This is a genomic window from Streptomyces sp. NPDC101151 (genome assembly GCF_044768335.1).
In the GTDB taxonomy this organism is placed as follows: domain Bacteria; phylum Actinomycetota; class Actinomycetes; order Streptomycetales; family Streptomycetaceae; genus Streptomyces.
Window position 1 is genome coordinate 454,995 of the sequence record NZ_JBIWPP010000002.1, and the last position, 115,343, is coordinate 570,337.

Genomic DNA, 115,343 nt, shown 5'->3' on the forward strand with positions numbered 1-115,343 from the left:
CCAGCTGGTGGTCGCCGCCCGGCTCTGCGGCCCGCAGGTGGGCCAGCGTGGCGTCCGTCCAGCGGGTCAGCAGGGCCTCGCGGGCGGCCGGGTCGGCGTACAGGTCGATCGCCAGCTTCACCTGCCGCTGCAGCGACTGCACCACGCCGATGTCGGACTCCTTGCCGACACCGGACAGCACCAGCGCCAGGTAGTCACGGGCGGCCAGCTCGCCGTCGCGGGTCATGTCCCAGGCCGACGCCCAGCACAGGGCACGCGGCAGGGACGCCGCGAAGTCGCCGAGGTGCTCGGTGACGACCCGCAGCGACTCCTCGTCGAGGCGGACCTTGGCGTACGACAGGTCGTCGTCGTTGAGCAGGATCACCGCGGGCCGGCGCCGGCCGTGCAGCTGCGGCACCGCGGTCAGCTCGCCGTCGACGTCCAGCTCGATCCGGTCGGAGCGCACCAGCTTGCCGGTCGGCTCGTCGAGGTCGTACAGGCCGATCGCGATCCGGTGCGGGCGCAGGGTCGGCTCGCCCTTGGCGCCGGCGGGCAGGGCCGGGGCCTCCTGGCGCACGGCGAAGGAGGTGACGACTCCCTCGCCGTCGGTGGCGATCTCGGGCCGCAGGATGTTGATGCCGGCCGTCTCCAGCCACTTCTTCGACCACGTCTTCAGGTCGCGTCCGGAGGTCTCCTCCAGGGCGCCCAGCAGGTCGGACAGACGCGTGTTGCCGAACGCGTGCCGCTTGAAGTAGGCCTGCACGCCCGTGAAGAACTCGTCCTCGCCGACGTACGCGACGAGCTGCTTCAGCACGCTCGCGCCCTTGGCGTACGTGATGCCGTCGAAGTTGACGAGCACGTCGTCCAGGTCACGGATGTCGGCCATGATCGGGTGCGTGGACGGCAGCTGGTCCTGCCGGTACGCCCAGGTCTTCATCGAGTTGGCGAACGTGGTCCACGAGTGCGGCCACTTCGAGCCGGGCGCGGAGGCCTGGCAGGCGATGGAGGTGTAGGTGGCGAACGACTCGTTCAGCCACAGGTCGTTCCACCACTCCATGGTGACCAGGTCGCCGAACCACATGTGGGCCAGCTCGTGCAGGATCGTCTCCGCGCGCACCTCGTACGCCGCGTCGGTCACCTTGGACCGGAAGACGTACTGGTCGCGGATGGTCACCGCGCCCGCGTTCTCCATCGCGCCCGCGTTGAACTCGGGCACGAAGAGCTGGTCGTACTTCGCGAACGGGTACGCGTAGTCGAACTTCTCCTGGAACCAGTCGAAGCCCTGCCGGGTGACCTCGAAGATCGCGTCCGAGTCCAGGAACTCGGCGAGCGAGGGACGGCAGTAGATGCCGAGCGGCACGCTCTGCCCGTCCTTCTCGTACACGCTGTGCACGGAGTGGTACGGACCGACGATCAGCGCGGTGATGTACGACGAGATCCGCGGCGTCGGCTCGAAGGACCAGACGTTGTCCTTGGGCTCCGGCGTCGGCGAGTTGGAGATGACCGTCCAGCCCTCGGGAGCCTTCACCGTGAACTGGAACGTCGCCTTCAGGTCCGGCTGCTCGAACGACGCGAAGACCCGGCGGGCGTCCGGCACCTCGAACTGGGTGTAGAGGTAGGCCTGCTCGTCGACCGGGTCGACGAAGCGGTGCAGGCCCTCGCCGGTGTTGGTGTAGGCGCAGTCGGCGACGACCCGCAGGACGTTGCGTCCCTCCAGCAGTCCGGGCAGCGCGATCCGCGAGTCCTCGAAGACCTCGGCGGGGTCCAGCGCGTCCCCGTTGAGCGTCACCTCGTGAACGGCCGGCGCCACCAGGTCGATGAAGGACGTCGTGCCTTGGTCGGCGACGTCGAAGCGCACCGTGGTCACGGACCTGTAGGTACCGCCCTCCTGCGCGCCGGAGAGGTCGAGATCGATCTCGTACGAGTCAACGGTGAGCAGCTTCGCCCGCTGCTGCGCCTCTTCGCGAGTCAGGTTTGTGCCAGGCACGCGGTCATCTCCTCGTTATGTGTGGGTTGCGCCATCCTTCCATGGGACCTGCGGGAAAGGCGATGTTCCCGGCTGCCACGGTCGCCCTCGCGGCGGCATGCGGAAGGGCGGCCACCCGGAGGTGACCGCCCTTCGGGCAGCCGGTGTCCTGCTTCTCGTGCGGCCGGTGTCCTACTTCGCGGCCTTTGCGGACAGCTCCGCCGCCACCAGCTCCGCGATCTGCACCGCGTTCAGCGCGGCGCCCTTGCGGAGGTTGTCGTTGGAGATGAACAGGGCCAGGCCGTTGTCCACCGTCTCGTCGCGGCGGATGCGGCCGACGAACGACGGGTCCTTGCCGGCCGCCTGCAGCGGGGTCGGGATGTCGGACAGCACGACGCCCGGGGCGCCGGCGAGCAGCTCGGTCGCGCGCTCGGGGGGGAGCGGGCGGGCGAAGCGGGCGTTGACCTGGAGGGAGTGACCGGAGAAGACCGGGACGCGCACACAGGTGCCGGACACCTTCAGGCCCGGGATCTCCAGGATCTTGCGGGACTCGTTGCGCAGCTTCTGCTCCTCGTCGGTCTCGTTCAGACCGTCGTCGACGATCGAGCCCGCCAACGGGAGCACGTTGAAGGCGATGGAGCGCTTGTAGACCTGCGGTTCGGGGAAGTCGACCGCCTCGCCGTCGTGGGTCAGCCTGTCCGCGTCGGCGGCCACCTTCTGCACCTGGTTGTGCAGCTCGGCCACGCCCGCGAGACCGGAGCCGGACACCGCCTGGTAGGTCGCCACGATCAGCGCCTCGAGGCCGGCCTCCGCATGCAGCGGCTTCAGGACCGGCATCGCGGCCATCGTGGTGCAGTTCGGGTTGGCGATGATGCCCTTGGGGCGGTCGACGATCGCGTGCGGGTTCACCTCGGAGACCACCAGTGGGACCTCGGGGTCCTTCCGCCAGGCCGAGGAGTTGTCGATCACCACGGCGCCCTGGGAGGCGACCTTCTCGGCCAGCGCCCGCGAGGTCGCGCCGCCCGCGGAGAAGAGCACGATGTCGAGGCCGGTGTAGTCGGCGGTCGCCGCGTCCTCCACCGTCACGCCGTCCAGCACGGTCCCGGCCGAGCGGGCCGAGGCGAACAGGCGCAGCTCGGTGGCCGGGAAGTTCCGCTCCACGAGGATCCTGCGCATGACCGTGCCGACCTGACCGGTGGCTCCGACGATTCCGACCCTCACGGCGACTCCCTCTACGTGTCTCTTGCTGCTTGCCTCTGCATGACCGGGGCATTTCCATCATGCGGCCGACCCCGGTCCACCTGTCCAATTCTTTGCGGGACGTGCCCGAGGATTGGGACACGATCACCCGGCCGACGGTTCCGTACCTCCGTCGTACACCCCGCTGAGCTGCAGATATTCCCTCGGTGGGGACCCCGCGCCGGAAGCTGTGCTGTGCCGCCCCTGCCCGGCCGGGCCCCGGGCACACGGCGGTGTGACGTACGCCTCCACAGGTCCGGCGGATCCGGCCGAACGTTTCCGCCCCCTTGGGCGTCGTAGGGGCAAAACGCGTGAGGGGGTGGCTTGTGCTGCGCGGAGGGGCGCGCCGCGACCAGGGGGCGTACGCCGGTGCGGACCGTGCCGGCCGCAGCGACGACGATCCACTGGACGCGGCTCAGGAACGCCGGGTGCGGGCTGTGCTCGCGCTCGGCGGGGTGCCGCAGGCCGACCTGCCGGACGGGGTGCAGCAGGTCCGCCTGCGGCTGCTGGAACGGGCCGCGAGCGGCCGCGAGGCACCGCGGGACGTGTCGGCCTGGGCCGCCGTGGTCGCCTCCAACCTCGCCATGGACTGGCACCGGGCCAAGCGGCGCCAGGAGCGGCTGGGGGAGCGGCTGGCCGCGCTGCGCGAGCCCGCCCACCCGTCAGGCGAGGAGACCAGCCTGCTCTCCCTCGCCGTCGCCCGGGGGCTGGACGACCTGCCCGACGCCCAGCGGCAGGTCCTGATCCTGCGGTTCTTCGCCGACCTGCCGGTGCGTGGGATCGCCGAGGAACTGGGCGTCCCCGAGGGCACGGTCAAGAGCAGGCTGCACACGGCGGTCCGCGCCCTGCGCGAGCGGCTGCACGACGACGAGGTGGTGTGACGTGACCGCCGAACACGAGGGCGCGGCAGGCGCGGGCGAGTACGCCGGCATGGACGCGCTCATGGCCGCGATCACGGGCGAACCCCTGCCGGAGGAAGCCCGCGAAGACGCCGCCTTCCTGACCGAACACCGGTCGGCCGAGGTCGACGTGGCGATGCTGAAGGAACAGCTGACCTGGCTCGCGGAGGCGCTGACCGGGGACGACGCGAGTGAGGAGCCGGCACCCGAGGAGGCCGCGTCCGCGCACGCTCCCGCGGCTGCGCGGACCGCACAGCCGGGGAAACGTCCCAGCAGCGCCACGCGTCCCGCGGGGCCCGCACGCCCGGCCCGCCCCCCGCGCCCGGGCCGCCCGTCCGGCCCGCGCCGGGCGCTGCGCGTCGCGCTCGGCGCGCTCGCCGGAGCGGCCGCCTTCGGCATGGTCGCCGGGCTCGGCTGGGCCGTGCTGCACTCCTCGGGGGCGGCCGACTCGGCGAGCGGGGCCAGCGCCGACGCGAAGAAAGAGGCCGGCGCCTCGTCCGGCTACCCCGACGAGGGCGGGCGGCCCTCCGACCCGGCGCGGGCCCTGGCCTGCTACCGGCTGGTCGCGGAGGGCACGGTGGCCGCGGTGGATCCGCAGCCGCAGACCCCGTGGACCCGGATCGTGCTGACCGTGACCCGCTCCTACAAGCCGGCCGACGGCCCGGCCGAGGCCACCTTCCTGCTCGACGACGGAGCCGACCCGGCCCCGCGCAAGGGACAGCACGTGCTCGTCGGGGTCGACGTGGGCCGCAACGCCGCGAGCCTGTGGGCCGTGGGCGACGCCCGTGTGGCCGCCGACCGCGCCTGGATCACCCGGGCCCTGCCCGAGTCCCGGCACACCACGTGCCCGTCCGGGAAACCGGGCTGACCGACGGCAGAGGGGCGGGTGCCGGACCGGCCACCCGCCCCTCACCTCGGGTCACCCCGTTACGGCGTGACCTTCTCGATGTTCACGTTGCCGGTGCCCGCGACCGTGCCCCGGGCGTTGACCAGCTGGACCTGGCCGAAGAACGCGCGGCCCGCGGGGGCCTCGGCGGCGGCCGTGACCTGGCCGGTCACCGTGGCCGAGTCACCCGTGCCGAGCTTGACCGGGGCCGAGCCGTCGACCGTGACGGTGCCGAGCGTGGCCGAGAAGAACACGTCCCGGTAGGCGTAGTCGGTGGTGCCGGAGGGCACCGAGTAGCCCACGACCTTGATGGTGTACGTGCCGGCGGCCGGGGACGGGACGGAGACCGCCTCCTCCGAGTCGCCGTCCGCGGACTGCGCGACCTGGTTGCCGCTCGCGTCGTACACGGTCAGGTCCAGGTCGGCGGCCGCGTCCGAGACGCCTCCGATGGCGACGTCCAGGGACTTCGCACCGGCCGGGACGTCCACCGTGGTGGTCTGCGTCTCGCCCTCCTTGATCGACGGGCGGGCCGTCTTGGAGGAGCCGAGCGGGCCGCCCACCAGCTTGCCGTCGAGGGCCGCGTACTTGTTGGTCACCTTCCAGGAGGCGGTGGCCGGGGTGCCGACCTTGGCCTCGGGCACGGTCACGGTCTCCGGGTCGAAGGCCGCGCCGAGGACGGAGACGTCCAGCGTGTACGGGTTGTCGAGCAGCGGCGAGGTGCGCCGGGCCTCGACCTCGACCTCCCAGACGCCGGGCTGCGGGTCGGCGTAGGCGCGCACGTCCGGCTTGCAGCCGTTGCCGTCCAGGTAGTTGTTGTAGCAGTACGGGGTGCCGGTGTTGTCGACCGGAGTGCCGTACGGGTGGATCGCGATGAACCGGGTCTGGCTCTTGTCCTTCAGCCCGCCGATCGCGACCTCCAGCGACTTGGCGCCCTCGGGCACGGTCAGGAAGTAGGACCGGGTGGTGTTGCGCTGGACCGAGCCCGCCGTGGAGTAGGTGAACTTCACCGGGGCGGAGACCACGACGGTGGTGAGGATCTGCTTGTCGATCCCCTCCGTCCTCGGGTCGTCGACCTCCAGGATCGCGCTCTTGAGGCCCGCCGACCTCGGGGCCGCCTGGACCTTGACCGTCACCGGCTGGTTCAGCGGCAGCTTCACCACGTCGTCGCCGAGGATCCGGAAGGTGCCACCGGCGTTGTTCTCGAAGTGCAGCTCGTGCCGGACGGCCTTGTCCGGGCCCGAGGTACGGGTGATGGTGACGTCGTACGTCTTCTTCTGGCCGGCCTTCAGACCGCCCTCGCGGTCGTAGAGACCGGTACCGAAGCCGGGGGTCTTCAGGGCGTAGTCGATCGCGGTGTCGACCGGGGCCTTGACGGTGTAGTCGTGGGAGGTGGCGTCGTCCCTGATTGCGTCCCAGGCGTCCACGATGTTGATGCGGCCCGCACCCTCCTCGTAGGCCTGCGCATCCTTGATGTGGTCGGCGGTCGAGGTCAGCGCCGTGCGCAGGGTGGCGGGCGTCAGGTCGATGCCCTTCTGCTTCGCGGCGCTCAGCAGCAGCGCGCTCGCGCCCGTGGCCTGCGGGGACGCCATCGAGGTGCCCTGCAGCATCGAGTAGCCGGCCGGCAGCGAGTAGCCCGCCTCGGCGACCGGGGAGCCCGGCAGCCAGGTCTGGGTGGTGTTGATCGCGGCACCGGGCGCGACCAGGGTCGGCGTGAAGCCGCCGTCCTCACGCGGACCGCGCGAGGAGAACGGCATCATCGCGTACTTCGTCTCCACCTGCGAGCCGTAGTTGGCGGCCCAGGTCTGCTTGGAGATGCCCGCGCCGACCGAGATCACCTTGTCCGCCAGGCCCGGGTCGCCGATGGTGTTGGCGCCGGGACCGGAGTTGCCCGCGGAGATGACGAGCTGGACGCCGTAGGTGTCGATGAGGCGCGTGTACATCTCGGCGCGCGCGTTGTTGCCGTCGTTCAGCGCCGGCAGGCCGCCGATCGACATGTTGACGATGTCGACGCCCCGGTTGGCGACCAGGTCGATCATGCCCTCGGTGAGGGCGACGTTGGTGCAGCCGCCCGTCCAGGTGCAGGCACGGGAGGAGACGATCTTCGCGCCCGGGGCCGCGCCGTTCATCCTGCCGCCGAACAGGCCGTTGGCGGCGGTGATGCCGGCCACGTGGGTGCCGTGCTCGGACTCGATGACGCCGATGTTGACGAAGTCGGCCTTCTTGCCGACCCAGTCGCCGCCGTACGGGTCGGTCGGGACGTCCTTGCGGACCTGGACGACGAACGGCTGCCGCTCGACGACGTCGGTCGACGGGTCGTCGGTGCCGAAGTAGCCGACCTGGAAGCCGTCCTTGTACGGCTTCATCGGCGTGTCGTCGGTGAAGTCGAAGTTGTTGTTCAGGTCGACGCGGACGGTGCCGGCGGCCGGGTCGTAGAGGATGCCCCAGGCGTCGGTGGTGTCGCCGTCCCGGTTGGCGTCGCCCTTGGCATCGCCGCCGGCCGTCGCGGACTCGCGGAACAGGTTGACCTGGTAGCTGCCTTCGGGCGCCTTCCAGGTCGCGCCGCCGAAGCTGAACGAGGGGCCGCTGACCGGATTGGTCATCCGGCGCCAGGTGCCGTCGCTGTCCACGATCGGGTCGGTCGCGGTCACCCAGTCGACGATCTTCCGCTCGCCGGTGCTGGTCTTCTGCAGCGCCGGGTGGCCGAGGTCGACGCCGGAGTCGAGGATGCCGATGGTGACGCCCCGGCCGTCCGCCTTCGGGTGCTCGTCGACGAAGTCGACGGCGCCGGTCTCGAAGGACGGGTTGTACGGGTTCTCCGCCGGGGTCTTCCTGTCCGGCGCCGAGTACGTGCCCGCCGACGCCTTGGACCCGGCACCCCGCGCGGTGTCCGCGCTCGGGGTGGGGTCGTCGAGCGGGATCTCCTGCCTGAGGTCGATCGCCTGCACCGAGGACAGCTTCGCGGCGGCCGCGATCGCCGAGTCCGCCTTCACCGTCGGGACGGTGGCGCGGACGTAGCCGAGCTTGTCGTAGGTGCGGCCCACCGAGCCGCCCTTGACCGCGTCCAGCTCCTGGGCGACCTGCTCGGTCTTCCCGGGCGTGGTCGCGATCATCATCGTGACGTTCTTGTCGCCGTCCGTCTTGGCCTCGGCGAGCAGGTCGGCGTCGTCCGAACCGAGCTTGTCGTGGGCGGACTTGACGCCGGGGTCGGCGGCCGTGGCGGGCGGCACGTCCGTGGCGAGGGCCATGGGTATCGGCCCGGTCGCGGAGAGAGCGGCCACCACGCCCACGGCCACGGCTATGCGGGCCAGGCGTCTGTGGCCGGGTATGGGATCGCGCTCGGGGGTGTGGGTCATCGGCATCCCTTGTAGGTAAAGAGTCCAGTGCCGGACGAGGGCACAGCTTTACCCAAGGGACAGAAATTTGGGGACCGTTGACCTAATCGATATGGATGTATGGGGAAAACCCGCGATGGGATTTGACCGGATAGAGCGCCGATAGTCCCGTATTTGCTCAGATTTCCTTCGAGCGGGCGTAATGGCGGGACGCCTTCGCCCGGTTGCCGCACGCGGCCATCGAGCACCAGCGGCGGGTGCCGTTCCTGGACGTGTCGAAGAAGTGCAGGACACAGGTGTCATGGGCGCAGCTGCGGATCCGGTCCGGGGCCTGCGCCAGCAGTTCGAGATAGTTCCGGGCGGCCAGCCAGGCCGGACCCCAGGACGGGTCGGCGAACTCGGGTTCCTCGGCCGCACCCTCCTCGGTCAGCCGGGCCCTGATGCGCCCGTGCGCGAGTACGGCGTCGACGAGCGGCGCCCCCTGTGCCAGTGACCCGTCCACCGTGGTCTGCAGTGCCTCCCGGGCCAGCAGCAGATGACGCAGTGCGTCCGCGCCGGCCGGGTGGGCGGCGTCGAGCCCGTTGCTCGCGAGCCACACCGCGAGTCCCCCGGTGTCGGCGAGCAGGTCCTGGGTGACGCCCTCCCTGTTCCACCTGGTGTTGAGCAGGTCGAGCGCGAGGGGCTCGCCGGTGAGCGGGCGGGGATCGCGGCTGGTGGACATCGGGGTACTCCTTCTCGGCTAACCGCTCAAGAGTACGTGACCGGTTGACGTCTCTGCATCTAACCTTCTAGTCTAAGAAACGACGGTTAGACAGCTCGAAGGGGAGAGCCATGACCTTGCGCACCGGCCACACCGGCCTGAACGTCACCGACCTCGACCGTTCGCTCGCCTTCTACCGGGACGTCCTGGGCTTCGCCCTGCTCGCCGAGGGCAAGGAGGACGACCGCAGGTACGCGTTCCTGGGCGACGGCGACGGCGACGGCGACGGCGACGGCGGGCCCGTCCTCACCCTCTGGCAGCAGGCGCAGGGGTCGTACGACGCAGGCCGGGCCGGACTGCACCATCTGGCCTTCACGGCCGACTCGGCGGAGCGGGTCCGGGAGTACGAGACGGCGCTCAGGGCCGCCGGGGTGGAGTTCGCCCACGAGGGCCTGGTGGCCCATCGGGAGGGATCGGCCTCGGGCGGGATCTTCTTCCACGACCCGGACGGCACCCGTCTGGAGATCTCCGTGCCGCACGGCGCCGAGGGCGCCCCCGCCCCGCACTCCTCGGCTCCCACCTGCGGTTTCTTCTAGCCATGAGCGTGTATCACGCCGGTTCGCGCGCCGTGCAGGACCTGGCCGGCGTCCGTGACCGCGCCGACCACGTGGGCCGCTCCCTCGGGCAGGACATCAAGCCGGTCGCGGCGGCCTTCCTGGGCATCCAGCCCCTGCTGGTCGTAGGCGCGGCCGACCCCCGTACGGGCCGGGTGTGGGCCTCGCCGGTCGCGGGCGCTCCCGGTTTCGTCCGGGCCACCGGGCCCCGGCAGATGTCCGTCGTGGGAGGGCCGCCCCCGGCCGACCCGCTCGCCACGGCCGTGACCGCACCGGGCACCCCCGTGGGCACCCTCGCCCTCGACCCGCGCACCCGCCGCCGGATGCGCCTCAACGGCCGGCTGCGGCCCACGGCCCGGGGCTTCGCGGTCGAGGCCGACCAGGTGTTCTCCAACTGCCCGAAGTACATCCAGCGCCGGGAGTCGTTCGAGCGGGTCCCGGACCGCGAGCCGGGCACGCCCCGCCGGCTGGCCCGGCTGGAGGCCGGACAGGCGGGGTTCATCACGGCGGCCGACACCTTCTTCCTGGCCACCGTGCACGCCGGCGGCGCAGACGTCAGCCACCGGGGCGGCAACCCCGGATTCGTCCGGGTCATGTCCCCGCACGAACTGAGCTGGCCCGACTACACCGGCAACGCCATGTTCCTCACCCTCGGCAACCTGCGCGCCGACCCGCGCGCCGGACTCCTCCTGCTGGACTGGACGACCGGCACCACTCTCCAGCTCACCGGCGAGGCGCACACCGAGTTCACGGCCGGCGGCGAACGGACCGTCCGCTTCCTCGTCACGGAGGCCGTGGAAACGCCCGCCGCCCTGCCCCTGCGCTGGGCCGCGCCGGAATATTCGCCCGCCAACCCGGAGCGCACCCGCTAACGTCCGTCCATGCGACGGAAGTTGAGGGTGGCGGCCTACGCCGTGTGCGTCCGCGACGGACAGATCCTGCTCGCCCGCTCGCCGAGCCCCGACGGCACCCCCGAGTGGGTGCTGCCTGGCGGTGGCATGGAGCACGGCGAGGACCCGTACGACACCGTCCGCCGTGAGGTGACCGAGGAGACCGGCTACCGCATCGAGGTGACCGGCCTCCTCGGTGTGGACTCCTCCCGCCACGTCTTCCGCAGCGGACGGCCGCGACGGCTCACCGACCACCACGGCGTGCGGATCCTCTACGAGGGCGAGATCGCCGGCGGCGAACTCCGCCACGAGGTCGGCGGCTCCACCGACTTCGCCGCCTGGCAGGACCTGGACGCCGTACCCGGCCTCAACCGGGTGGGCCTCATCGACGTGGCGCTGCGCCTGTGGCGCGAGCGGCCGGCCGCCGGGCGGGCGGAGAAGCCGGCCGGGCGGGCGGAGAAGGCCGCCGGGGCCGGGCCCGGGACGAGCCCCGCCGACGGGTCCGAGGACGGTCCCCTACCCCGGCAGATGAACGAGGAGTAACCGGCCTCCGGCCATCCGCAATCCACTCCATGACCGCACCACCCACCCGAGATCCACGTACGGTGATCGGCGTTGCGCGTTGCCGCCGCGTTCACGCGCAGGTCATCCCCAGTGCCAACCATCCAGAGCGAGCGGGGCGTTCGCGCCTGCGACGGCCCGCGACCACAGCCGACGCGTTCGCACTCGGGGAGATCGCGCCATGTCGCGCATACGCTCTGTCGCCGCCTCCGCACTGGGGGTCCACCGCCGTACTGTCCTCGCCGCCGCCGGAGCGGTCTCGCTCTCCGCGGGCGTCGGCTACGCCCTTCGTCCCACCGAGAGCCAGGCCGCCGCCGCTTCCGAGGCCCCCGTGGTCGCCTCCCGGAAGGTCTCGGCCAAGGCCCCGCTCGCCCCCTACACCAAGGGCACCACCCTCGCCTCCGTCGCCGCTCCCCGCAACAGCTCCGGCTACCGGCGCCTCGGCGACGGTCCCGGCTGGAAGCGGGTCGTGCGCAGCGACCTGGCCACCCCCAAGTCCGGGCGTGCGGGCCGCCGTACCACCCTCGCGGCGTTCGTGCAGTTCACCGACCTGCACCTGATGGATGTTCAGCACCCCCTGCGCCTTGAGTTCCTGCGTTCCACCGACCCGCACGCCTGGCGCCCGCACGAGGCGCTGACCGTGCCCGGCGCCGTCTCGCTCGTCGAACGGGTGAACGCGCTGCGGGGCGCCCCCGTCACCGGCGCTCCGCTCCACTTCGTCATGACCACCGGCGACAACACCGACAACAACGCCCACTCCGAACTGGAGTGGTTCATGAAGGTGATGAGCGGCGGCCGCATCACCCCCAACTCCGGTGACCCCCGGCACTACGAGGGCGTGCAGAACAGCGGCCTCAAGCAGTACTGGCAGCCCGGCTCCACCACCCGCGACGGCGACAAGGCGCTCGGCTTCCCGTACCTGAAGGGCTTCCTGGCCGCCGCGATCCGCGAGGTGCGCAGCCCCGGGCTCAACCTGCCCTGGTACTCCACCGTCGGCAACCACGACTCCCTCCCGCTCGGCTGCTACGGCTCCCACGGCGACCCCTACCTCGCCGAGGCGGCCATCGGCGGCAAGAAGCTGATGAGCGTCTCCGCCGCCGACGCCAAGAAGCTCCAGGGCGCCATCAAGAAGGCCACGGACCCCAAGGGCGTCGGCTACCGCGACTTCCTCAAGGCCCACGCCCGCTCCATGCGGTCGGTCACCCCGGACCAGAATCGGGCGCCGTACACCTCCGCCGACTATCTGAAGGCCCACCTGGACCCCGCCCACCAGGGCCACGGCCCGGCCGGCCACGGCTACTCCTCGGCGAACCTGGACGCGGGCACGCAGTACTACGCCTTCCGCATCTCCGAGGACGTCATCGGCATCAGCCTCGACACCACCGACGCCGGCGGCCACTACGAGGGCTCCCTCGGCACGGCCCAGCTGAAGTGGCTGGACAAGACGCTCAAGGACAACAAGGACTCCTACGCCGTCGTCTTCAGCCACCACACCAGCAAGACCATGACCAACACCCGCCCCGACCCGGCCCACCCGGGGGAGCGCCGCCACAACGGCGCCGAGGTGATCTCGGTCCTCGCCTCCCACACCAACGTGCTCGCCTGGGTGAACGGCCACATCCACAAGAACGTCATCACCCCGCACAAGGCCTCCGGCGGCCGCTCCTTCTGGGAGATCTCCACCGCCTCGCACGTCGACTACCCCCAGCTCGCCCGGGTCATCGAGCTGGCGGACAACAAGGACGGCACGATCTCCCTCTTCACCACCCTCATCGAGTCCGCCGCCCCGCACCGCACCGACTACGCCGATCTCTCCCAGACCGGCCTGGCCGCCCTCTACCGCGAGCTGTCCTACAACGCCCCCGGCGCCAACAAGACCCTCGCGGGCAGCGCGGCCGACCGGAATACCGAACTGGTGCTCAAGAAGGGCTGAAAGTCACTCAACCGGCCTACAGTCGGGCAACCTTCGCACACCACCACCGGTCCCTTCCCCCGACCGAACCGACAGCACAGTTGGGGGAAGACATGCGTGCACGCACGACCCTGGTGGGCGCCACCGCCCTGCTCCTCTCGGCGGCCCTGGCGGGCCCGGCCGTCGCGGCCGGGCCCGCCGTCGGCAGTCACCTTGCCGACGCCGGCTCCACCGACACCCGCTCCACCGACACCCACTCCGCCGCCCGCCGTGCGATCGAGGCCGCGGTCCGGGCCGGTGTCCCCGGGGTGACCGCCACTGCCAAGGACACCCACGGCACCTGGTCCACGACGGCCGGCGTGGGCGACACCCGCACGGGCGAGCCGCGCTCGACGGCCGACCGCTACCGCGTCGGCAGCATCACCAAGTCCTTCGTCTCCACCGTCCTGCTCCAGCTGGAGGCGGAGGGCCGGCTCTCCCTGGACGACAAGGTGGACAGGTGGCTGCCCGGGGTCGTGAGCGGCCACGGCCACGACGGCCGTGACATCACCGTCCGCCAGCTCCTCAACCACACCAGCGGCATCTACAACTACACGGCCGACGACGACTTCGGCCGCACCTACTTCCTCAAGGACGGCTTCTTCCGGCACCGCTACGACACGCTCACGCCGCTCGACCTGGTGGCGGTCGCGATGAAACACAAGCCGGACTTCGCACCGGGCACGTCCTGGAACTACTCCAACACGAACTACGTCCTGGCCGGCATGGTGATCGGGAAGGTGACCGGTCACTCGTACGCCACCGAGATCACCCGCCGCATCATCGAGCCGCTGCACCTCACGGCCACCTCGGTCCCCGGCACGCGGGTCACCGTGCCGCGGCCGAGCAGCCGTGCCTACTCGAAGCTCGCTCAGACGGCGACGGGCCCGTCGTACGACGTCACGAAGCTCAACCCCTCCCTCGCGTCCTCGGCGGGCGAGATGATCTCGAACTCCGCGGACCTGGACCGCTTCTACAGCGCCCTCCTGAGCGGAAAGCTGCTCCCGCCGCGGCAGCTGAAGGAGATGAAGACCACGGTGAAGATGGCCGGTGTCCCGAACATCGGTTACGGCCTCGGTCTCATGGACACCAGGCTGAGCTGCGGCGTCCACGTCTGGGGGCACGACGGCGGCATCCACGGCTCCGCGTCCTCCGCGGTGACGACGGCCGACGGCCGCCACTCCCTCGCCCTGAACTTCAACGGGGACTGGGCCGGGGACACGGCGGCGGTGGCGGAGGGGGAGTTCTGCGGCCGGTGATCCGCAGACCATCGGTCCCCCGGCCACACGGTTTTGAACACGTTCAATTCTTCGCTAGGGTTGCTGCCACACGGTGAGGGGAGTGGCCCATGAAGATCGTGATACCCGGGGGGACCGGCCAGGTGGGCACGGTCCTGAAGCGCGCGCTGACCGCGGCGGGACATGACGTGGTGGTGCTGAGCAGGCGTCCGGCGGGCCCGGGCGAGGTCCGCTGGGACGGTCGCACCCTCGGTCCCTGGGCCGACCGGATCGACGGCAGCGATGTCGTCGTCAACCTGGCCGGCCGCAGCGTCAGCTGCCGCTACACCGCTTCGAACCTGCAGGCGATGATGGACTCGCGGGTGGACTCCGCCCGGGTCGTGGGCGAGGCGATCGGCGCCGCGGCCCGGCCTCCTCGCCTCTGGCTGCAGATGAGCACCGCCACGGTCTACGCCCACCGATTCGACGCGCCCAACGACGAGAGGACCGGCCTGATCGGCGGAGCCGAACCGGGTGTGCCCGGCTACTGGGCCTACAGCGTCGACATCGCCAGGGCCTGGGAGCGCGAGCAGGAGGCGGCCGGCACCCCGCACACCCGCAAGGTCGCGCTGCGCACCGCGATGGTGATGAGCCCCGACCGGGGCGGCGTCTTCGACATCCTGCTGCGGCTGGCCCGGCTCGGTCTCGGTGGCCCGGTGGCGGGCGGCGCGCAGTACGTGTCCTGGATCCACGACCAGGACTTCGTCCGGGCGGTCGAGTTCCTGATCGGCAGGGACGACCTCGCCGGACCGGTCAACCTCGCGGCACCCGCCCCGCTGCCCCAGCGCATGTTCATGCGCGATCTGCGCACCGCCTGGGGCGTGCCGGTCGGCCTGCCCGCCACGCGCTGGATGGCCGAGGCCGGTGCCCTCGCCCTCCGCTCCGACGCCGAGCTGCTGCTCAAGAGCCGGCGGGTCGTGCCCGGCCGCCTTCTCGGCGCGGGCTTCACTTTCGATCACCCGCACTGGTCACGGGCGGCCGCGGATCTTGTGCGGCGGGTGCGCGCCCGTAACGCGGGAAGGGGTGCTGATGACGCTGCGGAACGGGTGCCGTCGCCACACGGTCCGCGTCATTGAAGAGACCCAGAAACGAAGCATCCGGTTCATCTGTCCGTAATGTCCGTACCGCCTCATATCGGCTAACCCGCTGTTCACGGGGATGGCTCGATTTATGTGCAAGGCGGGTGGTCGTGTGCGCACGAGGCACGGACTGCGTGTGCTGTCGGTCTACGAGGGCTTCTTCTCCGGAGGAGCCAGGATCGTGCACAGCGACGTCGTACTGGGACTGGCCGAGGGCGGCCAGTCCCACCAGGTGCTCAGCATCCATGGAGAGGTCCACCGCGAGGCCACCCGGCAGCGCATGGAGGACGACCACTGCTACCGGGCGCTGACGGCCGGCGAGGTCGCGGTCACCTCGCTGGGGCGCACGGCGGGTCTGGTGGACGGCTCGGTCGCAGCGTCTGTTTTCAGCGGACCGGAGCTGGCCGAAACCGCCAGGGCCATGGCGGGGGCGGACGTGATCCTCTCCCTCAAGGAACAGCCGCTCGCCCTGCTGAACCAGTCCGGCCTGCCCCGCCGCCCGGTCGTGGTCGGCCTGCACCGGTCCGACCCCGAGAACCAGGGCCCGGCGCTGGACGAGCTGAAGGCTGCGATCGCCGACGGCACGGTGGTGGCGTGCGTGTGCTGCGCCGAGTCGACGCGGGCGGCGTACGAGGCCGCGGGCATCCCGGCCGCCCTGCTGCACGTCATCCCCAACGGGGTGGACCTGCTCCGCTTCCGCCCCGATGCGGCGGCACGGATCGCCTTCCGCGCGTCGCTGGGCATTCCGGCCGCTGCTCCGGTGGTCGTCTTCGCGGCCCGGTACGCGCAGATGAAGAACGTCCCGCTCCTCCTGCGCGCCGCCCGGACCTGGCTGGCCCGCGAGGGCGGCGGGCACGTCGTGATGTGCGGGGCCGGGATGACGGACGCCAACCCCGCCCTGCGGGCGGACCTGGAGAGCGCCTTCGCCGGGGAGCGGGACCTCGCCGACCGGGTGCACCTGCTCGGCGTACGGCACGACATGGAGGCCGTCTACGCCGGCGCCGACGTCGTCGCTCTGACCTCCGTCTCCGGGGAGGCGGCGCCGCTGTGCCTGATCGAGGGCATGATGTGCGGCGCCGTCCCCGTGACGACGGACGTCGGCGACAGCGCGGCGATCGTCACCGGCCACGGCTTCGTCACCCCGCCGGACCCGGGCGCGATCGCCCTGGCCTGGTCGGCCGCGATCACGGGCCGCGCCGACCTGGCTCCCGCCCTGGAACGCAGCCGTGAGCGCTTCAGCCGCACCCGCATGATCGCCGCGTACGCCGCGCTGCTCGACGAGGTGTACGCGTCATACGTGGGCGGGCAGCGGGTCGTCGCGCAGCACGCTGTAGGAGACGCCGTCACGCCACTTCCCGTCCCGGAAGACGATGCCGCGCAGTACGCCCTCGCGGGTGAAGCCGGACTTCTCCAGGGCCCGTTGCTCGGCGATGTTCTCGGCCTCGGTGTCGGCCTCGATCCGCATCACGGGAGTGTGGGCGAAGAGATAGCGGACGAGCTGTAGGTGGGCCCGGGTGCCGATACCGCGCCCGCAGGCCTCGGGCAGGAGCTGGGCGCCGATGTTCCAGCAGTGGGTGGAGGGCGAGACGACGACCCGTCGCCAGGCGACGAACCCGAGCGGATCGCCTCCGGCCGTGACGATCAGCTGTCCGCCGTCCTCGCCGAGCATCCGGTTCTCCGCCCAGCGGCGGCGGAACCGGCCGGGATCCGCGTAGCCGTACCACTGGAAGGGACCGGCGGCGACAGGATCGGTGAGAAAGCGCTCCAGCATCGGAAGGTCGTCCTCGTGCACCGGGCGCAGTAAGACGGCTTCATCGCTCATCCCGGTCACACTAGTGCGCCCACCCGGCCATGAGGAGGGGCCACCGGTCCAGGTCCGGTGGCCCCTCCTCTCCCCTCCTGGTGCTGTCCCGGGGTGTCACTACCGGGGCAGCACCACGACATACGCGGCCGGGTCGCGGTCGCCGGAGGCCATCAGGGCCGTGCGGACCACGGTCGCCTGTTGCTCCAGGGACTCCCTGAGCTTCCTGGGGGTGATGTAGACGACCGTGATGCCCAGCCGCTCCAGGTGCTCCCGCTTGCGCGCGTATTCCGACCACAGCGCGTCCTCGTCCTGGCGGGGTGCGCGGGTGTCGAGTTCCACCGCGACCGCCTGCTCGGGCCAGTACGCGTCCAGTCCGCCGAGGTGCGGGCCGCCGGGCAGGCGCAGGTCCACGTTCCAGACCGGGTCGGGCAGGCCGTACTCGCCGACCATCCGGTACAGGCGGTCCTCCGCGATCGCCCGGCCCTCGGCCAGCAGCGAGTCCACCGCGTCCACCACGTGCGGGCGGGTCAGAAGCTTCGCCTGGGTCAACTCCCTCACCACCGCCGCCGGTTCGCAGTGACCGGCGCGTACCGCCTCGGTCAGCAGCCGGCGCACCGCGCCCGCGTCCGTCAACTCGGCCACCGCGTCCGCCAGTGCGCGCGGCACCGGGGCCACCGGCAGGCCCGCCACCGCGCAGGGCTTGGGCAGGGCCGGGGTGCGCAGGACGCGGACGTAGCCGCTGGAGCGCAGCCGGCGCAGGCGGGGGATCAGTACGTCGACGCGGTCCAGGGAGAGGAGCGGCGGGGTGGAGGAGAAGCCGTGCAGGGTGAGGGCCGCGAGGCCCGTGATCACGGCGTCCGCGTACACCGGGCGGTGCGGCTCGTCGGCGGTGGGCTGGGCCGGGACGCCCGGGGCCGACTCGCGTGCCGCGTACAGCAGGGCCCCGTGCAGCCGCTCCTCGCTGGTCGCCGGGCCGGGGTGGAGCAGGACCACGTTCGGCAGCAGCAGCTGCCAGGGGCCGCCGGGGCGGCACTGGTCGTTCAGCTCGGCCGTGGAGACGCCGTGGGAGCGGAGCCGGGCCGCCGTCAGGACGCGGCGGTGGACATCGGAGAGGTGGTGAAGGGGGCGGGGGGAGAGCGGGGTGTTGTGCGTCATGGCCTCGGGATTCCCGCGTCCCGTCCCACCCTTAACCGCTGTTACACGGCCGTCGATGAATGCGGACAAGGCGGTACTAAAGGACGGGTGTTCGGGCGCCGAGTAGGCATGGAAAACCCCTGGTCCAATCGGGTGTGGACCAGGGGTTACGGCTGTTATTGCCTGAATTCCGTAACGGTCACCGACCGGGAAAGCTCAGGCCAATGATCAGGCGCCGGCTGCCGCCGCGTCGCACGCCTGTGCGCGCAGCGCCCGCGCCAGATCGTCCCGCGCCTCCAGCACCAGCCGCCGCAGTGCGGGCGCCGCGTCCGCGTGGGCCTCCAGCCACGCGTCCGTCGCGTCCAGCGTCTCCCGGCGGTCCTGGAAGGAGGGGAACAGGCCCCGTACGACGTCCATGCCGATCTGGATCGACCGCTCCCGCCACACCCGCTCGATCGCCGCGAAGTACTTCTGTGCGTACGGCGCCGTCAGCTCCCGCTGCGAGGGCTGGCCGAAGCCCGTGATCGTCGCCTCCACCAGCGCGTTCGACAGGGCGTTGGACTCCACCACCTGGGCCCAGGCCTGCGCCTTGACCGCCTGCGACGGCCGGGCCGCCAGGCAGCGGACCTGGTGGCGCTTGCCGGACGCCGTGTCGTCGCGGGCCAGTTCGGCCGCGAGGGCGGACTCGTCGGCCACGCCGTGGGCGGCCAGCGGTTCCAGGAACGCCCAGCGCAGCTCCTGGTCCACCGTCAGGCCCTCGACGGTCTCGGTGCCGTCCAGCAGATCCTTCAGCAGTGCGAGGTCCCCCGCGCCGGAGGCGACCGTCGCGAAGAAGCGGGCCCAGGCCAGCTGGTGCTCACTGCCGGGCTCGGCCGTGCGGAGTTCCCGCAGCGCACCCTCGGCGAGCAACTCCTCGCCCCTCGCCCGCCACTCGGGCGCCGCGTAGTGCACCAGTGCCGAGTTCGCCCAGGCGTGCAGCATCTGCAGCACGCCGATGTCGGACTCGCGGCCCGCGAACCGCAGGACGAGGTCCACGAAGTCCCGCGCCGGCAGCAGGGCGTCGCGGGTGAGGTTCCACAGTGCCGACCAGCACAGGGCGCGCGCCAGCGGATCGGTCAGCGCGCCGAGGTGCTCGCGCAGGGTGACCAGCGAGGTCTCGTCGAAGCGGATCTTGCAGTAGGTCAGGTCGTCGTCGTTGACCAGCACCAGTGCAGGGGCCTCGGCCCCGCCCAGCTCCGTCACGACCGTGCGCGGGCCCTCGACGTCCGTCTCCACGCGCGTGTACCGCTCCAGCGAGCCCTCGGGCGTACGGCGGTACAGGCCGACCGCGACCCGGTGCGGGCGCAGCTGGGGGTGCGATTCGGGGGCGTCCTGGACCACCGCGAGCTCGGCGATCCGGCCGCCCTCGGTGTCCAGCAGCACCTGCGGGGTCAGCGAGTTCACCCCGGCGGTCTGCAGCCAGGAGCGGGCCCATGTGGTCATGTCCCGGCCGCTGGTCTCCGCCAGCACCGACAGCAGGTCGCCCAGGCGCGTGTTGCCGTACGCGTTCCGCTTGAAGTAGCGCCGCGCGCCCTCCAGGAAGGCGTCCTGGCCGACGTACGCCACCAGCTGCTTCAGTACGGAGGCGCCCTTGGCGTAGGTGATGCCGTCGAAGTTGAGCTTGGCGTCCTGAAGGTCGCGGATGTCCGCGGTGATCGGGTGCGTGGAGGGCAGCTGGTCCGCGCGGTAGGCCCAGGCCTTGCGGCGGTTGGCGAAGGTGATCCAGGCGTCGGTGAAGCGGGTCGCGCCGACGTTCGCGAACGTGCCCATGAAGTCCGCGAAGGACTCCTTCAGCCACAGGTCGTCCCACCACACCATGGTGACCAGGTCGCCGAACCACATGTGCGCCATCTCGTGCAGGATGACGTTGGCCCGGCCCTCGTAGGACGTCTGCGTCACCTTGCCGCGGAAGATGTACTCCTCGCGGAAGGTCACCAGACCCGGGTTCTCCATGGCGCCCAGGTTGTACTCGGGGACGAACGCCTGGTCGTACTTCCCGAACGGGTACGGGTAGTCGAAGTGGTCGTGGAAGAAGTCCAGGCCCTGCTTGGTGACCAGGAAGACGTCGTCGGAGTCGAAGTAGGGCGCGAGGCCCTTGCGGCACAGGGCGCCGAGCGGGATCTCCAGCTTCGTCCCGTCCTCGAAGGTCCGCTCGTAGGAGTCCGTCACATAGTGGTACGGCCCCGCCACCACGCATGTGATGTACGTCGAGATCGGCTTCGTCTCCGCGAACCGCCAGACTCCGTCCGTGAGTTCGCCGGCGCCGTTGCTCCACACCGTCCAGCCCTCGGGCGCCCGCACCTCGAAGCGGTACGGGGCCTTCAGGTCCGGCTGCTCGAAGTTCGCGAAGACACGGCGGGCGTCGGCCGGCTCGTACTGGGTGTAGAGGTAGACCTCGCCGTCCTCGGGGTCCACGAAACGGTGCATGCCCTCGCCGGTGCGCGAGTAGGCGCACCGGGCGTCGACCGTCAGCTCGTTCTCCGCGGCCAGGTCCTCCAGGACGATCCGGGTGCCGTCGAAGACCTCGCTCGGGTCCAGATCCTTCCCGTTGAGCGTGACGGACGTCACACTCGGCGCGACCAGGTCGGCGAAGCCGGACGCGCCCGGCTCGTTGCAGCGGAACCTGATCGTGGTCACCGAGCGGAAGGTGCGCGGCTCGTCGTTCCCGTCGCCGACGGCGGACCGCAGGTCCAGCGCTACGTCGTACCCGTCGACGGACAGCAGGGCGGCCCGCTCCCGGGCTTCGTCGCGGGTCAGATTCTCACCGGGCACGGGCGCACTCCCTCGTGATCGTTCGGGTGGGGTGGAACAGGACCGATCCTGCCACGCGCCCCTGACAGGGGGCACCAGGGAATGGGGGTGACAGGGGCAATGTTGACCCTCCTCAAGAGCCCTTTTCGCTGAGGAGAAGCATGTCCGAGACCGCGAGCACCTCCGGCAAGACCCCTGTGGACTTCTGGTTCGACCCGCTGTGCCCCTGGGCCTGGATGACCTCCCGCTGGGTGCTGGAGGTGGAGAAGGTCCGCGAGATCGAGGTCCGCTGGCACCTGATGAGCCTCGCCGTCCTCAACGAGAACAAGCTGGACGAGCTGCCCGAGCAGTACCGGGAGATGCTCTCGACCAAGGCGTGGCCGCCGGTGCGCGTGGTCACCGCGGCCTGGCAGAAGCACGGCGCGGACATCCTCGGCCCCCTCTACACCGCGCTCGGCACCCGTATCCACAACAACGGCGAGGGCCCGACCCTGGAGGCCATCGCCGGCGCGCTCGCGGACGTCGGCCTGCCTGCCGAGCTGATCGAGTACGCCGAGCAGAAGGACTTCGAGTTCGAGGCCGAGCTGCGCGCCTCGCACAAGGAGGGCATCGAGAAGGTCGGCGAGGACGTCGGCACCCCCGTCATCTCGGTTCCGGGCCCGGCCGGCGAGCAGATCGCCTTCTTCGGCCCGGTCGTCACCCCGGCCCCGAAGGGCGAGGAGGCGGCCCGCCTGTGGGACGGCACGCTCGCCGTGGCCTCCGTCCCCGGCTTCTACGAGATCAAGCGGACCCGCACCAAGGGCCCGGACTTCAGCAACCTGTAGGTCTTCCCGCTCGGGCCCGGTCAGCGCCGGGCCCGAGCGCGTGCCTCGGCCAGGCGCCCCAAGTGCTCCTCGTACCCCTTCGCGTAGTACGCGGCCCGTTCCGGGTCCGGCTCGACCGTGCGGGTCGGCTCGGTCCAGGCCGTCCGGTCCAGGGCGACGCCGTGGCGCCCGGCCGCCGCCAGGACCGCGCCCCGCGCGCCGACCTCGCCCTCGACCACCCGCAGCGGGCGCCCCAGGACGTCGGCCAGCAGCCGCATCCAGGCGGGGCTGCGGGTGCCGCCGCCGCACACCGCGAGCGTCCCGGTCAGACCCGCCGCCGCCAGACAGTGCCGGGCCGCGTAGCCGATGCCCTCGCAGGTGGCGCGGATCAGGTCGGCGGGCGTCGACTCCAGGCAGACACCGGTGAGTTCGGCCCGCAGCCGCGGTTCCACGAAGGGGGCGCGCTCGCCGGAGGGCGCGAAGTACGGCAGCACGCGTACGCCGTGGGCGCCGGGCGGGGTGGCGGCCAGCAGGGCATCGGCCTCCGCGTGCCGGATCCCCGTCGTCGACAGCACCCAGTCCAGGGCCGCCGTGCCGACCATCGCGGGCATCGCGCGCAGCCGGTGCCCGGGCCGGTCGGTGGAGATGTACAGGCCGGCCGGTTCACCGCCGAGGTCCAGGCCCGTGGTGGCGACCAGGGCGGCCAGGCAGGTGCCGACGATCAGCAGGCCGTCGCCGGGCTCCGTGACACCCGCGCCGAGCGCACTGGCCGCCAGGTCGTAGGGGCCGTTCGCCAGCCGGGTGCCCGGCGGCAGCCCCGCGCCGGTCGTCTCGCCCGTCGCCACCGGGTCGCCGACCGGTGCGAGCAGGCCCCGGCGGTGGGTCAGGCCGAGGATCTCCACGACCCGGTTGTCGTAGGACCGGGTGTGCGGGTCCAGGAACGGCATCGACGCGTCCGACACGTCGGTCACGGCCCGTGTCGCGCCGGTCAGCCGCTGGAAGACCATGTCCTTGCAGTAGACGGCCGCGGCGGCCGCGTCCAGCGACTGCGGCTCGTGCCGGTCCAGCCAGGCCAGCAGCGGGCCCGGGCAGCCCGGGAACATCGCGCTGCCGGTGCGCCGGAAGACGGTCTCGAACGTGCCGTCCGCCAGCCACTGGTCCACCAGTTCATGGGCCCGGCCGTCCATCCACGAGATCGCCGCCCGCACCGGCCGGCCCGCCGCGTCCACCAGCCACACTCCGTCGCCCTGCCCGGTCAGCCCGGCCAGCTCCACCGGCTCGGGAACCCGAGCGGTCAGCGCCCGGAGCACGGCGACGACGGCCGCGTACACCTCCTCCATGTCCTGCTCCACGGACCCGCCCCGCAGATCGAGGCCCACCGGCCGTGCCTCGACGGCCAGTTCGCGACCGGTGCCGTCGAAGGCGGCGGCCTTCACCATGGACGTGCCCACATCGATCCCGACGTACATGAGACTCCTCTTCACGTCAGACAGTGCGCGAGCGGCTCCCCGCGCACCCAGCGCCCCACCTCGGCGGCGGCGATCCGCGCCGCCTTCTCCGCCACCGCCCGGCTGGCCCCGCCCAGGTGCGGGGTGAGGACGACACGGTCGGCGAGCGCGGGCAGCCGGGAGTCCGGCGGAAGCGGTTCACGGGCGTAGGTGTCCAGGGCCGCCGCCGCGAGCCGCCCGCTCTCCAGCGCGTCGCACAGCGCGTCCTCGTCCAGCAGCGGCCCCCGGGCCGCGTTCACCACCACCGCGCCGGGCGGCAGCAGAGCCAGCTCGCGCCCGCCGATCAGACCGCGGGTCTCCGCCGTGAGCCGGGCGTGCAGGGTGATCACCCGGGAACGGCGCAGCAGGTCGTCCAGCGAGGACACGCGCAGCCCGTGCACCTCCCCGCGCACATAGGGGTCGTACACCATCACCCGTGCCCCGAAGGCGCACAGCACACGCGCCACCCGGCTGCCGACCGCGCCGTAGCCGACCAGCCCGACCGGCAGGTCCTCCAGCTCCAGTCCGCTCCGGTCGTAGGTGTAGTACGCCGATCCGGCCCAGCTCCCCCGGCGGGCGAGGAGTTCGTGGGCCTGGGGGATGCGGCGCAGGGCCGCGAGAAGCAGGCCGACGGTGAACTCGGCGGTGGCGGCGGCGTTGCGGCCGGGCGCGAAGCACACCCGGACATCGTGCCGTTCGGCGGCGTCCAGGTTGACGTTGACCGGGCCGCCCCGGCAGACCACGACCAGGCGCAGGTGCGGGCAGGCGTCCAGGACCCGTTCGGTCACCGGGCCCATCTGGGTGACCAGGACCCGCGCGTCCGCGAGGGCGCCGATCAGGTCGTCCTCGGCGTCGCTGGCCTCGCCGACCTCGGCGACCGGTCCGAAGGGCACCAGCGGCCAGTCGAGGGTCAACTCCCGTATCTCGCAGGCGCCGTTCAGTTCCCGTCCGACCGCCTCCCCGATCAGGGACGGCAGGACGAAGTGGTCGCCGGCGGCCACGACACACAACTGCTCCATGGAGGTCATCGCAGGGAGTCTCCCGTCTCGGCGTCGAAGACATGGGTGAGTCCGGCCGTCACCCGGACGTGCTCGTCGTGTGCGAGGCGCACCTCGGGCCCGGTGAGCACCACCAGGTGCCGCTCCACTCCGTCGAGGGCGAGCGTGGCGATGCCCGACTCCAGCAGGGGTTCGTGGGCCACGACCCGGGCGGGGAGGCCGTCGGCTCCGGTGAGAGCCAGGTCCTCGGGGCGGATGCCGACCAGCACGGCCCGGCCCGCGTCGACCGGTACCGGCAGTGGGATCCGCACCCCGGTGGAGAGGCGTGTGTGGCCGTCGCCGGTGGCGATGCCGGGCAGCAGGTTGATCGCGGGCTCGCCGACGAAGTCCGCCACGAAGGAGGTGGCGGGGCTGTCGTAGATCTCGTAGGGCGTCCCCAGCTGCTGGATCACGCCGTCCCGCATGACGGCGATCCGGTCGGCGAGGGACAGGGCCTCCTCCTGGTCGTGCGTGACGAGGATCGTGGTGTGGCCCAGGTCGCGCTGGATGCGCTTGAGTTCGCGCCGGGTGGTGTCGCGCTGGGCCGCGTCCAGATGGGACAGCGGCTCGTCAAGGAGCAGAACGTCCGGCTCGCGGATCAGCGCGCGGGCCAGGGAGACGCGCTGCTTCTGGCCGCTGGACAGTCCGGCCGGGCGGGCGTCGAGGACATCGGTGAGGCCGGTCCGCCCGGCGATCTCGGCGACCTTGCGGCGCACATCGCCCCGGGCGCTCCTGCGGCGTGCCCTCAGCCCGAACGCCAGGTTCTCGGCGACCGTCAGCGGTGGGTAGAGCGCGTAGTTCTCGAAGGCGACCCCGATGTTGCGCTCCTGTGCCGGACGGCCCGCCACCGAGGCGCCGCCGACCAGGATGTCCCCGCCGGTCACCGCCTCCAGGCCGGCGATCATCCGCAGCGTGGTGGACTTGCCGCAGCCCGACGGGCCCAGCAGCCCGAGCAGTTCGCCGGACTGCAGGCTCAGGTCCAGGCCCCGGACCGCCTCCACCGCCGGGCGGCCCCGCGACCGGTAGGTCTTGCGCAGCTCACGTAGCTCCAGCGCGGTCATCGCCCTCCCTCGGATCCGTGGCGCACACCTCGTAGCGCACCTTGTGCTCGTCCAGGTCGCGCAGCGCCTCGGGGGACGCCCCGTCGTCCACCAGCAGCAGGTCGAAGCGGGAGAGCGGGGCGACCCGGTGCAGGGCGACCCGGCCCAGCTTGGTGTGGTCGACCAGCAGCACGTTGCGGGCGGCCGCGTCGAGCATCGCCCGCTTCACGGAGACGATGTGCTGCTCCTGGTGGTAGGCGTAGCCGCCGTGCACGCCGGACGTCGACACGAAGCACACGTCCACCCGCAGCTGCTCGACCGCCTCCACGCAGGACACCCCGAGGAAGGAGGAGTGCAGCCGGTCGTAGTCGCCGCCGAGGGCCATCAGATGGATGCCCCGCTGACCGGTGAGGAGGTTGACCGCCTCCAGGAAGTTGGTGACGACCGTGAGCGGGGTGATCGCGCCGAGCCGGAGCAGGCGGGCTATCTCCAGGGTGGAGGTGGAGTCGTCGAGGAGGATCGCCATGCCGGGCTCTATGGACTTCAGTGCCCGCTCGGCGAGCGCGGCCTTCTGCGGGCGCATGGTCTTCAGCCGGTACTGCACATTCGACTCGAACACCCCGGACGGCTGCGCGGTCACCCCGCCCCTGAACTTCCGTACGATGCCCTGCCGTTCCAGCTCGTCCAGGTCCCGGTGGATGGTCATCAGGCTCACCGCGAAGCGCTCGGCCAGTTCGGCGGCGGTCGCCGAACCCTCGGCCAGGACCAGTTCGGCCATGGCGGCCTGCCGGGCCGCGGGTCCCTGCTGTGCACCACTGCTCATCACGTGCTCTTCCCGATCCGTCGTCCTGGACGCTCCGGCCGGTCGGCCTCGAACACCAGCAGGTTCTCAGGCCGGACGGCCGGGCGGACCGGATCGTCGGGACGCAGCCCGGCCGCCTCGTCGCGGGCCGCGACGAGCGACAGGTGCTGTGTGCCGATCCGCACGGTGACCTCGACGGATCGGCCGAGCACCTCGGTGACGTAGACGGACCCGGTGAGCCGGTGGCCGTCCCCGGTCAGCGAGACGTCCCTCGGACGCACACCGACCAGGACCTCGCTGCCTGCGGGGGCCCGCACCAAAAGCGGCAGCTCGACCGTGCCGTCCACCGACCGGAAGGCCCCCCTCTCCGTCACCGTCCCCGGCAGCAGATTGATCCGGGGCCGCCCGAAGGCCCGGGCGACCTCGGTGTCGTGGGGCCGGTACCAGATGTCCTCCCGGGTGCCGGTCTGCACGATCCGCCCGTCCCGGACGACCCCGATCCGGTCCCCGAGCGCCAGCGCCTCGACGGAGTCATGGGTGACGTACAGCGTCGTCGTGCGCCGCACGGCCCCGATCGCCTTCAGCTCGGCCCGCATCTGCTGGCGCAGCTTGGCGTCCAGATGGGAGAGGGGTTCGTCGAGAAGGAAGGCGCGGGCCGGGCGGACCAGCACCCGGCCGAGGGCGACCCGCTGCCGCTGCCCGTTGGACAGCTGCCCCACCGACCGGTCCAGCAGGGCATGGATGCCCAGCAGTTCGGCGACGGCCCCGACCCGGTCGCGGGCCTCGCCGGCGGGCAGCCGGTGCCGCGGGGAGCGCAGGGGCGAGACGAGGTTGTCGTACACCGAGCGGTGCGGGTAGAGGGCGTAGCTCTCGAAGCACATGGCCACGCCCCGGTCGTAGGGCTCCACGTCCCGCACATCCCGGCCGTCGATCTCGACGGTCCCGGAGTCGGGCCGCTCCAGACCGGCCACGGTCTTGAGCGTCGTCGTCTTGCCCGCCCCGGACGGCCCGAGCAGACAGAAGAACTCGCCCTCCTCCACGTGGAGTTCGATTCCATCGAGGGCCTTCGTCCGGCCGTACGCCTTGTGTACGTCCCGCAGCGCGATGCTCATGACTTCACCGCCCCGAACGACAGCCCGCGCACCAGATACCGCTGGATGGTCAGTGCCAGCAACAGCGGAGGTACGACGGAGACCAGCGCGGCCGCGGCCGTGAGGTTGTACTTGGGCCGGTCGCCGCCGAGGAAGGACAGCGCGCCCACGGTCACGGTCTGCGCCGAGCTGGAGGTGAGGATGAGCGGGAAGACGAAGTTGTTCCAGGCGAAGATGAACGCCAGCAGGGACACCGCCGCGATGCCCGGCTTCACCAGGGGCAGCGCCACCTTGAAGAAGGCCTGCTTGCGGGAGTAGCCGTCGAGCAGCGCCGCCTGCTCCAGCTCAGGGGTGAGATCGGCGAAGTACGACCGCATGATCCACACCACCAGCGGCAGGGTGACCAGCTGCAGCACCCACACCATGCCGACGTACGTGTCGAACAGCCCCAGCTTCTGGTACAGCACGAACAGCGGGATGATCACGGTGAGTTCGGGCGCGAACCGGAACGACAGCAGCGTGAACATCAGGTTCTCCGAGCCCCTGAACCGCCAGCGCGCCGAGGCGTACGCCGCCGGCAGCCCGACCACCAGCGAGAGCGCGACCGCGCCCACCGACACCACCAGGCTGTTCACGAAGAACCGCACGAAGGGGATGCCCTCGCTGTCGCCCAGCACGGTCCGGTAGGCGCCCAGGGTCGGAGTGAAGGAGAAGTAGGTGCTGAAAAGCTGGTCGGCGGGCTTGAGGGAGAGGATCACCATCCAGGCGACCGGAAACAGCGCGAAGACGAAGTACAGGACGAGAGCGGCATCCGCCAGCCACCCCAAGAGGCGTTTCCTGTGCGTCACTTGACCTCGGCCGCCTTCCGCTGGATCCGCCCCAGATGCCGGACGAGCACCATCGCGGCCAGGTACACCACGGCCCACAGCACGATCGTGTAGCTGATCCCGAAGGAGTACCGCTGGAAGCGGATCGCCTCCAGGTACGCCCGGATCTGCAGCACGACCGTGGAGTCGCCCGGACCGCCCTCGGTCAGGGCGTAGATGATGTCGAACACCTTCAGCGAGTCCATGAACCGGAAGATCACCGCGACCAGGACGTAGGGCCACAGCATCGGCAGGGTCAGCCGCCGGAAGGTGTACCACCAGCCGGCGCCGTCCACGGCCGCCGCCTCGAACGGGGAGGCGGGCAGCGACCGCAGACCGGCCAGCGCCAGAATCGCCACGAACGGGGTGTAGACCCAGACGTCCACGGCGATCGACGACAGCAGCGCACCCGTCGGCGTGTCCGTCCACTGCACTCCCCCGAGCCCGAAGGGTTTCAGCAGGTGGTTGATCACGCCGACCGACGGCTGGAGCATCAGCTTCCACATGATCGCCGCGATCACCGGGGCGATCATCAGGGGCAGGATCAGGATCTTCTCCAGGATGCGGCCCACCAGGGACGACCGGTGCAGCAGCAGGGCCACGGCGACACCCAGCACGGTCTCCACGGCGGCCGCGCCGACCGCGTACAGCACGGTCACCCAGGCCGAGTTCCAGAACGCGTCCTGCGTGAAGACCGTCTCGTAGTTGTGCAGCCGGACCATGTCCGGCTGCGGCTTGCTCGCCGAGAAGTCGAACAGGGTGTAGTACAGGCCGAGCCCGAAGGGATAGAGGATTCCGCAGGTCAGCAGCAGCGCCGGGAGGACGAGGAGGTACGGCCGCAGAGCGATCCGCCGGCCCATGACCCGTCAGCCCACCTTGGACTTGAGGTCGCCCGCCAGCCCGTTCAGCACGGACCTCGCGTCCTTGCCGCCGTAGATCTCCTGGAGGGCGGCCGCCCAGCTGGTGGTGGCGTCGAAGAACTGGGCCTGCGGGGTGAACTGGATCTTCGTCTGGTCGACGACCGTCTCGAAGGTCTCCAGGAAGCCCGGCAGGTGCTTCATCTTGTCCCGGTAGGCGCCGTCCTGGCTGACCGACTTCCGCACCGGGTCGATGTGGTTGTAGGCGATGGCACCCTTGCGCAGGTGCTCCTTCCCGGTGGCCCACTGCAGGAAGAGCCAGGCGGCGCTCTTCCGCCTGCTCCTGGCGTTCATGCCGAGCGACCAGATCCACATGTTGGTGGCGAGGGAGCCGTCCGGTCCCTTCGGCCCGGGATGGAAGGCGATCTTCCCGGAGGCCGGGCTCGCCCCCTTCACCGCCTGGAAGTAGGCGGCCGTGTCCGCGTCGAACAGCATCCCGGCCTTCTTCGCGCCGAGGTCGCTGGAGCACTGGTACCAGGTGTACGACGTCCACGACGGCGGCCCGCCCTGCTTGACCATGCCGGCCCAGTCCTCGGTGAAGGCGACGGCCTTCGGGGTGTTCATGGCGGGTGTGAGCTTCCCGCTGTCGACGGTGAAGTCGCGCAGCCCGTTGCGGGCGTACATGGTCATGAACCCGGGGTGGATGGTGGCCCAGCTCCGGGATCCCCGTACGGCGATCCCGTACATGCCGTCGAACCCGGCGCCGGGAGCCTTCTTCTTGATCACGCCCGCCAGCTCGCGCAGCTCGTCGAAGGACTCCGCCGGTTTCAGCCCCAGCCGGCCGAACACCTCGGTGTTGTAGGCCACCACATTGGTCTCCCAGCCCCACGGCAGCGCGTACTGCCCGCCCCGGCCGAGCGGTGCGCCCGCCTTCAGCGACCACTGGTCGGCCTGCAGGAGGTTCGGGAAGAAGTCGGCCTGGTCCCATTCGGCGCCGGTGGCCGAGGAGCTGCGCATCCAGGGGCCGAGGTCCTCCAGCCAGCCCGGTGGCCCGTACTGCCAGACCATGTAGGCGCCGAGCATGAAGACGTCGTAGGAGGCGCGCCCGCTGGAGAGGTCGACGGTGAGCTTGTCGAAGTAGTTGTCCTCGGGGAAGACGTCGTACTGCACCTTGATGCCGGTCTTCTCGGTGAAGGACTTCAGGTCGGCGATCAGGGCGTCCGTGTACGGGTGCTTGTTGAGCAGCGCCTTGACGGTCGTGCCCTTCTCCCGTTTCCAGTCGAAGGCGCCGGTGACGTCGTCCGCGGCCGAGCCGCCTGCCTTGTCGCCGTCGTTGCCGCCGAAGCCGGCGCCGCAGGCGGACAGCAGCGGGGCCGCGGCGGTGGCGGCGGTGAGGGCGAGGAAACGCCGGCGGTCGTGCACGTGCCTGTCCATCCGTGACCTCCGTCGGTGGGGCGCTGGGGTCGGGCGGGTTAACACGGTGAGTCGACTCGACAACAGAGGGTGTAACGGCGATGGATGGGCGTCAATCCCTTGTGCACGGGGAAATCAGGGGGAAATCTCAGAAGGGTGTGGGAAGTTCACAGTGCCGGTCGCGATCTGCGGGAGGTCCGGATGGGGTTGGCGTGGCTCGGGATCGATCTCGGCACGCAAGGGGCGCGTGCCCTGCTCGTGACGGCCGACGGCAGCGTCCTCGGCAGCGGTGCGGCGCCGCTGCGGCGCGGGCGGCGGGACGGAGTGCGGCACGAGCAGGATCCGGGGGAGTGGTGGGAGGCGGTGTGCGCGGCCTGCCGGGCGGCCCTCGAAGGCACGGGCACGGGCCTGGGCGGGGTCGCGGTGTGCGGGACCTCCGGGACCGTGCTGCTCACGGACGGCGCCGGGCGCCCGGTGAGCCCGGCGCTGATGTACGACGACGGGCGGGCGGCGGCCGAGGCGGGGCGGCTGCGGTCGGCGGGGCTCGCGGTACAGGACACCTGGGCGCTGCCGAAGGTGCGGTGGCTCGTCGACCGGTACGGGCCGGGCCGGGTGGCGCACCAGCCCGATCTGATCAACGCCCGGCTCGTCGGCGGGCCCGTACCCGCCGACTCCAGCCATGCCCTGAAGACGGCGTACGACGTGGAGCGCGACCGCTGGCCTGACATCACCGGGCTCCCCGCGGGCACCCTCCCGGACGTCGTACGCCCCGGCACCCGGCTCGGTGAGATCGGCGCGGCGGCAGCGGAGGCCACCGGCATCCCGGCCGGCACTCCGGTCGTCGCCGGCATGACGGACGGCTGCGCGGCACAGATCGCCTCGGGGGCACTGCGGGCGGGAGCGTGGAACTCGGTGCTGGGCACCACCCTCGTGCTGAAGGGAGCCGCCGTCGAGCCGGTGCGCGATCCGACCGGCGTGGTCTACAACCACCTGGCGCCGGACGGCACCTGGCTGCCCGGCGGGGCCTCCAGCGTCGGCGCCGGAGTCCTGGCCGCCCGCTTCCCGGGCACCGACCCGGCCGCGCTGGACGCCCGCGCCGCCGCCTTCGAGCCGTCGGGCGCGATCGCCTACCCCCTCGTCTCACCGGGCGAGCGCTTCCCCTTCCACGCCCCGCGCGCCACCGCCCTCCTGCTCGGCGACCCGGTCTCCGACGCCGACCTGTGGGCGGCCCTCCTGCAGGGCGTGGCCTTCGCGGAACGCCTGTGCCTGGACTACCTGCACCACCTCGGCGCCCCGCTGGACGGCCCCCTCACCTTCACCGGCGGTGCGGCCCGCAGCACCTACTGGACCCAACTGCGCGCCGACGTCCTCGGCCGCCCGGCCCGGGTGCCGCGGCGGACGGAACCGGCCCTGGGCATGGCCGCACTGGCCGCGTACGGCACGGGCGCCGCGGCCACACTGGCGGACGCGGCCGAGGGCATGGTCCGGACCGGCACGACGACCGACCCGCGCCCGGACCGGACCGCCCGCTATGCCGAGCCGTACGCCCGGCTGGTGGGGGAGCTGGAGTCCCGGGGCTGGCTGCCGGGGGCGGTGGCGCGGCATGCGCTGGCGCGGCTGCACCGGGATACTCCGGGCTCATGAGTACGACCCTGCTGCTGGCCCGCCACGGCCAGACCGTCTGGCACGCCGAGAACCGGTACGCCGGAGTGAGTGATGTCGGCCTGACCGACGCCGGGCGGGCCCAGGCCGAGGCGCTCGGCCGCTGGGCAGCCGCCCGTCCGGTGGACGCGATCTGGACCTCGCCGCTGTCCCGGGCGATCGCCACCGCCGAGCCGGCCTGCCGCGCCCTCGGCCTCACCCCGCACCGCGAACCCGGGCTGCGCGAGTGCGACTTCGGCGTGGTCGAGGGCCGTACGCTCGCCGAGTTCGAGGCGGAGAACCCCAAGGCGGCGCAGGCCTTTTGCGCCGATCCGGTGGCGCACCCCTTCCCCGGCGCCGAGGACCCGCGCGCCGCCGCCGCCCGCGGCACGGCCGCCCTGCGCCGGATCGCCGCCGCACGCCCCGGCGGGCGGGTCCTCGTCGTCGCGCACAACACCCTGCTCCGGCTGGTGCTGTGCTCGCTCCTGCACATCCCGGTCGCGGAGTACCGCCGCGTCTTGCCGAGGCTGCGCAACACGGCGGTGAGCGAGATCCGCGTCAGCGGCGAGGACACCGCGCTGCTCTCGCTCAACGTGCCCTGCGAGCCGTAGTCAGCGCCGCAGCAGTCCCCGCTCCATGGCCACCACCACCGCCCGCGTCCGGTCGTTGACGTCCAGCTTCGCGAACAGGCGCAGCAGATGCGTCTTGACGGTGGCCTCGGAGATGACCAGGCGGCGGCCGATCTCGGCGTTGGTGAGACCGTCGGCCACCGCGTTCAGGACATCGGTCTCGCGGGCCGTGAGCGGGTCCTGGACCGGGCGCCGCATCCGGGCGACCAGCTTCTCCGCCACCCTGGGTGCGAGCACGGTCTCGCCGCGCGCGGCCGAGCGGATGGCGTCGACCAGCTGTTCCCGGGTGGTGTCCTTGAGCAGATAGCCGATGGCGCCGGCCTCGACACCGCGCTCGATGTCGGCGTCGGTGTCGTAGGTGGTGAGGATCAGCACGCGGGTGCGGGGGTGCCGGGCGACGATCTCGGCCGTCGTCGCGACTCCGTCCAGCACGGGCATGCGCAGGTCGACCAGAGCCACCTCCGGGTCGTGCCGGGCGACGAGTGCGAGGGCGGCACGGCCGTCGCTCGCCTCGCCCACGACCTCGATGTCCTCCTCGCCGTCGAGCAGGGCGATCACCCCGGCGCGCATCACGGTGTGGTCGTCCACCACGACCACCCGCAGCAGCTCTTCGCTCATGCCGGAATCACCGCCAGAATCCGTGTCCCGTCCCCCACCGAACTGGTCACCGTCAGCCGTCCGCCCAGCTCGGCGAGCCGTTTGCGCATCCCGTCGAGCCCGAAGCCCGTCGAGGTCCCCACCACGAACCCGGTGCCGTCGTCGGTCACCTCCAGCTCCACACCGTGCGGCCGCCGGGACAGCACCACCCCGACCGTCGAGGCCCGGGCGTGCTTGCGCACGTTGGCCAGGGACTCCTGGGTGCAGCGCAGCAGCGCGATCCGGGTCTGCTGGTCGCAGTCGAGGTCGACCAGCTCGGCAGCCACGGCCAGACCGGTGTCCTCGGCGAACCGGTCCAGGATCCGTTGCAGGGTCTGCGCCACCGAGCCGGAGTGCGCGCCGCCCGGCGGCCGGCCGGAGCCGACCAGCTCCCTGGCCTCCGCCAGGTTCTCCCGGGCGGTCGACTCGATCGACACCAGCTGCCGGGCGGCGCGCCCGGGATCGGTGGCGAGCCCGGCCCGGGCCGCCTCCGCCAGGACGACGATCGACGCGAAGCCCTGGGCGAGCGTGTCGTGGATCTCGCGCGCCATCCGCTCCCGTTCCTCCGCCGCGCCCTGCCGCAGATGCGCCTCGGTCAGCTCCGCCTGCGTGCGTTCCAACTCCACGATCAGCCGCGCGCGTTCGCTGCTCTGCTCGACCACCGCGCGGGCCCACAGCCCGATCAGTACGCCCACCGCGACCACGATCAGCGTGCCCACGACCGTCTCGCCGAAGAACTCGCCCGACCAGCCCTGCCGCACCCAGCTCCCCAGCAGCGTGCCGGCGGTGGCCAGCCCCAGGAAGGCGAGGGAGATCCGGGGGGTGCGGCCGAACATCCAGTAGTGCGGCAGCGTCACCATGAACAGGGCCGCGTAACTGGTCCGCAGATAGGCCAGCCCGGCCAGCGCGAGCACCAGCACCGCGAGGTACCCGTGCGGCCGTACGACGGGGTTGGCGGGGTGGCGGTCCAGCACCGCGAAGCAGAGGGCCACACTGCCCAGCAGGGCGAGGGCGGCGTACCGGCCGGCGCCGTCGCCCAGGGCGGTGATCCCGACCGCCATCGCGGCGAACAGGACCCAGCACACCGCGTTCCAGCGGCGCAGCGAGGTCGCCCACAGGGCGTCGGCGGGCGGAGCGGCGGATGTGGTCATACCCGTCAACCTACGTCCACCAGGGCCGGGTTCGGGCCGGTGGCGGCGGTCCGGGCCGGCCGTACCGGCCACCAGGTGCGCTCGCCGAGCAGCAGCATAGCCGCCGGGAGGACGAGGACACGGACCACGAAGGCGTCGATCAGCACGGCCGCGGCGAGCACGAATCCGATCTGTTTCATCTCGATGATGTGCAGGAAGACGAAGCTCACGAACACGGTCGTCATCACCACGGCCGCGCTGGTCACCACGCTCGCCGACCGCCGCACCCCGTCGAGTACCGCCTGCCGTGTGGGCGTGCCGGCCAGTACCGCCTCCCGGATTCGGCTGACCACGAACACCTGGTAGTCCATCGACAGCCCGAACAGGATCACGAAGAGGAACAGCGGTACACGTGAACCGATCGAGCCCGTGGAGTGGAAGTCGAGCAGTCCCTCGGCCCAGGTGTGCTGGAAGACGAGGACCAGCAGACCGAGCGCGGCCGCCGCCGACAGCAGGTTCAGCACGACGCCGATCAGGCCGAGGACGACGGAGCGGAACGCGTACAGGGTCATCAGGAACGTCACGAGGAGCAACGCCCCGAGGACGAGCGGGAGTTTGCTCTCCTGGTGGGCCGGATAGTCGGTGTAGCGGGCCACGTCGCCGGTCACGGCGTACCGGGCGCCGGCGACCTTGCCGACGGTGGCGGGCAGGTAGCCGTGCCGCAGCCGGTCCAGGGAGTCGTACGCCTGTGGGGAGTTGCCGAGGTACGGGACCCTCACCTCAAGTGCGCTGGTCCGGTGGTCGGCGGAGGTGCGGATCCGGGAGGCGCCGCTGAACAGCGGGTCGCCGGCGACGCGTCGGGCCAGCTCACGCAGCTCCCCGCCGACCTCGGCGGACCGCGCCGCAGATGCCCGCACGACGACCTGGTGGGTGACCCGGCGCTCGGGGAACGCGTCGTTGAGCCGGTCGTAGACCCGCATCGCGGGGATCGCGCGGGAGTGCGTGTCCCGGCTCATCTCCGTGATCTTCAGTCCGGTGAGCGGGAGGACCAGGGCGAGCAGGGCGAGGAGCGAGGCGCAGAGCGTGGCCAGCGGGTGCCGGGCCGCGGGCCGCAGCAGCGCGGACCAGAACCGGCCGCCGTTCTCGCCCCGGATCCGCCGGGAGGGCTTTCCGTGTGCCGCCCGCCGCCGTGCCCTGCGCTCGGTCCGCCGGCCCAGCACGGTCAGCAGTGCGGGCAGCGCGGTCAGCGAACTGGCCACCGCGACCAGGACGACCACGACCGTGCCGGTGGCGAGCGAGGAGAAGATGACATCCGAGGCCAGATACAGCGTGGCCGTGGAGGCGACGACCGCGAGGCCGGAGACCACGACCGCCCGCCCGGAGGTGGCCGCCGCCATTTCGACCAGCGCCTCACTGCTCAGCCGGCCCCCGCTGCGGGCCCGCTCCTCGCGCTCCCGCTTGAGGTGGAAGAGCGTGTAGTCGACGCCGACCGCGAGGCCGATCATGAGGATGACGTTCGTGCCCACCCCGGTGTCGGGCGTGAGGTGCGAGGCGACCATCGCCAGCCCGACGGCCGCCGCGATCGACGACAGTGCCAGCAGCAGCGGTACGGCGGCCATGGTGAGCGAGCCGAACACGGCCAGCAGGGTGAGCAGGGTGACCGGAAGCGTGATCTTCTCGGAGAGGGCCAGGTCCTCGTCGCGCTGCTGGTCGACCCCCTTGCTGGTGGAGGGGCTGCCGGTCTCCTCCAGCAGCAGCCCGGGGTGGTCCTTCTGGACGGCGGCGGTCTGCGCGAGCAGGGCGTCGACCTTGTCGACCGCGTCCCGTTCCTCGCCCTTGACGGACACCTCCACCATGAGGATGCGGCCGTCCGGGGACCGGACCGGGCCGGCCACGTGCGCGACCTCCGGCAGTCCTCGCATACGGGTGGTCAGCTCCCGCGCGGCCGAGGCGGCGGCCCGTTCGTCCAGGGCACCCGAGCGGGCCGAGATCAGTACCTGTTCGGTGGAGAGGCGTTCCAGGTGCCCGTCGGCGGCCATGGCCTCGGCCCGCCCGGCCTCGCCGACCCGGTAGTCGGCCGTCTTCGCGCTGTCGGTGCCGACGGCGCTGCCGACGCCCAGGCACAACGCCACGAACAGCAGCCAGCCGAGGAGGGCCCGCCAGGGGTGCCGGGCGCTCCAGCGCGCTGCGCGCACAGTGAGTGTGTTCATGCCCAAAAGCCTTGCTGAACAGGGCATTTCAAGGACACGGGTGCTCGGTTGAACTTGGCGTCAGCCGATCGGTGGACCTCAGGGGTGGGGAAAACCCCCGCGAGTCACGTCCTCGCGGGGGTCTTCTTTCATCCGCCTGCCGACGTGAAGGGTGAGAAGACGATCACGAGGCAGGACGTCCCAGGGGGCGAGCGGTGCTCCGCCGCCGTCCTTCGGACCGATCATGACTCTTATTGCGACTAACTTGCAACTACACATTAGCAATAAGAAGACCCCCACGGGTTCACCGAGGGGGTCTTCCGGGACGGAGTGGCGAGGTCAGGACCTGGCGCGCGCCCGCTGCCAGGCGTAGCCCACGGCCGCGAGGAACAGCGTCATCCCGCCGGTCGAGTACAGCTGGACGCGGGTGTCCGGCTCCCGGGCCATGAGCACGAAGATCGCCGCCATGCCGGCCAGGGCGACCCAGGTGAGGACCGGGAAGGCCCACATCCGGACGACCAGCCGCTCCGGTGCCTCCCGCTCGATGCGGCGGCGCAGCAGCAGCTGGGAGACCGCGATGAAGATCCAGACGACCAGGATCACCGCGCCGATCATGTTCAGCAGCCAGGAGAAGACGTCGTCGGGCCGCCAGTAGCTGAGCAGGACGCAGAGGAAGCCGAAGACCGAGGACGTGAGGACGGCGATGCGGGGCACTCCGCCGGAGACCTTCGCCAGGACCTTCGGACCCTGACCGCGCTCCACCAGCGAGTAGGCGATGCGCGAGGAGCCGTAGATGTTGGCGTTCATCGCGGAGAGCAGGGCGACGAGGATGACCACGTTCATCAGCTGGCCGGCGCCGGGAATGCCCAGCTGCTTCAGGGCGGCGACGTACGGGCCGTCCGTCACGACCGCCTCGGCGTCCCACGGGACCAGCGTCACGATGACCGCCATCGAGCCGATGTAGAACAGGGCGATCCGCCACATCGCGGTGCGTACGGCGGATGCCACGCCCTTCACCGGGTTCTCCGACTCCGCCGCCGCGATGGTGACCGTCTCCAGGCCGCCGTAGGCGAACACCGAGGCCAGCAGGCCGATGACCAGGCCCTCGCTGCCGTTCGGGAGGAAGCCGCCCTGACCGGTGAGGTTCGAGGCGCCCGGGGAGTCCGTGCCGGGGAGCACCCCGGCGACGGCCAGCACGCCGAGGACCAGGAACAGGGAGATCGCGCCGACCTTCAGCGCGGCGAACCAGAACTCGAACTCGCCGAAGTTCTTCACGGCGGCGAGGTTCGCGCCGCAGAACACCACCATGAACAGCGCCACCCAGGCCCACTCGGGCGTGCCCGGCAGCCAGCCGGTGACGATGTGGGCAGCGCCGATGCCCTCCAGGCCGACGGCCGTGCACAGCAGGACCCAGAAGGACCAGCCCGCCGTGAAGCCCGCCCAGGGGCCCATCGCCCGCTCGGCGTGCGCGGAGAAGGAGCCCGAGGACGGATACGCGGCCGACATCTCGCCGAGCATCCGCATCACCAGCATCACCAGGAGGCCGGAGAGGGTGTACGCGATCACGATGGACGGACCGGCGGCCGCGATACCGGCGCCGGAGCCGACGAACAGGCCGGCGCCGATCACACCGCCGAGGGCGATCATCGACAGGTGGCGCTGCTTGAGACCGTGGGAGAGAGAGGCGCCGTCCTGCTGTTGCGGTGGCGTCTCGGTCGTGGTGCTGGGCATGGGCACGGCTCGTCCAGTGCAATAGGCGGGTAAAAACGCCCACAGTCTGGGCGGCCCGTCCGCTCACGCGACGGAACCGCCCAGAATGCGGACACCCGTTGTACACAGGGTGAAGCCCTGATTACGCCGCCACGGCCGTGTAGTGCGAGGCGTCCCCCTCGATCGAGTAGCTCTCCTTGCCCTCGATACCGACCGGGACGTCACCGGCCACGGTCACCCGGTGCAGCCGGCGCGGCCTGCCGTCGTAGTTGTCGATGGCGTAGTGCTGGGTGATGCGGTTGTCGAAGAGCACCAGCTGGTTCTCCGACCAGCGCCAGCGCAGGATGTTCTCCGGCCGGGTGACGTACGCCTGGAGCAGGTCCAGGATCCTGCGGGACTCGCCCGCCGACAGGCCGACGATCCGCTGGGCGAACCCGCCGATGAACAGCCCGCGCTCGCCGGTCAGCGGGTGCACGCGGACCACCGGATGGGCGGTGCGGTATGTGATCGAGGTGAACCGGGCGCGCTGGGCCGCCTTCTCCTCGTCGATCTCCTCGTCCGGCACGGCGTAGTCGTAGTCGTTGGTGTGCTCGGCCCACAGGGTGTCGGCCAGCCGGCGCAGCGGCTCGGGCAGATCGCGATAGGCGGCCGCCGCGTTGGCGATCAGGGTCTCGCCGCCGTACGGCGGCACGGTGATGCTGCGCAGGGTGCTGGCCTGCGGCGGGTTGAGGACGAAGGTGACGTCGGTGTGCCAGTGGTTGGCGCGGCCCCGCTCGCTGTCCACGGGCAGCACGTTCGGGGCGCCCTCGACGGCGCCGACCGTCGGGTGGGCGGTGGTGAGGTCGCCGAGGTGACGGGCGAAGGCCTGCTGGCCCGCGTCGTCGAGTGCTCCGGCGTCGAAGACGAGCGCCTTGTGGACGTTCAGGGCCTCGCGGATCGCGGCGACCTGCTCCGGTGCGAGCGGCCCGGTGATGTCGACGCCGGAGACCTGTGCGCCGATGCGTGCGGTGACCTTGGTGATCTCGAGGGACATGGTGGCCGGTCCTTTCAGACGAGGGCTGTGGTGTCGGTGTGCTGGTTGGCGGGGCGGGGCAGGCCGTAGCGTTCCCGCAGGGTCTGCCGGTCGCCGTAGGCGGTGCGCAGCAGGCCTCGGGTGCGCAGCAGCGGTACGACGTGTTCGACGAAGGCCGTGAGGCCGGAGGGCAGCACGGCGGGCATGATGTTGAAGCCGTCGGCGGCGCCCTGGGTGAACCAGGTCTCCACCTGGTCGGCGACCTGCTCGGGCGTCCCGGCGAAGGTGAGGTGCCCGCGGCCGCCGCCGAGCCGGCCGATCAGCTGCCGTACGGTCAGCCGCTCGCGCCGGGCCAGCTCCACCACGAGTGTGTAGCGGCTCTTGGCGCCCTCGATGGCCGACTCGGGCGGCAGGTCGTCGGGGAGCCGGGCATCCAGCTCCAGTGTCCCGGGCGGAAGGCGCAGCAGGGCCTCCAGGCGGCCCACCCCGTGGTCGTACACGATGTGGTCCTCCAGGACCCGCTCGGCCGCCCGCGCCTCGGCCTCCGTGGAGCCGATCACCGGGACGATGCCCGGCAGCACCTTGATGTGGTCGGGGTTCCTGCCCTCCTGGGCGGCACGGGACTTGAGGTCGCCGTAGAAGTCCTGTGCGTCCTTCAGCGTCTGCTGGGCGGTGAACACCGCCTCCGCGTACCGGGCCGCGAACCGCTTGCCGTCCTCTGACGAGCCCGCCTGCACGAGCAGCGGGTACCCCTGGGGTGTGCGCGGCACGTTGAGCGCGCCCTCGACGCTGAAGTAGGTGCCTCTGTGCCGGGGCGGATGGATCTTGGCGTCGTCGCCCCAGACCCCGGCCGCCTTGTCGGCGACGATCGCGTCGTCCTCCCAGCTGTCCCACAGCTTGAGGGCCACATCGAGGAACTCGGCGGCGCGGGCGTACCGCTCGGCGTGCGCGGGCTCGGCGTCCAGGCCGAAGTTGCGGGCGGCCTCCTCGCCTGCGGTGGTGACGATGTTCCAGCCCGCCCGGCCGCCGCTGATGATGTCCAGCGAGGCGAACTTGCGGGCCAGGTTGTAAGGGGAGTTGTAGGAGGTGGAGGCGGTGGCGATCAGGCCGATGTGCTCGGTGGCCGTCGCCAGCGCGGTCAGCAGGGTGAGCGGTTCCAGGGCGCCGGCCGGGCGCTGGGCCAGGTTCGACCACAGCTGGGGGCCGTCGGCGAGGAAGAGCGAGTCGAAGGTGCCGCGTTCGGCGATCCTGGCCAGGCCCACGTAGTGGGCGAGGTCGACGTGCGCGTACGGGTCGCTCTCCGGCAGCCGCCACGAGGCCTCGTGGTGGCCGGTGTTCATCAGGAACGCGTTCAGGTGGAGCCGGCGGGTCATGTGTGGTCCTCCGTCACACCGAGGGCGGCCAGCAGCCGCTCGCGGTATTCGCCCAGCACCGGCTCGCGATAGGAGCGCGGGTGGGGTCGGTCGATGGTCAGGTCGAGGCCGATACGGCCCCGGTCCAGGACGAGGACCCGGTCGGCGAGCACGATCGCCTCGTCCACGTCGTGGGTGACGAGCAGCACGGAGGGCCGGTGGTGCTCCCACAGCTCGCGCAGCAGGTGGTGCATCCGGATCCGGGTGAGCGCGTCCAGCGCCCCGAACGGCTCGTCGGCCAGCAGCAGTTCGGGCTCACGGACCAGCGAGCGGGCGAGCGCCGCACGTTGCGCCTCGCCGCCGGACAGCTCGCCCGGCCAGGCCCGCTCACGGCCCCCCAGGCCGACCTCCGCCAGCGCGGCCCGGCCGCGCTCCTCGGCGTTCTTGCCGTCCAGGCCCAGGAGCACGTTGTCCAGCACCCGGCGCCAGGGCAGCAGCCGGGAGTCCTGGAAGACCACGGACACCCGCTCGGGCGCGGTGAGCCGGCCGCTGCCGGCCACTCCGTGATCGAGCCCGGCGACGGCCCGCAGCAGGGTGGACTTGCCCGAGCCGCTGTGCCCGAGCAGGGCCGTGAACTGCCCTGCGGGCAGGTCGAGATCGATGTCGTCGAGGACCGTGCGGTCGGCGAACGAGCGGGTCAGGCCGCGGAGTCGGACCGCGGGCCGGGTCAGCTGCTCAGTGTGCGGCGCCACGACAGCACCCTCCGTTCGATCAGACGGACCACGCTGTCGGAGACCAGGCCGAAGACGCCGTAGATCAGCAGGCCGACCAGGATGACGTCGCTCTGGCCGTAGTTCTGCGCCTGGAACATCATGTAGCCGAGGCCGCTGGTGGCGTTGATCTGCTCCAGGACCACCAGGCCCAGCCAGGAGCCGGTGACGCCGAGCCGGAGACCCACGAAGAATCCGGGCAGCGCCCCGGGGATCACGATCCGCCGGATGAAGGCGAACCTCGACAGGCCCTGGACCTCGGCGAGTTCGACGTACCGGCTGTCGATGCCGGACAGCGCGGCGTGTGTGTTCAGATAGACGGGGATGTAGACGACGATCGCGATGATGGCGATCTTGAAGGTCTCCCCGATGCCCAGCCAGAGGATGAACAGCGGGATCAGCCCGAGGGTCGGGATCGCCCGGTTGAGCTGCACGGTCCCGTCGATCAGTGCTTCTCCGGCCCGGCTGAGCCCGGAGGCGAGGGCGAGTCCGACCCCGGCGGTCAGGCCGATCGCGAAGCCGTACGCGGCCCGCTCCAGCGAGGTCAGCACGTCCGTCGGCAGCGTGCCGTCGCTCCACAGGCGCCCGGCCGTCCTCAGCACCGTCCAGGGTGCGGGGATCGCACCCGGGTCGAGCTGTCCGGCGGCCGAGGCGGCGGCCCACAGGACGAGCAGCACCAGCGGGCCGGCCAGCCGGGCGGCGGGCACCTGGCGGCCGGGGGAGAGCCGGCGGCGCCGGCGGACCTGGGGGAGTTCCTCGGCGGCCGTCGCCGCCACGGCGGTCGTCGTCGTGGTCACGGCGCTCACTTCCGGTACTCCGCCGGTACGGCCCTGGCGGCGATGGACTCGAAGCGGTGGTCGAAGAGCGAGGAGACGTCGAACTTCTTCACGAAGCCACCCTCGGCGAGCAGATCGGCGGTCTCCTGCTCCCACTTGACCGCCTCGTCCCAGCTGGGCGGGAAGAGAGGCTTGTTGGCGAGAGCGCTGATCGACTTCGCCTGGTCGAGGGTGAGGTTCTGCGTCTTGACGTAGAACTCCTCGTTCCACACATCCGGGTGCTCGTACGTCCATACCTGGCCCTGGGCCCACTGCGGGATGTAGGCGGCGACCGCGGCGGCCTTCGCCGGGTCGTTCAGTACGGACTGCGGCGCCCACAGCAGGTTGAGCAGGTCGACGACGTCGGTGGTGATGGTGCGGGCGCCCCTGGACTCGTACTGCTTGAGGTAGGCGGGCGCCTGGCTGTTGGCCAGCGGTGCCACGTCCACCTGGCCGGACTGCAGGGCGGTCAGGAACTGGTTGCTGGTCAGCGGGACCAGCTTCACGTCGTCGTACTTCAGGCCCGCCTTCTTCAGCGCCCGCAGCAGGACGACGCCCTGGGCCTGCCCCTGGGAGAAGGCGAGCTTCTTCCCCTTGAAGTCCTCGACCGTGCGGATGTCGCTGCCCGGCTTCGTCGCGAAGAGGTAGTTGGGCCTGCGGGTGATGTCGATCGCCACGATCTTCGCGTCGTAGCCCTGGTAGTGCGCCTGGATCGGCGGGATGCCCGCGTTGTTGGCGAGGTCCAGGGACTTGGCGCGGAAGGCGTTGATGACGTCCGGGCCCGCCCCGATGTTCACCCAGTCGGACACCGTGAACGGCAGCTTGGGCAGCTTCGCCAGCTTGAACTGCAGCTGCTGCGTGTTCTGGTACGAGGCGATCTTCAGGTTGGTGCCGGACGGGACCTTGTCGGCGAGCGGCTCGGTGGCGGCGCCCTCGGTGTCGGCGGCGGCACTCCCCTTCGCGCAGCCGCTGAGGCCCGCGACGGCGGCGGACGCGCCGAGCAGGGAGGTGAGAAACAGGCGGCGGTCAAGGCCGGAAGCAGGCGGAGATGAGGACATGGGAGGACTCCCTGGGAGGCACGGAGCGAAAAATCAGACGGAATTGCGGGCAGGCCGAAACGGGCAGGCCGAACGCCGGAAGCGGGGAATACCGGAAGGCGCCGGAAGAAGTGAACTCACGCAGACGGAAACACGCGCTTCATGCGCGGCAACGTGTCAGCAACAGAGGGTGCGACAGCTCGTGAGCGGGTTCATGACCAGCATGTTCCAGGCCATGTGCGACCCCTGTCAACATTCCGAGCTTCTGAATTAAATAGCCTCAGGTGACGCGCCCAGCGGGTCCCGGTACAGCACGTCGAGGGCCACCGATCCGCCCGCCACCGCCAGTACGGAATCCGGGAAACTCGTCGGCAGCACGGCCGCCTCACGGCGAATTCCGGCCGCATCCCTGAGCGCGTGCAGGCAGTCCTCGAAGTGGATGACACCGACCTCGGTCACGACGACGGTCTCCGGGTTGAGCACGTCCAGCAGCAGCCCGGCGGCCCGCCCGGTCGTCCGGGCCCGCTCCACCAGCAGCCGCCGCGCCACCGCGTCGCCTCCCGCCGCCGCGGCCACCACGTGCATCGGGTTCGTCCCGTCGGTCACCCCGGCCGCCCGGGCACGTCGGCACAGCGTCCGCTCGCTCAATTCGACCTGCAGGCAGCCCGTGCGGCCGCACGGGCACGGCTCGGTGCCGCCGGGCACCGGGAGATGGACGATCGCACCGGCCTGCGACCGGGGCCCGTGATGCACCTCGTCGTTGGTGGCGAAGGCCGCGTCGACCACGTTGCCCACGAACAGATGCAGCACGCTGCGGCTTCCCCGAGCCCGCCCGAACATCCGCTCGCCGTTGACCAGCGCCCGTGCGTGCCCGTCCACATGGACCGGCAGCCCGGTGCGGACGCCGAGCACCTCCCGCACCGGCACCTCGCGCCAGCCCAGCAGCTCGTGCTCGACCACGGTGCCCGTCTCCCGGTCCACCCAGCCGCCGACGGCGACCCCGACCCCCAGCGGCCGGCGGTCCGGCGCCTGCGCGAGCAGCTCCGCCAGGCCCTCGCCGGCCCGGGCCAGCACCCGGCCCGGATCGGTCCGCTCGTGCTCCAACCGCCGCTCGGCCACCACCCGTCCTCTCAGGTCCAGCAGCGCGACCGTGGTGTACGGCACGGCCACGTGCACCCCGCCGACCACGAACCGTTCGCTGTCGAGATCGACGGGCACATGCGGCCGGCCGACCCCGTTCGACCGGCGGGGCGTCGCCTCGTCACGGATCAGCCCGAGCCCGCCCAGCCGGGCACAGTGCTCGGTCACCGACGCGGGTGACAGCCCGGTCAGCCGGGCGATGGTGCTGCGCGCCACCGGCCCGTGCTCCAGCACGGACCGCAGCACGACGCTGGCGCTGGTGCGCCGCCGGTCGCGGTCGGCGGCACGGGGAACAGGGGAGACAAGAGTGGATGCCGCGGTACGGGGCATGGAGAACCGTCCTCGGGAACGGGGCCGACACGTCTCGGAAAGGAGAGGCGCCCCGGGGGCCGCCCCTACCCCGGGCGGCGACAGGTGGCCGTGCCCTGGCGTCGCAGGTCGACATAGCGACGCGACGTGAAGTACCGGGCCTGGGCAACCATGTGTTCGAAGCTAGCAAAACGCCCCCACGCTGCCCAGACGGCGACCGACGGGCGAGACGGCAACGACCGTTTGGCGAAACCCTACAGAGGAGCCGATCCGCTCCTTCGTACCGCGGACCACTCCACCTCAGTGACCGGTATCACGCCGTACCCGGTGTAACCCGCATCCTTTGTCCGGAGCCCACCAAGGGCCGGTTCCCGCCTTTGTCGAGCGCTGACGGTGATCGGCGCACGGACGCCGTTATAGCGTCACGGTGTTCCCACCTGCCCACACCATCCGCGGAGTCCCCATGAGCACCGCCAGCGTCGCCGCTCGCCCCGGCACCGTCCTCGCCGACCTTCTTCCCGCGTCCCGTGTGCGCGACGCCGCCCTCGTGCTCGGCGGCGCCGTGCTCACCGGCCTCGCGGCCCAGCTGTCGGTTCCGGTGCCCGGATCCCCGGTTCCGGTGACCGGCCAGACCTTCGCCGCGCTGCTCGTCGGCACCGCGCTCGGTGCCCGCCGCGGCTTCCTCTCCCTGGCCCTGTACGCCGTCGCGGGCGTTGTCGGTGTGCCGTGGTTCGCGGGCGGCGCCTCCGGCTCGGGCGCCGTCTCCTTCGGCTACATCATCGGCATGCTGCTCGCCTCCGCGGCCGTGGGCGCGCTGGCCCGCCGCGGCGCCGACCGCTCCCCGCTGCGCATGGCGGGCACGATGATCCTCGGCGAGGCGATCATCTACGCCGTCGGCGTTCCCTACCTGGCCCTGGCCGCCGACATGTCCGCCTCCCAGGCGATCTCCCTCGGCCTCACCCCGTTCCTCATCGGCGACGCCCTCAAGGCCGCCCTGGCGATGGGCGCGCTGCCCACCGCCTGGAAGTTCGTCAGCAAGCGCTGACGCCGCAGTTCCTGCAGAAGAGGCTCGCCGGGTCGTACAGCTCCTTGCCCCCGGCGAGCCTCTTGCGCGTCTCGGGGTCGTACAGCCCCGGTCCCCGGCCCCGAGGGCGAAGTCCAGCGACCGGCCGAGGGTGTCGTCCGCCGGCAGCGCGAACGCCGGGTGGAGGAGAAGGAGGCCTGCGCTGTCGTCCGCGAAGGTCATGACGCACACGATGGCCGCATGACCTGACAGCCTCCGTCAGGTCATGCGGCCATAGTCCGCTCAGCTCACACCTCCTGCCGCCGCCGCTGCGACCACCACACTCCGGCCGCGCCGGCCGCGATCAGTGCGGCGCCCGCGGCGCCCAGGGGCAGCACGTCGCGCCCCACACCGGTCTTCGGCAGCTCGTCGCCGCCGGGTGCGACCGGTTTGTTGTCGGTGCCGAGCAGCAGCGGGGTGGCCGGGGCGTTCGGCGACGGGTTGGTCGTGCCGAAGGGCACCGGGCCCTGCTGCCAGAAGGTCTTCTTCCCGTCCGTGGTCTGCACGGGCAGACAGATCTTCCCGGCCTTGCTCAGGTCGTACGTGGCCTGTACCGCGTACGACTTGGACTTCCCGGCCGCGAGCGGACCGACCGGGCAGCTGAAACCGCTGTTCGAACCTTCCGGCAGGTCCTTTTCCGCGATCGCCGAGCAGCCCTGCACCCCCGTGACCTTCAGTCCGTCGAATCCGACCACCAAAAGCCGGATGTCGCCGCTGTCCTCGGTGCCCTCGTTCTTCACGGTGGCGGTAATCGCTGTCTTTTTCGAACTGTTGTCGACCGAGATCTTCTCCGGCAGCAGTGTGCGCAGCCGCACGCCCGTCGGTGCCGCGTCGACCGCCTTTCCTCCCTTGTCGCTGCCCGGTCCCTGGTCATCGGCAACGGCTGTGCAGGCAAGCACCAGCACGGCCGAGAATGATGCCGTGGCCAGCGATCCCGCGATGCCCGCCCTGCGACGAGAACTCATGTTCGCCCCCCTTGCAACCCCCTGGACTGCGCCTGAATTCGCAGTACTTGAAGAGGTACCACAAGATTTCCCCGCACTATGCTGGTACGGCGCGAAGTGTGACCGTTGTGTTTCCGCAGAGACGGTCGTTGAGGGGGGTGCGGGGCATTGCCGGGAATTATGGGGGAAGCGGGAGAGTCGGGGGCCGGCGGGATTCCGGGGCTGCTGGTGAACACGCGCTATCGGCTGGTCGAAAGCATCGGCCAGGGGGGAATGGGGCGTGTGTGGCGAGCCGTCGACGAAATACTCGACCGACTGGTCGCGGTGAAGGAAATACGCATCGACGGCCATGACGCGGAGGACATCCGCACCCGCCGCGAGCGCACCCTGCGCGAGGGCCGGGCGACCGCCCGGATCGACCACCCCAACGTCGTGCGCGTCTACGACGTGGTGGACGAGGGCGAACGCCTCTGGATCGTCATGGAGTTGGTCCCCGGCCGCTCGCTGGAGCGCATCATGACGGAGGAGGGTCCGCTCGGCCCGCGCGAGACCGCACGCATCGGCCTCGGCCTGGTGGCGGCCCTGCGCCAGGTGCACGCCGGGGGAGTCCTGCACCGGGACATCAAACCGGGCAACGTCCTGGTCGAGAGCCGGGCGGGCCGCGTGGTCCTCACGGACTTCGGCATCGCGGCGATCCAGGACGCCAAGGCGCTCACCATGGTGGGCATGCTCGTCGGCTCCCCCGACTACATGGCCCCCGAGCGCGTCTCCGGCCGCCGCCAGGGCCCGCCGTCCGACCTGTGGTCGCTCGGCGCCACCCTCTGCGCGGCCCTGTCGGGCCACTCCCCGTTCGCCCGTGACACGACCCTGGCCACCCTGCACGCGGTCCTCTACGAGGAGCCCCGGCTCCCGACGTCGGCAGGCCCGCTGCACACCGTCCTCACCGCCCTCCTGGGCAAGAATCCGTCGACTCGCCCCACCCTCACGGAGGTGGAGACGGCGCTGCGAGCGGTGGCGTATCCGCCGATACCGACGCACCCGTTCCGGGAGCCGCCCACCGTGGGGGGCGGACCCGCAAAGAGCGAGGCGGTGGGCCGGGTCCCGGACGAGGGCCGGGCCGGGCCGGAAGCCGCCCCGCCCGGCCGGCCGTCCCCGAGCACCCCCACCGGCGAGTCGCCGGTCCGTGCCGGCGGCGGCCCGGCTTCCCTTTCCTCCGGTGGCGGCCCCGCTTCCCTTCCCTCCGGCGGCGGACACCCTCCCGCTCCTGCTCCCGCCGGGGGCGGACCCGTGTCCGCGAGCGACGGCCCTGCCCCGGTCCGCAGTGGCACGGACCCTGTCGGTGGCGGACCCGTTCTTGCTCCCGTCCCCGCCGCCGACGCCGTTGCGGGTCGAGTCGGTTCGAGGCCCGAGGGGCCCGAGGGGATCGGGGGCGGGCCGGTGGGGCCGTCCGGTGTCTCTCTCGCCCGATCCCGGGCGGTGACCGAGCGACGTGCGGGCGTGCCGTTCGAAGCGGGCGGGGCGACTGAAGCGCCTGCCGGGCCCCACTCCCGTCGTACCGCGCTCTTCGCCGTGCTCGGGGTCGTCGCCGTCGGTGTCGTGGTCGCCGTACTGCTCGCCACTTCCGGTGCAGGCGGACGGCGGGAGGGTGCGCGCGGGGGAACCGCCACGGCCTCCTCGCACGCGGCCGTCTCCCCGACCGTCGAGGAGACCACCCGGCCGCACAGCCCACCGCCCGGTGCGCGGACGGAGGCGGGCGGGTTCGCGTGGGTGCCGCCGCGGGGGTGGCGGCGGGATGTGAAGACGGGCGCCGAGGTGCACTACACCTCGCCCGACGGCCGGCAGGAACTCGTCGGCAAGTCCGCACTGGCCCGGGGGGACCTCCTGGACACCTGGCGGCGATCGGAGAAGGACGCCCAGCGGGGACGGGACTACGTCAAGATCCGGCTGGGGGAGACCAGCTTCCAGGGACACCCGGCGGTTGTCTGGGAGTACACCTTCACCCTCAGGGGCACCCCCTGGCACGCCCGCCTGCTCGGCTTCGACGCGGACGGGAAGTCGTACCAGATCAACACCTGGTACCAGCCGGAGATCGAAGCACAGGCCCTGAAGACGTACAGCACGGTGAAGGAGACCTTCACCGTGCTGTGAGTCGGGAGGAGGGCAGGTCAGACCGTGGGGACCTTGTCCTCGACCTCGGCCTCGACCGCGGGCGCCTCGGTCGCGCGGCCCGCCGTCATCTTCTGCTTCACGAAGGCGATCACCAGCACGACCGCCGCGACCATCAGGGACAGCAGCACGGTCGTACGACCGCTGCTCGCACCCTTGGTGTCGGTCAGCATGTAGCCGAGGACGAACACGATCAGTCCGGCCGTCGCCCAGGTCAGGTACGGGTACAGCCACATCTTCACGACGAGCTTCTCCGGCGCCTCGCGCTGGATGATCTTCCGCATCCGCAGCTGCGAGAAGCAGATCACCAGCCACACGAACAGCGCCACCGCGCCACTGGAGTTGACCAGGAAGAGGAAGATCTTGTCCGGCGACAGGTAGTTGAAGAAGACGGCGACGAAGCCGAACACGACCGACGCGAGGATCGCCGTCATCGGCACGCCCCGGGACGTGGTGCGGGCGAACGCCTTCGGGGCGTCACCGCGCTGACCGAGCGAGAAGGCCATGCGGGAGGCCGTGTACAGGCCCGAGTTCAGGCAGGACAGCACCGAGGTGAGCACGATGAAGTTCATGATCTCACCGGCGTGCGCGATGCCGAGGGAGTCCAGGGCGGCGACGTACGAGCCGTCCTTGGCGATCGAGGCGGCGTCCCACGGCAGCAGCGAGACGACGACCAGGATCGAGCCCAGGTAGAAGACGCCGATACGCCAGATGATGCTGTTGGTCGACTTGGTCACGGCGCGCTGCGGGTTCTCCGACTCGCCGGCCGCCAGGGTCGCGATCTCGCTTCCCATGAAGGAGAAGACGACCAGCAGCACACCGGTGAGGATCGCGCCGGGGCCGTGCGGCAGGAAGCCGCCGTGCGAGGTCAGGTTGGAGAAGGTCGCCTGCTCGGCGTGCACGCCCGGCAGGACGCCGAAGATGGCCAGCAGACCGACGACGATGAACGCGCCGATCGCCACGACCTTGATGCCGGCGAACCAGAATTCGAACTCGCCGTAGGAGCTGACCGAGACCAGGTTGGTCGCGGTCAGGACGAGCATCACGATGAGCGCCCAGCCCCACTGCGGTACGGCAGGGATCCAGCCCTCGAGGATCTTCGCGCCGGCGGTGGCCTCCACGGCCAGCACGACGACCCAGAAGAACCAGTACAGCCAGCCGATGGAGAAGCCGGCCCAGCGTCCGAGCGCACGGTCGGCGTGCGCGGAGAAGGAACCGGAGGTGGGATTGGCGGCCGACATCTCGCCGAGCATGCGCATCACCAGCACGACGAGCGTGCCGACGAGGGCGTACGAGAGGAGGATGCCCGGTCCCGCGGTAGCGATACCGGAACTGGAACCGACGAAGAGGCCGGCTCCGATGACACCACCGATCGCGATCATCGAGAGATGGCGGTTTTTCAGTCCTGCTTGGAGGCCCGAACCAGGGGTCATGGACGGATTTCCTTTGCGCCAGGTGAGCTGCCCGCACGAGCGGTGTACGAGCCGGTCCAGTGAATCGGAGGTGAACGGATTCGGGAACCTCTGAATCCGGATTGTTACTTGAGCTTTCCTTGAGGTTCTATGGCTCAGCTCACGTTTTTCGCCTCGAACACCCGAGGCTGCCGCCCCGGAACAGGCGTGTCACACTCGTCCCATGCGCGTGTATCTCGGCTCCGACCATGCGGGCTACGAACTCAAGAACCACCTCGTCGAATGGCTCACGGCGGCGGGGCACGAGCCCGTCGACTGCGGGCCCCTCATCTACGACGCCCAGGACGACTACCCTCCCTTCTGCCTGCGTGCCGCGGAGAAGGCGGCGGCGGACCCCGAGGCTCTCGGCATCGTGATCGGCGGCTCCGGCAACGGGGAGCAGATCGCCGCCAACAAGGTGAAGGGCGTGCGCGCGGCGCTGGCCTGGAGCGAGGAGACGGCGGCACTGGGGCGGCAGCACAACGACGCCAACGTCGTGGCCGTGGGTGCGCGGATGCACAGCACGGAGGAGGCGACCAAGTTCGTCGAGGTCTTCCTCAACACCCCGTTCTCCGGTGACGAGCGTCACATCCGCCGCATCGACATGCTGGCGGCGTACGAAACGACCGGCGACCTGCCTCCCGTCCCGGCCCACCACCCGCAGCAGTAGCCGGCACCCCCGACCCGCTCGGCCGCCGAGCCCGGTCCCGCCCCTGCCGCACACCCGCCCGGCCGACCCGGCCGGCCGGGAGGTGCGGGCGAGGGGCGGGGCGAGGCTGTGTGCGGACGGGTGGGAGTTGAACGGCAGGAAAGGACACCTCGGCCTTGCCAGAGGGGCACACCATTCACCGGCTGGCCCAGGACTACGCCGGCCGCTTCCAGGGCGCCGCCATGCGGGTGACCAGCCCTCAGGGCAAGTTCTCCGACGCGGCCGACCTGCTGAACGGCGCCCTCCTCACCGGCACCGAGGCCCACGGAAAGCACCTCTTCCTCCGGTTCCGGGACGCCGACTGGGTCCATATCCACCTCGGCCTCTTCGGCAAGGTCGACTTCGGCCCGGCCCCCGCACCCCCGCCCGCCGACACCGTCCGGCTCCGTCTCGCCGACGACACCTCGTACGTCGATCTGCGCGGCCCCACCACCTGCGCGCTCATCACGGACGCCGAGAAGCGGGCGATACACGACCGGCTCGGCCCCGACCCGCTGCGCGAGGACGCCGACCCGGCCGCCGCCCACGCCCGCGTCCGCCGCAGCCGTACGACGATCGCGGCACTGCTGATGGACCAGAAGGTCATCGCCGGTGTGGGCAACGTCTACCGCGCCGAGGTCCTCTTCCGGCACCGCATCGATCCCTACCGTCCGGGCAGGGACATCACCGCGGCCGAGTGGGACGCCCTCTGGGCCGACCTCGTCGCGCTCATGCGCGAGGGCGTGCGCAACAACCGCATCGACACCGTCCGCCCCGAGCACACCCCCGAGGCCATGGGCCGCCCGCACCGCGTGGACGACCACGGCGGTGAGGTGTACGTCTACCGCCGGGCCACCCTGCCCTGCCACATCTGCGGCACCGGGATCCGCACGGCCGACCTGGCCGCCCGCAATCTCTTCTGGTGCCCGACCTGCCAGAAACCCTGACCGGAGGCCAGGGCCTGTCCGCCGGACAGGCCCTGGTGCCGCGGCACTAGAAGCCGTGCGGCAGCCACGGCACGACCGGTGAGCCGAACGCCACCGACGCCTCCGCCAGCGCCCCAGGCCGCAGCTCCCGTACCCGCCCGGCCGCCGCCAGCGACAGCAGGCTCACGCCGCCGAGATAGGCCGCGCCCAACTCCCGTACGGACAGGGCGAGATCGGCCGCATCGGTCGTGCGCTCGCAGGACGCGCCCTTGCCGTCGCCGGTCAGTCGCCAACGCCCCGTGTTCCAGGGGCAGAAGGCGTCCTCGACCTCGAACACGACGTCCACCGCCGCCTGGTAGGTGCGCGCCGACAGGGCCGTACCGACGTCGACGAGACGGACGTGGCACGAGTCCCGCATGCGCGGCCGGCAGCGCCGGATGTCGGAGGCCAGGTACTGCCAGGCGTCGTCGAGCGGCCGACCCCGCACGGTCAGGGTCGACATCAGGTCGATGTCGAAGAGGAATCGCCACAGCGCGGCATCGGTCGCCGGGTCCAGCGCGGCGAGGTCCTCCAGCGACACCGTGCCGTCGTGCCCGCTCGGCCCCCAGCCGAGCTTGGTGCGGAAGCGGGCGTACCCGGTGACCTCGCCGTCCCGCTCGGCCACCACGCACTGCAGCGCCGACGCCCCGTTCCGCTCGCTCTCCGGGTCGAGCAGCCCCGCCCGCTCCCAGCCGGGCTGCCGGGCCAGCATCCCGGGACGGCGCGGCACCAGCGCCGCGTACACCGCCTCGCACTCGGCCAGGACGTCGGAGGGCTTCGCGTACCTCAGCCGCACGTCCTCGGTGCCGGCGGGCAGGTCCAGCGTCACCCGGCCCGTGTCGATCTCGGCGTGCAGCTGGAACGCCGCGGCGCCGTACCCGAACCGGCCGTAGATCGCCGGTTCGGAGGCGGTCAGTGCCGCCAGGGGTTCGCCCAGCGCGCGCAGGTCGTCCAGCTGGCGCCGCATCATCGAGGTCAGCACCCCGCGCCGCCGGTGCGTGGCGGCCACGCTCACCATGGTGACGCCCGCGGTGGGCACCAGGGCCCCGCCCGGCACGGTCATCCGGAAGCTGAACGCCCCCGCCGTCCCCACGCACACGTCCCCGTCCCAGGCGGCCAGGGAACGGTCGAACTCGGTGAGTGATTTGTCCAGTTCGCGCTCTTCGGTCGACGCCGGGCCGGCGCCGAAGGCGCGGATCAGGTTGTCCCACCATCCGTCCCACTCGTCGGGACGCAGCACCTTCAGCTCGGTCGAACGGTCAGTCGCCATGAGTCATGCCTATCAGGGCATTGCGGGGCGAGCCAGCGAATTTCTCCCGGGCGGCGGTGCGATGGCCCTCCGTGCCGTTCACTGTGTAGTTGAACCGCGAAGTTGAGCCTCTCACGGGGGACAAGTGGGACCTCCCGTGCCAAGCGGCTGGTCCGATGGATAGGGTCCCGAACTAATGGCAGCAGGACGAGAGCGGCGCGCGAAGGCCGAGACGTTCACGGCCCGGTGGAAGATGCAGTGGCACCGGGCCCGCGTAGGCCTGCGCAGAAGCGCAGTGGACTACTTCCGGGGCGACGGCTCGGACTGGATCGCGCTCGCCGGTCTGCTGCTGACCATCCCCGTCCTCGCGGCCATGACCCTCGCCAACTCGGTGTGGTGCTCCCCGGCCACCCTGGTGCTGCCGATCGTCGCGGGCGGCCTGCTGCTGCGCCCCGCGAGCCTGCTCGGCCTCTACGCGGCGGGGGCCTCCGCGCTGATCGTGGAGTCGGTGCGGCTCGGCCCGTACACCGAGGGGCCCTCGCGGGTCACCCCGGGCGTGGTCCTGGTGGTCGCCGCGTGCGGCTTCTTCGGTCTGCTGACCGCGCAGTTCCGCAGCCGGGTCGGCGTGCCGTGGCGGCGCGGCGGCACCATGCTCTTCGACCTGCGCGAGCGGATCCGGGTGCAGAGCAAGCTGCCGAAGCTGCCGCACGGCTGGCACCACGAGATGGCGCTGCGCCCGGCGGGCGGACAGTCCTTCTCGGGCGACTTCGTCGTCGCGGCCCGTACGAACGGCGGCCGCACCATGGAGGTCGTCCTCACGGACGTCTCCGGCAAGGGCATGGACGCGGCCTCGCGCGCGCTGCTGCTGTCGGGGGCCTTCGGAGGCCTGCTGGGCTCCCTTCCCCCGCACGCCTTCCTCCCGGCCGCCAACGGCTACCTGCTCCGCCAGGACTGGGACGAGGGCTTCGCCACCTCCATCCACCTGGTCCTCGATCTGGACTCCGGGGACTACGAGCTGTACTCGGCCGGTCATCCGCCGGGGCTCCAGCTGAGCGCGGGCAGCGGCCGCTGGGAGGAGAAGGTCGCCGACGGTCCGCTGCTGGGCGTGTACGACCTCGCCCAGTTCGACCCCGTGAAGGGCTCGCTGCGGCCCGGGGACGTGTTGATGCTGTTCACGGACGGTCTGGTGGAGACCTCCGACCGGGACATCGTGGAGGGCATCGACCGTCTCACCGGCGAGGCCGACCGCTATGTCGCCGGTGGCTTCCACGGCGCCGCCTGGCACCTCATCGAGGCGGTCGCGAAGGACGTCAACGACGACCGGGCGCTGCTGCTGATCTGCCGGCAGGGGGCGACGGTGGCGCGCTGAGCCGCCGGGTACCACCGGGGGCGGCCGGGGACGGCCGGGGCTCCTGCCCCGGTGCGCAGTACCGCGAAGGCCTACGCCGCGGTGCGCCGCGCGCCGGTCAGCGGAGCCAGCACCCGCCAGCCCGCCGTCTCGTACAGGGCCCGCCCCTCCGGGGTCGCGCCCAGCACGGCCGTCGTCGCCCCCTCACCGGCGGCGGCAGCGGCGAGCGTGCCCATGACCACGCGCCCGAGCCCCTTCCGCCGGTGTGCCCCATCCGTCTCCACCTGGTCGACCACGGCGGTCCGGCCGGTGACGGCGATCTGCCCGCGCGCGGCGAAGGCCCCGTCGGCGGCACGTATCAGCACCCGGGTGACCCCGGCCCGGCTCCAGCTGCGCAGCCGGTAGCCGTCGGCGAGACCGGGCGGCGGCTCGGTGGCGCGCAGTGATGTGGACATCAGGAAGCCGGGACCGCCCGCGAGCCCCCAGCCGCACGGCAGCCAGGCCTCCAGCGTCTCCGGCGGCACGAACGTCTTCAGCCAGACGCCCGCGGCGGTGGTGTTCTCGGCGATCTTGCGGACGGTCGGCTCGTCGGCAGCGGGCAGCACGTGGCGGGCCACCTCCTTGGGCGTGCCGACCTCGACCGTGAATCCCCAGGGCTGCAGGGCCGGTTCGGCCGCTCCGCGGGACACGACCCATCCGTCGACCCAGGCGCGTACGGCTTCCGCGGTGCTCCCGAAAGGCATGGCCTCTCCCCCGTTGGTAATAGGTGAACTACTTATGCAGCCATTACAGCACAGGGTTGGCGGCGGGCGCGAGGGAATGCCGGGGTGGGGTTTTCCCCCGCCCGGATCCGCCAGTCGCCCGCATGGCCCGGCCGCCCTCCACATCCGTACGTTCGAGACACGCCACCGAACGCCCCACGGACCGGAAGGATGCCCATGCCAAGCGACTGGGCCGTAGAACTGCACGGAGTCACACGCCGCTACGGCCGCGGAGGCTCCGCCGTGCACGCCCTGCGCGGCATCGACCTCACCCTCCCGCCCGGCACCTTCACCGCCGTGATGGGGCCCTCCGGCTCCGGCAAGTCCACGTTCCTGCAGTGCGCGGCGGGCCTGGACCGCCCCACCGCCGGCCGGGTCGTGCTCGGCGGCACGGACATCACCGGCCTGAGCGAGAACAAGCTGACGGCACTGCGCCGCACCCGCCTCGGCTTCGTGTTCCAGGCCTTCAACCTGCTGCCCTCCCTCACGGTCGAGCAGAACGTCGTCCTGCCGATGCGGCTGGCCGGCCACCGCGCCGACCGCCGCCGCTGCGCCGAGGTGCTCGACCAGGTCGGCCTCGCCGGCAAGGCCCGGCGCCGCCCCGGCGAACTCTCCGGGGGCCAGCAGCAGCGCGTCGCCGTCGCCCGGGCCCTGGTCACCCGCCCCGACGTCGTCTTCGCGGACGAGCCCACCGGCGCCCTGGACACCACCACCGCCGCGGAGATCCTCGCTCTGCTGCGCGGCGCCGTGAACACCCAGCGCGCCACGGTCGTCATGGTCACCCACGACCCGTCGGCCGCCGCCTGGGCGGACCGCGTCCTGTTCCTGGCCGACGGCACGATCGTCGACCACCTGGACCGCGCTCCGGCCGCCCGCATCGCCGCCCGCATGACGGACCTCACGACCCGCATCGCCTCCGCGGCCTGACACGCCCGCACCACCGCACGGCCCGGAGCGGCTCATGGCGCCCCGCGGTACTACACGGCCCGGAGCGGCCCGGGGCACGCCCGAACCCGCTCCGGACGCGGCCCCACTCCGGCCCCGATCGCAGAACGGCATCCTGATGTTCCTCCCCAACGGCCTCGCCCGCGCAGCCCTCCGCTTCAAGCCCTCCGGCTTCGTCGGCACCTTCATCGCCCTCGCGCTCGCCGCGATGATCGTCGCGGCCTGCGGGATCCTGCTGGAGACGGGTGTCCGGGCCGAGGTCCCACCTGAGCGCTACGCCCACGCCCCGGTCGTGGCGGCAGCCGACCAGCGCGCCCGCCTCGGCCACGGCGACGACGGTGACAACCAGCCCGTCCCGGACCGGGCCCGGCTCGACGGTTCCCTGGTCGCCAGGGCGGCCGCCGCTCCCGGTGCCCGTACCGCCGTCGCCGACGTCACCTTCCCGGTGCGCGGCCCACAGGGCACCCCGGTTGCCGCCCACAACTGGGGCTCCACCACCTTCACCGGCGAGCGGCTCACCGCCGGCCGGGCACCCGGCCCCGGCGAGGTCGTCCTCACCCACGGCACGGTCGGCGGCCGGGTCACCCTCACCACCCCCGACGGCACCCGTACCGCCTACCGCGTCTCCGGCCTCGCCCGAGTCCCGGGCGAGGCCGCCTGGTTCGCCGACTCCGACGCGGTACGCCGCTCCGGGCATCCCGGCCGCGTCGACGCCATCGCCGTACTGCCGAGGGCGGGAGTCGACGCCGAGACCCTCAAGGCTCAGGTGTCCCGCGCCCTCGGCCACCGCGCCCTGGTGCACACCGGCGACGACCGCGGCGCCGTGGAGGACCCCTCCCTCGCCCAGGCCCGCGAACTGCTCACCGGACTCGGCGGCTCCTTCGGCGGCATCGCCACGCTGGTCGCCGTGTTCACCGCCGCCGGCACCGTCGCCCTCGGCGTCGGTCAGCGCGCCCGCGAGTTCGCCCTGCTGCGGGCCATCGGCACCACACCGCGGCAGATCCGCCGGACCATCGCCACCGAGGCCCTCCTCGTCGCCCCGCCGGCCGGCGCGGCCGGCTGTCTGCCCGGCATCGCGCTGGCCCGCTGGTGGTTCGGTCAGCTCCAGGACAAGGGAGCCGTCCCGGACGCCGTACGGGTCTCCGTCTCCTGGATCCCGCTGCTCACCGCGGTCGGCACCGTCCTCGTCACCGCCCTGTGCGCCGGCGGTCTGGCCGCCCGCCGCAGCTCCCGCATCAAACCGGGCCAGGCACTCGGCGAGGCGTCCGTGGAGCGGCTGCGCATCGGCTGGATCCGGACCCCGCTCGGTCTGGCCGCCGTCGTGGGCGGCTGCGTCTGCGCGGGGCTCGCCTCCTCCCTCAGCGGCGACGACGCGGCCAACGCGGCCCTCGGGATCGTGTTCCTGTTCATGCTCGCCGTCGCCCTGCTCGGCCCGCTCGTCGCCCGCGCCTGCGCCGCCCTGTTCGGGCTCCCGCTGCGCGGGGCCGGCGCCCCGGCCGCCCTCGCCGCCGCCAACGCGCGCACCAACGCCCGCCGGCTCGCCTCGGCGATCACCCCGATCGTGCTCGCCATGGCCTTCGCGTCGGTCCTGGTGTTCCTGCAGACGAGCCAGGACAAGGTCACCGCCGACCAGCAGCGCGCGGGCGTCACCGCTGACCACATCGTCACCGCGCAGCCGGGTCTCGCACCCGACGCCGTACGACAGGCCCGGCGCAGCCCCGAAGTCACCGCCGCCGTCGGGCTGTTGCGGACCTCGGTCCTCGTCCCGGTCTCCGGGGCGCTGGATTCCGCCTCCGCCCAGGGCGTCACCGGCTCCGTACGCGACCTGGCCGCCGTCCAGGACCTGGACGTCCGGCACGGGCGCCTCTCCCTGCGGCCCGGTGAGATCGCCGTGGACTCCGGCCTCGCCCGCAACGCCCATGCAGGCGTCGGCGAACGCCTGCACCTGCTCCTGCCCGACGGCACCAGGGCCGCCCCGGTGATCGTGGCGACGTACGGCCGCGGCATGGGGCTGTCCGAGCTGACGATGAGCCGCGCCGACCTCGCCTCCCACGTCACCTCCGCCTTCGACACCGAGCTGTGGACGAAGGGCGGTACCACGGCCGGTCTCGCCCCCCTCGGCACCGTGCTGGACCGCGACGGCTACTCCGCCGCCCAGTCCCTGGACCGTGAGCTCAACGCCTGGGCCAACACCGTGATGGCCGCCGTACTCGGCGGGTTCGCGGCCGTCGCGGCAGGAAACACGCTGGTCATGACGGTCCTCGCCCGGCGCCGTGAACTCGGCACCCTGCGGCTGATCGGCTCCACCCGGCGGCAGATCCTGCGCATGATCCGCTGGGAGGCCCTGCTGGTCACCCTCGCCGGCATCGCGCTCGGCACGGCCATCGCCGTGGCCACGCTGGTGCCGATGATGAACGGACTGACCGGGCAGGGACCGTACATACCGCCCGTGGTCTACGGCGCCTTCGCGGGCGGCATCCTGCTGCTCGGGCTGACGGCCGTCACCGTCCCGGCCCGGGCGGCACTGCGCCGGGAGACACTGGAGGGGTGACCGACACGCGACTCACCCTGGCCGAGGTCGAGAGCCTCGCACGCACCGCCCACGCGGGGCAGACCGACAAGGCGGGCCGGCCGTACGCCGAACACCTCGCGGCCGTCGCCGACGGGGTGCGCGCCCGCGGCGGCGACACCGAACAGATCGCCGCGGCCTGGCTGCACGACTCCGTCGAGGACGACGCGCTGAGCGAGGAGTGGCTGGCGCAGGCCGCCCTGACCCCGCGCACCAAGGCCATCGTCCGTGCCGTCACCAAGCGGACGGGGGAGGAGCCGGAGACGTACGCGCGCCGGATCCTCGCCACCCCGGGCGCGGTGCTGGTGAAGGAGGCCGACCTGGCGCACAACGCCGACCCGGAGCGGCTCGCGGTCCTGGACGAACCCACCCGGAAACGACTGACCGAGAAGTACGCACGGATGCGCGCGCTTCTCGGTCTGGGGCAAGGAGGCCACGGGGCGAGCTAGGGGGTGTCGTTCGGATCGCCCCGGGTCCGCGACGCCTGGTACGGCACCTCGCCGCGTCGTCGCATCACCCGGGTACGCCCGGTCAGCGGGTGATGCTCCGCCTTGCGATGCACCGCATCATGCGCCGAGGCCTGATCCGAGGTGATCCGAACGACACCCCGGGGGCCGGACAGGCCTAGGCGTCGACCTTCTCCCGCTCGCGTTCCTTCTTCTGGCGTTCGCGGGCCAGTTCGGCCGCGTCCTGCTTGAACGCCCACTCCATCTTCGGCTCCATCGCGAAGCGGAACAGCCGCTGCACCGGGCGGGTGCACAGCACCGTGACGGCGGCGGCCGCGACGACGGTCACCGCGATCTCGCCGAGCGGGCGGTGCAGCGAGGCGTGGTCGAACCAGCCCCGGTAGTCCGCGAACTTCACCAGGAAGCCGTGCAGCAGGTAGCCGTACAGGGTGCCCGCGCCCAGCGCCGTGAACCACATCTTCCGACGCGGCACCCAGGCGAAGAAGCAGGCCGTCAGCAGCAGGGAGCTGCCCAGCATCGCGAGCACCATGACCGGGCCGCACCACCACGGGGCACCCAGCTCCTGCGCGGAGTCGCGGTGGTAGAACCACGCGGTGTTCATGCGCGGCACCGCCCACCAGCCCACCGCCAGCGCGACGGCGAAGACGGGCACCGAGGCGATCCGCACGGAGCGGCGGCGCACCAGATGGAAGTGCTCGGGCTTCATGCACAGGCCGAGCACGAAGTAGGGCAGGAACTGCAGGACGCGCTGGAGGTCGAGGTCGTCACCGATGTTCGGGGTGACCGTGGCCAGCATGGCGACGCCGATCGCCAGCGGCAGCGGCCAGCGCACCAGCCTCCAGACGGGTGTAGTGAGCCGCCAGACGAAGAGGGCCACCAGGAACCAGGTCAGGTACCAGGGATCGAGGAGGCTGATCTCCTCGTGGGAGCCGACGACCAGGTTCTTGAAGAGCGGGTAGGCCGCCTCGAACAGGACGTACGGCACGGCGACACCGGTGATCAGCCGCTTCAGCCGGTCCGGGCGCATGTCGAAACTGCGCGAGAAGAAGCCGGAGATGATGATGAACGCCGGCATGTGGAAGGTGTACACGACGGTGTACACGGCCTCCAGGATCCGGCTGTCGCCCTTCAGCGGCTCCCAGGCGTGCCCCATCGCGACGAGCACGATCGCCAGGTACTTGGCGTTGTCGAAGAACGAATCACGCTGTTTGCCCGGTCTGTCCGTCGCGGGCGGCCACCGCTTCTGCGCGCTCATCGGGGTACGCGGACCGGGCACTCCGTCCACCGGCGACTGTGCCGGGGGGAGCGGCCTGCGGTTCTGGCCGGGGGACGAGGCGGCGTCAAACATCTCAGGCACCCTAGCGTCGACTGTGGGATTTCGTAAAACTCCCGCTGTCATTCCTGGTTATCGCGATCGGGTACCCGCTGATTTACATAACTACCCTCCCCTGTCCACGTGATGGCGGGCACACCGATCCCGTCCGTTCACCCTCGATGTCCCGATTCATCCCGACTAATTGGGGCATAAGTCGCCTCTGTGTCATCAATTCGAATTGCCTGCGTACATGATGTGTGAGCACCGAAACGAAGTTGCGTAATTTCCTGTGGGGGCGTGCCGGGGTGTGCTGTCGAATTACTGTGCGGGGCTCCGTACGGGCCGGACGGCTGCCCAACGTTGTGTCACGAGCCGCATACCACGGCCGGGTTGGTGGCACGATGGTTCTGGCGGGGGTGCGGGGCAGTACCCCCGGGCCGGGAGAGCGGACCGACCGAGGGTGTGATCAGTTGTGGCCATTTCACTGTCTGTGGTGCTGCTGTTGGCGATCATCCTTGTAGTGCTGATCAGAGGGGGGAACATCAAGGCCGGTCCGGCCATCGTCGCCGTCCTCTTCGGTTTCTTCCTCGCCTCGACCGGCATGGCACCGTCCATCAACCGCTTCCTGAACTCGATAGCGGAGACGATCAACTCGATCAGGTTCTGACTCCGGCGGGGTGCGCCGGCAGAACCGGACAACTGAAACAACGGGGGGACGTACGAGGATGGCGCTGCGCGACTCGGATCCGCGGGAAGTGGGCGGCTACCGGATCGAGGACCGCCTCGGCAGCGGAGGCATGGGCGTGGTCTACCTGGCCCGCTCCGCCTCCGGCCGTCGCCTCGCCGTGAAGGTCGTGCACGACCAGTACGCCGACGACGACGAGTTCCGCATCCGCTTCAGCCGCGAGGTGGCCGCCGCCCGGCAGGTCAGCGGTGCCTTCACGGCACCCGTGGTGGACGCGGACGCCGACGCGCCGCGCCCCTGGATGGCCACGCTCTACATCCCCGGCGAGGACCTCGGCACCCACGTCCGCCGTCACGGCCCCCTGCCGCTCGGACGCCTGCGCGAACTCGCCGCCGGCCTCACCGAGGCCCTGCGCGACATCCACCGCGCGGGCATGGTCCACCGGGATCTGAAACCGGCCAACGTGATGCTCGCCGAGGACGGCCCCCGCGTCATCGACTTCGGCGTCTCCCGGGCCACCGAGGCGGCCGCGGCCGACGCCCTCACCCAGACCGGCCGGGTGATGGGCACCCCGCCCTTCATGTCCCCCGAGCAGTTCTCCGCCCCGCACGAGGTCGGCCCGGCCGCCGACATCTTCTCCCTCGGCGCGGTCCTGGTGTACGCCGCCACCCGGCACGGTCCCTTCGACAGCGCGAACCCCTGGGAGTCGGCGACCAAGGTCGTCGAGGGCGACCCCGTGCTCGACGGCACCCCCGCGGAACTGCTGCCCTTCATCCGCCTCTGCCTGGAGAAACACCCCAAGTCCCGGCCGACCCCCGACGAACTCCTGTACCTGCTGCGCGAGGGCAGCCTGCCCGGCCCGGGACCGGACCCCGCGCCGCGGGACACCGCCGACGCCGTACGCCCGCGCGGTCGCCGCCGCAGGTGGTGGCTGGTCTCCGCGGCGGTCGCGGCCGTCCTGGCGGCGCTCGCCGGCACGACGGTCGCCGTCACACGCGGGGGCGACGGCGCCGCCGGCGATCTCCCGGCCGGATGGAAGCCCTGGCACCGGCAGTCCAAGGATCCGACCGCCGGCGACGCGAACACGACGAGCCCCGCCGGCGCCTTCAGCCGCTGCTCGGCCGTCGGCGCGTCCCTGGTGTGCGCCGGAGACAGCCTCCTGGCGACCCGGTTCGACCTGGCCGACGGCCGCAACACCTGGGCCCTGCCGCTCGACCCCACGCCCGGCCAGAACGGGGGCGGCAGCGGTGGCACGGTCATCGGCACCCACGGCGGCGCCGTCTACGTCTGGGGCGCCGACGACCACACGCCCAAGGGTGACCCGGACACCTCCCTGACCCGCTACACGGTCCAGGCGCTCCGGGCCGACACCGGCAAGGTGCTGTGGAAGACGGTCACCGCCGACGGCGACACGGCCTACGGCGGCGAGGAGGGCTATGCCGTCGCCACGGGCGAGGGCGTCATCGCCGTCCACGGCGACAAGGGGGAGTCCTACGCCCTGCTCGACGCCGCCGACGGCAGGGCGCGCTGGAAGCGCCCGCTGCGGTACTCGAACGTGGACGAGAAGGGGGCGTGCCAGCTGAGCGGTGCCGCCGGGCGTGCCTACCTGCTGTGCGGGTCCTTCGGCAAGAACTACCACGTCACGCGCACCAGCATCGCCGAGATCGACCCGTCCACCGGCCGGCTCCGGTGGACGGTGTCGGCCAAGGGCGCGCTGAGCGTCCTCGGCGAGGCCGCGGGCCACCTCATCCTGGCCGACGCCACGGACACCGTCCGCACCCTGACCCTCCTCGACGTCTCCTCGCACGTCGTGACGGCCGTCAGGCTGTCCCGCGCCGAGACCGCCATGAGCGGCGTCCATCTGGAGGGCGGGACGGTCTACTTCACCTTCACCAGCGGCAGCGTCCACGCGTTCTCGCCGCTCACCGGCCGGCTGTTGTGGCGGAGCAACTCCACCGTCGAACAGCCCGGCCCGCCGCACGCCACCTCCACCCGCCTCTACCTGGCCTCACCCACCGGCCGTCTGGCCGCCCTCGACCCGCGCACCGGCCGGGTCAGGGCCACCCGTCCGGGCCGCGACGACGGCGGCACCTCCGAGGCACCCGGCCCGGCCGGCGCCCCCCTCGTCCTGGTGGGCGACGCCCTCTACGTGCCGTACGGCCTGCGCTCCGTGTTCACGGTGAACATCCGCGACCTGTGAGCCCGAGAGCCCCGGAACCCGCTCATCGGGCCCGTAGGGCGCACGAGTGCCGGTCTGCCGGGGTTCTGGCGGCAAGGTGCCCTGTGATGAGCAGCCGGCCCTTGCGGGGGCTCACTCGGGCTGCGAGGGCCTCAGCACCCGGTCGGAGGAAACCGGGATGTCCACTTCGTTGAAACAACAACGTGGTGAATCGTTGGCCAACGCCGTACCCTCCCGGTGATCAATCCAAAGATTCTGTGGGGGACATTCATGCGCACAACCATGCGCCTCGCCCTGCTCGGCACCAGCGTCGCGCTGGTCGCCACAGCAGCCGGTGCCACCGCCGCCCAGGCGGAGGACGGCGGCGCGGGCAACATCACGATCGACAAGGTCGTCGTCAACGGCGGCAAGCCGGTCGTGGTCGGCACCACCAACGTGGTGTCCGCCAAGGTCTCCGTGACCGCGTCGGACGATTCGGGCATCGCCGAGACCACGTACATCAGCGCCTTCGGCCCGAAGCCGAACTACGCGCAGATCTGGTACGACGACGGCGACATCACCTGCGTCGAGGTGAGCGCCACGACGTCGACCTGCACGGGCACGCTGACGTTCGACCCGCAGGCCTCGACCGGCACCGTCGACAACGGCGCCGCGGCCACCTGGAACCTCAGCACGCTGGTCTCCGCCCATGACCACGACTTCATCCACCGGGACGCGGCCACCACGTTCAAGGTCCAGCGCTACTCGAAGCTGACGGTCGACGCCTCGCCGGAGCCGGTGAAGAAGGGCAAGGCCATCACGGTCACCGGCAAGCTCTCCCGGGCCAACTGGGAGGACAACGAGTACCACGGCTACACGAACCAGTCGGTGAAGCTGCAGTTCCGCAAGAAGGGCAGCAGCACCTACACCACGGTGAAGACGATCAGGTCCGACACCACGGGCAACCTCAGGACGACCGTCACCGCCGCCACCGACGGCTACTACCGCTACAGCTTCGCGGGCACGACGACGACTCCGGCGGTCAACGCGGCCGGCGACTTCGTGGACGTCCGATAGCCACGACCGCGCATGCGGTCCGGGGCTGAGCCGGCGCAATCGTGGCACGAAACGGATGAATGTGCCGGGAGAACCAGGGGTGGGAATGCGGGGAGGACCGGGCGGGCCTGCTCCGGGCCGTGCGGGCGTGCAGAGCGCCCGCGGCCGGGCGTGGGGTGTTTTCATCGTGCTGGTCCTCCTCGCGACCGCTCGGCTGCAGGACTGGTACGAGTCACGGGACGTGTTCACCGGCGCGCAGGGCCCCTTTCCCGCCGCGTTCGCGACCGGGGCCCCGGCCGCGCCTGAACACGTCATACGCCGGACGGCGGATGAGCAGGTCCTGGTGCACGGGCTGTCCCTGCGGTGGACGGATTCCGGTATGGCGGCGGTGAACCTGCGGACCGGCAAGGAGTACTGGCGCTACGAGCGCCGGGACACGCACAACCCTGCTGTGTGGTCGTTCGGGGTGTCGGAACGCACCGTGGTGGCCCGCTTCACCGACGGGAAACTCGTCGCCATCGATCTGCGCACGGGCAAGCTGCTGTGGCACGCAGAGATTCGGGCCGGCGACCACCCTCGGTCCGTGAAGCTCGTCGGCGGCCGGGCCGTCACCGAGGATCCCGGTGCCGTGCGCGCCTTCGACGAGCGCGACGGCCGGACTCTGTGGACGGTGAAGACGCCCGAGTCGTGTCCCGAGGTGTTTCTCCGTTCCGTGCACGTCCTGCCGGACCGTCTGAGCGCTGTCCACGTGTTGTGCAATGCGGCGAGTGACGACGACCGGGACGTGTACGGCCTTCTGCTCGGCGTCGACAACCGCACGGGCAAGATCCTCTGGCAGCAGCGCACCGTGGACCCGGAGCTGGCGGCCTGGGCCGACGGGCACACGCTGGCCGCTCCGGATCCGGACCGCCCGCAGGCCGTCCGGCTGCTCGACATGAACCGCCGAAGGATCTCTGCACGCGCCGCTCTCTCCCTGGGCAAGCGGGACGTGGTCGCCGCGGGCAGCGGCACCGTGGTGTCCGGCACCGACCCGAAAGAGCGTTCCAAGGATCACGACACACTCCTGCGCGCCTACGACACCCGGGACGGACAGCCCTCTTGGCGGTTGCGGGCGCCGAGCGGCCAGGAGTACGGGTTCCCCAAGGTCGCGGACGGCCGGGTGTACGTCGTACGCCAGCCGTTCCTCACCGCGGCGGACGCCGGTCGCCGGATCCACGCCGACCTGCTCGTCCTCGATGCGGGCACCGGGCACCTGCTCCATACCCTGCGGCTGCCGGCCATGACCACGCACAACGACGTCGACGACTCCGAGAAGCTCGACATCCTCGACACCGCCGACGGCGCGGTGAGCATCGGCTGGCGATACGGAGGGGACCTGCTGATCGCCACGGACTGACCACCGCCTTGGAAGCCAGGCGGGGCGAGAACGGCTCTGACCTGCGAACCGGGACACGCAGATCCGAAAGGCCCCGGGAACGGCCGAAGACAAAGGCCCGGGGAACGGCAGAAGGCCCAGGGAGAGGGAAACACCCTCTCGCCCGGGCCTTCTGCGTTCAGAGCGGGCGACGGGAATCGAACCCGCGCAGCTGGTTTGGAAGATCGCATACGTGGGTGGCCGCTGAGTTGGGACGTTGCTGAGCTGGGGTTTCGCGACGCTCAGCCCGTGGGTGCCTGCTGTTCCCCGGCGGTCCGTGCTAGCTACGGGCACGTGGGGGACACGCCTGCACCGTGGTGCCCGACGATCACCCGCAGCTGCAACCCGAGGATGTCGAAGCCGGTTCGGTGGTCTGGCTCGTGCAGCAGCCGTCGCTGGTGGCGTCGAGGTCGGCGCTCTTGCCGAGGGTGTCTGTGCCGGCCTTCACGACGTACACCTCCCACGGCTCTTTGCCGGGGCCGTGCACCCAGACCTTGTCCTGGAGGGCGTAGCAGCAGGAGGTGTCGTTCTCCTCGAAGGTGGCCAGGCCGGCCTCCTTCAGGCGGCTGGTGGCGGCGTTGACCTGGTCGGTGGACTCGACCTCGACGCCGAGGTGGTCCAGGCGGGTTTCCTCGCCGGGCTCGCCCTCGATGAGTACGAGCTTGAGCGGGGGCTCGGTGATGGCGAAGTTGGCGTAGTTCTCGCGCCGCTTGGCCGGTTCGGTGCCGAAGAGCTTCGAGTAGAAGGTGATCGACGCTTCCAGGTCGCTGACCCGCAGGGCGAGCTGGGCACGGGGCATGGCGTGACTCCCATCTGCTTGCATTGATGTCTGCCGATTCAGAGCTTGCGCCCTGGATCGAAAATCTTCAACATAGAAGAATGTCGAAGCAAGAGCTTGTGGTGCTCGGGCAGGACGACCAGTCGGATACCTGCTGCCCGGGACTGCTGACCGCGCCTCTGGACGACGTCCAGGCGGCCGAGCTGGCGAAGATGTTCAAGGCGCTGGGTGATCCGGTCCGGCTGCGCCTGTTGTCCATGATCGCTTCGCGGGCGGGCGGCGAAGTCTGTGTGTGTGACCTGACTCCGGCCTTCGACTTGTCCCAGCCGACGATCTCGCACCACCTCAAACTGCTCCGGCAGGCAGGTCTGATCGACTGCGAGCGCAGGGGAACGTGGGTCTACTACCGGGTGCTTCCCGGCACCCTGGACCGGCTCTCGGCGTTCCTGGCGACCACGCAGAAGGCCGAGAAGACCCCGTGAGCGCATCGCTCGGGCGTCGCGTCCTCGCCGAAGCCGTGGGGTCGGCCGCCCTGGTCGCCGTGGTGGTCGGCTCCGGCATCCAAGCCGCCGAACTGAGCCACGACGTCGGCGTGCAACTGCTCGCCAATTCGCTCGCCACCGTGTTCGGCCTGGGTGTGCTCATCGCGCTGTTCGGACCGGTCTCCGGCGCGCACTTCAATCCGGTGGTCACGCTCGCGGCCTGGTTGACCGGCCGCCGCACCCACGACGGGCTGACGCTTCGAGACGTGGCTGCGTACGTCCCCGCGCAGACGGCCGGAGCGATCGGTGGCGCCGTCCTGGCCGACGCCATGTTCGCGAAGCCTCTGGTGCAGTGGTCCGCGCACGACCGTTCCGCGGGCCACCTGTGGCTCGGTGAACTGGTCGCGACCGCCGGACTCGTCCTGCTGATCTTCGGACTCGGGCGCACCGGCCGGGCTCACTTCGCCCCGGTGGCCGTGGCGTCATACATCGGGGCGGCGTACTGGTTCACGTCCTCCACGTCGTTCGCCAACCCGGCCGTCACCATCGGTCGCGCCTTCACGGACACGTTCGCCGGCATCGCGCCTGCCTCGGCCGCCCCCTTCATCGCGGCACAGATCACCGGTGCCGTCCTCGGCCTCGGCCTGGTGGCTGCCGTGTTCGCCCACCCTGCGCCCGCACAGACCCGCATCCTCCCCGCCCAAGGCGAACGCGAACCCACCGCTCCCACCGCCTCTTGAACGCCGCTTCCAGAAGGAAACCCGCCATGACCGCTCCCGCCGAGCGCCCATCCGTCCTGTTCGTCTGCGTCCACAACGCCGGGCGCTCACAGATGGCCGCCGCCTTCCTCACCCACCTGGCCAGCGGCCGAGTTCAGGTGCGTTCCGCCGGTTCCGCTCCCGCTGACACCGTGAACCCCGCCGTCGTCTCAGCCATGGCAGAGGCAGGCATCGACGTCTCGGCCGAGGTCCCCAAGGTGCTCACGGTGGAGGCCGTCCAAGCGTCCGACGTCGTGATCACGATGGGCTGCGGCGACACCTGCCCGGTCTTTCCCGGGAAGCGCTACCTCGACTGGGAGCTTCCCGACCCGGCCGGCCGGGAAGTAGACGCTGTCCGCCCGATCCGCGACGAGATCGAGAAGCGCATCCGCGGCCTGATCAACGAGATTGCCCCAGAGGTCTGACCTTGCGGCCCGCGGACACCCGCTTTAGGAGCGAGGTGAGGCGAGAGTACGGGTGACCTGCGGATTCTCCGGCCTGACTGCCTTCCGGCAGAAGTGCCCCTGTGAACCTCGGTTCCCCGCGAGTTCCCGCCCGTTCTGGCACGGGAGTGGCACGGCCCGGCGACCGTGCCACGGCCCCTCGATGCGACTGTGGGCGTGGTGGTTGCTGAGGCCGTTGCTGTACTTCGCTGCTGTACTGCGACGGTCCAGGGCGCCGGCCGAGCAAGTCCACGGGTGGACTTCGAGCCCCAGCTTTGTCAGTAGCCGAAGAACTGGCTGATCGTCAGCTGTCCAAGTGCCCCTGCTTTAACCCTTTGCCGCGTCCGAGCCGCAGCAACTACGTTCTCCGGGCCGCCGATCACCCAGGCCGATGGAGACACCTTGACCATACGCATCACCCCGCTGACCGACCCCGATGCGGGATCGTCCTCCCGCCGTCTGGCGTGGCTGGCCTCCGACGCCGACGGAGTCCCCGTCGGATCGGCGTTTCTGCGCCTCTTCACCAGGACCGGGCAGAAGCATCTCGCCGAACTGGAGCTGCGGGTCCACCCGGCCGAGCGGCGGAGGGCTACCGGCTCCCGGCTCCTGGAGGCGGCCGTGGCCGCCGCGCGCGAGGACGGCCGGCGCTGCGTCATCACCCAGGCCGAGGCCGGCTCTCCCGGTGACGTGTTCCTGCCGGCCCGGGGCTTCCACAGGGTCCTGACCCTGGTCTTCACCCGGCTCCCGTCGGCCGAGGCGGACGTCACGGCTCTCACCGCGATCATCGAGGAGCCGCATCCCGGCTACCGGCTGACCTCCTGGGAGGGCACGGTCCCCGACGACCTCGCCGAGACGTATGTCGAGTCGCGTCACGCCATGGACGACATGCCGATGGGCAGCACCGACTTCGGCACGGTGACCTGGGACCTGGAACGGGTCAGGGCCGCTGCCGCGGCCGTCGAGAAGCGGGGCGACCTGCTGCACACCGTCGCCGCCGTCGACGAGTCTGACGGCTCGATCGCCGGGTTCACCGAACTGGTGGTCCCCGGCGACGGCAAGGGTGACGGCCAGCACTACGGCACCGGCGTCCTCCCCCGGCACCGCGGCCATGACCTCGGCCGCTGGATGAAGGCCGCCTCCGTCCGGCACGCCCTCGAACGGCACCCCGATCTCGGCGGCCTGCTGACCGACACCGCCGACAACAACCCGCACATGATGCGCATCAACGACGCGCTCGGCTATGCGCCGACCCGCACGACGTTCGAGTACCAGCTCGACCTCTGACGTCTGGTCTACCGCGACCAGGAGTGACGGGCCGGGGCCATGACCCGCGGTCTTCTAGTCGATCAACGCGCTGGCCTGCTGTTCGACTGTCGTAGGTCGTCAACATTGGTCGTCCCTGAGCGCCCTTCCACGGCCCCGAGACGGCCCGGAGGGGCGTGCTGCGTACAGTGCTGCACGCTTCGTGATCTACAAGGCGCGCAAGGAGGCGGGCGTCCGGGGCCTCCGGTTCCATGATCTTCGGCACACCGGGAACACCCTGGCACCAACGCCAGCATGCGTGAGCTGGTGACCCGGCTCGGCCACAGCTCGACCCGTGCGGCGCTGATCTATCAGCACACCTCGGAGAGCCGCGAGCGGGAGATCGCCGACGGCGTGGACGCGGCGATCGTGGACGCCCTGAAGCGGCGTCGCCGGCCGAAGGGGCACGCGGGGGACACGGAGAGCTGATCGGCCCTGAAAACGGCTGAAGGCCCAGGAAGAGGAAAACATCCTCTTGTCTGGGCCTTCTGCGTTCAGAGCGGGCGACGGGAATCGAACCCGCGTAGCTAGTTTGGAAGACTAGGGCTCTACCATTGAGCTACGCCCGCAACAATGCGCCGCAGGTCTGTGATCGCGGCACTGCAGAGCATCCTAGCGGGTCGCGCGCCGCGGAGGCCAACGTGTTGGACTGCGGCGATGCCACGCACGCGGCAGCGGACAAAGCGGCCGACGGATCCGGCCCGGGCATGTACCCTACGTGTCGCACCAGACGGGGTGTGGCGCAGCTTGGTAGCGCGTCCGCTTTGGGAGCGGAAGGCCGTGGGTTCAAATCCCGCCACCCCGACCACCGGCTCACGTCACCGTGAAGATCCCCTTTTGGGGCGCTGACCGGCTGCGGTTACTATGCAAGCTGCGCGCCCGTGTGCCCCGGCCCTCACGGCCTACGTACTCCTCCGGGCGGCGAAATCCGCCGGGACTCTCTGGTCCCGGCAGAACCCGAGAAGTCAGCCACAAGGAGACCGAACCGTGAAGAGCGCCGTGGAGACCCTGAACCCGACCCGGGTTCGGCTCACTGTCGAGGTGCCCTTCGAGGAGCTCAAGGACAGCCTCGACGCGGCGTACAAGAAGATCAACCAGCAGGTCACGGTGAAGGGCTTCCGGAAGGGCAAGATCCCGGCGCGCGTCATCGACCAGCGGTTCGGGCGCGGTGCGGTGCTTGAGGAGGCCGTCAACGACGCGCTGCCGAAGTTCTACACCGAAGCGGTCAACGAGGCCGAGCTGAGCCCGCTGGGCCAGCCCGAGGTCGACATCACCGAGCTGAAGGACGGCGAGACGCTGAACTTCACCGCCGAGGTCGACATCCGCCCCGCCCTCGAGATCCCGGACTACTCCGGGATCGAGGTCGAGGTCGACGCCGTCGAGGTCACCGACGAGGACCTCGAGAAGTCGGTCGAGCAGCTGCGCGAGCGCTTCGCCTCGACCTCCCCGGTCGAGCGCGCGGCCGAGGACGGCGACGTCGTCACCCTCGACCTGGAAGCCAAGGTCGACGGCGAGGTCCTCGAGGACGGCGTCGCCCAGGGCGTCTCGTACACCATCGGTTCCGGCGAGCTGCTCGACGGCATCGACGACGCCGTCAAGGGCCTGTCCGCCGACCAGGACGCCACCTTCACCTCCGAGCTGAAGGGCGGCTCCGCCGCGGGCAAGGAGGCCGAGGTCACCGTCAAGGTCACCCAGGTCGCCGCCCGTGAACTGCCCGCGCTGGACGACGAGTTCGCGCAGCTCGCCTCCGAGTTCGACACCCTGGACGAGCTGAAGGCCGACAGCCGCAAGCGCCTGGCCAACATGAAGCAGTACGACCAGGCCACCCAGGCCCAGGAGCGCGTCCTGGAGAAGCTCCTCGAGCTGGTCGAGGTCCCGGTCCCCGAGAAGCTGCTCGAGGACGAGGTCAACACCCGCAAGCACAACCTGGAGCACCACCAGCTCGGGCAGATGGGTCTCACCCTCGACAAGTACCTGGAGCTCCAGGGCAAGACCGCCGAGGAGTTCGAGACCGAGACCCGCGAGGCCGCGGTCAAGGGCATCAAGACCCAGTTCGTCCTCGACGAGCTGGTCAAGAAGGAGAACCTCAACGTCAACCAGGAGGAGCTCACCGAGCACCTCATGCGGCGTGCGGCCTCCTCCGGCATGTCCCCCGACCAGTTCGCCCAGGCCGTCGTCGAGGGTGGCCAGGTTCCGCTCCTGGTCGGCGAGGTCGCCCGCGGCAAGGCCCTGGCCGTCGTGGTCGAGGCCGCCACGGTGAAGGACACCAACGGCGAGGTCATCGACCTGGACGACGAGGACGAGACCGAGGCCGCCGTGGAGACGGTTGAGGCCGCCGAGGGCGCCGCCGAGACCACGGACGAGGAGAAGGCCGAGGGCTGAGCCCCGCGGCGTCTCTGACGACGTAGACGGGCCCCTGGGGAGTCTCCCGAGGGGCCCGTTTGTCGTACCGGGGGCCCGTCCGGGTTCAGGGGTGCGGGGCCGTATCGATCCGAGGCTGTGCGCGCCGGGCGCGCACAGCCCGCCGCGCCTCCGCCACGGGCTGCACACGGGCTGCACACGGGCCCCACCGGCCCGCGGGCCGACGATTTCCGCGCCACCTCCCTGCGGTCCGCACCCGCCCCCCGGCGGAGCCCTCCGCTACGCCCCCGGCGAACACCCCCATCTCCGGGATTCCCCGAAGGGACCTGAGCGTTAGGGTCCATGAATACGAGGGCAGGGGAGTCCCCTGATGCCCCCGGCAGGACCCGCAGGACAACGCAGGACAACGTGAGACGGCCCGGCGCCGTCGTAAGACGAGCAGGTGGATACGTGACGAATCTGATGCCCTCCGCCGCCGGCGAGCCTTCCATCGGTGGTGGCCTCGGCGACCAGGTCTACAACCGGCTGCTCGGCGAGCGGATCATCTTCCTCGGCCAGCAGGTTGACGACGACATCGCCAACAAGATCACCGCACAGCTGCTGCTCCTCGCCGCCGACCCGACGAAGGACGTCTACCTCTACATCAACAGCCCCGGCGGCTCGGTGACGGCCGGCATGGCGATCTACGACACCATGCAGTACATCCCGAACGACGTGGTCACGATCGGCATGGGCATGGCGGCCTCGATGGGCCAGTTCCTGCTCACCGGCGGCACCGCCGGCAAGCGCTTCGCCCTGCCGCACACGGACATCATGATGCACCAGGGTTCCGCCGGCCTCGGCGGTACGGTCTCGGACATCAAGATCCAGGCCCAGTACCTGCTGCGCACCAAGAAGACCATGTCCGAGCTGACCGCGCTGCACTCCGGCCAGACCGTCGAGACGATCGTCCGCGACGGCGACCGCGACCGCTGGTTCACCCCGGAAGAGGCCAAGGAGTACGGTCTCATTGACGAGATCATCACGCACGCCTCGGGTGTTCCGGGAGGCGGCGGCACCGGTGCCTGACCGGCCCGGCCACGCCATGCACCGCCACGACCCCAGCCCCCAGAACGCCACCAGGACGGTGAACACCCTCATGAGCAACTTCCACGGCGCCGCCAGCGGCATGTACGAAGGGCCCCGGCCCGAGAGCCGCTACGTCATCCCGCGCTTCGTCGAGCGCACCTCCCAGGGCATCCGCGAGTACGACCCGTACGCGAAGCTCTTCGAGGAGCGCGTGATCTTCCTGGGCGTCCAGATCGACGACGCCTCCGCCAACGACGTCATGGCGCAGCTGCTGTGCCTGGAGTCGATGGATCCGGACCGGGACATCTCGATCTACATCAACAGCCCCGGTGGCGACATGACGGCCCTCACGGCCATCTACGACACCATGCAGTTCGTGAAGCCCGACATCCAGACGGTGTGCATGGGCCAGGCGGCCTCCGCCGCGGCCATCCTGCTCGCCGCCGGTACGCCGGGCAAGCGCATGGCGCTGCCGAACTCGCGCGTGCTGATCCACCAGCCGGCCGGCTCCACCGGCCGCGGTCAGCTCTCCGACCTGGAGATCATCGCCAACGAGTTCACCCGGATGCGTACGCAGCTCGAAGAGATGCTCGCCAAGCACACCAACCGGCCGATCGAGAAGGTCCGCGAGGACATCGAGCGCGACAAGATCCTCACGGCCGAGGAGGCGCTCGAGTACGGCATCGTCGACCAGATCATCTCCACCCGGAAGATGAACAACGCCGACGTCCGCTGACGCGGGTCGATGCATTCGTCGACGTAGTCTCTGCCCCTCTTGGCACGGAGCACGTCAAAGTGAACCCTGCCAAGGGGGGCCCGAACACAGGGCCCGGCAAGGTACCGTCGGACATAAGGCAGCACCAGGAGCCGCTGGATTCGAAAGCGTCCAGGCGTCTCCCAGGCGAAGGGGAAGCACACCGTGGCACGCATCGGTGACGGCGGCGATCTGCTCAAGTGCTCGTTCTGCGGCAAGAGCCAGAAGCAGGTCAAGAAGCTCATCGCAGGGCCCGGTGTGTACATCTGCGACGAGTGCATCGATCTCTGCAACGAGATCATCGAGGAGGAGCTCGCGGAGACGAGCGAGGTGCGCTGGGAGGAACTCCCGAAACCCCGCGAGATCTACGAGTTCCTGGAGGGCTACGTAGTCGGCCAGGAGGCGGCGAAGAAGGCCCTGTCCGTCGCGGTGTACAACCACTACAAGCGGGTCCAGGCGGGTGAGAACGGCGGCGCCCAAGGCCGCGACGACGCCATCGAGTTGGCGAAGTCCAACATCCTTCTGCTCGGTCCCACGGGCTCCGGCAAGACCCTCCTCGCGCAGACGCTGGCCCGCATGCTGAACGTCCCCTTCGCGATCGCGGACGCGACGGCGCTGACGGAGGCGGGCTATGTCGGCGAGGACGTCGAGAACATCCTCCTGAAGCTGATCCAGGCGGCCGACTACGACGTCAAGAAGGCCGAGACCGGCATCATCTACATCGACGAGATCGACAAGGTCGCGCGGAAGAGTGAAAACCCTTCCATCACACGTGACGTCTCGGGCGAGGGTGTCCAGCAGGCCCTGCTCAAGATCCTCGAGGGCACCACGGCCTCCGTCCCGCCCCAGGGCGGCCGTAAGCACCCCCACCAGGAGTTCATCCAGATCGACACGACGAACGTCCTGTTCATCGTGGGCGGTGCCTTCTCCGGCCTGGAGAAGATCATCGAGTCCCGGGCCGGGGCGAAGGGCATCGGCTTCGGCGCCACGATCCGCTCCAAGCGCGAGCTGGAGTCGAAGGACGTCTTCGAGGACGTCATGCCGGAGGACCTGGTCAAGTTCGGCATGATCCCGGAGTTCATCGGCCGCCTGCCCGTGATCACCTCCGTCCACAACCTGGACCGCGAAGCGCTCCTCCAGATCCTGGTCGAGCCCCGCAACGCCCTGGTGAAGCAGTACCAGCGCCTCTTCGAACTCGACGGCGTGGAGCTGGACTTCGAGCGCGAGGCCCTGGAGGCCATCGCCGACCAGGCCATCCTCCGCCAGACCGGCGCCCGCGGCCTGCGCGCCATCATGGAGGAGGTCCTGATGTCGGTGATGTACGAGGTCCCGTCCCGCAAGGACGTGGCCCGGGTCGTCATCACGGCGGACGTCGTCCACTCGAACGTGAACCCGACGCTGATTCCGCGGGATGCGCGGGGGCGGGGTTCGGGGGAGCAGAAGACGGCGTAGCCGCCGGCACGGACATGCGCGAAGGGGCCCCGGTCAGCCGACCGGGGCCCCTTCGTCGTCGTGCTTCACACCATCAGGACTTGACGCGCACGTCGTTGCGGAGCTTGGCCGCGAGGTCGGCGGTGTCCTCGATCGTGCCGCTCTCACCGGCGGCGAAGCCGGCCAGGCTGAACGCCGTGACCCGGGCGGTCGTGCTGTGGTCGGCCCAGAGGCAGATCGGCACCTTGACCGTCTTCGCCGCACCGGCGGACGAGGACGACGAGCCGCTGTTGTCGAACTCGGCCACCTGGCACTTCATGACGCCGTCGGAGAAGCCCGACGGGTGGACCGTCTCGGGGCTGCCGATCAGCTTGCCCTTGTCGTCCTTCTCGGACTCCGTCTTGGCCTTGGCGAAGGCGGCGTCGATGACCGCCTCCGGGTCGTCGATCGTGCCGTACACGCCGGCGAACGAGAGGCCCTTCGCGGTCAGGCCCTTGCCGTTCTGGTAGCCGCCGTTCACAGCCTTGGGGTCCTTGACGCCCGCCTTCTCGAAGTCCGAGAGGTCGGAGCTGCTGACCTCGTCAGAGGAGCCCGACGGCTCCTTCAGGTACGTGCCGTTGATCACCGACTCCGGAGCCGTCAGCTTGTGCGGGCCGTCGTCTGCGACATCGCCGCCGCTGCTGCTCCCGCTGAGCACGAAGTAAGCGCCCACCGCGATCGCAGCCACGACCGCCACCGCACCGATGATCAGGCCCGTCTTCTTCTTGCCGCCCGCCGGAGCCGGCGGATGCGGCACGCCGTAGGGCTGCTGGCCGTAGGCGCCCGGCTGCTGGCCGTACGGGCCCGGCTGCTGCGGCGCGCCCTGCTGCGGGTAGCCGTAGCCGGGCTGCGGCGCGGCCGGAGGGGCCTGCTGGGGGTAGCCGTAGCCGGGCTGGGGCGCCTGCGGCTGCTGGCCGTAGGGGCCCGGCTGGCCGTAGGGACCAGGCTGCCCCGGCTGGCCGTAGGGCGGCTGCTGGCCGTACGGGCCCGGCTGGTTGTTGCTCATTTCTGGGTTCCCCCTCAGATGCTTATGTGTTCCTGACATCCTGGCCCAGGCCCGATAACCACAGGGCACCGGGGGTCCCACCGTTACAGAAGAAACGCGTTTCGGGACCGCCCCGTGACACCTCTAAACTGACCCCCGTGACCGAGAACGCTCAGCAGCAGCCACCCGCGCCCGACTCCGAACTGCCGACCCAGTACGCGCCGGCCGATGTAGAGGGGCCGCTGTACGAGCGCTGGGTAGAGCGCGGTTACTTCGAGGCGGACGCGAAGAGCGACAAGCCGCCGTACACGATCGTCATCCCGCCGCCGAACGTCACCGGCAGCCTGCACCTCGGGCACGCCTTCGAGCACACCCTCATCGACGCGCTGACCCGCCGTAAGCGCATGCAGGGCTTCGAGACGCTGTGGCAGCCCGGCATGGACCACGCCGGTATCGCCACGCAGAACGTCGTCGAGCGGGAGCTCGGCAAGGAGGGCAAATCCCGCCACGACCTCGGCCGGGAGGCCTTCGTCGAGCGCGTCTGGCAGTGGAAGGGCGAGTCCGGCGGCCAGATCAGCGGCCAGATGCGGCGCCTGGGTGACGGTGTCGCCTGGTCGCGTGAGCGCTTCACCATGGACGAGGGCCTGTCCCAGGCCGTCCAGACCATCTTCAAGCGGCTCTACGACGACGAGCTGATCTACCGCGCCGAGCGCATCATCAACTGGTGCCCCCGCTGTCTGACGGCGATCTCCGACATCGAGGTCGAGTACCAGGACGACGACGGCGAGCTGGTCTCCATGAAGTACGGGGACGGGGACGACACCATCGTCGTCGCCACCACCCGTGCCGAGACCATGCTCGGTGACACCGCCGTCGCCGTTCACCCCGAGGACGAGCGCTACAAGCACCTCATCGGCAAGCTCATCAGGCTGCCGCTGACCGACCGTTCCATCCCGGTCGTCGCGGACGAGCACGTCGACCCCGAGTTCGGCACCGGCGCCGTCAAGGTCACCCCGGCCCACGACCCGAACGACTTCGAGATCGGGCAGCGGCACGACCTGCCGTCCATCACCGTCATGGACGAGCACGCGGTCATCACCGTCCCCGGCCCCTTCCAGGGCCAGGACCGCCTGGAGGCCCGCTCCGCCATCGTCGGCGCGCTGCGCGCCGAGGGCCGGATCGTCGCCGAGAAGCGGCCGTACGTCCACAGCGTCGGCCACTGCTCGCGCTGCAAGACCACCATCGAGCCCCGCCTGTCCATGCAGTGGTGGGTCAAGGTCGGCCCGCTGGCGAAGGCCGCCGGTGACGCCGTCCGCGACGGCAAGGTCAAGATCCATCCGCAGGAGATGGAGAAGCGGTACTTCGACTGGGTCGACAACCTCCACGACTGGTGCATTTCACGGCAGTTGTGGTGGGGCCACCGGATTCCGGTCTGGTACGGCCCGAACGGCGAGGTCGTCTGCGTCGGACCCGACGAGCAGCCGCCGTCCGGCGAGGGCTGGCACCAGGACACCGACGTCCTCGACACCTGGTTCTCCTCCGGCCTGTGGCCCTTCTCCACCCTGGGCTGGCCCGAGCGGACCGAGTCGCTCGCGAAGTTCTACCCGAACGCCGTCCTGGTCACCGGCTACGACATCCTCTTCTTCTGGGTCGCCCGGATGATGATGTTCGGCCTGTATGCGATGGACGGCACCCCGCCGTTCCACACCATCGCCCTGCACGGCATGGTCCGCGACCAGTTCGGCAAGAAGATGTCGAAGTCCTTCGGCAACGCGGTCAACCCGCTGGACTGGATGGACAAGTACGGCAGTGACGCCCTGCGCTTCACCCTCGCCCGTGGCGCCAACCCGGGCGTCGACGTCCCGATCGGCGAGGACTGGGTCCAGGGCTCCCGCAACTTCGCCAACAAGATCTGGAACGCCACGCGCTTCGCGCTGATGAACGGCGCGACGGTGGACGGCCCGCTGCCCGAGCCGGCGGCGATGTCGGCGACGGACCGGTGGATCCTCTCCCGCCTCAACTCCGTCATCGCCGAGGTCGACGCGTACTACGACGACTTCCAGTTCGCCAAGCTGTCCGACGCGCTCTTCCACTTCGCGTGGGACGAGGTCTTCGACTGGTACGTCGAGCTGTCCAAGACGACGTTCCAGGCGGGCGGCGAGGCGGCGGAGGTCAGCAAGCGGGTTCTCGGCGAGGTCCTGGACGTCACGCTGAAGCTGCTGCACCCGGTGGTCCCGTTCGTCACGGAGACCCTCTGGACGACGCTGACCGGCGGCGAGTCGATCGTCATCGCGGAATGGCCGAAGGCTGTGTCCGTTCCTGGGGCTGACGCTCCGGGCGGCTTCCGTGACACGGCCGCCGAGCGGGAGATCGAGTCCCTCCAGTCCGTCATCACCGAGGTCCGCCGCTTCCGCGCCGACCAGGGCCTGCAGCCGGGCCAGCGCGTCCCGGCCCGGCTGACGCTGGACGGTACGGCGCTGGCCCCGCACGAGGCGGCCATCCGCCAGCTGCTGCGTCTGCAGCCGGAGGGTGAGTCCTTCACGGCCACGGCGACCCTGCCGGTCGCCGGCGCCGAGGTCGCCCTCGACCTGTCCGGCACGATCGACGTGGCCGCCGAGCGCAAGCGCCTGGCCAAGGACCTGGCCGCCGCCGAGAAGGAGAAGGCGCAGGCCACGGCCAAGCTCGGCAACGAGGCGTTCCTCGCGAAGGCCCCGGAGAACGTGGTCGACAAGATCCGCACCCGTCTGACCAAGGCGGACGAGGACATCGCCCGGATCCAGGCCCAGCTGGACAGGCTCCCGTCGGCATAGCCGCCCGCACACCGACGAAGGCCCCCGCAGCCGCAAAGCTCCGGGGGCCTTCGCATGCCCGGGCGGGGTCGCTCGCTCTCGCGGCTGTGCATCCGGTGTGACCGTATGTACCTCAGGGGCGCGGGGAACTGCGCGAGTCACCACCGACGACCCGCACCCGGCCGAGATGGCGGGCCGTCCCGGACCGGGCACGCCTGGCCGCGGCTGTGCATCCGGTGTGACCGTATGTACCTCAGGGGCGCGGGGAACTGCGCGAGTCATCACCGACGGCCCGCACCCGGCCGAGATGGCGGGCCGTCCCGGACCGTCCGAAAGAGCCACCGCACCCTTTGTCACCGCGGCTCCGTAGACTGGCCCCGTGAGCGACCACCCCGGCACCAGCGACACCCCCGACCCCCTCGACGCCTTCGAGGAACTCCTCGAGGCCGAGACCGACCGCGACCCCGATCTCGCGGTGATCGAGGCCGGCAGCCGCACCCTGCGGACGCAGGGCGGGGCGCCGCAGGCCGACGTACCCGGACGGCCGGAGGACCCCGAGGTCGACAAGGCCCTGCGCGAGGTCGAGACGGAGCTGGCCACCCGGTGGGGCGAGACCAAGCTGGAGCCCTCCGTCAGCCGGATCGCGGCGCTGATGGACGTGCTGGGCGAGCCGCAGCGGTCGTACCCCTCGATCCACATCACGGGGACGAACGGCAAGACCTCCACCGCCCGCATGATCGAGGCCCTGCTCGGCGCCTTCGAGCTGCGCACCGGCCGGTACACCAGCCCGCACGTGCAGTCGATCACGGAGCGGATCAGCCTGGACGGCGCCCCGATCTCCGCCGAGCGGTTCATCGAGACGTACCAGGACATCAAGCCGTACATCGAGATGGTGGACGCCGCGCAGGAGTACCGGCTGTCCTTCTTCGAGGTCCTCACCGGCATGGCGTACGCCGCCTTCGCGGACGCCCCGGTCGATGTCGCCGTCGTCGAGGTCGGCATGGGCGGCAGCTGGGATGCGACGAACGTGATCGACGGCGATGTCGCAGTGGTCACCCCCATCGGTCTCGATCACACCGACCGGCTCGGGGAGACGCCGGGGGAGATCGCCGGTGAGAAGGGCGGCATCATCAAGCAGGACGCGACCGTGATCCTGGCGCAGCAGCCGGTGGACGCGGCGCAGGTGCTGCTGAAGAAGGCCGTCGAGGTGGACGCCACGGTGGCCCGCGAGGGGCTGGAGTTCGGCGTCGTGGCCCGGCAGGTGGCGGTCGGCGGACAGATGGTCACCCTGCGCGGGCTGGGCGGCGAGTACCCCGAGGTGTATCTGCCCCTGCACGGCGCCCACCAGGCGCACAACGCGGCCGTGGCGCTCGCCGCCGTGGAGGCGTTCTTCGGGGTCGGCGCGCTGCGCGCGGAGCCGCTGGAGATCGACACCGTGCGCAAGGCGTTCGCGGCGGTGTCCTCGCCGGGGCGGCTGGAGGTCGTTCGGCGCTCTCCCACGGTCGTCCTGGACGCCGCTCACAACCCGGCGGGCGCGGAGGCGACCGCCGAGGCCGTGCGGGAGGCGTTCGATTTCAGCCGGCTGATCGGTGTGGTCGGGGCGAGCGCGGACAAGAACGTGAAGGGCCTGCTGGAGGCCTTCGAGCCGATCTTCGCCGAGGTCGTCGTCACCCAGAACTCCTCGCACCGCGCCATGGACGCGGACGAGCTGGCCGCGATCGCCGTCGAGGTGTTCGGCGAGGACCGGGTCCAGGTCGAGCCGCAGCTGCCCGAAGCCCTGGAGGCCGCGATCACGCTGGCCGAGGAGGAGGGCGAGTTCACCGGCGGCGGGGTGCTGGTCACCGGGTCGGTCATCACGGTGGGCGAGGCCCGCCTGCTGCTGGGGAAGGGCTGAGGTTTCCGTCGTGCGCACGCTCTGTTCATCAACGCTGATCGGCGAGTTCTTCATCATCGGGTTCGCTGGGCTCGTGGCCATGAAGGACCCGGACCTGTCCTCCTCGACGGTGTGGCTGGTCAGCGGTGTCGCCATGGTCCTGTGCGTGCTGCTGTGCGGCATGGTGACCCGGCCGGGCGGTGTCGCTCTCGGCTGGGCGCTGCAGCTCGCCCTGATCGCCTCCGGTGTCTTCGTCCCGACGATGTACTTCATGGGCGCGGTGTTCGCCGCCCTGTGGTGGGCGTCGGTGCACTTCGGCCGGAAGGTGGACGAGGCGAAGGCGAGATTCGCGGCGCGGGCGGAGTCCTCCTCCACCACGCCTGACGCTGCGTGACGGCCGCACGGACACGCCCTGTAACCTCGTCCCACCGCACATGCCAGTCGTAAGGAGCCCCTCGTGAGCCAGCGCACCCTCGTCCTTCTCAAGCCCGACGCCGTCCGTCGTGGCCTGACCGGCGAGATCATCAGCCGTATCGAGCGCAAGGCCGGCTGGCAGATCACCGCGCTGGAGCTGCGGACCCTGGACCGGGGCACGCTGGAGCAGCACTACGCCGAGCACGTCGGCAAGCCCTTCTACGAGCCGCTGGTCGAGTTCATGTCAGCCGGCCCGGTGGTGGCTCTGATCGTCGAGGGTGAGCGGGTCATCGAGGGCGTGCGCGCCCTGGCCGGTCCGACCGACCCGATCGCGGCCGCCCCCGGTTCCATCCGGGGCGACTACGGCGTGATCGTCCGCGAGAACCTGATCCACGCCTCGGACTCCGAGGAGTCCGCCGAGCGCGAGGTGAAGATCTTCTTCCCGGGCCATGCGTGAGACGTCCCGGCAGATTTTTCGCTAATTTTTCTGAGTGACTGTCAGCTCCGCTCGGAGTCCTGACCTGGGGCGGCCGTACGTTTTCGGCCGTCCCTCGGCATATGCGTTGCCGATCGGGGGAACGTGTGCCTCCGATGGGCCGTCTCCACAAGCGAGGCGCTGCGCCATCTGCTGACAATGGCGAAGACCCTCGCGCAGTGTTCGTGCAGGCGCGTTTACGATGGAAGCCTTCACGTCACAGCACCCGCCTCGCCGACCTGATATGCCCTCAAAAGCCCGGGAAGGCCAGATGAATCCGGATGGGGAACTCAATGTCGTTCATCGGCCGTGACATGGCTGTCGACCTCGGGACCGCCAACACGCTGGTGTACGTCAGGGGTCGCGGAATCGTGCTCAACGAGCCGTCCGTCGTCGCGATCAACACCAACACCGGGGGCATCCTCGCGGTCGGTGCCGAAGCGAAGAAGATGATCGGCCGGACGCCCGGCAACATCGTCGCCGTGCGTCCGCTCAAGGACGGTGTGATCGCCGACTTCGAGATCACCGAGCGGATGCTCCGCTACTTCATCCTGAAGATCCACAAGCGGCGGTATCTCGCCCGGCCGCGGGTCGTCGTCTGTGTGCCCTCGGGCATCACCGGCGTCGAGCGCCGCGCCGTCATCGAGGCGTCCTCCCAGGCCGGAGCCCGTCAGGTGCACATCATCGAGGAGCCCATGGCCGCCGCCATCGGCTCCGGACTGCCGGTCCACGAAGCCACCGGCAACATGGTGGTGGACATCGGCGGCGGCACCACCGAGGTCGCGGTCATCTCGCTCGGCGGAATCGTCACGGCCCAGTCCATCCGCGTCGCCGGTGACGAACTGGACAACGCGATCATCCAGCACATCAAGAAGGAGTACAGCCTTCTGCTGGGTGAGCGGACGGCCGAGCAGATCAAGATCACGATCGGTTCGGCGTACGAGCTCGACGCCGACGAGCACACCGAGATCCGCGGCCGGGACCTGGTGTCCGGACTGCCGAAGACCGTCGTCATCTCGGCCGCCGAGGTCCGCAAGGCGATCGAGGAGCCGGTCAACGCGATCGTCGACGCGGTCAAGACGACCCTCGACAAGTGCCCGCCCGAGCTGTCCGGCGACATCATGGACAGGGGAATCGTTCTGACCGGCGGCGGAGCACTGCTGCGCGGCCTGGACGAGCGGCTGCGGCGGGAGACCGGCATGCCGATCCACATCGCCGAGGACCCGCTGGACAGCGTGGCGCTCGGCTCCGGGAAGTGCGTCGAGGAGTTCGAGGCGCTCCAGCAGGTCCTGGACGCCCAGCCGCGCAGATGACCAACTCTTCGATTCCGCCGTACGAGACGATCTCCTCTCGTACGGCGGATCGTTGATATCGAGGCATAAGCTCCCACAAATGGACCCCTTGGGTTTGCGCTTCGCGAGTGGCGCCTTGAGGGGTTTCCCGAATTCCTACTGAGGAAGGGCACGGCCGCCGCACGTGAGGGACACGAAAGAGAGCCGGCTGCTCCTGGTCCTGTTGGTCGCCATCGCGTTCGCGCTGATCACGGTGGACATCCGCGGAGGCCGGAACTCGCCGGTCGAGGGTGCCCGGCAGGCCGCGGCCGCGGTGTTCGGCCCGATCGAGAACGGGCTGTCCTCGGCCGTCGACCCCGTCGGCAACGCCGTCTCCGCGGTCCGCGACTCCGACAACCGCCACGACCGGCTCGCCACCATGGAGAAGGAGAACGCGGCCCTCAAGGCGAAACTGGGCAGCGACGACCGTAACCGCAGCCGTCTCAAGCAGCTCGACAAGATGCTGAAGGTCGCCGGCGAGGGCCAGTACGGCATCAAGGGCGCCCAGGTCATCGCCATAGGGTCGGCGCAGGGCTTCTCCTGGACCATCACCATCGACGTCGGCGCGAACGACGGCATCAAACGGGACATGACCGTGCTGAACGGCGACGGTCTCGTCGGCCGGGTCACCACCGTCGGCCCCGACACCGCCACCGTGCTGCTCGCCAACGACCCCGACTTCACCGTCGGCACCCGTATGGAGGCCAGCGACGAACTCGGCTTCGCCTCCGGGCAGGGCGACCGCCCGCTGCGCGTGGAACTCCTCAACGGCAAGGCCGAGGTGAAGAAGGGCGACCGGCTCGTCACCTTCGGCTCCCAGGCCGACAAGCCCTTCGTGCCGGGCGTCCCGGTCGGCGTGGTCTCCCGCGTCGACCCCTCCGGCGGCGGCCTCACCCGCACGCTCTATGTCACGCCGTACGTCAGCTTCACCCAGCTCGACATCGTCGGTGTGGTCGTCGAGGCCCCGAAGAAGGACCCGCGCGACGAGGTCCTGCCGACCAAGCCCAAGCCGGTCCCGACGCCGACGGTGACCGTCACGGTCACCCCGTCGGCCGACGCGAACACCACCGACGAGCAGCAGCAGTAGGAGCTGAATCCCCATGCGTCTCAACAGGATCCTGCTCTCCAGTGCGCTGGTCGTCGTCGCCCTGGTGATGCAGGTGAGCGTCCTCGCCCGCCTGCACCTGCCGGGTGCCGTCCCCGACCTGCTGCTGCTCACCGTCCTCGGCCTCGCCATGGTGTACGGCCATGTGGGCGGCGCCCTGGTCGGCTTCGGCGCCGGCCTGCTGGCCGACCTCGCCCCGCCCGCCGACCACGCGGCGGGCCGCTACGCCCTCGTGCTGTGCGTCATCGGCTACGCCGCCGGACTCATCAAGCCGGAGAACGGCCGCCTGAAGTCGGCGACCGGCCCGATGGCCGTCGTGGCCGCCGCCGCCGTCGGCTCCACCCTGCTGTACGCGGGCGTCGGCGCCCTCGTCGGCGACACCGCCGCCCGCCATGTCGGCCTGACCGGCCTGCTGTTCTCGGCCGCCCTGTACGACCTGCTGCTCGCGCCCTTCGTGGTCCCCGGGATCATGTGGCTGGCCCGCCGCTCCGACAACGACCCGCTCGCCGACAGCGGCCCCGCCGCCAAGGCCGGCGACATCTCCTCCGGGTGGCTCTCCTCGGGCACCGGCCTGCGGATCGGCAGCCAGCGCGGCGGCCTCGGCTCGCTGAAGGCCAAGGCCCGCACCCGCTCGACCCGGGTGGGCCGCATCAAGGGGGTCAAGCGGCTGTGAGCGGGCCAGAGTTCACCCGAACGGGGACGTTCCGGCGGAACGTGGCCTCACAGGACCGTCGTTCATCATTTGTACGCGCACGCACGTCCGCGCACTGAGAGGGGGAGACAGCCGCAGTGACCAACATTCCCGAGACCGGACGGACCCCACGGGTCCAGATCAGGCTCGTCGTGATCCAGATCCTCGTCCTCTCCCTCCTCGGCACGCTCGGCGGCCGCCTGTGGTACCTGCAGATCCGCGAGGGGGCCGAGTACCAGAAGGAGGCCTCCGGGAACCACGTCCAGCAGGTAGTGGACCCCGCCGTGCGCGGCGACATCCTGGACGCGCGCGGGGTGCCCATCGCCGACAACGAGACCCGCCTGGTCGTCTCCGCCTCCCGCACCGACCTGCTGAAGCAGAAGGACGACGGCAAGGCCGTCCTCACCAAGCTGGCCGGCGTCCTCGGCATGAAGCCCGAGGAGGTCATGCAGAAGGTCCGGCTGTGCGACGCCAAGACCCCCCAGCCCTGCTGGAACGGCTCGCCCTACCAGCCGATCCCGATCACCGACGAGGCAACCCCCAAGCAGGCCCTGCAGATCCGCGAGCGCGCCGAGGACTTCCCCGGCGTCACCGCCGAGCCGGAGGCCGTGCGCCGCTACGCGGGCCCGGGCAAGTCCAACACCTCCCAGGTCCTCGGCTATCTCTCGCCGGTCACCGACGACGAGATCCAGAAGGCCAAGGACACCGACTCGCCCTACCTGCGCTCGGACATGGTCGGCCGCTCCGGCCTGGAGCGCCAGTACGACAAGGTGCTGCGCGGCAAGGCCGGCGTCACCCGCTACGAGGTGGACAACCTCGGCCGGGTCATCGGCAAGGCCAGGTCGGACGCCGCCGAGTCCGGCTCCAACCTGGTCACCAGCATCGACTCCCGAGTCCAGCGGGTCGCCGAGTACGAGCTGAACAAGGCCATGAAGAAGGCCCGCGAGCAGTTCGACAAGATCACCGGCGAGAACTACAAGGCCGACTCCGGTGCCGTCGTGGTGATGGAGGCCAAGACCGGCCGGATCGTCGCCATGGCCTCGGCCCCGACCTACGACCCGAACGTGTGGGTGGGCGGCATCTCCGCCAAGGACTACAAGGCCCTCACCGGCAAGCACAGCGACTACCCGCTGCTCAACAGGGCCATACAGGGTCAGGCCGCGCCCGGCTCGACCTTCAAGGTGGTCTCCACGGCCGCCGCGGTCCAGGCCGGCTACGAGTGGGACGGCGGCTATCCGTGCACCAGCTCGTACTCGGTGGGCAGTCAGGTCTTCAAGAACTTCGAGGGGGAGAGCTTCGGCCCGATCTCGCTCGGCCGGGCGCTGGAGGTCTCCTGCGACACCGTCTTCTACGGCCTCGCGGACCGGGAGTGGAAGAAGGACGGCGGCATCAACCCGAAGAAGGGCGAGCCCAAGGACTACTTCTTCAAGACCGCCCACCAGTTCGGCCTCGGCAAGGAGACCGGCATCGACCTGCCCAACGAGGTCACCGGCCGCGTCCCCGACCGCCAGTGGAAGCTGGACTACTGGAAGGCCAACAAGGACGCCTGGTGCAAGTCCGGCAAGAAGGACGGCTCCTACGTCGAGAAGATCGCGTACGAGAACTGCCTCGAAGGCAACAAGATGCGCGAGGGTGACGAGATCAACTACTCCATCGGCCAGGGCGACACGCTCGTCACGCCGATCCAGGAGGCGGTGATCTACGGCGCCGTCGCCAACGGCGGCACGATCTACGAGCCGACCATCGGCAAGGCGGTCATCAGCGCCGACGGCAAGACCGTGCAGGAGATCAAGCCGCGGAAGAAGGGCAGGCTGCCGGTCAGCCAGGCCACCCTCAACGGCATGGACGACGCCTTCGCGGGCGTCATCACCCGCGGTACCGCCGCCTGGAAGTTCGGCGGCTGGCCGCAGGACAAGATCCCGCTGCACGCCAAGACCGGTACCGCGGAGGTCTACGGCAAGCAGACCACGTCCTGGCTGGCCACCTACTCCAAGGACTACACGGTGATCATGACGATCGCCCAGGCCGGTACGGGTTCCGGAGCCTCCGGTGAGGCCGTGCGCAACATCTACAGCTCGCTCTACGGCGTCCAGGGCGACGGCTCCATCGACAACAAGAATGCACTGCTGCCGAAGCCGCAGAAGAGCCTGCCGAAGGTCCGCACGGACGGCACCATCGCCGCCCCGAAGATCACCGGGGACCCGGGCAAGGACGCCGAGGCCTCCCAGAAGGACAACCCCACCAACGGGGACGACCAGCAGCCCGCCACCTCACCGTCGCCCGGCACGGGCAACAGCAACACCCGCAGGCGGCCGCGCCGGAGGGGAAGCCGGAGGATGCTCACATGACCGGCGCGAACAGCTTTTCCGTCTCCGGGTACGGCCCCGAGCGGGCCGGCTGGACCAGGCTCTTCGCCCGTGACTCACTGGCCCGCCGGCTCGACTGGCCGATGCTGCTCTCGGCGCTCGCGCTCTCGGGGATCGGCTCGCTGCTGGTCTACTCGGCCACCCGCAACCGCACCGAGATCAACCAGGGCGACCCGTACTACTTCCTGATCCGGCACCTCATGAACACCGGCATCGGGCTCGCTCTGATGCTCGGCACGATCTGGCTCGGCCACCGCGCCCTGCGCAACGCCGTGCCGATCCTCTACGGCCTGTCGGTCTTCGGCATCCTCGCCGTGCTCACCCCGCTCGGTTCCACCGTCAACGGCGCGCACTCCTGGATCGTGCTCGGCGGCGGCTTCTCCCTGCAGCCGTCCGAGTTCGTGAAGATCACGATCATCCTGGGCATGGCCATGATGCTCGCGGCCCGGGTCGACGCCGGCGACAAGAAATACCCGGACCACCGCACGGTCCTGCAGTCCCTGGCCCTGGCAGCCGTACCCATCCTGATCGTGCTGCTCATGCCCGACCTCGGGTCGGTCATGGTCATGGTGATCATCGTCCTGGGCGTGCTGCTCGCCTCCGGCTCCTCCAACCGCTGGGTCTTCGGCCTGATCACCGCGGGCGCCATCGGCGCGATCGCCGTCTGGCAGCTGCACATCCTGGACGAGTACCAGATCAACCGCTTCGCGGCCTTCGCCAACCCCGACCTCGATCCAGCGGGCGTCGGCTACAACACCAACCAGGCCCGCATCGCCATCGGCTCCGGCGGCCTGACCGGCGCGGGCCTCTTCCACGGCTCACAGACCACCGGCCAGTTCGTGCCCGAGCAGCAGACGGACTTCGTCTTCACGGTCGCGGGGGAGGAACTGGGCTTCGTCGGCGCCGGCCTGATCATCTTCCTGCTGGGCGTGGTCCTGTGGCGTGCCTGCCGCATCGCTCGCGACTCGACCGAGCTGTACGGCACGATCGTCGCCGCGGGCATCGTCGCCTGGTTCTCCTTCCAGGCCTTCGAGAACATCGGCATGACCCTCGGCATCATGCCGGTCACCGGCCTGCCCCTGCCGTTCGTGTCGTACGGCGGCACGTCGATGTTCGCGGTGTGGGTGGCGGTAGGACTGCTGCAGTCCATTCGCTTGCAACGACCGATGTCGGCGTAGGGGAGGCCACGATGTCCGAGGACGGGCGTTCGAGGGTGGCCCTGTGCCCCGTCACACCGGAGCTGGCCGACCGGCTCGTCGACATCGCCGGACTCGACCTGGCCGACCACGGCGTCGCCCGGGAGGGGCTGAGGAAGCTGGGCTGGCAGACCCTCCGGGATGCCCTGGAGGACCCGGTGTACGAGACCGCGCCCGACATCCCGGACTGCGACCTCCTCTCGCCGCTCGGACACTTCACGTACCTCGACGGTCACGTCGCGATGCCGTTCTCCTACCTGTACTGGACAGGCGGCGAACTGCTCCCCGACGACTACTGGGGTGCCCTGCCCGGCTGGAGCAGTGACGCGTCGGCCTGGCGGGAGGAGTTCGACGCGCACGCGGAGGCGGCCGTGCAGCTGCTGACGAAGCGACTGGGCCCTGCGCAGTACGACATCCGGCAGCCGAAGCACCACGCTCGGCACGTCACCTGGCGCCTGGGGTCGAACGTGCTGGTGATCAGCCAGATGCTGGAGCCGATCTCGTACTACCAGTTCGAGCACGTGGAGGTCTTCATCGGTCCCCGGACGGGTGAAGGCGGCCACTTTCCCGGCGGCCCCGCGCTCCGGACCCTCGTCACCTCCTGATCCCCCGGAGTTTTCCAGCCATTCACCATGATGGCGCTCTGCCATCCGAGCCTGCCTGCCACTAGATTCGGTTCATGGCGGATGCGAAACGCGAGATCGAGCGCAAGTACGAATCCGACGACAGCGGTCTGCCCGACCTGACAGGCGTCGGCGGGGTGGCGGACGTCCTCGACAAAGGCCTCGTCGAACTGGACGCCACCTACTACGACACCGCGGACGAACGCCTGGCTGCCGCCGCCCTCACCCTGCGCCGGCGCACCGGCGGCTCGGACGCAGGCTGGCACCTGAAGTTCCCGGTCGCCCCCGGCGTCCGCGACGAGATCAGGATGCCGCTGTCCGACTCCGTCCCCGACGAGATCGCCGCACTGGTCCGCTCCCGGGTCCGCCACACCGAGCTGATTCCCCTCGTCCGGCTCCGCTCCGCCCGCGACGTACGCCACCTGGTCGACGCCGACGGCGCGCTGCTGGCCGAGGCGAGCGTCGACACCGTGACCGCCGAGCGGCTCGCCGGCAAGGGCGGGAGCGCCCAGTGGACCGAGATCGAGGTGGAACTGGCGGACGACGGCGATCCGGCCTTCCTCGACAAGGTGGAGAAACGCCTGCGCAAGGCAGGCGTACGGCCGTCGAAGTCGCCGTCGAAGCTGGCCCGGGCACTGGAGCAGACCGGCGGCCGGCGCCGCGGCTCCGGGCGGCGCGCGAAGCCCGTGACCGCCGGCGACCACGTCCTCGCCTACGTGCGCGAACAGCGCGAGACGATCCTGGAGTACGACCCCGGCGTCCGCCGGGACGTCCCCGACTCCGTCCACCAGATGCGGGTGGCCACCCGCCGTATGCGCAGCACCTTCCGCACCTTCCTCACGGTCCTCGACCCCGCAGTCACCGACCCGATCGCCGTCGAGCTGAAATGGCTGGCGGGCGAGCTGGGCCTGGACCGCGACCAGGAGGTCCTGGCCGAACGTCTGTCGACCGCCCTGGACGCCGTGCCGCCGGCCCTGGTCTCCGGACCCGTGCACAAGCGGCTCACCACCTGGTCGAGCGCCCGGCACGGCAGCGCACGCGGCCACCTCATCGCGATCCTGGACTCCGCCCGCTATCTGGCCCTGCTCGACGCCCTGGACACCGTGCTCGCCGACCCGCCCCTGCGCAAGAAGGCCGCCAAGAAACCGGAGAAGGTGCTCGCCGAGGCCGTACGCAAGGACCTCGCCAAGGTCTCCCGCCTGGTCACCGAGGCACTCGACCTGCAGCCCGGCGAGGACCGCGACCACGCCATCCACGAAGCCCGCAAGAAGGCCAAGCGCACCCGGTACGCGGCCGAGACGGCCATCCCCGCCCTCGGCGGCCACGCCCGCTCCCTGGCCAAGTCCATGAAGTCCCTGACCAGCCTGCTCGGCGAACACCAGGACAGCGTCATGGCCCGCCACACCCTGCGCGAGATGTCCGCCGTGGCGCATGCGGCGGGGGAGAGCGCGTTCACATACGGGCTGCTCTACGGCAGGGAGGAGGCACAGGCGGCGGAGGTGGAGGCGGAGCTGCCGGGCCTGTGGAAGGAGATCAAAGCGGGGGCGTCCGTCTGAGCGTACGGGGGAGCCTTCCGGGCGGGTTACGCTTGATGGTCACCCCTGTCAGCTCACAAAGGTTCCCCCGATGTCTGTCGAGTCGGTGTTCCCGCAGCTCGAAGCCCTGCTCCCGCATGTGCAGAAGCCGATCCAGTACGTGGGGGGCGAGCTGAACTCCACCGTCAAGGAGTGGGACAGCTGCGACGTCCGCTGGGCGCTCATGTACCCGGACGCGTACGAGGTCGGCCTGCCCAACCAGGGCGTCATGATCCTCTACGAGGTCCTCAACGAGCAGGACGGCGTCCTCGCCGAGCGCACCTACAGCGTGTGGCCGGACCTGGAGGCGCTGATGCGTGAGCACCGCGTCCCGCAGTTCACGGTGGACAGCCACCGCCCGGTGAAGGCCTTCGACGTGTTCGGCCTGTCCTTCTCCACGGAGCTGGGCTACACGAACATGCTGACGGCCCTGGACCTGGCCGGCATCCCGCTGGAGTCCAGGGACCGCACGATCGACGACCCGATCGTGCTGGCCGGCGGCCACGCGGCCTTCAACCCCGAGCCGATCGCGGACTTCATCGACGCGGCGATCATCGGCGACGGCGAGCAGGCCGTGCTGGACATGACGAGGATCATCCGCGAGTGGAAGGCGGAAGGCTGCCCCGGCGGCCGCGAGGAGGTCCTCTTCCGCCTGGCCAGGACGGGTTCGGTGTACATCCCGGCGTTCTACGACGTCGAGTACCTCGCCGACGGCCGTATCGCCCGCGTGGTCCCCAACAAGTCGGGCGTCCCGTGGCGCGTGTCCAAGCACACGGTGATGGACCTGGACGAGTGGCCGTACCCCAAGCAGCCGCTCGTCCCGCTCGCCGAGACGGTCCACGAGCGCATGTCGGTGGAGATCTTCCGCGGCTGCACCCGCGGCTGCCGCTTCTGCCAGGCGGGCATGATCACGCGCCCCGTGCGCGAACGCTCGATCACCGGCATCGGCGACATGGTCGACAAGGGCCTCAAGGCGACCGGCTTCGAGGAGGTGGGCCTCCTCTCCCTCTCCTCCGCGGACCACTCGGAGATCGGCGACATCGCCAAGGGCCTGGCGGACCGCTACACGGAAGACAAGATCGGCCTCTCCCTCCCCTCCACCCGCGTGGACGCCTTCAACGTCGACCTGGCGAACGAGCTGACGCGCAACGGCCGCCGCTCCGGCCTGACCTTCGCCCCCGAGGGCGGCTCGGAACGCATGCGCAAGGTCATCAATAAGATGGTCTCGGAAGAGGACCTGATCAGGACCGTCGCAACGGCCTACGGCAACGGCTGGCGCCAGGTGAAGCTGTACTTCATGTGCGGCCTGCCGACGGAGACGGACGACGACGTCCTCCAGATCGCCGACATGGCCACGCACGTGATCCAGAAGGGCCGCGAGGTCTCCGGCTCCAACGACATCCGCTGCACGGTCTCGATCGGCGGCTTCGTCCCGAAGCCCCACACCCCCTTCCAGTGGGCCCCGCAGCTGTCGGCGGAGGAGACGGACGCCCGTCTCGAAAAGCTCCGGGACAAGATCCGCGGCGACAAGAAGTACGGCCGCTCGATCGGCTTCCGCTACCACGACGGCAAGCCCGGCATCGTCGAGGGCCTGCTCTCCCGCGGCGACCGCCGCATCGGCGCGGTCATCCGCGCGGTCTACGAGGACGGCGGCCGCTTCGACGGCTGGCGCGAGCACTTCTCCTACGACCGCTGGATGAAGTGCGCGGACAAGGCGCTGGCCACCTTCGGTGTCGACGTCGACTGGTACACCACCCGCGAGCGCACCTACGAGGAGGTCCTGCCCTGGGACCACCTCGACTCCGGCCTGGACAAGGACTGGCTCTGGGAGGACTGGCAGGACGCCCTCGACGAGACCGAGGTCGAGGACTGCCGCTGGACTCCGTGCTTCGACTGCGGTGTGTGCCCGCAGATGGATACGGCCATACAAATCGGCCCGACCGGGAAGAAGCTGCTGCCTCTTACGGTCAAGAATGCCGGCCCGACGCCCGCTGCGAGTGGGCACACCCACTGAAAGCGAGGCAGTCGATCGGGTGGTTGAGGCGCTGGCGGGGGCGATCGAGGAGGAGGTGACTGCCGCGCTGGCCGCTGCGGGCGCTTCAGGCCGTCGGCAGCTGGCTCCGCGGCCCCGTTCTCGGACGCCTCTGCTCGAGCTTGAAGGCTCCTCAGACATCCACTCGGTGGTGGAGTGGGTCTGAGGAAAAGGTTGCTGCAGTCCGGTGTGGCGCTGCGCCCCTCCCCAGCTGCGGGGAGGGGCGCAGCGCTGTCACCTGAGGTGGGCTGACCGGACTGGCTTTTGCGGAGTTGGCCATCACGGCCACTTCTGCTCGATGTGCGGGCCGAAATTCTGCTCGCTGAAGATTCGCCAAAGCATCACAGTGCAGGACTCACGTACAACTCCGTTGCCGAAGCAGATACCCCGGAAGATTCTGCTGCAGGGAGAGCGATGCCGTCAGCGGGGGATCGGCCGTCAGCGGGATGGAGGGGGCGCCGTTCGCGGCTGCGGTCCGAAGTGGCGTGCGCGGGGAGCTCCCATCCCGTCCGCGGCGCGACCTTGCGACTTCCCTCGGCTGCCGCGTCAACCGTCACCCTGCTCGATGTCCAGATGGATCGGACCCCGAAGAACGGGGCTGGGCCGGTACGGCGGCGGGTCGGCGACCAGCCTGGGGCGGTCGAGCCGGAGTACCAGTTCGGTCAGCGCAATCTGGGTTTCCCGCCGGGCCAGCGGGCCGCCGAAGCACAGGTGGATGCCGCTGCCGAACCCCAGGTGCTGGTTGTCACGCCGATCCGGGTCGAAGCGGTCAGGATCGTGGAAGCGCTTCGGGTCGCGGCTGCCGGAGGCCAGCATGAGCATGATCTGCGAACCCTTGGGGATGACGGTGTCGCCGACGGTGATATCGCTGTAAGCCGCCCGCCAGGGAATGATCTGCACGGGGGGCTCGTAGCGCAGCAGTTCCTCGACCAGCGGCACGACGAGGTCCGGTTCGTCGCGCAGTCGCTGCAGCACCTGCGGGTGGCGCAGCAGCGTCAGCATGCCGTTGGCGATGAGATTGACGGTGGTCTCATGGCCGGCGATGAGCAGCAGTTTTGCGGTGGCGACGATTTCGTCGTCGGTCATCCGGCCGTCGGGCCCGTCATCGTTGGCCAGCCGGGCCAACAGACCGTCGCCCGGCCGGCCGTGGCGCTGTTCCACCAGCCCGCCGAGGTGCTGGAGCAAGTCCTTGCGGGCCTGTACGCCCTTGTCCAGTTTCTCCTTCGGGTCGGTCTTGGGGTTGTAGTCGATCGAGTTCATGATGGCGTTCACCCAGAGGTGGAACCGCGGTTCGTCCTCGCGTGGCACGCCGAGCAAGTGACAGATCACGGTGACGGGGAACGGGTGGGCGAAGTCGTCGACGATGTCGATCTGCTCCTTGCCCGCGAAATCGTCGATCAGGCTGCCCACGGTGGCGGTCAGGTCGCCTTCCATGCCGGTCACCAGCCCCGGGGTGTGCGGGAGGCCGAAGGAGCGCATCGCCAGACGCCGCAGGCGATCGTGCTCGGGCGGGTCCATTTTGATGAACGCCGGCTTGGCCGCTCCCTCGACTGCGGGCGGCGGACGCGACAGATTGCGCACGTCGCAGCTCAGATGCGGGTCATTCAGTACGTCCGTGATCTCGCGATAGGTACTGATGACGTAGCTGCCGTCCTCCTGCCGAGCCACCGGCGTCTCGCGCAACTCGGCATACAGCGGGTACGGGTCGGCCCGGGCGGAGTAGTCGAAGATCCGTTGCAGCGTGCCGGGAGTCTCGGTCGTGGTCGTCCGGCCTTCCTCCTGCCGATGCTGGTGCACGGCCGGGACGCGGTGCTCACCCGGGCCATGGCCTGTGACGACCACGGTGGCGCCCTGAGCGAGCAGGGTGGGGCCGGGGAAGTCGACGGGCACCGGTTTCGTGTCGGCAGGCTGGTCCGGCGTGGGGCAGGGGGGCGGGAAAGGTGCGGCCGTCTCGATCAACCGTCGGTAGTGGTCCAGCCACCTGCCATTGTTGAAGCTCACGGCAGCCGTGATGCGGCCCCGATAGCCGTATGCGGTGACGAAACGGTGGTCGCCCAGTGATCCTTGGGTGACGACCACCTCGTCGGCGAAGGTCGGCACGCCGACGGTCTTTATGTTGACGCCGAACTGGATCGACCAGAACAGCGGGAGGGACAGGTGGGGCCAGCGGTCCGCCTGGGCGCTGACCATGTTGTGTGCCGCGACCTCTGCCTGCTCCACGGCGTTGGCCCAGTGCTCCTGTGAGATGAGCCGGTATTCGTAGATGGGGTTCGGGCAACGTGCCACGTCTCCGGCGGCGAAGACGTCCTCGGTGACGCGGCCACTGATCTCGAGGGCGCGGCAGCTCGTGTCGCAGGTGATTCCCCACACGCCCGCCGCCAGTCCCGAGTCCCGCAGCCACTCGGTGTTGCGGATGCTGCCGAGTGCCACCACCGCCACGTCGGCGTCGAGCGTGCTGCCGTCGTCGAAGTGAGCGCGGCGAAACCGTCCCTGCGCGTCGCCTTCAAGCCGGGTGACCTTGACACCGCACCGCAGGTCGATGCCGTGAGCGCGCTGCATGTCCGCCGCGATCTCACCGATCATGGCGCCGAGCGCCCCGACCAGTGGGGCCGCCCCGAGTTCGGCGACGGTCACCGGGATGTCCCGCTCTCGGCAGATGGACGCGGTCTCGGAGCCGGTGAATCCCGCCCCGATGACCAGCACACGAGAGGGTCCGGCGGCGAGGGCTCGCTGCAGACCTTCGGCATGCTCACGGGTGCGCAGGACGAACACGCCGTCCAGGGCTGCCTCGCTCTCGACGAACCAGGGCCGGGCCCGTACCCCGGTGGAGATGAGGACCCGGTCGAAGGGCACCTCGCGTCCGTCGGCCAGGTGGACGTGGTTGTTCGCGAGGTCCAGCCCGCTGGCGGGCACGCCCAGCAGCCACTCCGCATCGATGCCACGACGGCGGGGCAAAGCGGTGCCCCCGGCCGGCACCCACCCGGTCAGTACTTGCTTGGACAGGGGAGGCCGGTCGTAAGGTTCGCCCAGCTCGTCACCGATCATGGTCAACGATCCGGTGAAGCCCTCGTCGCGCAGCGCCTCCGCGGCCCGCAGTCCCGCCAGTGACGCCCCGACGACCACGATGCGGCCATCGCGCTTGAACGCCCGCAGCGTGTCGGCGCTGGTCATGACGCCGACGTCTCCACCGGGGCGTTCCGTCCCTCGATCCGGTCGACCAGAATCGCTTGGACCGGACGGGCCGCCGCGGCGCGTAGCACCTCGTCGCGCCGGGGGTCGTCGGGATTCGGGTCGTACATGAGCGCTTCCTCGCCGTGCATCCGGAACGCGTCCGGAGCCAGGAACGCGCACTGCGCAGACCCCTCACATCGGGAAAGATCGACGACAACTTTCACCCCGACCTCCACAGGGAGTGGGAGCTGCAGACCCTCGGGCCGACGCCACTCCGGCACGCAACGAGAGGGGACTCGGCCGCTGCCCACCCTGCGGAGTGCGACGGGGTGCACAGCGCTCGTCGGGTCTGTATGGAAAGAATTGATCATCGCGGCCAAGGCAATCGGCGCCTGACCAGAGACGTATCCCTGGTTGCGGCTGCATAGTGGTTACGCAAGCGGCACTCTTTTGGATTGCCGTTTCGACGGAAACCGTGTGGCACGGTGCGCCGGAATGCCGTCAGAGAATCAGCGTGACAGCGGCACCGGTACCAGCGAGTCCGATTGCCCGGGAGACGAACGCCTGACATCAACGACGCTGGACAGCGGCGTACCTTGGCAGAGAACCCAGCGTACGCGGCACGGCAGCGAGACGCCGCGTCTGCAGAGGTCGGATCGAACTCCTGAAGCGTTGGTCGCCTGCACTGCTGACGCACACGCCGCCTGGGGCGGCCGTGCCGGAACGTGCGGGGAACAGCGGCTTCCCGCTTAGCGCTGGCTGTTGCGGAAGCCGACGAGCACGGCCCCCCACCAGCAGATCTGAGAAACCATAGCCGTTGAAGCTCCCCAGGCCATCAGACGTCTCGCGGGCGGGGTGCCTGGAGCGTAGTTCCTTGTCTAGCTCGTCGGCGACTAAAAGCAGGGATGGGAGAGACTTCCGGTCCGCTTCCAGCGCCGCCGTGCCCATGCCGATGGCTTCTTTTATCTCTCCGGTACGGGCGGCGGCCACTCCGAGGGTGAGGCGGGCCCCTGCGGCGCGCATGGGTGAGATCTCGGTGCCGTCGGGTCCGGTGCTGATGCGGATCACTGACCGGGCATGGGCGGCGGCGCGCTCGTCGGCTCCGAGGAGACGGTAGGCGTCCATCTCGTAGAAGTCCCACTTGTCGGGGTCGATGATGAAAATTCACCGCGCCCACCGGATTCGTGTTCACCGGCGTGGCGCAGAGCGCGTACTTCAACTTCAACGGCGGCCAGGGTGAATCGGTGCAGCTGAAGCTCGAGTACTCCTCGGATCACAAGATCGCGACCGCGACCGGGGAACCGCACTTCAACACCAGGAGCACCGACCGCGGCGTCCTGCAGTACTCGTTCCAGGTCGCGGCCGAATCCGGCGCAGCCAAGGGCGAGCACACAAGGGCGGCCGGGCGGAAGTCGGCAGCCACGAGCCGGTACAGCTGTCTGGCGAGATCATCTGACCTCGGGCGGAGCACCCCAGACCACCCGACCGCGGTGGTCTGGGGTCGAGCGTCCTCTGCGAGTCCTGCCGGGGTGCCGGAACTGTGCGGTCTGACGGTTGTAGCCATGTGCGTGTATGGCCGCAGATGGACACGCACATTCAAATCGGCCCGACGGGCAAGAAGTTGCTGCCCCTGACGGTCAAGAACGCGGCGCCGGCGCCTGCTGCGAGTGGCCACGTGCACTGAGGCGCGTTCCAGAGTCGGGCGTGGCTGCCTGATCGGCTGAGCCCCTTCCTGTGCGAAGGGGCTCGTTGGTTTCAGTGCTGTGTGGGGGAAGGTGCTGATCTTCCGGGTGCGCAAGTGCTGTGCATATGCCTTAGATGTACGAGAAGTGCGTGGATGGGGAGCCGGTGCCCGGGCCGTGAGAGCCGGTGCGAGGGTGCTGCCCGGCTGGGCGTGACGGAAGGCGGGTGCCGAAGTGGTGGAAGCGGCTTCGCCGGGGCCCGAGGGCAGCGAGGACTCCGCTGCCCTCGGGGGCTATCAGCAGGAGCTGAAGCGGACGCTCGGCTCCTTTCAGGTGTTCGCGATCTCGTTCGCGTTCATCTCGGTGGCGGTCGGCATCTTCTCGACGTACGACGACGTGCTGCAGAACGCGGGGCCGGTGGGGATCTGGCTGTGGGTCGTCGCGACGGTGGGTCAGGTGCTGGTGGCCCTGGTGGTGGCGCAGCTCGCGGGGCGTATCCCGCTCAGCGGCTCGTCGTACCAGTGGGCCTCGCGGCTGGCCAACCCGAAGGTCGGCTGGGGGTTCGGCTGGCTGAGCTTCTGCTACCTGGCCATCGCGGTGGTGGCGATCGACAATGCGCTCGCGAGTCAGGCGTTCATGCCGCTCGTGGGTATGCGGCCGGACGAGGACACCGCGCGGGTGATCACCCTTGTGATTCTGCTGGTCCAGGCCGTGATCGTCGTGGCCTCCACGCGCCTCGTCAGCCTGATCAACACGAGCGCGGTGGGGCTGGAGCTGGCGTTGGTCGTGGTGGTGGCGCTCGCCCTTGCCATCGCGGTGGCGGTCACCGGCCGTGGCGCGGCCGGAAACCTGACCTCGCGCGGCATCACCGAGCATGCCCCGCACTACTTCGACGTCGGTGGCGGGCTGATGGTCGCGATGATCATGGGCCTCGCCACGCTCGTCGGTTTCGATTCCGCGGCGAACCTGGCCGAGGAGGCCAAGGACCCCTTCCGTACCGTCCCGCGCGCGATCGTGGGGTCTGTCGTGGCCGCCGGTGTACTGGGGATCGTGTTCCTGATCTGCCTCACCATCGCGATCGAGGACATCCCACGGATCACCGCGAGCGAGTCGCCCGTCGCGGCGATCATGCGTGAGCAGCTGGGGCCGCCGATGGAGAGGGTGCTCCTGGTGGCGATCACGATCGCGTTCTTCGGCGCCGGGACGGTGGTGATGACCGCGTGTTCACGGATGGTCTTCGCGATGTCTCGCGACGGGCGCTTCCCTGCCCACCAGCTCATGCGTCGGGTCAGCCCTCGCACGCAGACGCCGGTCCCCGCGACGGTGCTGATTCTCGTCGTGGGCGTCGTCCTGATGGTCGCGCTGCCGGGCGCCGCGCTGCTGAAGCTGATCACGGCGTCCACGATTCTTCCGGCGATCATCTACAGCGCGACGATCGTCCTGTACCTCGCGGTGCGCCGCCGGTTGGACCGCAAGAAGGGTGCTTTTGACCTCGGGCGGTTCGAGTTGCCGGTCGCGGTCTGCGCGCTGGTGTGGACGCTCGCGTCTCTGTTCGTGCTGGTGTCGCCGGCTGAGGCGCTCGTTCCCGTGCTGATCGTGGTGGGCCTGCTCGTCGTGGGTGGGCTGTTCTTCCTCGGCTTGCTGCGGTTCAATCGCCCGGCGTTGGAGAGCGAGCCCGGAGATGTCAGTGTCTTCGAGCACTGACGTGGTGTTCCTGCAGCCCGGTCGAGTGACCCGCCGTCGTGGCTGACTGTCGTTGGCTGAGGGCCAGACGGCAGCCTTGCGGCTGCTGCATCACGGGCGCGGTGGGGGGCGCCTGATGGTTGTCGGTCAGCAGAACGCGGGCGGGATGCTCTGCTCGTACTGGAACACGTTCCGGGGGTCGTACTTCGCCTTGATCCTGCGCAGCCGGTCGAGGTTGTCTCCCCAGTAGGCGGTCTCCCAGTTCTGCATCCCGATGTTCGGAACGTTGACATAGGCACCGTTCACGTAGGGCCGCAGTGCCTGGTTGAACTCGGCGATCCAGGCCTGGGCCTGCGGAGTCAGTTCGTTGCCGCTGCCCGGTACACCGCGTTTTCCCCAGCCGGCACCGGGCTCGGAGTAGAAGAGCGCGTCACGATGGGGGAACGACGTACCGCCGCGGGGGCTCTTCCTGACAGCCCCGCCAAAGGCTTGGGTGAAGAAGTTGCTGTCACCCGTAGGTGCGTCACGCATGAACGAGGCGATCACGCTGATCGCTGTCCTCGGGAACGGCGTGTTGGTGAACAGCGAGCAGAACTTCCAGTTCGCGGGCTCGTCCTCAATCGGGATCTGGAACGCCGCATACACGTCGCCCCAGTTGCCGACCTGCACCGTGACATCAGGGTTGCCGACCGACAGGATCGGAGCCAGCAGCTTCTTCGCCTCCGTCGGCGTTCCTTCCGCGAGTACTGCGAACAGCAGGGACTGGTTCCTGCGGAATTCGAGCTGGGTGCCGAGGCGGTTGTCGGCGACCGGCGCCGTGCGCTGCCACGCCTCGAAGACCCCTTGCAGGTCCCCGATGCCGTCCCACGTCGCTTGCAGGTAGGTGACGCTCTTCAGCGGAGTCACCTCGTAGGTCAGGGACGTGACGATCCCGAAGTTGCCGTTGCCTGCCCCGCGCAGGGCCCAGAGCAGGTCGGAGTGGTTCTCCAGGTCGACGTTGATCACCTTGGCGCAGTCTGCGCCTTCCGCTACGACGATCTCGGCGCCGATCAGGCTGTCGCAGGCCATGCCGAGGTAGCGGGTAAGCAGGCCGAAGCCGCCTCCGAGCGTCGCGCCGGTCAGGCCTACGCTGCCTTCCGTTCCGGTCGTCACCGCAAGGTTCTTCTGTGCGAGCGTGGTCACTGCTTGCAGTTGGCTGAGCCCGGCGCCAACCGTCGCCGTGCGAGCGGTGGTGTCGATGTGAGCCGACTTCAGTTCGCTGACATCGATCACGATGCCGTTGTCCACGTTCGACCAGCCCTCAAGGCTGTGGCCGCCGCTTCGCACCCGTAGCGCAACGTCATGCTGCCGTGCCCATGTGAGGGCGTTGACCACATCCTGAGTCTTCTGGGCGTAGACGATGACCAAGGGATAGTGGACGAACAGCTCGTCCCAGCCCAGACTCGCCTTGGCGTAGTCGGGGTCGTCGGGACGAACGATGCGACCGGTCAGCCTCGCCGGTGGACACTTCACGCTCTCGGTTCCTTCGCTCACGGCACTCGCGCCCGGGGCCTCCGCAGTCGTAAGACCCGGGACGACGACCGCGTCGGTGTCGGCAACGCCGTTGCCTTGAACAGTCCGCGACGACCAGAGTCGTTCACGGTCTGTGTCCTCTTGACCATCAGCTCAACGGCAGCCGAGTTACGCGCTGCTCCACCTTGTCAAGCCCCGGCTGCGCTCCGCTCCGCCGGGCGCGCTTCCCGGCTCCGCTCCGCGCGACGCTCCTGCCTTCGGCCCGCTCCGCGCGGGCTTCGCCGACGCGCGCCCACATGTGGGTAGGACCGGTTGCCATGAGTCGATCACCGCACCGTGCGGCCACGGTCAGAGCAGTACCTCCGGCGGGGGATCGGCCGGCACCGGGATGGAGGGGCGCCGTTCGCGACCGCGGGTCCGTGGTGGCGTACGGAATGGGAGCTGGGGAAGGTGGTGGGCTGATGGGGGTGCGACTGCGCCGGTCACTCGCCAATCGCGGCTTTGTATCCAGCAGCGTTCAGGAGGCTTTCAAGCTCACGCGCCTTCGACGGCTTGAGCTTGAAGATCCAAGCTTCGTAGGGCTCCTCGTTGAGCAGCTCTGGACTGTCCGCCAGTTCGTCGTTGACGGCGATCACTTCACCGCCAACCGGCGCGTAGATATCCGTTGCCGCCTTGACCGACTCCACGACACCGGCAGCATCGCCGGCATCGAAGGCCTTGCCGACCTGAGCCAACTCCACGAACACGACGTCTCCGAGAGCCTTCTGAGCGTGATCGCTGATGCCGACCGTGACCACGCCGTCCGATTCCCGTCGCGCCCACTCGTGCGACTCGGCGTACCGCAGCTCAGTCGGAATGTTCGACATGCTCGCTCCCCTGAAGCCGTAGACGATCAACGCGTCCATCATGCCCAGAGGGTGAAGGGTATGAGCACGGGTTCCCTCGCATGGGCTACAGAGAGCCACACGTGCCCCCTCGCGTGCCCGATCCAAGGGCTCGAAGCGGGAAACAACGGGGAGCCACGGGTACCGAGCCAGTAAGGCGCACGTCAGCATCTTGCCGAGCCGGCCTCCAGCCTCGTACGCGATCTTCCAAACTGGTGCTTCGGAGGAGGGCCCGGACGCGCTTGACTCGGTCATTGAGAACGCGGCGCCGGCGCCGGCTTCGAGCGGTCACGCGCACTGAGGTGGGCGAGGCGCTCGATCGGGTGGTCGAGGTGGGGGGTGAGCGGGGAGGAGGTGGCTGCGGCGCTGGCTGCGGTCGTTGCTTCGTTCCCTCGCCCGTCGGCGCCGCCGGCGTCCTCTCGGACGCCGCTGCCGCGCCCTGGAGGCAGCTCGCGGATCACTGTGCCTCGATGCGGAGGGAGTGCCTCCCGAGCCCGCCCTTCGCCCTTTCAGGCGTCGCGCCCCATGCGTGTCCGATCCAAGCCATCGGGCAAAGCCTCAACGGTGACGAACGGTGAGCTGATCCCACTGTCGGTCATTTACATGCGAGCGGTTCCCCTGAGTGGGTGAAATCAATTAAGTTGTCCCGACTAGGGTGGATTCTGCGGATGTAGATCGCCGCAGGTACGCATCCGAAACCCAAGCGGCCCGGCGGGCGAGCGGAGGTGGCTGTCGACAGTGGTGAATTCCAGAGGCGGCGATGCGCACAACACCGTCCCGTCCATGCCCCGCTCCTCTCCTCCGCTGTACCAGCCGCAGGGCTCGGTTGCAGTACAAGCTGTACGGAACGTACGGCCCTCGGAGCGCCCTATCATGCGGATGCGGCTGCTCGACGCCGTGGACAAGGACCGGCGCGATGTCGAAGTGCTGCTGACCGCGCTCCAGCAGGCGGTGGCCGAGGTGCACGGCTTGGGGGGCATGGTTCATCTCCCGGGCGGCGGTATGAGCGGCATCCTCTACCTGGTCGCTGACAGCGGCCTGCCGGAGTCGATGATCCGGCCCTGGCTGATCATCCCGGTACGGGGCACGGCGCCGCCCAGCAGGGCCGCCCGCGAGGACACCCTCACCTGGCGGCCCGACCTGGCCCCGCCCGACCCGGTGCCAGGCCGGGACCCCGCCGCCCTGTGGCCTTCCCGAGTCCCCGCCGGTATCGCTCACCTGGCCGTCCCCATCCCGGGCGGCCGACGGCGGGGCGCGCTCTCGGTCCTCTTCGCCCCGGGCGACGAGCCCGGCGCGGCGGAGTGCGCCTTTCTGAACGAGGTGGCGGCATGGATGTCCGAGAGGCTCAGGTCGTCCGGGATCCTCAATCCGTCCCCCACCCTGCTGCGCGCCCTGGAGAACGGGGCGGGGCCGCGGGAGACTTCCCCGTGGGACACCGAACAGGAGGCACCCGCGTGGGATGCGGAACGGGTGCCGTCCGTCACGTACACCTGGGACCTGCGTACCGGTGAGCTGACCTCCGACCGCCCCGTCGAGGAGGTGCTGGCCGGTGTCGATCCGCAGGTGATGGCCGGTGGCATCGAGGCGTGGGCAGAACTGATCCACCCGGACGACCTGCCGGGGGCGGTCAGCGGCTTCGACATGGGCATCCAGCTCCGCGGCGGCTTTCAGGACGAGTACCGGGTCCGGCGCCAGGACGGCACGTACCTCTGGATCGAGGCTCGCGCCCGGACGGTCACGGACGAAGAGGGGACACCGGTGAAGGTGATCGGCACCCTCCGGGACAGCAGCGAGACGCACACCGCCGCCGAGTCGGTGGGGCAGGCGCTGCGGCACATGAGCGACGGCTTCGTCTCCCTGGACACGGACTGGCGCATCGGATTTCTCAATCAGGCCGCCGAGCGGCTCTTCGGCGCCGCAGGAGATGTGGCCGGAGCGCTGCTCTGGGACATTCCCGCGCTGCATGCCGTGCCGGGGCTGGAGCAACGGTGCCGAGCCACCGCGGCCGAGGGCCAACCGGCCGGATTCGACGTACCGGGGCCGGACGGGACGTCCTGGTATCACCTGCGGCTGGTACCGGTGCCGCAAGGTCTGACGCTCTACATCACCGACACCACGGAGCGGCATCTGCGGGAGATCGAGCGGGCGGCGGCGGAGCGGGCGGCGGCGGAGCGCGCGGCCCTGGTGCAGCGGATCACGCGGGAGCTGGCCGAGGCCGTCACGGCCCAGGATGTGATGGCGGCGGTGGCCGACGGCGTGATGGCACCCCTCGGGGCCACCGGACTCGTCATGCTCGGCGTGGTCGGCGACCGGCTGACCGTGGTCGGCTCCCGGGGATATTCGGAGCGCTTCACCCGACGGCTGGACGGGCAGTGGACGGTGAGGGACACCACCGGCCCGGTGGGGGACGCCCTGTGCACCCGCACCACGCTCTTCATCTCCTCCCCGGAGGAGCTCCTGAAGCGATACCCGAAGACCGAGATCCTGATCCGGGAGGGCGGCAAGGAGGCATGGGCCTTTCTGCCGCTGGCGGTATCGGGGCGCGAGATCGGCGCGGCGGTGATCTCCTTCGGCCGACCGCGGGTGCTGGACGATGACGAACGAACCCTGCTGACCGCGCTCAGCGGATTGATCGCGCAGGCCCTGGAGCGGGCCGGGCTCTATGACGAGGCGACGACCCGGGCCCGTACTCTCCAGCGCAGCCTGCTGCCGCGGGCACTGCCCGAGCTGCCCGAGGTGACGGCGGCGGCGCGCTACCAGCCGGCCAAACAGGGTGCCGACGTCGGCGGCGACTGGTACGACGTGATCCCGCTGTCCGCGGCCCGGGTGGCGCTCGTGATCGGCGACGTCATGGGCCACGGCATGGCGGAGGCCGCCACGATGGGCGGCCTCCGCACGGCCGTGCGCACCCTCTCGGAGCTTGAACTGCCACCCGACGAAATCCTCGGCCACCTCAACGACATTGTCGGCGACCTGGGCAACGATGCCTTCGCGACCTGCCTGTACGGCATCTACGACCCGGTGACCCGGCGTCTGTCGTACGCCAGCGCCGGTCATCCGCCCCCGGCGGTGGCCCACCCCGACGGCCCCGTCACCTTCCTGCCCATGACCCCGGATCCGCCGCTGGGGGTGGCCGCTCCTCCCTTCGAGACCTTTGAGACCCTGCTGCCTGCCGACAGCCTGCTCGCCCTCTACAGCGACGGCCTGGTCGAGAGCAAGGACAGGGACGTCACCACCGGCATGAGCCACCTCGCCGAGCTTCTCTCTCAGTCCGTGAACGCCATGCCGACCTCACTGGCGGACGCGTCCGATCTGGACGCCCTGTGCGCCACCCTCACCTCTGCTCTCCTCCCCGCCCAAGGTGCGCTGGTGGACGACGCCGCCCTGCTGCTGGCCCGCACCCACCCGCTGGACGCGGAAAATGTCGCGGAGTGGCCGTTGCCGGAGGACCCGATGGCGGCAGGCCAGGCCCGTGAGCTGGTCCGCGCCCAGCTCACCGACTGGGACCTGGCCGACGAGGACCTGATCATGACCACCGAACTCCTGGTCAGCGAGCTGGTCGGGAATGTCGTCCGGCACGCCTGCGGCCCCATCCGGCTGCGCATGCTCCGCAGTCGCGCACTGATCTGTGAGGTCTCCGACGCCAGCCTGACCACGCCGCACATCCGCCACACCTCCGCCACCGACGAGGGTGGCCGAGGCCTGCAGCTCATCTCCGCACTCTGCCGGCGCTGGGGCACCCGACACACCCGAAGCGGCAAGTCGATCTGGACCGAACAGCCTCTCCCCACGGCCTCAGCCTGACTTGCGAGTTCCGAGGCCCGGCGCTCTGACACTGCGTGGTGCGGGTGTGGGCGGTCACCTGCCCGCAGATGGATACGCACAGTCAGATCGGCCCGACGGGCGAGAAACTGCTGCCACTGGCGGTCAAGAACGCGGCGCCGGCGCCGGCTTCGAGGGGTCACGCCCACTGAGGTGAGTGAGGCACTGGATCGGGTGGTCGAGACGCCGGCGGGGGCGAGGGAGGAGGTGGCGGCTGCGTCGGCGGCTGTTGGTGCTTCGCGTCCTCGGCCGCCGGTGCCGCCGGCCTCTCCACGGACACCGTTGCCGGGCCCTGGAGGCGGCTCGCAGATCGGCTGAGTGGCACCTTCCCGCGAAGGTTCGAGGCAGCTCGCTCTCCTGCCGACGGCGGGGGAGTACGTGCGGGCCGCGGCGGTTGGCCGGGAGTGGTGTGTCTCAGCCCCCGTCCCGGACCGCTGCGAGGCACTGGTCGTAGAGGTCGGCCAGGTCGAGTCGCCCTTCACTCGCGGCCCAGAGTTCGGTGGCCGTGTCGACGCAGGCGAAGACCGTCGCGACGATCGCCCTGGCGCGCGGGTCGGGGGCCGGGGCGGCAGGGCTCAGGCGGGCCTGAACGACCGGGACGAGTTCGGCCTGCCAGCGCAGCCGCTTCTCGATGTAGCGGGCGCGCAGTGACGGGGTGTCGAAAATGAGGCGGGACAGCTCCAGCACCCGCTCGGGGGGGTGGTCGGCGGTCAGGATGGCCTCGAATCCGGCGCGCAGGGCATCCCAGGCGGAGACCTCGGGCGGCTGCTGCTCGACGGTCTGCTTCAGCAGCTCGCCCAGCGCCTCCTGGTCCCCGCAGACCAGGTCCTCCTTGGTGCCGAAGTAGCGGAACAGGGAGCGCTGCGAGATCCCCGCCTCCCGCGCGATCTGCGCGATCGTCGTCTGTTCGTAGCCCTGCTCGGTGAACAGGCGAACCGCCGTGTCCAGGATCGCCTCGACGGCTACCTGCCGCGATCGGTCCCACAAGGTCGTCATGGAAACCAATCGTACCTGCCCACTGGACAGCGACAGCCACCCTGGCATTAACTGCCAGAAAAGCAGTGACTGCAATCGGGAGGGATTCATGACAGCTGTCGACTACCGCGGTCAGCTCACACTGATCACCGGCGCCAGCGCGGGCCTCGGCGCCGAGTTCGCCCGCCGGCTCGCCGCCCGCGGCTCCGACCTGGTGCTGGTCGCCCGCCGGCGGGAACGTCTGGAGGCGCTGGCAGCCGAGTTGCGCGAGCATCACCGGGTCCAGGTGCACGTCCTGGCCATGGACCTGGCCACCGACCACCCCGGGCAGGCGCTCGCCGAGCAGCTGGAGCAACTCGGCCTGCACGTCACCAGCGTGGTCAACAACGCCGGGTTCGCCAGCTTCGGCCCCTTCCACCAGGCCGATCCGGTGCGGCTGCACCAGGAGATCGCGGTCGACGTGACCGCCGTGGCCGACATCAGCCGCGCCTTCATCGAGCAGCTGCGGACGGCGGGGTGCGGGGTGCTGGTCAACGTGGCGAGCATGGCCGCCTACCAGCCCAACCCGCGGATGGCGCTCTACGGGGCGACCAAGGCGTTCGTGCTGAGCCTCACCGAGGCGCTGTGGGAGGAATCGCGCGGCACCGGTCTGCGGGTGCTGGCCCTGTCCCCGGGCGCCACCCGCACCGAGTTCTTCGACGTCGTCGGCACCGAGCAGGCCGCCGGAGGAACGAAACTCGCCGCGCCGGCCGATGTCGTCCGTACCGCACTCGCCGCGTTGGACCGGCGGAACCCGCCGCCCAGCGTCATCGTGGGGCGCGCGAACCGGGTGATGGCCTTCCTCGGCCGTCGTCTGGCCACCCGACGGCAGGTCGTCCGGGCCATCGGCCGCCTCACCGCTGAGGGGGCGTGACGATGGACAGGAACGCTGTCGTGCTGGGTGGGGGGAGGCGCCGTCGGGATCGGCCGGCAGACCGGGCTGCCGACCGGGCCGGCCGAGGCCGGCTGCGACCTGTCCGGTGCCGACGTCGTCGTCGGTACCTCCGCGGGTGCCCTGGTGGGAGCGTTCCTGGCGTGCGGAGCCGAGCCGTCGGGGGCCCTGCGCGCGCTCGCCACGGGGGGGCAGGCCATGACCGCGGATCAGTTGGCGCAGGGCTCGTCGGCTCTTCTGTCCGCGATGGCGCAGGCCCGCCTCAAGAGGCGGGCACACGGTGCATGAGGTCAGAACCGTCGTGGCTGGGGCGGTCGGCCGCACGGCGACGGCGCACGTGCGGAACGCGGTGGTGGGTCAGGCCGGGGTGTCGGCTTCCTGCGTGGAGGCCGCGAACGCCTCGGGGCCCTGCTCGGCGGCCGCCGGGTCCATCCACATGACCTGCCAGCCGTGGCCGTCGAGGTCGTAGAAGCTGCGTGAGTACATGAAGCCGAAGTCCTCGGCGCCGTCCGCCTCGGAGCCGCCCGCCGCGAGCGCAGCGGCGCTGACCGCATCGACCTCATCGCGGGACGACACGCTGAAGCAGTACAGCGCCAGCGTGTGCGTGGTGGGATCGGCCATCGGCAGTTTCACGAACTCCGCGAACTTCTCGCGGCCGAGCAGCATGACGAAGGCGTGCTCGCCGACCGGCATGCAGGCGGCGGTCTCGTCGGTGAACATCGGGTTGAAGCCGAACCCGAGCTTGGCGAAGAACGCCTTGCTGCGCTCGAGGTCCGCTACGGGGATGTTCACGAACAGCATGCGGCCGGGGTGTGCGGGCTTGGCCATGATGGGTCTCCAGTCGGTGGCTCGATGGCGTACGTCCTGGTAGACCGGCCCAGCCGGCGGAACTCATCGGTGGATCCCGGCAAGGTCGCAGTCGCAGCGTTGATCAAGTCCACAGCCGCAGTCCGGAGGCCCGGCCCTGCACTTCTTCGGTTCCTGGTGGAGGCGGCCCGCCCGTCGACACACGTGCCGTGTCTGCGCGTGCTCCTGCCCGGCCGGGACCCGTGCTCGTTGCGTGCCCGTTCCGGCGGGACGCAGTGGGCGGTGCGATGCGGCCCGTGTCGTGTCCGGGCAGGTACTTCCGCCTCCTGCCCATCACCCGCACCAAGGATTTCGGGCCGCTCCTCTCCTCGTCAGAGCATGGTCGCTTGGCTCGGCCATCGGGACGGCCGGTTCGCCCAGGCCCGGGGTGGGCGCAGGGCCCGTCCGCTGGTGATCTCCTCGTAGCGAGCGATGAGGCAATCGAGGGCGCCCCAGGACTGTCCGGTTCGCGGCGAGTTGTCTTGCTCGCGCGGTGCGTCGCTGCTAGGCCTTGGGCACACGACTCCAGGGAGCACGCTGTGCATCAAGAGCCCCCTCTCTTCATTCCTCCGCGTTCACGTGTCCGAGCATTCATCTGCGCCGTCGCGGCCATCGCCCTCGTGACACTCACCGCCGCGACAAGACCCCCCGACGCGGGCACCCGGACCGCGGCGGACCCGGCAGCCGTGGTCCGCGAGTGGAACGCCATCGCCACCGACACGATCAAGGCCGGCCTTGGCCCACGCCCCTCCGGGCAGGCAGCGATCTGGGAGGGGTTCGTCTCCGCCGCCGTGTACAACGCCGTGGTGGGGATCGAAGGCGGCTACACCCTGTACAAATGGCGCGAGCGGGGTCCGGCCGAGGCGTCCTCCGCGGCGGCCGCCGTCACTGCGGCCCACGACGTGCTGCTCACCTACTTCCCTGCCTTCAAGGAGCGGCTCGACGCAGCTCATGCAGACTCGCTCGCCGCTCTTCCGGCCGGCCAGGCCAGAGACCGGGGCGTCGACTACGGCAAGCGCGCTGCCACCCGCATCGTCGAACTCCGGGAAGGAGACGGCAGGTTCGCGGACGTTCCTTTCACCCGTTCCCCGGCACCGGGGGTCTGGCGGCCCACACCGCCCGCGTTCCAGCCCTTCATCGACACCTGGCTCGCCAGGCTCCGCCCCCTCCTGCTCGCCTCCCCGAAGCAGTTCCGCCCCGGCGGACCACCCGCACTCTCCTCGGCCGCCTACGCCGAGGACGTCCGGGAGCTGAAGGCCATGGGCGGGAAGACCGGCTCGGGCAGGAGCGCGCGGCAGACGGAGACCGCCCTCTTCTTCAGCGGCAACCTGGTCGAACAGGTTCAGACAGCCGTACGCGACCACGCCGCCCGGCACCGGCTCGGCATCGCCGAGACGGCCCGGCTGTTCGCCGCGGTGAACACGTCGGCGACCGACGCCGTCGTCACCGCATGGGACGCCAAGCTCCACTACGGCACCTGGCGGCCGATCACCGCCATCCGCCTCGCAGACACCGACGGCAACCCCGCGACGACGCCGGACCCCGTCTGGGAGCCACTGCTCCTCACCCCGCCACACCCGGACTACGTCGCCGGCCATACGACCGTCGCCGCCGCTGTGGCACGCGCCCTGACCGGCGTCCTCGGCACCTCGCGCATCGACCTCCACGTCCCCTCCGAGGTCACCGGCACCACGCGGTTCTACGGGTCCGCCGACGACTTCAACCGGGACGTCATCGACGCCCGTGTGTGGGGCGGTGTCCACTCCCGCACGGCGGACGTAGTCGGCTGCCGGGCCGGCACCCACGTGGCCGCCTGGGCGCTGGACCACTACTTCCAGCCGGTCGCCAAGGAGGGCACCCAGCCGTCCTCGCCCACACGGACGGCTCGGCAGGACAGGTCCGCCGAGACGAAGTGCGGCGACGACACCGACTGAACCTCAGGGCCGAAGCGGACCCGGCGTCGAGCCGGGGAGGCGTCACGCCTCCCCGGCTCGACAGGTCTTCCTTCTCCATCCGCTGACCGGGATCGCGGGTCGCAGCAGCCGTGGAACGCCGGCACCGCCACACCCTTCGTCCGAGGGCTCCCACGACGCTCAGGCCGTGAGGCCCTCGATCGCCACGGGAAGGTGGCGGGGGCCGCGCAGCACCGCGTTGGCCCGGTACGGCGGCGGGTCCTCGAGCAGCCGGGAAAACTTGACCCGACGGAAGAGTTCGGGCACCGCCACATGGAGTTCTATACGGGCGAGCGGGGCGCCGAAGCAGTAGTGGATGCCGGTGTAGAAGCCCAGGTGCTCGTTGTCCTTGCGGTCGGGGTCGAACCGGTCGGGGTCCTCGAAGCGCCGGGGGTCGCGGTTGGCGGCGGCCAGCATGAGCCAGACCGGGGAGCCCTTGGGGATCGTGGTGCCGGCGACGTCGATGTCGGCAAGGGCGGTGGTCCACGGGACGAACTGGACCGGGGGCTCGTACCGCAGCACTTCCTCGATGAGGGGGACGGCCAGGTCCGGGTCCTTCTGGAAGCGGTCGAGGATGTCGGGGTGGCGCAGCAGGGTGAGGGTCGTGTTGGTGATCGCGTTGACGGTGGTCTCGTGGCCGGCGACCAGGAGCAGCACCGCGGTGGCCTCCAGGTCCGCCGGTGTCATGTCGGGGGCGAGCGCGCTGAGGATTCCGGGGCCGGGGTGGCGGCGTTTGGTTTCGATGAGGCCGGACAGGTAGGCGCCAATGTCCTGGCGCGCCCGCTGAGCCTTTTCCCGGCCGTCGTCGCCGGCCTGGGGATCGAGTGACGATGCCAGGGCGTCGGCCCAGACGTGGAAGCGCGGTTCGTCCTCGCGCGGCACGCCCAGGACCTTGCAGATGGCGGTGACGGGAAGGGGGTAGGCGAAGTCCTCGACGATGTCGACCCGGTCCCTGCCCTCGAAGGTGTCGAGCAGCTCGGTGACGACCTTGGCCAGCTCTCCGCGCAGGCCGTCGAGGAATCTGGGACTGTGCGGGGGGCCGAAGGGCCGGTTGATGGTGTCGCGCAGCCGGTCGTGCACGGGCGGGTCGGTGAAGATGAAACTGGGCGGCAGGCCGCTCTCCTCCGCCGGTTGCCCGACGCGGGCGTAGCCGGGTGGGCGGTTGCTCGTGTCGTTGCTCAGCCGGGGGTCGTTGGCCAGGTTCCGCACCTCGTAGTAGGTGCTGACCAGGTAGGTGCCGTCGTCCTCCCGCCTGACCGGTTGCTTGCGCAGTTCCGCGTAGAGCGGGTAAGGATCGGCGCGATTGGCGTAGTCGGTGATCTGCGCGGAGATGGTGTCGGGCGTCATGGGTGTCTCCTGCGGGGCTCCGGGCGGCTCAGGGGCGGTGATCAGGCATGCGACGGAACGAACTCGACACGCCGCTCGCTCGGTGAGTGACCCGTCAGCGTGACGGTGGGCCCGTGGGTGGGCAGGTGAGGGTCGGGGAAGCCCGGGTCGACAGGATGCAGCGTCTCGGTACGGCGGTCGACCGTGCGGTACTCCGGCGGGAAGGGGGCGCCGGCCGCGATCTGCTGCTCGTAGAACCCCAGCCACTTGGCCCCGTCGAAAGCCGCAGCGGCGATGACACGGCCGCGGAACCCGTACACCGCGACGAACCGCCCCTCGGCGAGCGTCCCCTGGGCGACGACCAGTTGGTCGCCCAGCGAGGGCACACCCACCGACTTGATGTTCACGCCGAACTGGGAGGACCAGAACATCGGCAGCCACAGGTGCGGACGGCGGTCCGGACCGGCGCAGATCATGTTGTGGGCGGCGATCTCGGCCTGTTCGACCGCGTTGCCCCAGTGCTCCAGCGCCAGGAACTGATAGTCGAACAGCGGGTGGGGGCTGCGTGCGACGTCACCGGCGGCGTAGATGTCGTCGGTGACGATGCCGTTGACGTCGAACACCCGGCACCCGGCGTCGCACGCGATGCCCCGGGCACCCGCGGCCACTCCCGAGCCGGCGAGCCATTCGGTGTTCCGCACGGCACCGAGCGAGACGACCGCCACCCCCACGTCGATCGCCGAACCGTCGGACAGATGGGCGCGCCTGAGCCGCCCCATGTCGTCGCCCTCCAGGGCGGTGACACTGATACCGCAGCGCAGGTCGACTCCCTTCTGGCGTTGCAGCCGGTCCGCGACCGCGCCGATCACTCCGCCGAGCGCGCCCACCAGCGGCGCAGGGCCCCGTTCGGCGACCGTGACCTGAAGGCCCAGCTCCCGGCAGGCGGAGGCGACTTCGGAGCCGGTGAAACCGGCGCCGATCACCAGCACCCGGGACACGCCCCCGGCCAGCTTCCGCTTCAGGCGTGCGGAGTCGTCACGGGTCCGCAGCACGAACACCCCGTCCAGCGCGGCCTCATCGGGGTGGAACCAGGGCCGCGCTCTGGTCCCCGTGGTGATCAGCAGACGGTCGTAGGGGACGGTGTCACCGTTCGCCAGGCGTACCTGCTTGGCGTCCCGGTCCAGCCCCTCGGCGGCGACGCCCAGACGCCATTCGGCGTCGATGTCCCGCCGCCGCGGAAGCGCGGTGTCCTCCGGCAGTGCCCGTCCGAGCAGCGCCTGCTTGGACAGCGGCGGCCGGTCATAGGGCTCGTACGGCTCGTCGCCGATCATGGTCAGCGATCCGGTGAAGCCCTGCTCGCGCAGAGTCTCCGCCGCGCGCAGACCGGCCAGCGAGGCACCGACCACGACAATGCGGCCCTGGCGCCGCAGGACCTCGACGTCCGTGTCAGCCGACATGGGGCTCCACCCGCTTCGTCGGCTCATCGGAGTAGTCGACCAGGATGGCCTGGACCGGGCAGGCGGCCGCAGCCTTCTCCACCCGGTCACGCTGTACCTCGTCGAAGCGAGGGGAGAACAACAACGCCTCCTCCCCGTGCAGGGAGAAGACGTCCGGGGCGAGGAAGACGCACTGCGCGAATCCCTGGCACCGGTTGAGATCGACGACAAGCCTCATCTGGTACCCGCTCCCTGCTCGGGCCGCGGTCTTCCCCGGCGCGTCAGCGGCCTGCGCCGCGAGCTCCGCAGCTCTTGCGCTCGGTCCACCCGATCGGATGGCGTACCTCACCTTCAGGATCGACTCCCGCGGAGGGGCTCGCAAACCGGGAGGCGGCGGCTTCGGCAGCAACCTCGATCGAGTGGGATCGGTTGGTTCCTGCCGGTCGGGCAACGTCTCGTTCGGGGTGAAGGAGGGACGGTGTTTTGTGTCCGCCGCGTGGTCGAGGGGGCTGCATGGGGCGTTGGCCGCGGCCGGCGCTTCGCGTCCTCACCCAGCCGTGACCTTCAGGTATTACGGCGGTCGTCCATGTGAATGTCCAGATCTGGCCACGTCATGGCAAGACGCTTCAACTGCCCCTCCGTCGACACCCTCACCGAACGCAACGGCTCATCCGGCCTGAAGCGGACAAGGGTCCCGGTGGTGCCGTCGGCCTGGACAGGCTCCAGGCCGGTCACCGGAACGCCGTGTTCGTAGCGTTGGGTCCAGGCCCCATTGAGGCGGCGGTTGGTATGGACGAGCCATTCGCTGAGCGCTGCCACGACGGACATGCCGCGACGAGGACGGCCATCCGGAAGCAGTTCCGCGTCCGCGAAGTCGAAGAAGCGAAGATCCTTTGATGCCATGACTGGCTTCTTCACCACCTGGCCGTGCCCGTCCATCCGGGTATCGGTGCCCCGCCCGTCATCCGCCACGGAAAAGGAGTCATCCGGATGGAGAGTGACGAGGCAGCGTCCTCCGTCCCTGCCCGATGCCTCATCGGCGGCATGGGCAAGCACCTCAAGGACAAGGTGCCACGGGCCGCCGGGCGCGAAATTCTCCGGACTCCGTCTGATGTGGGCCAGATGATCGAAATCGACGGCACTGGACCAATCATGCGTGGTGTTGACCCAGGAACCCCTCGAGACGTCCATCAGGCAAGTATCCGACCGGCTCATGCCGGCCCGGCGGACGGCTCCCTCAAGAACCGCCACCTCCTGGTGCACCCGGCCCCGAAACATGGTCCCTTGCCGGCGCATCAGAGCGATTCAGCCGTCGCCGTAGGCGTCTCCTCCTGCGCGGGCGCACCGCGGCCTATGGTCAACGACCAGCGCACCGAAGAGGGAGCCTCGACGGAGACGACACCGCTGCGGTCCACTCCGCCGACAGCCACCTGGTTGTAGGTGGTGCTGACCTGGTCGTCGAGGCACTCCAGCGGGAAGGAGACGTGCGCGGACCGCACGGCGACCTTGATCTTGCCCGTGCCTCGGCAGCGCACCGCGACGATCAGCGCGTCCCCCTTCTTGCCCTTGCCGTAGGCGATGCCGGCGTTCCCGGTAGTCGCCTTCTGCCGGCCGGCCAGTGTTTCATCGGCGTCCAGCTCCGGAGGGACCTGGACCGAGGGTTGCGCGGTGCCGCCCGGAGTGGCCGTCCCCTCAGCCGAGCCCGGCTCGGAGGAACGTGCGGACCGAGAAGGCTTCTTGGCTTCGGAGTGATCCGAGGTACAGCCAGTGAGCGGAGCGAGCAGCACCGCACACGCGATGCTCAGTCCTGCGAGGGTTCGGAGGGACATGTCAGTTCTCCCAGGTCGCTCAGCCGACGCGGTGCGGGGTGCGGGGTGCGGACGGTCGCGTCCCGACCGTTCCCTCACCCATGGATGACGGGATCATGCCAGCGCCGAGAGGCGGACTGCCGGCTTCCGTGAATCCTCTGAGCAAGACATGAGGTTCATCGAGGCCGCATCGGCGGCCCCGGTGAACCGACATACGAACCGGGTGCCTTGACGTGCGGTCGCCGGCGGCGGCATCTCGTCGATCGTCAGTGCAGGACGCCACCGGGTGTACCCCCTGCTGACGGACTGGTGCGATGTGGCGCCGCCTACGGTC

At 70.4% G+C, this 115,343-nt stretch carries 92 protein-coding genes, 2 tRNA genes and 2 pseudogenes (1 of these 96 only partly in view); 51 read left to right on the forward strand and 45 right to left on the reverse strand.

Annotation, left to right across the window (positions count from 1 at the left end):
• Window positions 1-1,966, reverse strand: the 5' portion of a protein-coding gene (gene pepN / locus ACIRU3_RS05145) for an aminopeptidase N (RefSeq protein ID WP_404051533.1). The gene continues 605 nt to the left of window position 1, outside the view; 1,966 of the gene's 2,571 nt are visible here — the first part of the coding sequence; the start codon lies at window positions 1,964-1,966; the stop codon falls past the left edge of the window.
• 171 nt (window positions 1,967-2,137) lie between these two features.
• Complete coding sequence (locus ACIRU3_RS05150) at window positions 2,138-3,166, reverse strand: aspartate-semialdehyde dehydrogenase (RefSeq protein ID WP_404051535.1); 1,029 nt, start codon at window positions 3,164-3,166, stop codon at window positions 2,138-2,140.
• A gap of 344 nt (window positions 3,167-3,510) precedes the next feature.
• Here ACIRU3_RS05150 and ACIRU3_RS05155 point away from each other — a divergent pair, with 344 nt between their 5' ends.
• Together ACIRU3_RS05155 and ACIRU3_RS05160 are read left to right on the forward strand one after the other, a co-directional pair.
• Window positions 3,511-4,065, forward strand: a complete 555-nt coding sequence (locus tag ACIRU3_RS05155; protein ID WP_404051893.1) for a sigma-70 family RNA polymerase sigma factor — start codon at window positions 3,511-3,513, stop codon at window positions 4,063-4,065.
• Window position 4,066: 1 nt separating this feature from the next.
• On the forward strand, window positions 4,067-4,951 hold the full coding sequence (locus ACIRU3_RS05160; RefSeq protein ID WP_404051538.1) for a hypothetical protein: 885 nt from the start codon (window positions 4,067-4,069) through the stop codon (window positions 4,949-4,951).
• Between the two features lie 59 nt (window positions 4,952-5,010).
• Here ACIRU3_RS05160 and ACIRU3_RS05165 read toward each other — a convergent pair whose 3' ends face one another.
• Complete coding sequence (locus tag ACIRU3_RS05165) at window positions 5,011-8,322, reverse strand: S8 family serine peptidase (protein WP_404051540.1); 3,312 nt, start codon at window positions 8,320-8,322, stop codon at window positions 5,011-5,013.
• Window positions 8,323-8,479: 157 nt separating this feature from the next.
• Complete coding sequence (locus ACIRU3_RS05170; protein ID WP_404051542.1) at window positions 8,480-9,022, reverse strand: CGNR zinc finger domain-containing protein; 543 nt, start codon at window positions 9,020-9,022, stop codon at window positions 8,480-8,482.
• 110 nt (window positions 9,023-9,132) lie between these two features.
• Here ACIRU3_RS05170 and ACIRU3_RS05175 point away from each other — a divergent pair, with 110 nt between their 5' ends.
• From ACIRU3_RS05175 to ACIRU3_RS05205, 7 genes are all read left to right on the forward strand, one after another.
• The gene (locus ACIRU3_RS05175; protein ID WP_404051545.1) at window positions 9,133-9,597 is read left to right on the forward strand and encodes a VOC family protein; all 465 of its coding nucleotides are present in this window, start codon (window positions 9,133-9,135) and stop codon (window positions 9,595-9,597) included.
• Between the two features lie 2 nt (window positions 9,598-9,599).
• On the forward strand, window positions 9,600-10,487 hold the full coding sequence (locus ACIRU3_RS05180; RefSeq protein ID WP_404051547.1) for a pyridoxamine 5'-phosphate oxidase family protein: 888 nt from the start codon (window positions 9,600-9,602) through the stop codon (window positions 10,485-10,487).
• Between the two features lie 9 nt (window positions 10,488-10,496).
• On the forward strand, window positions 10,497-11,048 hold the full coding sequence (locus tag ACIRU3_RS05185; protein WP_404051550.1) for an NUDIX hydrolase: 552 nt from the start codon (window positions 10,497-10,499) through the stop codon (window positions 11,046-11,048).
• A 199-nt stretch (window positions 11,049-11,247) separates the two neighbouring features.
• A complete protein-coding gene (locus ACIRU3_RS05190) occupies window positions 11,248-12,999 on the forward strand; it encodes a TIGR03767 family metallophosphoesterase (protein WP_404051553.1) in 1,752 nt (583 codons plus the stop codon).
• 92 nt (window positions 13,000-13,091) lie between these two features.
• The gene (locus ACIRU3_RS05195) at window positions 13,092-14,276 is read left to right on the forward strand and encodes a serine hydrolase domain-containing protein (protein ID WP_404051556.1); all 1,185 of its coding nucleotides are present in this window, start codon (window positions 13,092-13,094) and stop codon (window positions 14,274-14,276) included.
• Between the two features lie 89 nt (window positions 14,277-14,365).
• Window positions 14,366-15,370, forward strand: a complete 1,005-nt coding sequence (locus ACIRU3_RS05200; RefSeq protein WP_404051558.1) for a DUF1731 domain-containing protein — start codon at window positions 14,366-14,368, stop codon at window positions 15,368-15,370.
• Window positions 15,371-15,509: 139 nt separating this feature from the next.
• On the forward strand, window positions 15,510-16,877 hold the full coding sequence (locus ACIRU3_RS05205; RefSeq protein WP_404051895.1) for a glycosyltransferase: 1,368 nt from the start codon (window positions 15,510-15,512) through the stop codon (window positions 16,875-16,877).
• Here the strand turns inward: ACIRU3_RS05205 and ACIRU3_RS05210 are convergent.
• The 3 genes and pseudogenes from ACIRU3_RS05210 to pepN (ACIRU3_RS05220) form a co-directional block, all read right to left on the reverse strand.
• Window positions 16,827-17,195: pseudogene (locus tag ACIRU3_RS05210) on the reverse strand (GNAT family N-acetyltransferase); the annotation flags it as partial. The gene ACIRU3_RS05205 and the pseudogene ACIRU3_RS05210 sit on opposite strands and share 51 nt — an antisense overlap.
• A gap of 99 nt (window positions 17,196-17,294) precedes the next feature.
• Window positions 17,295-18,332, reverse strand: coding sequence for a hypothetical protein (locus tag ACIRU3_RS05215; protein ID WP_404051561.1), 1,038 nt, complete (start codon window positions 18,330-18,332; stop codon window positions 17,295-17,297).
• A gap of 207 nt (window positions 18,333-18,539) precedes the next feature.
• Window positions 18,540-21,122, reverse strand: a complete 2,583-nt coding sequence (pepN, locus tag ACIRU3_RS05220) for an aminopeptidase N (protein ID WP_404051564.1) — start codon at window positions 21,120-21,122, stop codon at window positions 18,540-18,542.
• A gap of 140 nt (window positions 21,123-21,262) precedes the next feature.
• Here pepN (ACIRU3_RS05220) and ACIRU3_RS05225 point away from each other — a divergent pair, with 140 nt between their 5' ends.
• On the forward strand, window positions 21,263-21,925 hold the full coding sequence (locus tag ACIRU3_RS05225) for a disulfide bond formation protein DsbA (protein WP_404051567.1): 663 nt from the start codon (window positions 21,263-21,265) through the stop codon (window positions 21,923-21,925).
• Window positions 21,926-21,945: 20 nt separating this feature from the next.
• Here ACIRU3_RS05225 and ACIRU3_RS05230 read toward each other — a convergent pair whose 3' ends face one another.
• The 8 genes from ACIRU3_RS05230 to ACIRU3_RS05265 are packed head-to-tail and all read right to left on the reverse strand — an operon-like array spanning window position 21,946 to window position 30,518.
• Window positions 21,946-23,373, reverse strand: a complete 1,428-nt coding sequence (locus ACIRU3_RS05230; RefSeq protein ID WP_404051569.1) for an FGGY family carbohydrate kinase — start codon at window positions 23,371-23,373, stop codon at window positions 21,946-21,948.
• A gap of 11 nt (window positions 23,374-23,384) precedes the next feature.
• The gene (locus ACIRU3_RS05235) at window positions 23,385-24,419 is read right to left on the reverse strand and encodes a 2-hydroxyacid dehydrogenase (protein ID WP_404051571.1); all 1,035 of its coding nucleotides are present in this window, start codon (window positions 24,417-24,419) and stop codon (window positions 23,385-23,387) included.
• The gene (locus tag ACIRU3_RS05240) at window positions 24,416-25,489 is read right to left on the reverse strand and encodes an ABC transporter ATP-binding protein (RefSeq protein WP_404051573.1); all 1,074 of its coding nucleotides are present in this window, start codon (window positions 25,487-25,489) and stop codon (window positions 24,416-24,418) included. Before ACIRU3_RS05240 ends, ACIRU3_RS05235 begins: the two co-directional genes overlap by 4 nt.
• Window positions 25,467-26,291, reverse strand: coding sequence for a DeoR/GlpR family DNA-binding transcription regulator (locus ACIRU3_RS05245; protein ID WP_404051576.1), 825 nt, complete (start codon window positions 26,289-26,291; stop codon window positions 25,467-25,469). Before ACIRU3_RS05245 ends, ACIRU3_RS05240 begins: the two co-directional genes overlap by 23 nt.
• The gene (locus ACIRU3_RS05250) at window positions 26,291-27,382 is read right to left on the reverse strand and encodes an ABC transporter ATP-binding protein (RefSeq protein ID WP_404051578.1); all 1,092 of its coding nucleotides are present in this window, start codon (window positions 27,380-27,382) and stop codon (window positions 26,291-26,293) included. Before ACIRU3_RS05250 ends, ACIRU3_RS05245 begins: the two co-directional genes overlap by 1 nt.
• Window positions 27,379-28,188, reverse strand: a complete 810-nt coding sequence (locus tag ACIRU3_RS05255) for a carbohydrate ABC transporter permease (protein ID WP_404051581.1) — start codon at window positions 28,186-28,188, stop codon at window positions 27,379-27,381. The genes ACIRU3_RS05250 and ACIRU3_RS05255 overlap by 4 nt, the downstream gene beginning before the upstream one ends.
• Window positions 28,189-28,205: 17 nt before the next feature.
• The gene (locus ACIRU3_RS05260) at window positions 28,206-29,087 is read right to left on the reverse strand and encodes a carbohydrate ABC transporter permease (RefSeq protein ID WP_404051583.1); all 882 of its coding nucleotides are present in this window, start codon (window positions 29,085-29,087) and stop codon (window positions 28,206-28,208) included.
• A gap of 6 nt (window positions 29,088-29,093) precedes the next feature.
• Window positions 29,094-30,518 carry an extracellular solute-binding protein gene (locus ACIRU3_RS05265; RefSeq protein WP_404051586.1) on the reverse strand — a complete coding sequence of 475 codons (1,425 nt, stop codon included), beginning with the start codon at window positions 30,516-30,518 and terminating at the stop codon, window positions 29,094-29,096.
• 180 nt (window positions 30,519-30,698) lie between these two features.
• On the opposite strand from ACIRU3_RS05265, the gene ACIRU3_RS05270 reads away from it, so the two are divergent.
• The gene (locus ACIRU3_RS05270; protein WP_404051590.1) at window positions 30,699-32,141 is read left to right on the forward strand and encodes an FGGY-family carbohydrate kinase; all 1,443 of its coding nucleotides are present in this window, start codon (window positions 30,699-30,701) and stop codon (window positions 32,139-32,141) included.
• Window positions 32,138-32,749 (forward strand): histidine phosphatase family protein, encoded by a 612-nt coding sequence (locus ACIRU3_RS05275; RefSeq protein WP_404051592.1) that lies wholly within the window; start codon window positions 32,138-32,140, stop codon window positions 32,747-32,749. The genes ACIRU3_RS05270 and ACIRU3_RS05275 overlap by 4 nt, the downstream gene beginning before the upstream one ends.
• Here ACIRU3_RS05275 and ACIRU3_RS05280 read toward each other — a convergent pair whose 3' ends face one another.
• The 10 genes from ACIRU3_RS05280 to ACIRU3_RS05325 all read right to left on the reverse strand — a co-directional run bounded on the left by ACIRU3_RS05280 (window position 32,750) and on the right by ACIRU3_RS05325 (window position 44,888).
• Window positions 32,750-33,385 carry a response regulator gene (locus ACIRU3_RS05280; RefSeq protein WP_404051595.1) on the reverse strand — a complete coding sequence of 212 codons (636 nt, stop codon included), beginning with the start codon at window positions 33,383-33,385 and terminating at the stop codon, window positions 32,750-32,752.
• Complete coding sequence (locus ACIRU3_RS05285) at window positions 33,382-34,554, reverse strand: sensor histidine kinase (RefSeq protein WP_404051598.1); 1,173 nt, start codon at window positions 34,552-34,554, stop codon at window positions 33,382-33,384. Before ACIRU3_RS05285 ends, ACIRU3_RS05280 begins: the two co-directional genes overlap by 4 nt.
• A 5-nt stretch (window positions 34,555-34,559) precedes the next feature.
• Window positions 34,560-36,743 carry an MMPL family transporter gene (locus tag ACIRU3_RS05290; RefSeq protein WP_404051601.1) on the reverse strand — a complete coding sequence of 728 codons (2,184 nt, stop codon included), beginning with the start codon at window positions 36,741-36,743 and terminating at the stop codon, window positions 34,560-34,562.
• A gap of 318 nt (window positions 36,744-37,061) precedes the next feature.
• Window positions 37,062-38,453, reverse strand: coding sequence for an amino acid permease (locus ACIRU3_RS05295; RefSeq protein ID WP_404051604.1), 1,392 nt, complete (start codon window positions 38,451-38,453; stop codon window positions 37,062-37,064).
• A gap of 121 nt (window positions 38,454-38,574) precedes the next feature.
• Window positions 38,575-39,465, reverse strand: coding sequence for a TauD/TfdA dioxygenase family protein (locus ACIRU3_RS05300; protein WP_404051606.1), 891 nt, complete (start codon window positions 39,463-39,465; stop codon window positions 38,575-38,577).
• Window positions 39,466-39,479: 14 nt separating this feature from the next.
• On the reverse strand, window positions 39,480-40,817 hold the full coding sequence (locus tag ACIRU3_RS05305) for an LLM class flavin-dependent oxidoreductase (RefSeq protein WP_404051609.1): 1,338 nt from the start codon (window positions 40,815-40,817) through the stop codon (window positions 39,480-39,482).
• Window positions 40,814-41,548 carry an ABC transporter ATP-binding protein gene (locus tag ACIRU3_RS05310; RefSeq protein ID WP_404051611.1) on the reverse strand — a complete coding sequence of 245 codons (735 nt, stop codon included), beginning with the start codon at window positions 41,546-41,548 and terminating at the stop codon, window positions 40,814-40,816. The genes ACIRU3_RS05305 and ACIRU3_RS05310 overlap by 4 nt, the downstream gene beginning before the upstream one ends.
• Window positions 41,524-42,372, reverse strand: a complete 849-nt coding sequence (locus ACIRU3_RS05315) for an ABC transporter permease (protein ID WP_404051614.1) — start codon at window positions 42,370-42,372, stop codon at window positions 41,524-41,526. Before ACIRU3_RS05315 ends, ACIRU3_RS05310 begins: the two co-directional genes overlap by 25 nt.
• Window positions 42,369-43,439 (reverse strand): ABC transporter substrate-binding protein, encoded by a 1,071-nt coding sequence (locus ACIRU3_RS05320; RefSeq protein ID WP_404051617.1) that lies wholly within the window; start codon window positions 43,437-43,439, stop codon window positions 42,369-42,371. Before ACIRU3_RS05320 ends, ACIRU3_RS05315 begins: the two co-directional genes overlap by 4 nt.
• A gap of 249 nt (window positions 43,440-43,688) precedes the next feature.
• Complete coding sequence (locus ACIRU3_RS05325) at window positions 43,689-44,888, reverse strand: ROK family protein (protein ID WP_404051620.1); 1,200 nt, start codon at window positions 44,886-44,888, stop codon at window positions 43,689-43,691.
• A 442-nt stretch (window positions 44,889-45,330) separates the two neighbouring features.
• Between ACIRU3_RS05325 and ACIRU3_RS05330 the strand changes: the two genes are divergently transcribed.
• Window positions 45,331-45,912: a biotin transporter BioY gene (locus tag ACIRU3_RS05330; RefSeq protein WP_404051623.1), complete on the forward strand. Its 582-nt coding sequence runs from the start codon at window positions 45,331-45,333 to the stop codon at window positions 45,910-45,912.
• A 266-nt stretch (window positions 45,913-46,178) separates the two neighbouring features.
• Here ACIRU3_RS05330 and ACIRU3_RS05335 read toward each other — a convergent pair whose 3' ends face one another.
• Complete coding sequence (locus ACIRU3_RS05335) at window positions 46,179-46,895, reverse strand: LPXTG cell wall anchor domain-containing protein (protein ID WP_404051626.1); 717 nt, start codon at window positions 46,893-46,895, stop codon at window positions 46,179-46,181.
• Between the two features lie 159 nt (window positions 46,896-47,054).
• On the opposite strand from ACIRU3_RS05335, the gene ACIRU3_RS05340 reads away from it, so the two are divergent.
• Window positions 47,055-49,022 (forward strand): protein kinase, encoded by a 1,968-nt coding sequence (locus ACIRU3_RS05340; RefSeq protein WP_404051629.1) that lies wholly within the window; start codon window positions 47,055-47,057, stop codon window positions 49,020-49,022.
• 17 nt (window positions 49,023-49,039) lie between these two features.
• Here ACIRU3_RS05340 and ACIRU3_RS05345 read toward each other — a convergent pair whose 3' ends face one another.
• Window positions 49,040-50,473, reverse strand: a complete 1,434-nt coding sequence (locus tag ACIRU3_RS05345) for an amino acid permease (RefSeq protein ID WP_404051632.1) — start codon at window positions 50,471-50,473, stop codon at window positions 49,040-49,042.
• Window positions 50,474-50,675: 202 nt separating this feature from the next.
• On the opposite strand from ACIRU3_RS05345, the gene ACIRU3_RS05350 reads away from it, so the two are divergent.
• Window positions 50,676-51,161, forward strand: coding sequence for a ribose-5-phosphate isomerase (locus ACIRU3_RS05350; RefSeq protein WP_404051634.1), 486 nt, complete (start codon window positions 50,676-50,678; stop codon window positions 51,159-51,161).
• A 155-nt stretch (window positions 51,162-51,316) separates the two neighbouring features.
• The gene (locus ACIRU3_RS05355; RefSeq protein ID WP_404051636.1) at window positions 51,317-52,126 is read left to right on the forward strand and encodes an Fpg/Nei family DNA glycosylase; all 810 of its coding nucleotides are present in this window, start codon (window positions 51,317-51,319) and stop codon (window positions 52,124-52,126) included.
• Window positions 52,127-52,172: 46 nt separating this feature from the next.
• Here the strand turns inward: ACIRU3_RS05355 and ACIRU3_RS05360 are convergent, their stop codons facing one another.
• Window positions 52,173-53,414 (reverse strand): GNAT family N-acetyltransferase, encoded by a 1,242-nt coding sequence (locus ACIRU3_RS05360; protein WP_404051639.1) that lies wholly within the window; start codon window positions 53,412-53,414, stop codon window positions 52,173-52,175.
• Between the two features lie 175 nt (window positions 53,415-53,589).
• On the opposite strand from ACIRU3_RS05360, the gene ACIRU3_RS05365 reads away from it, so the two are divergent.
• Entirely contained in the window at window positions 53,590-54,762 is a 1,173-nt protein-coding gene (locus ACIRU3_RS05365; RefSeq protein ID WP_404051642.1) for a PP2C family protein-serine/threonine phosphatase, read from the forward strand.
• A gap of 71 nt (window positions 54,763-54,833) precedes the next feature.
• Here the strand turns inward: ACIRU3_RS05365 and ACIRU3_RS05370 are convergent, their stop codons facing one another.
• Window positions 54,834-55,484: a GNAT family N-acetyltransferase gene (locus ACIRU3_RS05370; RefSeq protein WP_404051645.1), complete on the reverse strand. Its 651-nt coding sequence runs from the start codon at window positions 55,482-55,484 to the stop codon at window positions 54,834-54,836.
• Window positions 55,485-55,679: 195 nt separating this feature from the next.
• Here ACIRU3_RS05370 and ACIRU3_RS05375 point away from each other — a divergent pair, with 195 nt between their 5' ends.
• From ACIRU3_RS05375 to ACIRU3_RS05385, 3 genes are all read left to right on the forward strand, one after another.
• Window positions 55,680-56,429 (forward strand): ABC transporter ATP-binding protein, encoded by a 750-nt coding sequence (locus ACIRU3_RS05375; RefSeq protein ID WP_404051648.1) that lies wholly within the window; start codon window positions 55,680-55,682, stop codon window positions 56,427-56,429.
• Between the two features lie 136 nt (window positions 56,430-56,565).
• Entirely contained in the window at window positions 56,566-58,998 is a 2,433-nt protein-coding gene (locus ACIRU3_RS05380) for an ABC transporter permease (protein ID WP_404051652.1), read from the forward strand.
• A complete protein-coding gene (locus ACIRU3_RS05385) occupies window positions 58,995-59,465 on the forward strand; it encodes an HD domain-containing protein (protein ID WP_404051655.1) in 471 nt (156 codons plus the stop codon). The genes ACIRU3_RS05380 and ACIRU3_RS05385 overlap by 4 nt, the downstream gene beginning before the upstream one ends.
• Before the next feature lie 175 nt (window positions 59,466-59,640).
• Here the strand turns inward: ACIRU3_RS05385 and ACIRU3_RS05390 are convergent, their stop codons facing one another.
• Window positions 59,641-60,738 carry an acyltransferase family protein gene (locus ACIRU3_RS05390; protein WP_404051897.1) on the reverse strand — a complete coding sequence of 366 codons (1,098 nt, stop codon included), beginning with the start codon at window positions 60,736-60,738 and terminating at the stop codon, window positions 59,641-59,643.
• 532 nt (window positions 60,739-61,270) lie between these two features.
• On the opposite strand from ACIRU3_RS05390, the gene ACIRU3_RS05395 reads away from it, so the two are divergent.
• From ACIRU3_RS05395 to ACIRU3_RS05410, 4 genes are all read left to right on the forward strand, one after another.
• Window positions 61,271-61,465, forward strand: coding sequence for a hypothetical protein (locus tag ACIRU3_RS05395; protein ID WP_404051657.1), 195 nt, complete (start codon window positions 61,271-61,273; stop codon window positions 61,463-61,465).
• Window positions 61,466-61,523: 58 nt separating this feature from the next.
• Window positions 61,524-63,683 (forward strand): PQQ-binding-like beta-propeller repeat protein, encoded by a 2,160-nt coding sequence (locus tag ACIRU3_RS05400; protein ID WP_404051659.1) that lies wholly within the window; start codon window positions 61,524-61,526, stop codon window positions 63,681-63,683.
• 249 nt (window positions 63,684-63,932) lie between these two features.
• Entirely contained in the window at window positions 63,933-64,718 is a 786-nt protein-coding gene (locus ACIRU3_RS05405) for a calcium-binding protein (RefSeq protein ID WP_404051662.1), read from the forward strand.
• Between the two features lie 127 nt (window positions 64,719-64,845).
• Window positions 64,846-66,093 (forward strand): PQQ-binding-like beta-propeller repeat protein, encoded by a 1,248-nt coding sequence (locus ACIRU3_RS05410; RefSeq protein WP_404051665.1) that lies wholly within the window; start codon window positions 64,846-64,848, stop codon window positions 66,091-66,093.
• A 346-nt stretch (window positions 66,094-66,439) separates the two neighbouring features.
• Here ACIRU3_RS05410 and ACIRU3_RS05415 read toward each other — a convergent pair whose 3' ends face one another.
• The gene (locus ACIRU3_RS05415; RefSeq protein WP_404051667.1) at window positions 66,440-66,910 is read right to left on the reverse strand and encodes an ArsI/CadI family heavy metal resistance metalloenzyme; all 471 of its coding nucleotides are present in this window, start codon (window positions 66,908-66,910) and stop codon (window positions 66,440-66,442) included.
• Window positions 66,911-66,990: 80 nt separating this feature from the next.
• On the opposite strand from ACIRU3_RS05415, the gene ACIRU3_RS05420 reads away from it, so the two are divergent.
• From ACIRU3_RS05420 to ACIRU3_RS05440, 5 genes are all read left to right on the forward strand, one after another.
• The gene (locus tag ACIRU3_RS05420; protein ID WP_404051670.1) at window positions 66,991-67,371 is read left to right on the forward strand and encodes an ArsR/SmtB family transcription factor; all 381 of its coding nucleotides are present in this window, start codon (window positions 66,991-66,993) and stop codon (window positions 67,369-67,371) included.
• A complete protein-coding gene (locus ACIRU3_RS05425) occupies window positions 67,368-68,111 on the forward strand; it encodes an aquaporin (RefSeq protein ID WP_404051672.1) in 744 nt (247 codons plus the stop codon). The genes ACIRU3_RS05420 and ACIRU3_RS05425 overlap by 4 nt, the downstream gene beginning before the upstream one ends.
• 26 nt (window positions 68,112-68,137) lie before the next feature.
• Complete coding sequence (locus tag ACIRU3_RS05430) at window positions 68,138-68,554, forward strand: arsenate reductase ArsC (protein ID WP_404051674.1); 417 nt, start codon at window positions 68,138-68,140, stop codon at window positions 68,552-68,554.
• 420 nt (window positions 68,555-68,974) lie between these two features.
• Entirely contained in the window at window positions 68,975-69,856 is an 882-nt protein-coding gene (locus tag ACIRU3_RS05435) for a GNAT family N-acetyltransferase (RefSeq protein WP_404051676.1), read from the forward strand.
• A 273-nt stretch (window positions 69,857-70,129) separates the two neighbouring features.
• Complete coding sequence (locus ACIRU3_RS05440) at window positions 70,130-70,303, forward strand: hypothetical protein (RefSeq protein WP_404051678.1); 174 nt, start codon at window positions 70,130-70,132, stop codon at window positions 70,301-70,303.
• A gap of 69 nt (window positions 70,304-70,372) precedes the next feature.
• Here the strand turns inward: ACIRU3_RS05440 and ACIRU3_RS05445 are convergent.
• Window positions 70,373-70,443 (reverse strand) — tRNA-Gly (locus ACIRU3_RS05445).
• A gap of 162 nt (window positions 70,444-70,605) precedes the next feature.
• Here ACIRU3_RS05445 and ACIRU3_RS05450 point away from each other — a divergent pair.
• The 5 genes from ACIRU3_RS05450 to clpX all read left to right on the forward strand — a co-directional run bounded on the left by ACIRU3_RS05450 (window position 70,606) and on the right by clpX (window position 75,509).
• Window positions 70,606-70,682 (forward strand) — tRNA-Pro (locus tag ACIRU3_RS05450).
• 179 nt (window positions 70,683-70,861) lie between these two features.
• Window positions 70,862-72,256: a trigger factor gene (gene tig, locus ACIRU3_RS05455; protein WP_404051680.1), complete on the forward strand. Its 1,395-nt coding sequence runs from the start codon at window positions 70,862-70,864 to the stop codon at window positions 72,254-72,256.
• A 441-nt stretch (window positions 72,257-72,697) separates the two neighbouring features.
• Window positions 72,698-73,303: an ATP-dependent Clp protease proteolytic subunit gene (locus ACIRU3_RS05460; protein ID WP_351730689.1), complete on the forward strand. Its 606-nt coding sequence runs from the start codon at window positions 72,698-72,700 to the stop codon at window positions 73,301-73,303.
• Between the two features lie 70 nt (window positions 73,304-73,373).
• The gene (locus tag ACIRU3_RS05465; protein ID WP_404051900.1) at window positions 73,374-74,039 is read left to right on the forward strand and encodes an ATP-dependent Clp protease proteolytic subunit; all 666 of its coding nucleotides are present in this window, start codon (window positions 73,374-73,376) and stop codon (window positions 74,037-74,039) included.
• A gap of 183 nt (window positions 74,040-74,222) precedes the next feature.
• Entirely contained in the window at window positions 74,223-75,509 is a 1,287-nt protein-coding gene (gene clpX, locus ACIRU3_RS05470) for an ATP-dependent Clp protease ATP-binding subunit ClpX (RefSeq protein ID WP_404051683.1), read from the forward strand.
• A 73-nt stretch (window positions 75,510-75,582) separates the two neighbouring features.
• Here the strand turns inward: clpX and ACIRU3_RS05475 are convergent, their stop codons facing one another.
• On the reverse strand, window positions 75,583-76,533 hold the full coding sequence (locus tag ACIRU3_RS05475) for a hypothetical protein (protein WP_404051685.1): 951 nt from the start codon (window positions 76,531-76,533) through the stop codon (window positions 75,583-75,585).
• Window positions 76,534-76,670: 137 nt separating this feature from the next.
• On the opposite strand from ACIRU3_RS05475, the gene ACIRU3_RS05480 reads away from it, so the two are divergent.
• The 12 genes from ACIRU3_RS05480 (at window position 76,671) to ACIRU3_RS05535 (ending at window position 92,963) form a co-directional block, all read left to right on the forward strand.
• The gene (locus ACIRU3_RS05480) at window positions 76,671-79,322 is read left to right on the forward strand and encodes a valine--tRNA ligase (RefSeq protein WP_404051688.1); all 2,652 of its coding nucleotides are present in this window, start codon (window positions 76,671-76,673) and stop codon (window positions 79,320-79,322) included.
• 358 nt (window positions 79,323-79,680) lie between these two features.
• On the forward strand, window positions 79,681-81,195 hold the full coding sequence (locus ACIRU3_RS05485; protein WP_404051690.1) for a bifunctional folylpolyglutamate synthase/dihydrofolate synthase: 1,515 nt from the start codon (window positions 79,681-79,683) through the stop codon (window positions 81,193-81,195).
• A gap of 10 nt (window positions 81,196-81,205) precedes the next feature.
• The gene (locus tag ACIRU3_RS05490) at window positions 81,206-81,568 is read left to right on the forward strand and encodes a DUF4233 domain-containing protein (protein ID WP_404051693.1); all 363 of its coding nucleotides are present in this window, start codon (window positions 81,206-81,208) and stop codon (window positions 81,566-81,568) included.
• Window positions 81,569-81,631: 63 nt separating this feature from the next.
• Window positions 81,632-82,045, forward strand: coding sequence for a nucleoside-diphosphate kinase (gene ndk / locus ACIRU3_RS05495; protein WP_404051696.1), 414 nt, complete (start codon window positions 81,632-81,634; stop codon window positions 82,043-82,045).
• A gap of 311 nt (window positions 82,046-82,356) precedes the next feature.
• A complete protein-coding gene (locus ACIRU3_RS05500) occupies window positions 82,357-83,376 on the forward strand; it encodes a rod shape-determining protein (protein WP_266514304.1) in 1,020 nt (339 codons plus the stop codon).
• A gap of 163 nt (window positions 83,377-83,539) precedes the next feature.
• Complete coding sequence (gene mreC / locus ACIRU3_RS05505; protein ID WP_404051699.1) at window positions 83,540-84,481, forward strand: rod shape-determining protein MreC; 942 nt, start codon at window positions 83,540-83,542, stop codon at window positions 84,479-84,481.
• Between the two features lie 13 nt (window positions 84,482-84,494).
• Window positions 84,495-85,172: a rod shape-determining protein MreD gene (gene mreD, locus ACIRU3_RS05510; RefSeq protein ID WP_404051702.1), complete on the forward strand. Its 678-nt coding sequence runs from the start codon at window positions 84,495-84,497 to the stop codon at window positions 85,170-85,172.
• Between the two features lie 116 nt (window positions 85,173-85,288).
• Entirely contained in the window at window positions 85,289-87,538 is a 2,250-nt protein-coding gene (mrdA, locus tag ACIRU3_RS05515) for a penicillin-binding protein 2 (RefSeq protein WP_404051705.1), read from the forward strand.
• Window positions 87,535-88,734 (forward strand): rod shape-determining protein RodA, encoded by a 1,200-nt coding sequence (gene rodA / locus ACIRU3_RS05520; protein WP_404051708.1) that lies wholly within the window; start codon window positions 87,535-87,537, stop codon window positions 88,732-88,734. The genes mrdA and rodA overlap by 4 nt, the downstream gene beginning before the upstream one ends.
• An 11-nt stretch (window positions 88,735-88,745) precedes the next feature.
• Window positions 88,746-89,357, forward strand: coding sequence for a hypothetical protein (locus ACIRU3_RS05525; protein ID WP_404051711.1), 612 nt, complete (start codon window positions 88,746-88,748; stop codon window positions 89,355-89,357).
• Window positions 89,358-89,431: 74 nt separating this feature from the next.
• Window positions 89,432-90,931 carry a CHAD domain-containing protein gene (locus ACIRU3_RS05530; RefSeq protein WP_404051714.1) on the forward strand — a complete coding sequence of 500 codons (1,500 nt, stop codon included), beginning with the start codon at window positions 89,432-89,434 and terminating at the stop codon, window positions 90,929-90,931.
• Between the two features lie 70 nt (window positions 90,932-91,001).
• Window positions 91,002-92,963: a TIGR03960 family B12-binding radical SAM protein gene (locus tag ACIRU3_RS05535; RefSeq protein WP_404051717.1), complete on the forward strand. Its 1,962-nt coding sequence runs from the start codon at window positions 91,002-91,004 to the stop codon at window positions 92,961-92,963.
• A gap of 564 nt (window positions 92,964-93,527) precedes the next feature.
• Here the strand turns inward: ACIRU3_RS05535 and ACIRU3_RS05540 are convergent.
• From ACIRU3_RS05540 to ACIRU3_RS05550, 3 genes and pseudogenes are all read right to left on the reverse strand, one after another.
• Window positions 93,528-94,499 carry a cytochrome P450 gene (locus ACIRU3_RS05540; RefSeq protein ID WP_404051903.1) on the reverse strand — a complete coding sequence of 324 codons (972 nt, stop codon included), beginning with the start codon at window positions 94,497-94,499 and terminating at the stop codon, window positions 93,528-93,530.
• A gap of 285 nt (window positions 94,500-94,784) precedes the next feature.
• A pseudogene (locus ACIRU3_RS05545) lies at window positions 94,785-96,152 on the reverse strand (NAD(P)/FAD-dependent oxidoreductase); the annotation flags it as partial.
• Window positions 96,149-96,376, reverse strand: coding sequence for a ferredoxin (locus ACIRU3_RS05550; RefSeq protein ID WP_404051906.1), 228 nt, complete (start codon window positions 96,374-96,376; stop codon window positions 96,149-96,151). The gene ACIRU3_RS05550 and the pseudogene ACIRU3_RS05545, both read right to left, overlap by 4 nt.
• Window positions 96,377-98,068: 1,692 nt before the next feature.
• Between ACIRU3_RS05550 and ACIRU3_RS05555 the strand changes: the two genes are divergently transcribed.
• Window positions 98,069-99,538: an APC family permease gene (locus ACIRU3_RS05555; protein WP_404051720.1), complete on the forward strand. Its 1,470-nt coding sequence runs from the start codon at window positions 98,069-98,071 to the stop codon at window positions 99,536-99,538.
• Between the two features lie 126 nt (window positions 99,539-99,664).
• Here ACIRU3_RS05555 and ACIRU3_RS05560 read toward each other — a convergent pair whose 3' ends face one another.
• Window positions 99,665-101,050, reverse strand: a complete 1,386-nt coding sequence (locus tag ACIRU3_RS05560) for an FAD-binding oxidoreductase (RefSeq protein WP_404051723.1) — start codon at window positions 101,048-101,050, stop codon at window positions 99,665-99,667.
• Window positions 101,051-101,511: 461 nt separating this feature from the next.
• The gene (gene gcvH, locus ACIRU3_RS05565; protein ID WP_404051909.1) at window positions 101,512-101,934 is read right to left on the reverse strand and encodes a glycine cleavage system protein GcvH; all 423 of its coding nucleotides are present in this window, start codon (window positions 101,932-101,934) and stop codon (window positions 101,512-101,514) included.
• 858 nt (window positions 101,935-102,792) lie between these two features.
• Here gcvH and ACIRU3_RS05570 point away from each other — a divergent pair.
• On the forward strand, window positions 102,793-105,717 hold the full coding sequence (locus ACIRU3_RS05570; RefSeq protein ID WP_404051725.1) for a SpoIIE family protein phosphatase: 2,925 nt from the start codon (window positions 102,793-102,795) through the stop codon (window positions 105,715-105,717).
• Window positions 105,718-106,149: 432 nt separating this feature from the next.
• Here ACIRU3_RS05570 and ACIRU3_RS05575 read toward each other — a convergent pair whose 3' ends face one another.
• Window positions 106,150-106,731 carry a TetR/AcrR family transcriptional regulator gene (locus ACIRU3_RS05575; RefSeq protein ID WP_404051728.1) on the reverse strand — a complete coding sequence of 194 codons (582 nt, stop codon included), beginning with the start codon at window positions 106,729-106,731 and terminating at the stop codon, window positions 106,150-106,152.
• Window positions 106,732-106,819: 88 nt separating this feature from the next.
• Between ACIRU3_RS05575 and ACIRU3_RS05580 the strand changes: the two genes are divergently transcribed.
• Together ACIRU3_RS05580 and ACIRU3_RS05585 are read left to right on the forward strand one after the other, a co-directional pair.
• Complete coding sequence (locus ACIRU3_RS05580; protein WP_404051729.1) at window positions 106,820-107,623, forward strand: SDR family NAD(P)-dependent oxidoreductase; 804 nt, start codon at window positions 106,820-106,822, stop codon at window positions 107,621-107,623.
• Window positions 107,624-107,650: 27 nt separating this feature from the next.
• Window positions 107,651-107,929: a patatin-like phospholipase family protein gene (locus ACIRU3_RS05585; protein ID WP_404051732.1), complete on the forward strand. Its 279-nt coding sequence runs from the start codon at window positions 107,651-107,653 to the stop codon at window positions 107,927-107,929.
• A 69-nt stretch (window positions 107,930-107,998) separates the two neighbouring features.
• Here the strand turns inward: ACIRU3_RS05585 and ACIRU3_RS05590 are convergent, their stop codons facing one another.
• Window positions 107,999-108,469 (reverse strand): VOC family protein, encoded by a 471-nt coding sequence (locus tag ACIRU3_RS05590; protein ID WP_404051735.1) that lies wholly within the window; start codon window positions 108,467-108,469, stop codon window positions 107,999-108,001.
• Window positions 108,470-109,107: 638 nt separating this feature from the next.
• Here ACIRU3_RS05590 and ACIRU3_RS05595 point away from each other — a divergent pair.
• Entirely contained in the window at window positions 109,108-110,421 is a 1,314-nt protein-coding gene (locus ACIRU3_RS05595; RefSeq protein ID WP_404051737.1) for a vanadium-dependent haloperoxidase, read from the forward strand.
• A gap of 159 nt (window positions 110,422-110,580) precedes the next feature.
• Here ACIRU3_RS05595 and ACIRU3_RS05600 read toward each other — a convergent pair whose 3' ends face one another.
• The 5 genes from ACIRU3_RS05600 to ACIRU3_RS05620 form a co-directional block, all read right to left on the reverse strand.
• Window positions 110,581-111,786: a cytochrome P450 gene (locus ACIRU3_RS05600; protein WP_404051740.1), complete on the reverse strand. Its 1,206-nt coding sequence runs from the start codon at window positions 111,784-111,786 to the stop codon at window positions 110,581-110,583.
• Between the two features lie 41 nt (window positions 111,787-111,827).
• Window positions 111,828-113,222 (reverse strand): NAD(P)/FAD-dependent oxidoreductase, encoded by a 1,395-nt coding sequence (locus ACIRU3_RS05605; protein ID WP_404051743.1) that lies wholly within the window; start codon window positions 113,220-113,222, stop codon window positions 111,828-111,830.
• On the reverse strand, window positions 113,212-113,439 hold the full coding sequence (locus ACIRU3_RS05610) for a ferredoxin (RefSeq protein WP_404051745.1): 228 nt from the start codon (window positions 113,437-113,439) through the stop codon (window positions 113,212-113,214). Before ACIRU3_RS05610 ends, ACIRU3_RS05605 begins: the two co-directional genes overlap by 11 nt.
• Before the next feature lie 326 nt (window positions 113,440-113,765).
• Window positions 113,766-114,392, reverse strand: coding sequence for an ATP-binding protein (locus tag ACIRU3_RS05615; protein ID WP_404051748.1), 627 nt, complete (start codon window positions 114,390-114,392; stop codon window positions 113,766-113,768).
• Window positions 114,393-114,496: 104 nt separating this feature from the next.
• Window positions 114,497-115,030 (reverse strand): hypothetical protein, encoded by a 534-nt coding sequence (locus tag ACIRU3_RS05620; RefSeq protein WP_404051751.1) that lies wholly within the window; start codon window positions 115,028-115,030, stop codon window positions 114,497-114,499.
• Window positions 115,031-115,343: the final 313 nt, after the last annotated feature.

Excerpts from the sequence above, each read along its gene's own strand:
- ACIRU3_RS05345 (WP_404051632.1), bottom strand. The coding sequence starts at position 50,473 with ATGACCCCTGGTTCGGGCCTCCAAGCAGGACTGAAAAACCGCCATCTC.
- ACIRU3_RS05235 (WP_404051571.1), bottom strand. The coding sequence starts at position 24,419 with ATGACCTCCATGGAGCAGTTGTGTGTCGTGGCCGCCGGCGACCACTTC.
- ACIRU3_RS05580 (WP_404051729.1), top strand. The coding sequence starts at position 106,820 with ATGACAGCTGTCGACTACCGCGGTCAGCTCACACTGATCACCGGCGCC.
- ACIRU3_RS05215 (WP_404051561.1), bottom strand. The coding sequence starts at position 18,332 with ATGACGCACAACACCCCGCTCTCCCCCCGCCCCCTTCACCACCTCTCC.
- ACIRU3_RS05430 (WP_404051674.1), top strand. The coding sequence starts at position 68,138 with ATGACCGCTCCCGCCGAGCGCCCATCCGTCCTGTTCGTCTGCGTCCAC.
- ACIRU3_RS05335 (WP_404051626.1), bottom strand. The coding sequence starts at position 46,895 with ATGAGTTCTCGTCGCAGGGCGGGCATCGCGGGATCGCTGGCCACGGCA.
- ACIRU3_RS05540 (WP_404051903.1), bottom strand. The coding sequence starts at position 94,499 with ATGGACCCGCCCGAGCACGATCGCCTGCGGCGTCTGGCGATGCGCTCC.
- ACIRU3_RS05590 (WP_404051735.1), bottom strand. The coding sequence starts at position 108,469 with ATGGCCAAGCCCGCACACCCCGGCCGCATGCTGTTCGTGAACATCCCC.
- ACIRU3_RS05350 (WP_404051634.1), top strand. The coding sequence starts at position 50,676 with ATGCGCGTGTATCTCGGCTCCGACCATGCGGGCTACGAACTCAAGAAC.
- ACIRU3_RS05275 (WP_404051592.1), top strand. The coding sequence starts at position 32,138 with ATGAGTACGACCCTGCTGCTGGCCCGCCACGGCCAGACCGTCTGGCAC.
- gcvH (WP_404051909.1), bottom strand. The coding sequence starts at position 101,934 with ATGGACGCGTTGATCGTCTACGGCTTCAGGGGAGCGAGCATGTCGAAC.
- ACIRU3_RS05420 (WP_404051670.1), top strand. The coding sequence starts at position 66,991 with ATGTCGAAGCAAGAGCTTGTGGTGCTCGGGCAGGACGACCAGTCGGAT.
- mreD (WP_404051702.1), top strand. The coding sequence starts at position 84,495 with ATGCGTCTCAACAGGATCCTGCTCTCCAGTGCGCTGGTCGTCGTCGCC.
- ACIRU3_RS05170 (WP_404051542.1), bottom strand. The coding sequence starts at position 9,022 with ATGTCCACCAGCCGCGATCCCCGCCCGCTCACCGGCGAGCCCCTCGCG.
- ACIRU3_RS05615 (WP_404051748.1), bottom strand. The coding sequence starts at position 114,392 with ATGGACGTCTCGAGGGGTTCCTGGGTCAACACCACGCATGATTGGTCC.
- ACIRU3_RS05180 (WP_404051547.1), top strand. The coding sequence starts at position 9,600 with ATGAGCGTGTATCACGCCGGTTCGCGCGCCGTGCAGGACCTGGCCGGC.
- ACIRU3_RS05165 (WP_404051540.1), bottom strand. The coding sequence starts at position 8,322 with ATGACCCACACCCCCGAGCGCGATCCCATACCCGGCCACAGACGCCTG.
- ACIRU3_RS05175 (WP_404051545.1), top strand. The coding sequence starts at position 9,133 with ATGACCTTGCGCACCGGCCACACCGGCCTGAACGTCACCGACCTCGAC.
- ACIRU3_RS05225 (WP_404051567.1), top strand. The coding sequence starts at position 21,263 with ATGTCCGAGACCGCGAGCACCTCCGGCAAGACCCCTGTGGACTTCTGG.
- ACIRU3_RS05200 (WP_404051558.1), top strand. The coding sequence starts at position 14,366 with ATGAAGATCGTGATACCCGGGGGGACCGGCCAGGTGGGCACGGTCCTG.
- ACIRU3_RS05290 (WP_404051601.1), bottom strand. The coding sequence starts at position 36,743 with ATGAACACACTCACTGTGCGCGCAGCGCGCTGGAGCGCCCGGCACCCC.
- ACIRU3_RS05360 (WP_404051639.1), bottom strand. The coding sequence starts at position 53,414 with ATGGCGACTGACCGTTCGACCGAGCTGAAGGTGCTGCGTCCCGACGAG.
- ACIRU3_RS05195 (WP_404051556.1), top strand. The coding sequence starts at position 13,092 with ATGCGTGCACGCACGACCCTGGTGGGCGCCACCGCCCTGCTCCTCTCG.
- ACIRU3_RS05190 (WP_404051553.1), top strand. The coding sequence starts at position 11,248 with ATGTCGCGCATACGCTCTGTCGCCGCCTCCGCACTGGGGGTCCACCGC.
- ACIRU3_RS05280 (WP_404051595.1), bottom strand. The coding sequence starts at position 33,385 with ATGAGCGAAGAGCTGCTGCGGGTGGTCGTGGTGGACGACCACACCGTG.
- ACIRU3_RS05270 (WP_404051590.1), top strand. The coding sequence starts at position 30,699 with ATGGGGTTGGCGTGGCTCGGGATCGATCTCGGCACGCAAGGGGCGCGT.
- ACIRU3_RS05265 (WP_404051586.1), bottom strand. The coding sequence starts at position 30,518 with ATGGACAGGCACGTGCACGACCGCCGGCGTTTCCTCGCCCTCACCGCC.
- ACIRU3_RS05465 (WP_404051900.1), top strand. The coding sequence starts at position 73,374 with ATGAGCAACTTCCACGGCGCCGCCAGCGGCATGTACGAAGGGCCCCGG.
- ACIRU3_RS05340 (WP_404051629.1), top strand. The coding sequence starts at position 47,055 with ATGGGGGAAGCGGGAGAGTCGGGGGCCGGCGGGATTCCGGGGCTGCTG.
- ACIRU3_RS05460 (WP_351730689.1), top strand. The coding sequence starts at position 72,698 with ATGCCCTCCGCCGCCGGCGAGCCTTCCATCGGTGGTGGCCTCGGCGAC.
- ACIRU3_RS05295 (WP_404051604.1), bottom strand. The coding sequence starts at position 38,453 with ATGCCCAGCACCACGACCGAGACGCCACCGCAACAGCAGGACGGCGCC.
- ACIRU3_RS05570 (WP_404051725.1), top strand. The coding sequence starts at position 102,793 with ATGCGGCTGCTCGACGCCGTGGACAAGGACCGGCGCGATGTCGAAGTG.
- ACIRU3_RS05500 (WP_266514304.1), top strand. The coding sequence starts at position 82,357 with ATGTCGTTCATCGGCCGTGACATGGCTGTCGACCTCGGGACCGCCAAC.
- ACIRU3_RS05600 (WP_404051740.1), bottom strand. The coding sequence starts at position 111,786 with ATGACGCCCGACACCATCTCCGCGCAGATCACCGACTACGCCAATCGC.
- ACIRU3_RS05325 (WP_404051620.1), bottom strand. The coding sequence starts at position 44,888 with ATGCCCCGTACCGCGGCATCCACTCTTGTCTCCCCTGTTCCCCGTGCC.
- ACIRU3_RS05320 (WP_404051617.1), bottom strand. The coding sequence starts at position 43,439 with ATGTCCTCATCTCCGCCTGCTTCCGGCCTTGACCGCCGCCTGTTTCTC.
- ACIRU3_RS05415 (WP_404051667.1), bottom strand. The coding sequence starts at position 66,910 with ATGCCCCGTGCCCAGCTCGCCCTGCGGGTCAGCGACCTGGAAGCGTCG.
- ACIRU3_RS05330 (WP_404051623.1), top strand. The coding sequence starts at position 45,331 with ATGAGCACCGCCAGCGTCGCCGCTCGCCCCGGCACCGTCCTCGCCGAC.
- ACIRU3_RS05240 (WP_404051573.1), bottom strand. The coding sequence starts at position 25,489 with ATGACCGCGCTGGAGCTACGTGAGCTGCGCAAGACCTACCGGTCGCGG.
- ACIRU3_RS05440 (WP_404051678.1), top strand. The coding sequence starts at position 70,130 with ATGCGTGAGCTGGTGACCCGGCTCGGCCACAGCTCGACCCGTGCGGCG.
- ACIRU3_RS05400 (WP_404051659.1), top strand. The coding sequence starts at position 61,524 with ATGGCGCTGCGCGACTCGGATCCGCGGGAAGTGGGCGGCTACCGGATC.
- ACIRU3_RS05230 (WP_404051569.1), bottom strand. The coding sequence starts at position 23,373 with ATGTACGTCGGGATCGATGTGGGCACGTCCATGGTGAAGGCCGCCGCC.
- ACIRU3_RS05575 (WP_404051728.1), bottom strand. The coding sequence starts at position 106,731 with ATGACGACCTTGTGGGACCGATCGCGGCAGGTAGCCGTCGAGGCGATC.
- ACIRU3_RS05525 (WP_404051711.1), top strand. The coding sequence starts at position 88,746 with ATGTCCGAGGACGGGCGTTCGAGGGTGGCCCTGTGCCCCGTCACACCG.
- ACIRU3_RS05405 (WP_404051662.1), top strand. The coding sequence starts at position 63,933 with ATGCGCACAACCATGCGCCTCGCCCTGCTCGGCACCAGCGTCGCGCTG.
- ACIRU3_RS05380 (WP_404051652.1), top strand. The coding sequence starts at position 56,566 with ATGTTCCTCCCCAACGGCCTCGCCCGCGCAGCCCTCCGCTTCAAGCCC.
- ACIRU3_RS05370 (WP_404051645.1), bottom strand. The coding sequence starts at position 55,484 with ATGCCTTTCGGGAGCACCGCGGAAGCCGTACGCGCCTGGGTCGACGGA.
- ACIRU3_RS05300 (WP_404051606.1), bottom strand. The coding sequence starts at position 39,465 with ATGTCCCTCGAGATCACCAAGGTCACCGCACGCATCGGCGCACAGGTC.
- rodA (WP_404051708.1), top strand. The coding sequence starts at position 87,535 with ATGACCGGCGCGAACAGCTTTTCCGTCTCCGGGTACGGCCCCGAGCGG.
- ACIRU3_RS05605 (WP_404051743.1), bottom strand. The coding sequence starts at position 113,222 with ATGTCGGCTGACACGGACGTCGAGGTCCTGCGGCGCCAGGGCCGCATT.
- ACIRU3_RS05620 (WP_404051751.1), bottom strand. The coding sequence starts at position 115,030 with ATGTCCCTCCGAACCCTCGCAGGACTGAGCATCGCGTGTGCGGTGCTG.
- ACIRU3_RS05375 (WP_404051648.1), top strand. The coding sequence starts at position 55,680 with ATGCCAAGCGACTGGGCCGTAGAACTGCACGGAGTCACACGCCGCTAC.
- ACIRU3_RS05610 (WP_404051745.1), bottom strand. The coding sequence starts at position 113,439 with ATGAGGCTTGTCGTCGATCTCAACCGGTGCCAGGGATTCGCGCAGTGC.
- ACIRU3_RS05185 (WP_404051550.1), top strand. The coding sequence starts at position 10,497 with ATGCGACGGAAGTTGAGGGTGGCGGCCTACGCCGTGTGCGTCCGCGAC.
- ACIRU3_RS05475 (WP_404051685.1), bottom strand. The coding sequence starts at position 76,533 with ATGAGCAACAACCAGCCGGGCCCGTACGGCCAGCAGCCGCCCTACGGC.
- ACIRU3_RS05530 (WP_404051714.1), top strand. The coding sequence starts at position 89,432 with ATGGCGGATGCGAAACGCGAGATCGAGCGCAAGTACGAATCCGACGAC.
- ACIRU3_RS05390 (WP_404051897.1), bottom strand. The coding sequence starts at position 60,738 with ATGAGCGCGCAGAAGCGGTGGCCGCCCGCGACGGACAGACCGGGCAAA.
- ACIRU3_RS05365 (WP_404051642.1), top strand. The coding sequence starts at position 53,590 with ATGGCAGCAGGACGAGAGCGGCGCGCGAAGGCCGAGACGTTCACGGCC.
- ACIRU3_RS05260 (WP_404051583.1), bottom strand. The coding sequence starts at position 29,087 with ATGGGCCGGCGGATCGCTCTGCGGCCGTACCTCCTCGTCCTCCCGGCG.
- ACIRU3_RS05250 (WP_404051578.1), bottom strand. The coding sequence starts at position 27,382 with ATGAGCATCGCGCTGCGGGACGTACACAAGGCGTACGGCCGGACGAAG.
- ACIRU3_RS05305 (WP_404051609.1), bottom strand. The coding sequence starts at position 40,817 with ATGACCCGCCGGCTCCACCTGAACGCGTTCCTGATGAACACCGGCCAC.
- ACIRU3_RS05535 (WP_404051717.1), top strand. The coding sequence starts at position 91,002 with ATGTCTGTCGAGTCGGTGTTCCCGCAGCTCGAAGCCCTGCTCCCGCAT.
- ACIRU3_RS05245 (WP_404051576.1), bottom strand. The coding sequence starts at position 26,291 with ATGAGCAGTGGTGCACAGCAGGGACCCGCGGCCCGGCAGGCCGCCATG.
- ACIRU3_RS05285 (WP_404051598.1), bottom strand. The coding sequence starts at position 34,554 with ATGACCACATCCGCCGCTCCGCCCGCCGACGCCCTGTGGGCGACCTCG.